The 104,249-nt window shown below is 70.7% G+C and carries 91 protein-coding genes, 1 tRNA gene, 3 pseudogenes and 1 riboswitch; of the genes and pseudogenes, 50 read left to right on the forward strand and 45 right to left on the reverse strand.

From position 1 onward, the window contains the following. The first annotated feature begins 238 nt into the window (after positions 1–238). A complete protein-coding gene (locus ACFVTC_RS22450) occupies positions 239–472 on the forward strand; it encodes a hypothetical protein (RefSeq protein ID WP_390129633.1) in 234 nt (77 codons plus the stop codon). Between the two features lie 132 nt (positions 473–604). Here ACFVTC_RS22450 and ACFVTC_RS22455 read toward each other — a convergent pair whose 3' ends face one another. Further along, positions 605–2,653 (reverse strand): PA14 domain-containing protein, encoded by a 2,049-nt coding sequence (locus tag ACFVTC_RS22455; RefSeq protein ID WP_390129634.1) that lies wholly within the window; start codon positions 2,651–2,653, stop codon positions 605–607. Positions 2,654–3,371: 718 nt separating this feature from the next. On the opposite strand from ACFVTC_RS22455, the gene ACFVTC_RS22460 reads away from it, so the two are divergent. The 4 genes from ACFVTC_RS22460 (at position 3,372) to ACFVTC_RS22475 (ending at position 6,623) form a co-directional block, all read left to right on the forward strand. Next, positions 3,372–4,385 (forward strand): aldo/keto reductase, encoded by a 1,014-nt coding sequence (locus tag ACFVTC_RS22460; RefSeq protein ID WP_390129636.1) that lies wholly within the window; start codon positions 3,372–3,374, stop codon positions 4,383–4,385. 48 nt (positions 4,386–4,433) lie between these two features. Next, positions 4,434–4,853, forward strand: coding sequence for an SRPBCC family protein (locus ACFVTC_RS22465; protein WP_390129638.1), 420 nt, complete (start codon positions 4,434–4,436; stop codon positions 4,851–4,853). A gap of 496 nt (positions 4,854–5,349) precedes the next feature. Then, positions 5,350–5,760 (forward strand): DUF6924 domain-containing protein, encoded by a 411-nt coding sequence (locus ACFVTC_RS22470; protein ID WP_390129640.1) that lies wholly within the window; start codon positions 5,350–5,352, stop codon positions 5,758–5,760. 140 nt (positions 5,761–5,900) lie between these two features. After that, positions 5,901–6,623: a hypothetical protein gene (locus ACFVTC_RS22475; RefSeq protein ID WP_390129641.1), complete on the forward strand. Its 723-nt coding sequence runs from the start codon at positions 5,901–5,903 to the stop codon at positions 6,621–6,623. Positions 6,624–6,627: 4 nt separating this feature from the next. Here the strand turns inward: ACFVTC_RS22475 and ACFVTC_RS22480 are convergent, their stop codons facing one another. The 4 genes and pseudogenes from ACFVTC_RS22480 to ACFVTC_RS22495 form a co-directional block, all read right to left on the reverse strand. Beyond that, positions 6,628–7,848 (reverse strand): tyrosine-type recombinase/integrase, encoded by a 1,221-nt coding sequence (locus tag ACFVTC_RS22480; protein ID WP_390129644.1) that lies wholly within the window; start codon positions 7,846–7,848, stop codon positions 6,628–6,630. A gap of 73 nt (positions 7,849–7,921) precedes the next feature. Next, positions 7,922–8,164: a helix-turn-helix domain-containing protein gene (locus tag ACFVTC_RS22485; protein WP_390129646.1), complete on the reverse strand. Its 243-nt coding sequence runs from the start codon at positions 8,162–8,164 to the stop codon at positions 7,922–7,924. Between the two features lie 463 nt (positions 8,165–8,627). Beyond that, the gene (locus ACFVTC_RS22490) at positions 8,628–10,100 is read right to left on the reverse strand and encodes an ATP-binding protein (protein ID WP_390129648.1); all 1,473 of its coding nucleotides are present in this window, start codon (positions 10,098–10,100) and stop codon (positions 8,628–8,630) included. Between the two features lie 2 nt (positions 10,101–10,102). Beyond that, positions 10,103–10,987 (reverse strand): annotated as a pseudogene (locus ACFVTC_RS22495) (DNA primase). Between the two features lie 170 nt (positions 10,988–11,157). Between ACFVTC_RS22495 and ACFVTC_RS22500 the strand changes: the two are divergent. Further along, complete coding sequence (locus ACFVTC_RS22500) at positions 11,158–11,517, forward strand: hypothetical protein (protein WP_390129650.1); 360 nt, start codon at positions 11,158–11,160, stop codon at positions 11,515–11,517. Between the two features lie 31 nt (positions 11,518–11,548). Here ACFVTC_RS22500 and ACFVTC_RS22505 read toward each other — a convergent pair whose 3' ends face one another. The 10 genes from ACFVTC_RS22505 to ACFVTC_RS22550 all read right to left on the reverse strand — a co-directional run bounded on the left by ACFVTC_RS22505 (position 11,549) and on the right by ACFVTC_RS22550 (position 17,967). Continuing rightward, the gene (locus tag ACFVTC_RS22505; protein ID WP_390129652.1) at positions 11,549–12,022 is read right to left on the reverse strand and encodes a hypothetical protein; all 474 of its coding nucleotides are present in this window, start codon (positions 12,020–12,022) and stop codon (positions 11,549–11,551) included. Positions 12,023–12,034: 12 nt separating this feature from the next. Beyond that, complete coding sequence (locus tag ACFVTC_RS22510) at positions 12,035–12,229, reverse strand: hypothetical protein (RefSeq protein WP_329286695.1); 195 nt, start codon at positions 12,227–12,229, stop codon at positions 12,035–12,037. Positions 12,230–12,384: 155 nt separating this feature from the next. Continuing rightward, positions 12,385–12,636, reverse strand: a complete 252-nt coding sequence (locus ACFVTC_RS22515) for a hypothetical protein (RefSeq protein ID WP_390129654.1) — start codon at positions 12,634–12,636, stop codon at positions 12,385–12,387. 140 nt (positions 12,637–12,776) lie between these two features. Continuing rightward, entirely contained in the window at positions 12,777–14,948 is a 2,172-nt protein-coding gene (locus tag ACFVTC_RS22520; protein WP_390129657.1) for a cell division protein FtsK, read from the reverse strand. A gap of 75 nt (positions 14,949–15,023) precedes the next feature. After that, positions 15,024–15,362 (reverse strand): RRQRL motif-containing zinc-binding protein, encoded by a 339-nt coding sequence (locus ACFVTC_RS22525; protein WP_390129659.1) that lies wholly within the window; start codon positions 15,360–15,362, stop codon positions 15,024–15,026. Next, complete coding sequence (locus ACFVTC_RS22530) at positions 15,359–15,976, reverse strand: GGDEF domain-containing protein (protein WP_390129660.1); 618 nt, start codon at positions 15,974–15,976, stop codon at positions 15,359–15,361. The genes ACFVTC_RS22525 and ACFVTC_RS22530 overlap by 4 nt, the downstream gene beginning before the upstream one ends. After that, the gene (locus ACFVTC_RS22535; RefSeq protein WP_390129662.1) at positions 15,973–17,097 is read right to left on the reverse strand and encodes a conjugal transfer protein; all 1,125 of its coding nucleotides are present in this window, start codon (positions 17,095–17,097) and stop codon (positions 15,973–15,975) included. Before ACFVTC_RS22535 ends, ACFVTC_RS22530 begins: the two co-directional genes overlap by 4 nt. Further along, the gene (locus ACFVTC_RS22540) at positions 17,094–17,438 is read right to left on the reverse strand and encodes a hypothetical protein (protein WP_390129663.1); all 345 of its coding nucleotides are present in this window, start codon (positions 17,436–17,438) and stop codon (positions 17,094–17,096) included. Before ACFVTC_RS22540 ends, ACFVTC_RS22535 begins: the two co-directional genes overlap by 4 nt. Further along, the gene (locus tag ACFVTC_RS22545; RefSeq protein WP_390129665.1) at positions 17,435–17,698 is read right to left on the reverse strand and encodes a DUF6284 family protein; all 264 of its coding nucleotides are present in this window, start codon (positions 17,696–17,698) and stop codon (positions 17,435–17,437) included. The genes ACFVTC_RS22540 and ACFVTC_RS22545 overlap by 4 nt, the downstream gene beginning before the upstream one ends. A gap of 89 nt (positions 17,699–17,787) precedes the next feature. Then, positions 17,788–17,967 carry a hypothetical protein gene (locus ACFVTC_RS22550; RefSeq protein WP_390129668.1) on the reverse strand — a complete coding sequence of 60 codons (180 nt, stop codon included), beginning with the start codon at positions 17,965–17,967 and terminating at the stop codon, positions 17,788–17,790. 466 nt (positions 17,968–18,433) lie between these two features. Here ACFVTC_RS22550 and ACFVTC_RS22555 point away from each other — a divergent pair, with 466 nt between their 5' ends. Next, entirely contained in the window at positions 18,434–18,829 is a 396-nt protein-coding gene (locus ACFVTC_RS22555; RefSeq protein ID WP_390129670.1) for a GntR family transcriptional regulator, read from the forward strand. A 216-nt stretch (positions 18,830–19,045) separates the two neighbouring features. On the opposite strand, the gene ACFVTC_RS22560 is transcribed toward ACFVTC_RS22555, so the two are convergent. The 6 genes from ACFVTC_RS22560 to ACFVTC_RS22585 all read right to left on the reverse strand — a co-directional run bounded on the left by ACFVTC_RS22560 (position 19,046) and on the right by ACFVTC_RS22585 (position 25,128). Then, positions 19,046–19,624, reverse strand: coding sequence for a flavoprotein (locus tag ACFVTC_RS22560; protein ID WP_390129671.1), 579 nt, complete (start codon positions 19,622–19,624; stop codon positions 19,046–19,048). Then, entirely contained in the window at positions 19,606–20,841 is a 1,236-nt protein-coding gene (locus ACFVTC_RS22565; RefSeq protein ID WP_390129673.1) for a helix-turn-helix domain-containing protein, read from the reverse strand. The genes ACFVTC_RS22560 and ACFVTC_RS22565 overlap by 19 nt, the downstream gene beginning before the upstream one ends. 232 nt (positions 20,842–21,073) lie before the next feature. Then, the gene (locus tag ACFVTC_RS22570; RefSeq protein WP_390129802.1) at positions 21,074–21,130 is read right to left on the reverse strand and encodes a chaplin family protein; all 57 of its coding nucleotides are present in this window, start codon (positions 21,128–21,130) and stop codon (positions 21,074–21,076) included. Positions 21,131–21,146: 16 nt separating this feature from the next. Beyond that, complete coding sequence (locus ACFVTC_RS22575; protein ID WP_390129675.1) at positions 21,147–22,295, reverse strand: hypothetical protein; 1,149 nt, start codon at positions 22,293–22,295, stop codon at positions 21,147–21,149. Beyond that, positions 22,292–22,810, reverse strand: a complete 519-nt coding sequence (locus ACFVTC_RS22580) for a DUF4365 domain-containing protein (RefSeq protein WP_390129678.1) — start codon at positions 22,808–22,810, stop codon at positions 22,292–22,294. The genes ACFVTC_RS22575 and ACFVTC_RS22580 overlap by 4 nt, the downstream gene beginning before the upstream one ends. A 578-nt stretch (positions 22,811–23,388) precedes the next feature. Further along, the gene (locus ACFVTC_RS22585) at positions 23,389–25,128 is read right to left on the reverse strand and encodes a dolichyl-phosphate-mannose--protein mannosyltransferase (protein ID WP_390129679.1); all 1,740 of its coding nucleotides are present in this window, start codon (positions 25,126–25,128) and stop codon (positions 23,389–23,391) included. Positions 25,129–25,223: 95 nt separating this feature from the next. Here ACFVTC_RS22585 and rsmI point away from each other — a divergent pair, with 95 nt between their 5' ends. The 12 genes from rsmI (at position 25,224) to ACFVTC_RS22645 (ending at position 41,478) form a co-directional block, all read left to right on the forward strand. Next, on the forward strand, positions 25,224–26,081 hold the full coding sequence (gene rsmI / locus ACFVTC_RS22590; RefSeq protein WP_390129680.1) for a 16S rRNA (cytidine(1402)-2'-O)-methyltransferase: 858 nt from the start codon (positions 25,224–25,226) through the stop codon (positions 26,079–26,081). 231 nt (positions 26,082–26,312) lie between these two features. Then, the gene (locus tag ACFVTC_RS22595) at positions 26,313–26,786 is read left to right on the forward strand and encodes a hypothetical protein (protein WP_390129682.1); all 474 of its coding nucleotides are present in this window, start codon (positions 26,313–26,315) and stop codon (positions 26,784–26,786) included. 98 nt (positions 26,787–26,884) lie between these two features. Next, positions 26,885–27,757: a TatD family hydrolase gene (locus ACFVTC_RS22600; RefSeq protein WP_390129684.1), complete on the forward strand. Its 873-nt coding sequence runs from the start codon at positions 26,885–26,887 to the stop codon at positions 27,755–27,757. Between the two features lie 137 nt (positions 27,758–27,894). Next, positions 27,895–29,481: a ubiquitin-like domain-containing protein gene (locus tag ACFVTC_RS22605; RefSeq protein WP_390129687.1), complete on the forward strand. Its 1,587-nt coding sequence runs from the start codon at positions 27,895–27,897 to the stop codon at positions 29,479–29,481. Positions 29,482–29,865: 384 nt separating this feature from the next. After that, positions 29,866–30,765, forward strand: a complete 900-nt coding sequence (gene rsmA, locus ACFVTC_RS22610; protein WP_390129690.1) for a 16S rRNA (adenine(1518)-N(6)/adenine(1519)-N(6))-dimethyltransferase RsmA — start codon at positions 29,866–29,868, stop codon at positions 30,763–30,765. Continuing rightward, positions 30,762–31,661, forward strand: coding sequence for a 4-(cytidine 5'-diphospho)-2-C-methyl-D-erythritol kinase (locus tag ACFVTC_RS22615; RefSeq protein WP_390129693.1), 900 nt, complete (start codon positions 30,762–30,764; stop codon positions 31,659–31,661). The genes rsmA and ACFVTC_RS22615 overlap by 4 nt, the downstream gene beginning before the upstream one ends. Positions 31,662–31,847: 186 nt before the next feature. Next, entirely contained in the window at positions 31,848–33,230 is a 1,383-nt protein-coding gene (locus tag ACFVTC_RS22620; RefSeq protein ID WP_390129695.1) for an acyltransferase, read from the forward strand. An 80-nt stretch (positions 33,231–33,310) separates the two neighbouring features. After that, entirely contained in the window at positions 33,311–35,116 is a 1,806-nt protein-coding gene (locus ACFVTC_RS22625; RefSeq protein ID WP_390129698.1) for an ABC-F family ATP-binding cassette domain-containing protein, read from the forward strand. Positions 35,117–35,376: 260 nt separating this feature from the next. Continuing rightward, positions 35,377–37,239 carry a PQQ-binding-like beta-propeller repeat protein gene (locus ACFVTC_RS22630; protein ID WP_390129700.1) on the forward strand — a complete coding sequence of 621 codons (1,863 nt, stop codon included), beginning with the start codon at positions 35,377–35,379 and terminating at the stop codon, positions 37,237–37,239. A gap of 73 nt (positions 37,240–37,312) precedes the next feature. Further along, positions 37,313–39,112 (forward strand): PQQ-binding-like beta-propeller repeat protein, encoded by a 1,800-nt coding sequence (locus tag ACFVTC_RS22635; protein WP_390129703.1) that lies wholly within the window; start codon positions 37,313–37,315, stop codon positions 39,110–39,112. A gap of 224 nt (positions 39,113–39,336) precedes the next feature. Then, positions 39,337–40,011: a LuxR C-terminal-related transcriptional regulator gene (locus tag ACFVTC_RS22640; RefSeq protein WP_153290122.1), complete on the forward strand. Its 675-nt coding sequence runs from the start codon at positions 39,337–39,339 to the stop codon at positions 40,009–40,011. Between the two features lie 165 nt (positions 40,012–40,176). Beyond that, positions 40,177–41,478: a M48 family metallopeptidase gene (locus ACFVTC_RS22645; RefSeq protein WP_390129705.1), complete on the forward strand. Its 1,302-nt coding sequence runs from the start codon at positions 40,177–40,179 to the stop codon at positions 41,476–41,478. A gap of 56 nt (positions 41,479–41,534) precedes the next feature. Here the strand turns inward: ACFVTC_RS22645 and ACFVTC_RS22650 are convergent, their stop codons facing one another. Beyond that, a complete protein-coding gene (locus tag ACFVTC_RS22650) occupies positions 41,535–41,846 on the reverse strand; it encodes a hypothetical protein (RefSeq protein WP_390129707.1) in 312 nt (103 codons plus the stop codon). A 48-nt stretch (positions 41,847–41,894) separates the two neighbouring features. After that, entirely contained in the window at positions 41,895–43,634 is a 1,740-nt protein-coding gene (locus ACFVTC_RS22655) for a sodium:solute symporter family protein (protein ID WP_390129710.1), read from the reverse strand. Between the two features lie 161 nt (positions 43,635–43,795). On the opposite strand from ACFVTC_RS22655, the gene galT reads away from it, so the two are divergent. From galT to galK, 3 genes are read left to right on the forward strand one after another with little or no spacing between them, the layout of a single operon-like run. Continuing rightward, on the forward strand, positions 43,796–44,884 hold the full coding sequence (gene galT / locus ACFVTC_RS22660) for a galactose-1-phosphate uridylyltransferase (RefSeq protein ID WP_390129712.1): 1,089 nt from the start codon (positions 43,796–43,798) through the stop codon (positions 44,882–44,884). After that, a complete protein-coding gene (gene galE / locus ACFVTC_RS22665; protein WP_390129715.1) occupies positions 44,881–45,849 on the forward strand; it encodes a UDP-glucose 4-epimerase GalE in 969 nt (322 codons plus the stop codon). The genes galT and galE overlap by 4 nt, the downstream gene beginning before the upstream one ends. Continuing rightward, a complete protein-coding gene (gene galK, locus ACFVTC_RS22670) occupies positions 45,850–46,992 on the forward strand; it encodes a galactokinase (RefSeq protein ID WP_390129719.1) in 1,143 nt (380 codons plus the stop codon). 297 nt (positions 46,993–47,289) lie between these two features. Here galK and ACFVTC_RS22675 read toward each other — a convergent pair whose 3' ends face one another. Then, positions 47,290–47,733 (reverse strand): GNAT family N-acetyltransferase, encoded by a 444-nt coding sequence (locus ACFVTC_RS22675; RefSeq protein WP_390129722.1) that lies wholly within the window; start codon positions 47,731–47,733, stop codon positions 47,290–47,292. Between the two features lie 301 nt (positions 47,734–48,034). On the opposite strand from ACFVTC_RS22675, the gene ACFVTC_RS22680 reads away from it, so the two are divergent. Next, complete coding sequence (locus ACFVTC_RS22680) at positions 48,035–48,802, forward strand: LuxR C-terminal-related transcriptional regulator (RefSeq protein ID WP_390129724.1); 768 nt, start codon at positions 48,035–48,037, stop codon at positions 48,800–48,802. On the opposite strand, the gene ACFVTC_RS22685 is transcribed toward ACFVTC_RS22680, so the two are convergent. Beyond that, complete coding sequence (locus ACFVTC_RS22685; protein WP_153290130.1) at positions 48,761–49,258, reverse strand: MarR family winged helix-turn-helix transcriptional regulator; 498 nt, start codon at positions 49,256–49,258, stop codon at positions 48,761–48,763. The genes ACFVTC_RS22680 and ACFVTC_RS22685 overlap by 42 nt on opposite strands. A gap of 132 nt (positions 49,259–49,390) precedes the next feature. Here ACFVTC_RS22685 and ACFVTC_RS22690 point away from each other — a divergent pair, with 132 nt between their 5' ends. Next, positions 49,391–50,197: a trans-aconitate 2-methyltransferase gene (locus tag ACFVTC_RS22690; protein ID WP_390129727.1), complete on the forward strand. Its 807-nt coding sequence runs from the start codon at positions 49,391–49,393 to the stop codon at positions 50,195–50,197. A gap of 2 nt (positions 50,198–50,199) precedes the next feature. Then, the gene (locus ACFVTC_RS22695) at positions 50,200–50,607 is read left to right on the forward strand and encodes a VOC family protein (RefSeq protein WP_390129728.1); all 408 of its coding nucleotides are present in this window, start codon (positions 50,200–50,202) and stop codon (positions 50,605–50,607) included. A 36-nt stretch (positions 50,608–50,643) separates the two neighbouring features. Here the strand turns inward: ACFVTC_RS22695 and ACFVTC_RS22700 are convergent, their stop codons facing one another. Further along, complete coding sequence (locus ACFVTC_RS22700; protein ID WP_168528521.1) at positions 50,644–51,324, reverse strand: TetR/AcrR family transcriptional regulator; 681 nt, start codon at positions 51,322–51,324, stop codon at positions 50,644–50,646. Next, entirely contained in the window at positions 51,321–52,331 is a 1,011-nt protein-coding gene (locus ACFVTC_RS22705; protein ID WP_329288276.1) for a fatty acid desaturase, read from the reverse strand. Before ACFVTC_RS22705 ends, ACFVTC_RS22700 begins: the two co-directional genes overlap by 4 nt. A 340-nt stretch (positions 52,332–52,671) precedes the next feature. On the opposite strand from ACFVTC_RS22705, the gene ppc reads away from it, so the two are divergent. After that, positions 52,672–55,404, forward strand: a complete 2,733-nt coding sequence (gene ppc, locus ACFVTC_RS22710) for a phosphoenolpyruvate carboxylase (protein ID WP_390129730.1) — start codon at positions 52,672–52,674, stop codon at positions 55,402–55,404. Between the two features lie 52 nt (positions 55,405–55,456). Here ppc and ACFVTC_RS22715 read toward each other — a convergent pair whose 3' ends face one another. The 6 genes from ACFVTC_RS22715 to ACFVTC_RS22740 all read right to left on the reverse strand — a co-directional run bounded on the left by ACFVTC_RS22715 (position 55,457) and on the right by ACFVTC_RS22740 (position 60,292). After that, positions 55,457–55,951: a hypothetical protein gene (locus tag ACFVTC_RS22715; protein ID WP_390129733.1), complete on the reverse strand. Its 495-nt coding sequence runs from the start codon at positions 55,949–55,951 to the stop codon at positions 55,457–55,459. A 126-nt stretch (positions 55,952–56,077) separates the two neighbouring features. After that, positions 56,078–56,689 carry an aminoacyl-tRNA hydrolase gene (gene pth / locus ACFVTC_RS22720; protein ID WP_390129734.1) on the reverse strand — a complete coding sequence of 204 codons (612 nt, stop codon included), beginning with the start codon at positions 56,687–56,689 and terminating at the stop codon, positions 56,078–56,080. 88 nt (positions 56,690–56,777) lie between these two features. Then, on the reverse strand, positions 56,778–57,362 hold the full coding sequence (locus ACFVTC_RS22725) for a 50S ribosomal protein L25/general stress protein Ctc (protein ID WP_390129736.1): 585 nt from the start codon (positions 57,360–57,362) through the stop codon (positions 56,778–56,780). Between the two features lie 171 nt (positions 57,363–57,533). Further along, the gene (locus ACFVTC_RS22730; RefSeq protein WP_390129737.1) at positions 57,534–58,508 is read right to left on the reverse strand and encodes a ribose-phosphate diphosphokinase; all 975 of its coding nucleotides are present in this window, start codon (positions 58,506–58,508) and stop codon (positions 57,534–57,536) included. A 145-nt stretch (positions 58,509–58,653) separates the two neighbouring features. Then, on the reverse strand, positions 58,654–60,102 hold the full coding sequence (gene glmU / locus ACFVTC_RS22735) for a bifunctional UDP-N-acetylglucosamine diphosphorylase/glucosamine-1-phosphate N-acetyltransferase GlmU (protein WP_390129739.1): 1,449 nt from the start codon (positions 60,100–60,102) through the stop codon (positions 58,654–58,656). 115 nt (positions 60,103–60,217) lie between these two features. Further along, a tRNA-Gln gene (locus ACFVTC_RS22740) sits at positions 60,218–60,292 on the reverse strand. A gap of 241 nt (positions 60,293–60,533) precedes the next feature. On the opposite strand from ACFVTC_RS22740, the gene ACFVTC_RS22745 reads away from it, so the two are divergent. Beyond that, entirely contained in the window at positions 60,534–61,844 is a 1,311-nt protein-coding gene (locus tag ACFVTC_RS22745) for a sensor histidine kinase (RefSeq protein WP_390129741.1), read from the forward strand. A 213-nt stretch (positions 61,845–62,057) separates the two neighbouring features. On the opposite strand, the gene ACFVTC_RS22750 is transcribed toward ACFVTC_RS22745, so the two are convergent. Next, positions 62,058–62,552 (reverse strand): SUKH-3 domain-containing protein, encoded by a 495-nt coding sequence (locus ACFVTC_RS22750; RefSeq protein ID WP_390129742.1) that lies wholly within the window; start codon positions 62,550–62,552, stop codon positions 62,058–62,060. 146 nt (positions 62,553–62,698) lie between these two features. After that, complete coding sequence (locus ACFVTC_RS22755) at positions 62,699–63,205, reverse strand: YwqJ-related putative deaminase (protein WP_390129745.1); 507 nt, start codon at positions 63,203–63,205, stop codon at positions 62,699–62,701. Between the two features lie 228 nt (positions 63,206–63,433). Here ACFVTC_RS22755 and ACFVTC_RS22760 point away from each other — a divergent pair, with 228 nt between their 5' ends. The 3 genes from ACFVTC_RS22760 (at position 63,434) to ACFVTC_RS22770 (ending at position 68,436) form a co-directional block, all read left to right on the forward strand. Further along, on the forward strand, positions 63,434–64,429 hold the full coding sequence (locus ACFVTC_RS22760; protein ID WP_390129746.1) for an SMI1/KNR4 family protein: 996 nt from the start codon (positions 63,434–63,436) through the stop codon (positions 64,427–64,429). Positions 64,430–64,436: 7 nt separating this feature from the next. After that, complete coding sequence (locus ACFVTC_RS22765) at positions 64,437–67,334, forward strand: SUKH-4 family immunity protein (RefSeq protein WP_390129747.1); 2,898 nt, start codon at positions 64,437–64,439, stop codon at positions 67,332–67,334. A gap of 214 nt (positions 67,335–67,548) precedes the next feature. Further along, a complete protein-coding gene (locus ACFVTC_RS22770) occupies positions 67,549–68,436 on the forward strand; it encodes a cellulose-binding protein (RefSeq protein WP_390129749.1) in 888 nt (295 codons plus the stop codon). Positions 68,437–68,523: 87 nt separating this feature from the next. Here the strand turns inward: ACFVTC_RS22770 and ACFVTC_RS22775 are convergent, their stop codons facing one another. The 3 genes from ACFVTC_RS22775 to ACFVTC_RS22785 all read right to left on the reverse strand — a co-directional run bounded on the left by ACFVTC_RS22775 (position 68,524) and on the right by ACFVTC_RS22785 (position 72,591). Then, the gene (locus tag ACFVTC_RS22775; RefSeq protein WP_390129803.1) at positions 68,524–70,152 is read right to left on the reverse strand and encodes a cation acetate symporter; all 1,629 of its coding nucleotides are present in this window, start codon (positions 70,150–70,152) and stop codon (positions 68,524–68,526) included. Between the two features lie 50 nt (positions 70,153–70,202). Further along, complete coding sequence (locus tag ACFVTC_RS22780; RefSeq protein WP_390129751.1) at positions 70,203–70,760, reverse strand: DUF485 domain-containing protein; 558 nt, start codon at positions 70,758–70,760, stop codon at positions 70,203–70,205. 298 nt (positions 70,761–71,058) lie between these two features. Continuing rightward, a complete protein-coding gene (locus ACFVTC_RS22785) occupies positions 71,059–72,591 on the reverse strand; it encodes an MFS transporter (protein WP_390129753.1) in 1,533 nt (510 codons plus the stop codon). Positions 72,592–73,019: 428 nt separating this feature from the next. Between ACFVTC_RS22785 and ACFVTC_RS22790 the strand changes: the two genes are divergently transcribed. From ACFVTC_RS22790 to mfd, 3 genes are all read left to right on the forward strand, one after another. After that, positions 73,020–73,808, forward strand: a complete 789-nt coding sequence (locus tag ACFVTC_RS22790) for an ABC transporter ATP-binding protein (protein WP_168528507.1) — start codon at positions 73,020–73,022, stop codon at positions 73,806–73,808. Continuing rightward, positions 73,805–76,387 (forward strand): ABC transporter permease, encoded by a 2,583-nt coding sequence (locus tag ACFVTC_RS22795; protein ID WP_390129755.1) that lies wholly within the window; start codon positions 73,805–73,807, stop codon positions 76,385–76,387. Before ACFVTC_RS22790 ends, ACFVTC_RS22795 begins: the two co-directional genes overlap by 4 nt. Positions 76,388–76,609: 222 nt before the next feature. Next, entirely contained in the window at positions 76,610–80,161 is a 3,552-nt protein-coding gene (mfd, locus tag ACFVTC_RS22800; protein ID WP_390129757.1) for a transcription-repair coupling factor, read from the forward strand. Between the two features lie 87 nt (positions 80,162–80,248). Here the strand turns inward: mfd and ACFVTC_RS22805 are convergent. Next, positions 80,249–80,765: pseudogene (locus ACFVTC_RS22805) on the reverse strand (TetR/AcrR family transcriptional regulator). Between ACFVTC_RS22805 and ACFVTC_RS22810 the strand changes: the two are divergent. Next, positions 80,764–80,937: pseudogene (locus ACFVTC_RS22810) on the forward strand (hypothetical protein); the annotation flags it as partial. The pseudogenes ACFVTC_RS22805 and ACFVTC_RS22810 sit on opposite strands and share 2 nt — an antisense overlap. A 152-nt stretch (positions 80,938–81,089) precedes the next feature. Here ACFVTC_RS22810 and ACFVTC_RS22815 read toward each other — a convergent pair. Then, the gene (locus ACFVTC_RS22815; protein WP_390129760.1) at positions 81,090–81,287 is read right to left on the reverse strand and encodes an antitoxin; all 198 of its coding nucleotides are present in this window, start codon (positions 81,285–81,287) and stop codon (positions 81,090–81,092) included. A gap of 293 nt (positions 81,288–81,580) precedes the next feature. Here ACFVTC_RS22815 and ACFVTC_RS22820 point away from each other — a divergent pair, with 293 nt between their 5' ends. Then, positions 81,581–82,363 carry an HNH endonuclease family protein gene (locus tag ACFVTC_RS22820; RefSeq protein WP_390129805.1) on the forward strand — a complete coding sequence of 261 codons (783 nt, stop codon included), beginning with the start codon at positions 81,581–81,583 and terminating at the stop codon, positions 82,361–82,363. 161 nt (positions 82,364–82,524) lie between these two features. Here ACFVTC_RS22820 and ACFVTC_RS22825 read toward each other — a convergent pair whose 3' ends face one another. Then, complete coding sequence (locus ACFVTC_RS22825; protein ID WP_390129761.1) at positions 82,525–82,968, reverse strand: hypothetical protein; 444 nt, start codon at positions 82,966–82,968, stop codon at positions 82,525–82,527. A gap of 359 nt (positions 82,969–83,327) precedes the next feature. Here ACFVTC_RS22825 and ACFVTC_RS22830 point away from each other — a divergent pair, with 359 nt between their 5' ends. Both ACFVTC_RS22830 and ACFVTC_RS22835 read left to right on the forward strand, forming a co-directional pair. Continuing rightward, positions 83,328–84,281 carry a hypothetical protein gene (locus tag ACFVTC_RS22830; RefSeq protein ID WP_390129763.1) on the forward strand — a complete coding sequence of 318 codons (954 nt, stop codon included), beginning with the start codon at positions 83,328–83,330 and terminating at the stop codon, positions 84,279–84,281. A 4-nt stretch (positions 84,282–84,285) separates the two neighbouring features. Further along, positions 84,286–85,989, forward strand: a complete 1,704-nt coding sequence (locus ACFVTC_RS22835) for an insulinase family protein (RefSeq protein ID WP_390129765.1) — start codon at positions 84,286–84,288, stop codon at positions 85,987–85,989. Between the two features lie 83 nt (positions 85,990–86,072). On the opposite strand, the gene ACFVTC_RS22840 is transcribed toward ACFVTC_RS22835, so the two are convergent. Continuing rightward, complete coding sequence (locus ACFVTC_RS22840) at positions 86,073–86,519, reverse strand: hypothetical protein (RefSeq protein ID WP_390129806.1); 447 nt, start codon at positions 86,517–86,519, stop codon at positions 86,073–86,075. An 83-nt stretch (positions 86,520–86,602) separates the two neighbouring features. Next, positions 86,603–87,325 carry a hypothetical protein gene (locus ACFVTC_RS22845; protein ID WP_390129767.1) on the reverse strand — a complete coding sequence of 241 codons (723 nt, stop codon included), beginning with the start codon at positions 87,323–87,325 and terminating at the stop codon, positions 86,603–86,605. 407 nt (positions 87,326–87,732) lie between these two features. On the opposite strand from ACFVTC_RS22845, the gene ACFVTC_RS22850 reads away from it, so the two are divergent. Beyond that, a complete protein-coding gene (locus ACFVTC_RS22850; protein ID WP_390129768.1) occupies positions 87,733–88,560 on the forward strand; it encodes a glycoside hydrolase domain-containing protein in 828 nt (275 codons plus the stop codon). Here the strand turns inward: ACFVTC_RS22850 and ACFVTC_RS22855 are convergent. Continuing rightward, complete coding sequence (locus tag ACFVTC_RS22855; protein ID WP_390129770.1) at positions 88,550–88,789, reverse strand: hypothetical protein; 240 nt, start codon at positions 88,787–88,789, stop codon at positions 88,550–88,552. The genes ACFVTC_RS22850 and ACFVTC_RS22855 overlap by 11 nt on opposite strands. 187 nt (positions 88,790–88,976) lie before the next feature. Between ACFVTC_RS22855 and ACFVTC_RS22860 the strand changes: the two genes are divergently transcribed. From ACFVTC_RS22860 to ACFVTC_RS22870, 3 genes are all read left to right on the forward strand, one after another. Beyond that, on the forward strand, positions 88,977–89,615 hold the full coding sequence (locus tag ACFVTC_RS22860; protein ID WP_390129771.1) for a hypothetical protein: 639 nt from the start codon (positions 88,977–88,979) through the stop codon (positions 89,613–89,615). A 167-nt stretch (positions 89,616–89,782) separates the two neighbouring features. Next, entirely contained in the window at positions 89,783–90,442 is a 660-nt protein-coding gene (locus ACFVTC_RS22865) for a SurA N-terminal domain-containing protein (RefSeq protein WP_390129773.1), read from the forward strand. A 260-nt stretch (positions 90,443–90,702) separates the two neighbouring features. Next, positions 90,703–91,722 (forward strand): nucleoside triphosphate pyrophosphohydrolase, encoded by a 1,020-nt coding sequence (locus ACFVTC_RS22870; RefSeq protein ID WP_390129775.1) that lies wholly within the window; start codon positions 90,703–90,705, stop codon positions 91,720–91,722. 26 nt (positions 91,723–91,748) lie between these two features. Here ACFVTC_RS22870 and ACFVTC_RS22875 read toward each other — a convergent pair whose 3' ends face one another. Further along, positions 91,749–92,960 (reverse strand): globin domain-containing protein, encoded by a 1,212-nt coding sequence (locus tag ACFVTC_RS22875; protein WP_390129778.1) that lies wholly within the window; start codon positions 92,958–92,960, stop codon positions 91,749–91,751. A 156-nt stretch (positions 92,961–93,116) separates the two neighbouring features. Here ACFVTC_RS22875 and ACFVTC_RS22880 point away from each other — a divergent pair, with 156 nt between their 5' ends. The 9 genes from ACFVTC_RS22880 (at position 93,117) to ACFVTC_RS22920 (ending at position 104,157) form a co-directional block, all read left to right on the forward strand. Continuing rightward, positions 93,117–94,391: a cytochrome P450 gene (locus ACFVTC_RS22880; protein WP_390129780.1), complete on the forward strand. Its 1,275-nt coding sequence runs from the start codon at positions 93,117–93,119 to the stop codon at positions 94,389–94,391. A gap of 227 nt (positions 94,392–94,618) precedes the next feature. Continuing rightward, a complete protein-coding gene (locus tag ACFVTC_RS22885; protein ID WP_390129782.1) occupies positions 94,619–95,614 on the forward strand; it encodes a transglycosylase family protein in 996 nt (331 codons plus the stop codon). A 183-nt stretch (positions 95,615–95,797) separates the two neighbouring features. Then, positions 95,798–95,961, forward strand: a riboswitch (cyclic di-AMP (ydaO/yuaA leader). Positions 95,962–95,965: 4 nt separating this feature from the next. After that, a complete protein-coding gene (locus ACFVTC_RS22890; RefSeq protein WP_390129783.1) occupies positions 95,966–96,658 on the forward strand; it encodes a transglycosylase family protein in 693 nt (230 codons plus the stop codon). 299 nt (positions 96,659–96,957) lie between these two features. Then, positions 96,958–98,244: a phosphopyruvate hydratase gene (gene eno / locus ACFVTC_RS22895; RefSeq protein ID WP_390129786.1), complete on the forward strand. Its 1,287-nt coding sequence runs from the start codon at positions 96,958–96,960 to the stop codon at positions 98,242–98,244. A 100-nt stretch (positions 98,245–98,344) separates the two neighbouring features. Then, positions 98,345–98,821, forward strand: a complete 477-nt coding sequence (locus tag ACFVTC_RS22900) for a septum formation initiator family protein (RefSeq protein WP_390129788.1) — start codon at positions 98,345–98,347, stop codon at positions 98,819–98,821. A gap of 47 nt (positions 98,822–98,868) precedes the next feature. Further along, positions 98,869–99,411 (forward strand): DUF501 domain-containing protein, encoded by a 543-nt coding sequence (locus ACFVTC_RS22905; protein WP_390129809.1) that lies wholly within the window; start codon positions 98,869–98,871, stop codon positions 99,409–99,411. Positions 99,412–99,704: 293 nt separating this feature from the next. Beyond that, entirely contained in the window at positions 99,705–100,646 is a 942-nt protein-coding gene (locus tag ACFVTC_RS22910) for an exopolyphosphatase (protein WP_390129790.1), read from the forward strand. Between the two features lie 450 nt (positions 100,647–101,096). Then, entirely contained in the window at positions 101,097–102,494 is a 1,398-nt protein-coding gene (locus ACFVTC_RS22915; RefSeq protein WP_390129792.1) for an NAD(P)/FAD-dependent oxidoreductase, read from the forward strand. A gap of 361 nt (positions 102,495–102,855) precedes the next feature. Next, on the forward strand, positions 102,856–104,157 hold the full coding sequence (locus tag ACFVTC_RS22920) for a class I SAM-dependent methyltransferase (protein WP_390129793.1): 1,302 nt from the start codon (positions 102,856–102,858) through the stop codon (positions 104,155–104,157). The last annotated feature ends 92 nt before the right edge of the window (positions 104,158–104,249 follow it).

Below are 104,249 nucleotides of genomic sequence, written 5' to 3' on the forward strand. Positions count from 1 at the left end.
CCCGGGCCACTTCCCCCAGACCGGACCCGGGCCGCCCCAGGCCGCTTCCCGGGCCGCTTCCCAGGCCGTGCGAACGGTCCAGGTATACGATCGAAGGTGCGCGGCGAGTGGGGCGAGAGCCCGTGCGGCGTCCTCCCGAAGGGCTGCGCGTCCGGGGAGTGGTGAGCCGCCGCCCCTGACGCGAACCCGGGCGTCCGCCGGTCCCCGGCCCCGCCGAGGCGCCGTGCCGGGAGTAGTGATGACCAGTCCACACCAGATCGATCCGCGCGCCCTCAGCGACCCGCGCAACGTCTATCCGACCGACGAACAGTTCTACGCGCACGGCCGGCCGGCCGACCCCCTGCTGGCGGAGGACCGCCCGCGCGGCGGCAGCCCCGCGGCACCGCTGCACCACCGGGGGACGTGGGCGACCGTCGCGCTCGTCGCCGGCATCATCCTGTTGATCCTCGTCGGGATCGCCCTGTTCCCGTGACACCGCGGACGCACGGCGGCCTACCGAGGGCGAGATGAGGAGGGCGCGGCCGCGTGCCGCGCCCCCTCGCCACGTCCGCGCAGCCGGCGTCGCGGCGCCGGCTGCACGTTTCCAGCCACCTCCGTGCCAGGGCTAGACGCGGTTCTGGAAGACGCAGCTCCACGCGTGCGTGCCCACGACACCGCCGTCCGCGCGCACCGCCTCCAGCGTGTAGAAGTGCGTGGTCCCCCGCGCGGCCGTGGTGTCCGTGTAGGCGCGGGTCTCCGCCGGCAGCAGTCCGGCGTGCAGCGGCTCGTACGCCCGCGTGGCCGCGTTCCACCGGCTGACCCGGTAGCCCGCGACGGTGTCGCACTCAGCCGCCTTGTCGCACCGCCAGTTGATGGACGGCCCGGCCACGTCGGGTCCGCCCATGATGGTGTCGTGGCCGATGCTGCCGAGGTTCCAGTCCCGGGTGACCGTCACGGACGGCCGGAGGTCCAGCTCGGTGGCCTCGACGACCGTGATCCTCGGGTCGCTCGAAGGCAGGGCGTTGTCCCAGCGGTCCATGGCGACCACCGCGTACACGTACGTCTCGCCGTCCGGCAGGTCGCCGCAGAGGACCGCGAGCGGGTCGCTCGTGCCCTCCGTGCAGGAGGCGGAGCCGAGCCACTTGACCGTGCCGTCGGCCTGCCGGACGCCGGTCCGGGCCACATAGCGTTCGACGTCGTCCTCGGGTGAGGCCGCCCAGCTCACCAGCACGCCGTCGGCGCGCGGGGTGGCCTTCACGCCGGTGACCGGGCCGGGCGCGACGTGGTCGCCGGTGCGGACGACGAGCGGGGCGGACAGCGCCGACTCGTTTCCGGCCGGGTCCACCGCCGCGACCGCGTACGACACATAGGTGCCCGAGGGCATGTCCAGGTCGTGGCAGGTACCGCCGGTGCTGGTCTCGTCGCTCCCCCCGGCGCAGGTCACGCGGGTGAGCGCGGCCGGGTCGAGGGTCTTGCCGGGCGAGCGGTAGACGCGGTAGCTCCCGCCGTTGTCGAAGTCCTCGTAGAAGCCGTCGGGCTGCTTCCAGTTCACGTCGGTGTAGCCGGCGCGGACGACGGAGCCGAGGGAGGTCGGGGACTTCGTCCGGTCGACGCCGTCGCCGGTGACGGCGGCGTACGCCGACGGGTTGCCGAGCGCGTCGAGGGCGCGGACCCGGTAGTACCGGGCGGTGTTCACCGGTGCGTCGGTGCGGTACGACGTCGTGGTCGTCGTGCCCAGCAGCTCGAACGGGCCGGCGGCCGCGGAGGCGGCGTACACCTCGTACCTCGCGGCGTCGGCGCCCGCCCGCCAGGACAGGGTGGCCCACCACGCGTCGCCGGCGACCGTGAGACCGGTCGGTGCCGCCGGACCGGTGCGGTCCACGGTCGCAGCGGTGGCGTCGAGGCTGCCGGTGGACTCGCGGCCCGCCTTGTCGACGGCGCGGACCTCGTACAGGAAGGTCTGGCCCGTGGCGGGCGTCGCGTCCACGAAGGACGGGGAGGTGAGCAGCGCTGAGCCGCCGGCCCTCGCCCACTGGGTGGTGCTCAGCCGGCGGTACACGCGGTAGCCGGCGAGGTCCATCTCCTTGTTCGCGGTCCAGCGCAGGGTGGTCTTCGCGGTGTCCCGGTTGTACGTGGCGGTGAGCCCGGTCGGGGCGAGCGGCTTGACGGCGTCGACGGCGGCCTCGGTGCGCGGCGCGTACGTGAACCCGGCGTAGGCGAATCCGGTCCAGGCGACGTAGTCCACGCGGATCGTGTGCTTGCCGGCCGGGACGGTCAGGTCGACGGTCTTGCGGGCGGTGGTGGAGACGTTCTTCCACAGGTCGATCTTCCGCACGCCGTCGACGTAGACGCGCATGCCGTCCTGCGTGGCGGCAGAGAGCCGGAAGGGCCCGCCGGAGCCGAAGTCCCGGGTGAGGGACCAGCGGACGGAGAAGTTGTCCTTGGGCAGTGTGACGCCGGTCGGGTCGCCGTACCCGTAGTTCTCGCCGATGGCGGAGTCGCAGGCGGTCAGCTTCGGCGTGCCGCTGAAGGTGGAGTTGCCGTAGTAGTGCGCCGTCCAGACGGGAGAGGCGCAGGTCACGGCCGCGGAGGCCGGCGTGGCGGTGATCAGGCCACCGGTGACGGCGAGGGCGGCCGTCGCGGTCAACGAGGTCAACCGGGTACGAGTTGTCACAGAGAGTGGGACGCCTTCCGGACCAAGGAGAAACCTGTGAAAAAAGATGACGCCTGTGTGACCCATGAGGCGGGGTCAGGGTTGTCCCGCCCCCGCACCTTTTTCCGGACGTGCCGCGCGGTGCCCCGGGCCCCGGTCGTACCGGTGGACGTCAGCGGTAAGGGCGCGTCGGATTGCCGCGCCCTGTCACTACGCCTGCGCGGCCCGACCGGTGTTCGGCCACATCCGTGACCGGACATGCCTCAGACCTCAGTTGCCGCGACGCATCCCTCAAGATGCACTTCCAGCGAATCCGTGCCTAGGCTGGCAGGAGGCATGCGGGGGCCTCTGACCAGGTGCGATGCCACGGATCGTGGTGTTCGCCGATGCGCGGAGAGACTCTCTTCCCGAGGAGGATTCTCGGGAAGGTGCGGGTGGCGGCGTCATCGTCGCGTCGTCCGGTGAGCCTCCACGACCGGCCTCGGCCAAAGGCGAGCGATCAGTACTGCCGCCCCAGCCCTCTGCGGATCCCAGTCGTCGGCAGGAGTGTGCCCCGACTGCCCCGACACGTGTTCCGGACCGGAGGGCGGCGGGCTCCAGGTTCCTCGCTCCCCCCGCTTTGAGGCGCCCGGGGTGCGGCGCGGCGCTGGGCCATGGACGGCATGGACGGCATGGACGGCATGGACGGCATGGACGGTACGGACGGCACGGACGGCGGTTCGTTCAGGAAGGACATGTTGTGAAACTCGATCAGATTCTCCCGGCGCACATAGGGTTCGGTAGCGCACCGCTCGGAAACATGTTCCGCTCGGTTCCCGAGGAAGAGGCCGCGGCCACTGTCGACGCCGCATGGGAACAGGGCACGCGCTACTTCGACACCGCGCCCTTCTACGGCTCAGGGCTGGCGGAGATCCGTCTCGGGAACGCGCTCTCCGGCCGTCCGCGCGACGAATACGTCCTCAGCACCAAGGTCGGCCGGGTCATCCTGGACGAGGAGGAGGACCCGGCCGCACGTGATCTCGGCGAGAAGGGCAACCTCTTCGCTCATGGTCGCCCGAACAAGATGGTTCACGTGTGGACGGCCGACGCGACGAAGCGTTCCATAGAGGACAGCTTGAAGCGCCTGCAGACCGACCGCCTGGACATTGTGTGGGTGCACGACATCGCCCAGGACTTCCACGGCGACATATGGCTGGAGAAATTCGAGGAGGCCCGCACGGGGGCGTTCCGTGTGCTCACCGAGTTGCGGGACCAGGGTGTCATCAAGGCTTGGGGACTCGGCGTCAACCGCACCGAACCCATCGAAATCACGCTCGCGCTGGACGAGCCGCAGCCGGACGGGTTCCTGCTGGCCGGCCGGTATTCCCTGCTGGACCACGCGCACGCACTGCAACGGCTGCTGCCCATGGCGGAGGAACAGGGCGTCGGCATGGTCGTGGGAGGGCCCTACAGCTCCGGCATCCTCGCCGGCGGCACCCACTTCGAGTACGTCGCCGCTCCGCCCGAGATCGTGGCGAAGGTCGAGCGGTTGAAGGAACTCACCGACAGCCACGGCGTGAGCATCAAGGCCGCCGCCCTCCACTTCTCGCTCGCGCACCCCGTCGCCGAGGCGGTGATCCCGGGCGCGACCCAGCCCGCCCACACCATCGAGGACCATGCCGCGTTCAACGAGAAGGTGCCGGCCGGATTCTGGGCCGATCTGCGCGACTCCGGCCTGGTCAGCCCCCTGGCGCCGCTGCCGGACGGGGCATGAGCCCGGTCGCCCGTCTGCAGGCGTCCAACGAGTTCTTGGAGGAGCGACATGGCGTCCACATCGGTGAGCCGGGTCGTCCCGGCCTCTCCCGCACGCGTGTGGGAAGTCATCGGCGGGTTCGGATCACTGCCCGACTGGCTGCCGTACATCCCCGAAAGCACCTTCACGGAGGGCGGTCGCGTACGGCACCTAAAGAATCCCGACGGGGAAGTCATCGTGGAGCGGCTGATGTCGTTCGACGAGGAACAGCGGTACTACAGCTACCACATCCTGCAGGCGCCCTTCCCGGTCGTCGACTACCTGTCGACCCTGCGCGTCCACGAGATCAGCGACGACGAGAACGCCGCCGAGGTCCAGTGGTCCGGCCGCTTCGTCCCGGTGAGGGCCACGGATGAGGAAGTGGTCGACCTCTTCACCGGCATCTACCGCGACGGCCTGGACGCCTTGACCAAGACGCTCGGCGGCTGAGGGCTGTCCCGACCACTCTGCGGGGCGTGCTTTCGTGCCGCCCCGCCCGCCCCGTCCGCCCCGTCCGCCCCGCACGCCGCCAGGCGGCTTCGGTTCCGGGCGCCGGTCCGAAGACGACGTCCTCGCCAGTGCCACGCCGTCCGGGGGCGGCCGACGACAACCGTCAGCGGACGTCAACGACCAAGGGGGCGCGGCGGATTGCCGCGCCCCCCTCGCTACGTCTGTGCAGCTAGACCCACGTATCCAGCCACATCCGCGACCGCCACTGCTCTATCGGGATCGACGTGCCCGTGTACAGCGGCCAGAAGTAGATGAAGTCCCTGTATGGCGGACGGCGCGGCACCTGACCAGGCACTTCATGGGGGACGGGCGCACCAGTCAGCGCTCTGGGCCGTGTGTGGGCCGTGACAGCAGGTGGGGCGTGAGAGCGGACCACGGTTTCACGCCCTAGTGCTGTGACCGGATTGGTTCACCGGGTTAGCAGTAATGTCCGCGCATGAATCAGCTCCCCTGCACTTTGGAAGCCCTCGTTGTGCGCACCGACTTCTCGGCAGACGGTGCGTGGGACGCTCTGCGGGCGTCGCTCTTCTCGCCCAGCAAGGACGGTTTCTTGGCCAACGTCGCAGTCGTGGATGACCGGAGGCACGAGGGCTTGACATCCGACCAGGCCCTCGACTTGATCCCCGCGGAGTACCAGCATCCGCTTCTTGTTCTAGCGGACTCTGTAACCCTCGCCTCGACTGAACGGCCGCTCCTCGTGCTGGACCTGCAGGGTGAGCGTGGACGTGGTGTCCGCGTTGTGGCAGCCCAGCTGTGGAGCATTGAGAACAACCTCTCGGGAGCGAACATGGACTTCGAGGAGTTCGCCGGCGCCGTCGACGAGGACGGCGTCTTCCGAGGCTTCTGAGCCTCTTTGCCAACTCATGATCACCTCCACCGTCGGGCCGGACTAGGCTCCGACAGCGCTCTGTGGGTGGGGGGCGCGGCCGCACTGTGCTGAGGGGCGAAGTGAGACGAAGACGGGCTGTGGCAGGGGTATGGGCGGCTATGGCGATGCTGCTGCTCGTCGGGTGTCGTCCAGCGAAGGGCGCAACGGAGGACCGCGGCGCGGCTGCCGAGGATGGACTGACGTTCACGTATCACCGGCACTCCGGCGACGGCATGATCGATCAGACCCTCAGCATCCGCAACGCCTACATGTCCTCGGTCTCTCCTGTATTGGCGTTCACCGCGCTTGACCGGCACCGTCACCCGCTTCCAGGGGTACGGGTCCGAACCGTCTTCGGCAGTGACAGCGGCCGGTTGGAAGTTCCTTATGGGGTGGGTTACGACATCCTGCGCTTCTCCGGGTCTGGCGAGCACCAGGTCTTCGACGTTCGCGTCTCCGTTACTCGGGTGACCACCGCCAAGACCCAGGCCGACACTCTGCCCCCGAGTGCCGAGACGCTGGACGCGGCTGGGCGGGTTGTCAGCAAATTCTCGCGCTTCGCCGCCGTCCGCGTGACAAACCCTGAAGAATTCGCTGTTTCGGCGCGTATCGCCTACCTCGTTTACGACCAGCCGGCCGAGGGGGAGACGCAGCAAGCGGTCTTCGTGATCCCCATTGGAACGCTGGTCCGGATCCCTGCTCGCAGCATGGCGATCGTCGAGGTGACCGGCGACGCTGCCCGCGCCGTAGCCAAGTACTCCGGCGGCCCGGCGGTGAGCGTCAAGGCGTACAACTCCGAAGCGGTAGATGCGCCGGCGGGACCAGTCCCACCGGCGCTTTAGTCGGCTACCGGTACAGCCCATCTATCGCTTTCCGGGTGCGTCCTTCACTGCTCGGCATGAGATGCGTGTAGGTCCGGAGCGTGAACCCCGGATCGCTGTGGCCGAGGTACTGGCTTAGGGCCCGGATGTTCTCGCCGGCATCCAGCAGTACGGACGCGTAGAAGTGTCTGAGCGCGTGCATGCCGTCCTCAGGGGCCGACGCGTACCGCTCGCCTGCCTTCCGTGCCGGGATGATTCCTGCGGCGGCCAGAGCGGCCTTCCAGTGGTGGTCATTGAAGTTGCTCACGCGGACGTGGTTGCCTTCGACACCACTGAACAGCAGTTGTTTCGTCACGAGCGGGCCGTCCGGCGTACGCCAGGGGAGCGTCACATCGACCGGAGGGAACTCCTTGGCGTGGTCCCGGAGGGCGGCGCCCACGGCCTTGGGGAGCGGCACGTCACGCACCTTGCCCCCCTTCGGGAGCGCGAACACGTACTTGCCGCGGATGCGCTTGAGCTGGTGACCTACGGCCAGCCAACCGCCCTCGTAGTCGAGTTCGTCCTCCGACAGGCCGAAGATCTCTCCTTGCCTCAACCCGCACCCCGCTCCGGTGTCGACGGTGGCCCGGAAGCGCGGTTCGAGGGCGGCCCGCACGCCGAACGTCTGCGCTGCTGTCCACGGAATGACGCGCGGCTTGCCTGGCTTCGGAAGCTGCACCGTCCGGGCACGGCATGGGTTCTTGCTCAGGAGCCCGTCGTCGACCGCCGCGCTTAGCGCTGCCGAGACGGTGCCGACGATGATGCGGCGGTGGGATTCCGCCGGCACGGTGGCTTCCAGGGCAGCGATCCAGTCTCGGATGTGCTCGGGCTTGAATGACCCGAGCGGGCGAGTCCCGATGTGCGGATACGCGTGCAGGCGGAGTCGGCGCTCCGCTGCCTCCCGACTGTTGATCTCACCCGTGTGCGTCTTCACCCATCGCTCCGCGTACTGCCGGAAGGTGGTCCGTGCGGTCCGCGGGTCGACGTACTGGCCACGCGACATGTCAGCCTCGATGTGCGTGAGCCATTTCTCAGCGAGCCGCTTTTCCCTGTCTCGGAAAGACTTGCTCTTCTCGGTGCCGTCAGGGCCGACGTACCGGGCGCGGTACCGCAGGCCGGTGCCGTAGCGGTCGGATTTGACCTTGACGGTTTTGCCAGCGGGCGTGGTTTCGGTCTTGAACCAGCGGTCTTGAATGTGGCCTGCCATGCGGCGGCGTTCCCTTCTGGGCAAGGAGAAGGGAGGGCCACGGTGTGGCCCTCCCTGGTGAAGCGGTGTGACGTCAGGCGGCGGCCTGGTCGGAGTTCTTGCGTTGGGCGACGTAGGCGCGGACGTCGGTGGGGTCGTAGCGGAGGTGCTTGCCGATGCGGAAGCCGGGAGGACCGGTGCGCTTCTTGCGCCACTGGTAGACCGTCTCTTTCGGGACCTCGAACATCTCGGCGATGTCGTCGGGGGTGAGGTACCGGTCGGGCAGGCCGCTGCGGAGGATGCTTCGGGGGTCGGGTTGAGCGGAACGTCGGCTCATATGGGGCCTCGGCGTCGGGTTGGGTCGGGCTCGGAGGGTTCTCGCGGTGCGTGTGTGTCCGAGGTGCGGATTTCTGCGTCACCTGCGACACCTGCGTCATCTAGGTGCTCTGACCTGCGGTTTTTTGGTGACGCAGCGCGGCGGGGGTGCGTCATGGGTGACGCAGGCTGTCCGTCATGGGTGACGCAGGTGACGCGGGGTGACGCAGACTTTGCCGCTCTGCGTCACCGCTGTCTGCGCAGGTCAGGTGCCGTTTTCCGACCGTTGGTGACGCAGGTGACGCAGCGCTTCCTACTTAGGAAAAAGAGAGGGCGTGTCTGTGGTGGTGTGGTGCGGCTCAGAACGTGAAGAAGGAGCCCTTCGCGGCGCGACCCGTGCAGGGCGGCGCTGCCGCCGAACAGCAAGAGGAGCACGCCCTCGTGCCTGGTGCTCCTCTTGCTGTTGTGGTCCGCACGCGGTGCGGTCAGAACGCCTGTTGCTCGTGCGAGGGCAGACCCGGCGCGCGGGTCATCTCGATGTAGCGGCCCCCATTGGTGCGGCCCGACTCGATGACGACGCCCCGGGCGGCGAGAGTGGGTTGGAGGCGCTTGAGGCGGTCGGAGAGGACTTTGCCGGTGGTCGGCCACCCCTTGGGCAGGGGGCGGAAGTCCTCGCCCGCGTAGAGGCGGCTGAGGCAGTGCAGCCATTCCGTGGACGTCATCCGCTGCTCTGCGCCCGGCTCCATGGTGCCGGCGTGCCTGAGAGCGGTCTGTGCGAGGAGATCTCCCTCGATCACGTCGTCGTTCAGGTCGTCCAGGCTCGCGCGGTAGGCGGTGAGCGCCCCGAGCCCGGTCGCTGCATCGAGCTGTGCGCACAGGTGCCCGAAATCTGCCATCCGTAGATCGGTGGGCGTCTCCGCCTTCACTGCGCGGACCTTGACCGTCAGGTCCAGCAGGGAGCCGAGAATGACGGGCAGGACTTCCGCGTACTCCGTCCACAGTTCGGCTTCGGTGCGCCGGACGCGGGGCCGCTCCAACCGCAGGGGCAGGAGCCGTTCGGCGAGGTCGGCCCGGAGGACTCCCACATCGATCCCGGTCAGGAGCAGGGGCCGGCGGTAGCCGAGACGGAACACGTCTCCATCGGTGAACAGCGCGCGCTTGACGTTCTCGGCTCCGGTGACGACGCAGCACATCGCGTCGGACAGGTCCGGGGTCATGTGGGAGAGGTTGTCCAGCGCGGTGACCCAGCCGGCCGCGACCGCGGTGATCAGGTTCTCTTCATCTTTCGGGGCCCGGCGCAGGTCACCGCTCATGCCCTCGATGATCCGCACCAACATGCGCCCACCCGTGGACTTGCCCGCGCCCTGCGGTCCGGTGAGGAACGGCGCGGGCACGGGAACGGACGGCCCGAGACAGCCGATCAGCCACGCGATAGCCAGGCATTCGGTTTCCGCGGTGGCGAAGTTGCACAGCCGCATCAGCAGGTCGATGCCCTTGCCGTCGGTGTCCTTGACGGGGAGGGGAAGTTCCCCCGTGAGCTGGGTGCGGCGCCAGCACACTTCCCGGGGGTCGGGAACGGTGATCTCCCACCCGGTGGGGTGGATGCGGACGGACTGGCCGTCATCGCGGCCCAAGTCGAGCCACGTCGCCCCGTCGAATCCCGGGGCCACGCGGATGTGGACGGGCTGCACGTCCTCGAACAGCGCCAATGCCTCGATCAAGTCCAACGCCTCCTTGAGCGCGGTCCCGTTGAACACACCGCGCCCGTCCCTGAACAGCCCGACCATGAGTTCCTGACGGTGGCTCCCGGTCGTGCCCTGCGAGCGGATCGGACGGGCCACAGGGTGCCCGTTCTTCTGCGCGTACACGGTTCCATCCGCGGTGCGGAAGTACCGGAAGTGGCTCTGCGCGTAGTCCGTAATGACCTCGCGGGCAGGGTTCTTTTCGTCCTCAGCCATGGTCACAGTCCCAACGCGGTCAGGGCGTTGGTCCACGCGTCCGTGCAGTGCCGCGGTGACTCCCCCTTGGCCTGCGCCGCCGTGAACAGCCGCGCGGCATGAGCGTCGGTGAGGCAGCCGCACCGGCCGTGCGTGGACAGCACGGCGAGGAACGTCCGGTAGACGGTGGCGTGCACCGCACTGCGCGCGGCGGTGATGCGCTGCTCCGCCATGGCGACACCGCGTTCGAGATAAGTGGGCGTGCGGTGCGGGCACGCGTCCCGTTGGCCACTCAGGGGCACTGAGAGCGTCTGTGGCGCCCTGTGAGCCGTCGGCGGTTCCTTTACTGCCAACGCGCGCACAACGTCCGTGAGAGCGACCGTGGCGTTCGCACCCGGTCCGAGCCAACGGGCTTACGCCATAAGGGACTTGATGTCGATGCCGGGGCGTACGGCGTTGGCGGACTGCATGGTGCCGCGGTAGATCCAGTGCTCGCCCCGGGTCGTGGCCACGGTCCGGGTAGCGGGCAGGTTCTCGCGGGCCCACGCGATGGCGGCGACGTCGTCCAGGTCGACCACGGTCACCCCGGCGCCGCCGGGGTGGTAGGCGACTGCCGCCGCGTGCTGCCATACCGGCGCCCACGCGGGGGAGTTGAGGACCTGAGGGTCAGTGGTGGCCGCGGCCCACCCGTGGCACGGCCGCGGGCAGGCGCACGATCCGGGAGTCTTCATGTTCGGCCGGCCGCTGCACGCGTTCTTGGTGCAGGCGGGGCAGTTCCCGAACGGCAGCTTCCCGGCTCGTAACGGCAGCGTGGGCACGCCCTGCGCGGCGAGGCTGAGAGCGGTGCGCAGGTGCTCGGTCATGCTGCCGCCTACGGGCAGGCGCGGGATGACGGTGGGTTGCGTCATGCTGAATGTCTCCAGTTCCTTGGTGAGGTGCTGGCGAGCAAGGGCGGCCCCGGTTCTTGGCGGAATGGGGGGCCGCCCTTGGCGTAGCTGCGCCATATGTGGACGCGTGGTGTGGGGGGTGTCATGATCACGCGGGCGTCTGACCTGCATTGGCACTCGGAGGGGGAAACATGTCCATCTACCTCGGGGCGTTTTTTGCCTTGGGCGCGTTGGTGGTCGCTGTCGGCGGTATCGCCGCGATCACTTATGGCTGGGTACTCCCCAGCATCCGGGCGAAGGTGGTGCGTCCTCGCCTCTACGGCTTGGGGGTGCTGGTCCTCGCCCTCGGCTTGTTCTTGATGGGGGCCGCCGTGGTGGCGTCCACCGACGTGGTCGAGTCGGCGGTAAGAACGGTTGCCGTCGGACTCGTGCTTGTCAGTTCCAAGGTGACCCGGACGAGCGGACGCCCTACGGGTGTCGATCAGCAGATCCCGGACAAGACCTTGCCGGGGTCAGCCGTTGGACCGGATGGTCCGGGTGATCGGCAGTGACCCAGCGCTCCTCTCGATCACCTCTTGCTGGCTAGCTGTAGAACCGATTCCTCTTGATCACAGCCTTGCGGATGTTGACCGTGCTGCCCTTGCCGCCGTTGATGTCGCGGGTCGGGGCGCGCAGGGCGAGGACGATGACAGCCACCCAGACGAGCGCCCCGCCGCTGATTCCGGCGGCGGCACTGACGACCTCGCCCACGCCGTAGCCGACGCCGGCGGCGAGGGCGCCGCCCCCGAATCCGGCACCGACGAAGCGCTGAGCGATCGGGTCGAGCAGGGACAGCGGGGTCAGGTCACGCGGCTCCGGAACGACCATGGGCGGCGGGGCGAGGTGCTTGGGCATGGGGACCATGCGCCCGTAGGCGTCGGGCACCCAGACCACCGGGCCGCGTTCGGCGGCCAGTTCGACGGCCGCGGGTGTGGGGGCGTACAAGGCCAGTGATGTCGGGTCGTACGCCGCGGTAGTCGTGAGGTTCGGTCGGAGGGCGGGGGCGTGCTCGGTCATGGCGGGGTCTCCTCAGTTGCCGAGGGCGGTCAGGGCGTCGGCGGATGCCTGCACGAGGTTGTGGATGGGTCCGTAGGCGCCGGTGCCGGCGACGAAGAACCCGAAGAGGAACAGGACCAGGGCGGAGCCGCCGCCGGCGGATCGGGTCTTGACGGCGAGGGCGGACGCGGCGCCGAACAGCAGCACGGCGGAGATGTTGAGGATCACGGCGAACAGCTCGCTTCCGGGCGGGGTGGAGGGATGGATACGCTCTGCGGGCCCCGGGTGTTGGCACGTTCGGGGCGACTGACCGGCGACCGTGCCCGCCTGGCTCCAGCTAGGAGCGGGGTCCGTCTGATGACGGGCGGTCGCCGGTCGCGTGCTCAGCCGGTGCCGGCGCGGTAGATGCGGGCCCAGCGGTTGTAGAGCCAGCGGCCGGTGCGGATGCGCTTGCCGGTGGCGTGGCAGCGGCGGCAGTCCTTGCCGCGCTTCACGCGGCCCTTGCGGTCGGTCTTGAGGGCGTGGCCCATGCCGCGGCAGCGGCGGCAGTCGCCGAACGGCGAGGCAGCACACAGTCCGATGTAACCAAGCGTGACGGCTATGAGGCAGACGATAGCGAGGAGGATGGGGGTCATCGGGGGCCCTCCCGGGCGGTTTCCAGGGTTTCCGCAGGTGGGGTGCTATCCGCTAGATCACAGGTAGGGCAGTGTTTGGACTGCTAGCGGGGGTGCTACCGGTAGCAGGTGTGGGTGCTACCGGTAGCACCGGCTCGGGCCTATGCGGCGCCCGGCTTCTCGTTACGTTCCGTCATCGTTTTGAGGATGTCGGCGCGGACGATGCCGCGGCGGGTGGTGCGGGTGCCGTCGTCGGTGGTGCCGGCGACGTCGCGGGTGCGGATGCTGTGCGGCTTGAGTGCGGAGGTGACGTTCTCGCCCTTCCAGCCGCCGTAGACGTCGGGGCGCAGTTCGGCGAGGCGGGCGGCGATCCGCTCGTTCCACACCCGCTCCTCCGCCTCCGGGACGACCGCGGCGACGTCGGCGAGCAGGTCGTAGGACGGGCCGGCGGTGTCCTCGGGTGCTTCCCCGAGGGCGTAGCCGGAGAGCGTGCCGGCGAGTTCGCGGGCTTTGCGGGCGCGGGCGCCGATGGCTTCGGCGGCCGGAGCGTCCACGTACACGGAGCCGACGATGCGGGCGTCTGCGCCCTCGCCGATGAAGTAGTGGATGCCCTTGTCGGCCCAGCTGAACATGGTGGCGCGCACCCCCCGCTTGTAGGCGGACGTACCGAGGACCATGTCGTTCTCCAACTGGCCCATGACCTTGAGGCAGAACCGGGCGGAGGCGTTCGCGCTGATGCCCGTGGGCAGCGCCTTCGCGTCCGGCCGCTGCGTGGCCAGCAGGAGCACGATCCCGGTGGCGGGGCCGCGTTTGACCAGGTCGGTGCAGATCTCTTCGAGTTCCTTGCCGTACTTGTCGTGCTCGAACCAGACCTGGCACTCATCCGCCCCGATCACGATCGGGTGCAGTCCCAGCGACGTCATGTCCGCCAGTGCCGACGTCACCTTGGACTCGGGGCAGATGTCCCGGGGCAGGGAGCGGATCATCTTCGCGCGGCGGCGCAGTTCCTCGCGCAGCGCGCGCAGGTTGCGCACCGCGTACTCGATGTCTTCCTCTTCGTCGCCGGCGCGGTGGCGGTGGCTGACGGCGTTGCCGACCGGGTCGAGGTCTCCGGTGCCCTTGAGGTCGTAGGTGTGCAGCTCCGCCCGCGGGTCGAGGGCGGCGATGAGCAGGAGCAGGCGCAGGAGGAATGTCTTGCCCATGCGGGGGATCGCGCCGATGACGGCCGCGATGTACATGAGCGTGATCTCGACCCAGCGTCCGCGCTGGTCTGTGCCGAACGCGACCGGCTTGAACAGGTCGACCGTGCCGGACTTGAGCAGCGGCCATGTGGGCTTCTTCGCCTTGGACATGTCCTGGTCGCCGACCCACAGCACCAGGTGCCCGGTGTGCTCGTCGGAGACAGCCTCCGGCCACACACACCCGAGCGGGCGGCGCAGACCGGACGCGAGACGTTCCCGCCGCTCGATCACGTCGGTGACGGTGACGCCGTAGGGGAGGTTGCCCTCCGCCCGCCAGCCGGGCCCGTCGCGGGTGATGGGAGCGGTGAACTCGAACCCGTCCCGACCCTTGCCCTGCGCTTGATTGATCGCCGGGATGCCCAGCGCACCCAGCGCCCGCAGCACAATGTCCGACGTGAGCTTGGACGCCTTCGGGACTTCCACCGCGCGGTGGATGACCGGAGCGTCCGCCTTGCGGCCGTGGGCACCCAGCACGAGGACCAGCGCACCGACCGAGACGGCCTGCAGCCAGTCCGGGGCGAGGACGTAGAGGGCGATCGCGAGTCCGAGCCCGGTGAACATCGCCAGCACGGCGACCAGGGTGCGGAGCCGTACGCGGCCGTCGCGCTGCCGGGAGAGCTTGAGGTATTCCGCGGCATCCTCGCGGCGTACGGCGGCGAGGCGGACGGGTTCGCCCTCGCGGTCGGCCACCCACCGCATGCTGCCCCCAACGAACCGGGCCAGTCCGGCCGGCGCTTGCATGCTCAAGCGGGCGGCATAGACCGGGGTGCGGAGGGCGTGATACCCGGCGACGTGCGCGTAGTGGCGGGCCACCCACCCGGTGGCGGTCTTGAGTTCGGCCAGCGACCGCAGCCACAGCGGGACCACGTCCCGGCGCTTGGCGGTAGCCAGCCGGCCGAGGTAGCCGGGGCCCGCCGCGGCCGGGGTCGTGCGGTCGACCATGACGGCCGCGGTCGGGTCCGACTCAGGCTCGGTCGGGGTCGACTCGCGGGCGGCGCGGGCCTTGTCGAGGTCGACCACGTTGGCGTCCGGGTCGGCCATCTCGGCTTCCAGCCGGTTGAAGAGTTCGTTGTCGTCATCGGAGTGCTTCACTGAAGGTCCTTCCGAACGGGAGGGGATGGATGGGCCCGGCCGACGCTGTGAGAGGTGAGCGGCCGGGCCCGCCGCTCAAGCGGCGACGTTCTCGGGATAGGCGCAGGTCACGCACGCTCCGAGCGAGGCGGGGATGACGTATCCGGCGTCCCTGCCGCACTCGGGGCAGGTGCGGCGGGTGCGCATCATCGCGGCATGGGCCCGCCACCGGCCCGCGGTCATCGGGCGGACCGGTTTGGCGAGGTCGATGCAGTACAGGTAGGCGACCAGCGGCGGCTGGCCCCGCCTCCGGGGGCGTTCGAGCTGAGCGGCGATGTCCTGCCCGCCGGGGCGCAGTCCGCGGGCCCGGAGTTGGCGACGGGTGGCCAGTCCGTCCGGGGCGAGGTGCCACCGGAAGACGGGCAGCGTGCTCACGCCGCCCCGCGCCGACCGGGCCGGCGACCGGCAACCGACCCGAGCAACCGCCCGAGCCGCGCCGCCCGGAGCGGCCCTGAGCGCCCCGACCGTTTCGCCGCGTACATGGCCTCATCGGCGCGGCGCAGCAGCGTGGACAGGTCCTCGCCCGGGTGGTCGGCGGCCCGCACCCACCCGAGCGAGACGGTGGTGTGCACGTCGGGGGTGGTGTCGACGGGGCGGGCGAGGACGCGGGCGAGGGTGTGGAGCCGGTCGGCGGCGGTGCCGTCGCGGTCGAGCAGGACCGCGGCGAATTCGTCGCCCCCGAGCCGGCCGACGACCCCGCCGGGGCCGGTGCCGTGGGCGAGGCGGGCGGCGACCGTCGCGAGCAGCACGTCACCGGCGGCATGGCCGTGGGTGTCGTTGATCTGCTTGAAGTGGTCGACGTCCGCCAGCACAACCACCGCGCGCGGGTCGCGCAGCAGGCGGCGGGCCCGGCGAGTGAACGCATCCCGTGTCCACAGCCCGGTCAGGGGGTCGTGTCGGGCGGTGGTCAGCCGGCGGTGCAGCCACCGGGCGTGCACCGCCCACCCGAGAACGGGCACGGCCAGTAAGAGCGCGGCGAGAGTGCTCACGGCGCCACCGCCCCGGCGGCGCGTTCGGCGAGCAGGGCGTCCCGCAGCTTGCGTGCGTTCGCCGGCGAGGTGCGCAGCGTCCGGCGGATGCCCTCTCCGGTCACCTCCTGATCGGGCAGACCAGCGGTCGCCTTGCGCGCTTCGGTCATCAGTTGCTCGAAGGTGCGGCGGGTGCGGGGCGTCTTCGCGGCGTCCGGTACCCGACCGGTCGCCCGGGGCTTCCGGGTCGATTCCGCCGGGACCGGTCGGGCGGCGGCCGGCTCGATCGGGAGAGGCTTGACGGTCGAGGCAACGGCGGGCATCGGCTTCGCCGCGGTGCCTGTCTTGCCCAGGTCGACCGGGGCCGGATCGGGCACGTTCAGCCGTGTCAGGACGATCGTGGGCTCGGTCGATACAGGCAGGTCAGGGGTAGACCGTTCCCGACTGATTTCCGACGGTTTATCAGCATTTTCGATCGGAGTGGGATCGAGTGCGGCGGGGGTGAACATCGCCGCCAACGCGGCATCCGCGCCGGTCGTAACCCGCTGGCGCTGTACGTCCAGCAGCCTCGATCCGAGCGCTGCATCGCCGGTCCCGACCTGTCGGGCGAGTCGCCATGACGTGCGGTCCGACCGCTTGCGGGCGCCCTTGCTGGGGTGGTTGGCGGCGCGGGCCCGGTGGTAGGCGAGGGACCGCACGACGGCGGCCGATCGGCGTTCGGCTTCCGCGTCGTGTCCGCTGGTGTGGACGACGATCCGGCGGGCCAGGAACGCGGCGCCCTCGGCAGATACGCACATGCCCATGGGGGTCACGGCGTAGATGACGGTGTGACCGGCGTCGCTGCCTGCGGTCGCGGCCATCACCGATGCGGCGGCCGGCAGGGCCCACAGTCCGAGGCGGATCGTGTGGGGCGAGGACTGTCCCAGCATGGTAAGTCCGAGCAGGACCAGGGCGAGTACGGCGGTGGCGCCTTCACCGGCGGCGACCGCACCGAGCGCGGTCCCCTGTCCGTAGGCGGCGCTGATGTTGCTGAACGTCCCCGCGCCACCGGCAACGCCGGTGGCGACCATGGGAATGAACGCGGCCGTCAGTACGACCTTCTGTGCCCGGCTCAACGGCCGGCGGGAGGCAACGGCGCTCATGCCGCACCTGCCTCGTACGACCGCGTACCGGCGGGAACCTCCGTGTAGCCGGTCAGCTCGATGTCCGCGCCGCTGTACTTGGTCTGTGCGGTCATGACGCCGGTGCGGTGGTCGCACTGCACGTGGAAGTCGACCGCGTCCGGGGCGATACCGAGCGCCGCTCGCCACGCCTCGAACCCGGCGAATCCGCCCTGCGACACGTGGAACGACAAGGCCAGTCGGTCCGGGTAGATCGAGGAAACGTCGATCACCGGGGCCGGCAGGTCCGGGAAGTTGAGCGCCAGCAGTCGCAGCGCCCGCAACGGCGCCGACAGGCCTTCCAGGGTGAGAACGTCGCTCATGCCGCACCGCCCATCGTGTCGGTGGTGCGGTTGGCGAGGACGCGGTACTCGGTCAGGACCTTGGCGAGGGCGCGGCGGACGCGGCGGGTGTCGACGTCGTTCGGGGTGTGGTCCATGGCGATGATCTGTGCGTCGATCAGGTCGACGTCCGCCCGGATCAGCGGCATCTCAACCTCGATCGCGTCCAGCTCCGCATCCGTGGGTTCGTTCCAGTCGGCGAACGCGGTAACGGCTTCCTGAACAGTGACGATGGTGTTCATTGGGTCGTGTTCTCCCTAGACGGTGGTACGGCCCGAAGTGGCCCCGGTGTTCGCGCACCGGGGCCGCGCCGTTGTGGGGTGAGGTCAGGTCAGTCGGTGAGGGTGATTCCGGTGGCCGGCCGCTCCTGGCGGGCCAGCTCGTCGCGGATCGCGGTCACCGCGTCCGCCTTACTCACCGGGTGGTCGAAACGCGCGGTGTCACTGACCTGCTCCCGGTTGCCGGTGCTCAGGTCGGTGACGGTCTCGGTGAAGGCGTGGTCCCTCTTCATGTGCTGTCTCCCGTCCGTGCCGGGACCGTTCCGGCTCCCTGCCACCCCGCCCGTACACACTCTGTGGAAGAAGGGTTGGACGGGCGGGGGAGGCAACCGGCCGCAGCCCTTGAGCTGCGGAAAGGCTGGGTGCGCTGTACCGCGCACCGGGACAGAACCGGTACGCGCCCGCCCTCTTGTGCGAGGTGGGACGGGCTTACCTGTCGACCCATCGACCGCCCGTGTGCAGGCGGCTGGATCGGCACACTGTTGAGTTCTCAACCAACCGGCACTCCCTTCGTACTCGCCCTCTCGGACTTTCCTCCGGCGCGCTATACGTGCAGGTCAAGCGCTTACGAATGCAGCCGAGAAGCCATTTCAAACCTCGCGTTCCGGCGCATCCCCAGATTGACCCATGTCAATCCGGGTGTCAAGCAGATGCAGGGATGGATCAGAGATTGACCTAGGTCCGGTTACTCTCGTAGCTATGGACCAGAGCCCCGAAGCGCCCAAGCAGACGCCCACGGCCAAGGAGATTGCGGCGGAGTTCCGCGCGAAGATCACGGGACCCGGCCGTGAGTACGAGCCCGGTGGCCGGCTTCCAGCCGCTCGCAAGCTCGCCAAGGAACTTGGTGTGCAGCTCATGACCGTTCAGAGCGCGTACGGTCAACTCCGTGACGAAGGGCTGGTTCTCACTCAGCAGGGACGCGGAACGTTCGTCCGCGATCCTTCTGTGCCTCTCGGCACCGAGCCGGGTAGCAGCCCGGCTTTCACTGCCTTGGCAACAGAGCTCAGCACGATTCACGACGCCCTCCACCTGCTCGGCGAACGTCTAGATCGGCTTGAGCGGCTCGTGGGCAGCGAGACTCCACCGTCTCCGTGAGTTCGTCCGCGCGCCTCAGTAGTCGTTCGACCTTGACCCGCGCCTTGCTCAAACTCGCTTTGATCAAAGCGAGTTCAGCAGGAGTCATGCCTTCCAGCTCGTCGCTTCGCCCATTGATCCCTGACATGCCAATGAGCATGTGGCCGGGAACGGCAGAGGACCCGGACAGTCTGTCCGGGTCCTCTTTCCTTGCTGGTCAGGGCAGTTGACGACTCGTCATCGAGCAACTTTGTTCACTGCGTCAAGTACTGCCGTCCAAGGGAGTTCGCGTCCTGCCGGCGCTTCCCGCGGCTCGTACAGCGGCCAGACGTCCGGTCCGTAGACGACGTGGACCCCTCCCGCCCTGAGGGTGTCGATATGGCGCTGCCACGCCGGGTGGCGAGCATGGGCCGCATTCACCCGAGGGAAGACGACGACGGGCAACCCGAGGGTGCCAATAGCCTCGCCCACCTGCGTCAGTGCCTGGTTGTCCATCAGCCCCGTCGCGAGCTTGGCGACCATGTTGGCCGACGCGGGAGCAACCACGTAGCAGTCAACCGGCGGGTGCGGTCTGGCCTCGCCCGGCATGCGCGGCTCATCGCGTACAGGAAGGCCGGTTAGCTTCTCCAGCCGTTCGATCTCGCCGCTCATTCGTAGCCACTGACCTGCGGTGGGCGTCAGTGTGACGGCCACCTGCCATCCGTGCTCCATTGCGGGCTCGACCAGGCCGGTACGCAGGGCTTCTACGCCTCCAGCAGCCGACCCGACGACCCCGAGCACCCCGCGCTTGCCTGACCTCACTGCACCGCCCTGCATCGTTGCGCCATCACGAACACCTCAGACGAACGCGAGCCGCCGGTGACCGGTGACCGTTTGATGAGGTCCCGCAGTGTCTCGCGCACCCTGGGATTGTTCCGTACGAGCTGCGGTGACGTGCGTTCAGCCGTTCGCAGTTCGGTGAATGCCTCATCTCCTTGTCCAGCGAGCGACAGAGCGCGCGCGAAGTCGATTCGGTGCGACACGCTGCGTTCCTGCGGCATGTGGTCGACGTTGATCCGCCCGCGCTCCACGACGTATGACACGTTGTCGAGGTCTAGCTCAACCGACAGGCGGTGCAGCAGGACGTTCGTGGGCCCAAATCCGGTCTGCCAGTAGTTCTCATCTGACCCGAGGTCATCCGCGAGTTCCTCGGCGCGGTCCAACAATCCTGTTGCGGTGGGTCGGTCCTGGTGGCGTGCCGCTGCCACAGCGGCTCGCAGGTGAATCATTCCCAGCAGGCTCAGCGCTGCCGGGTCGTTCTCAGTGACCCGCGACGACAGCCACGCAGCGGCCGTATTGCCCAGCTCCAACGCGTCGTCATACCGGCCGTTGGCCAACAGGGCGTGTGTGCCGGAACGAGCGGCTGATGCCAGCACGAGGGGATCATCCGACTCGTCGGCGGCCCGCATCGCACGCTCCGCGGCGAGCCATGAGATATCTGACTCACCAATCTTGGCGAGCGTGGTTGCCGCAAGGTGATGCGTCCGAGCCGAAACCGCCCAGCAGTCGCTCCGGTCCTCGCCGCGGCGTGCCGCTCGTTCCTCCAGCTCCTGCGCTGTCTGGAGAAGCGCAGGAAGGACGGCGATGACGCTGCCGAGTCGGCCGCCCTGGTAGTCGTTCCAAGCGTGCTCCACGCGCACGGCTACAGGGGCGGGCGTAGGGAGCTGCACCTCGGCTTCAGGGCCGAAGAGCAAACGAGACAGGCGGCGCGGGCTCATGAGCGCGTCCCGCACAGCGGGGACGTCGTCCTGCTGCCTCTCGTCCTCCATGAGCGTGGTCTGACCGAGCAAGTCACCCAGAGGTACGCGCAAGATGCGCGACAACTCCGTGAGCATGTCGATACGGGGCGGCTTCCGGCGACCCGTTTCGATCTTAGCCAACCAGTCGGTGCTTCGGCCGACCAGTCCAGCCAGAACCTCTTGCGTGTAGCCGCGACGCTTGCGGTAGAACGCGATCCGCTCGCCGATGCTGAGGTGATCTCCGAGACCACGCATTGCGTGCCGCCTCCTGCTGGTTGTGGGGGCCGGTTTCACGGTACAGAGCCAGCGATGCGGCGGGTAGTTGGCCTCGCTCACCACTGGAACCAGTACGAGCATGAGTGACCCAAAGCAAAGAGACCCGGACAATGTGTCCGGGTCCCTCATCGGGTGACGAGCAACGATGGCCGCGATGGGGGAGCAGAGCCACGGCGACGATGTGGTGTGCCTTACACGTTGGTACTGGTGCCTAAAACGCAGGGCTCAGCAGCGGAATGACGTTCACCGTGTTGCCGCAGATGTTCACCCGACTTCTTGTGTGATCACTCGGCTTGGTCGAAGGTCAGAACAGATCGATCAGGCCCAAATGTCCGCACTTTCATGCTGGCGGGTCGCCCTGGGGTCGCGTCCAAGATTCCTGTCACCACGACGCGCCTGCGCTCCCCGTGGTATTTAGCGGCCTGCCGGTAAGTGTTCAGGTCCAGATCAAAGGAGACCGAACGTCGACGACCGTCAATTAGCGTTTCCAGTGAAACCCTGCCACTCTCTTCATGCGCTTTTAGTGACATCCTGCGGATAACGCCGTAGAGAACCGTATCTGATGGCTCTTCCGACTCTTTGAGCTCCTTGCGAATATCGGTAACTAGCCCCGCATGTTCGCTGGAGAAAACTACCCGATTGCTGAGATCTAGGGGGACTGGTGAGGCTGGAGCCCAGTTGAAGGAAACGTCGAAGAGATTGACCTTCCCTTTCTCGATAACCTCTAGAACTGCGGAGCAGAGTTCACTAGAAACACCCTCGCCGACAGAGTCTCGCACCTCGTCGCGAGATGGGGTGCGATCTCGATTCATGGTCATCTCGGCCAGCGTTTCAAGGGACCGAGAGAGGGTGGCAAGCACGCGTCTATCGAAGAACGTGTCCTCGGACTCAACTTCCAGCCGGGGGACTCCGTCGCCATAGCGTGGGGTGGAGCCGAAACGCGCATTGCTAATGATGGGAACCACGTACGATCCTGGCCGAGTTTGCCCCAGCCTCAGTCGGCGGGCGTGAGCGTGTGCGGCTTTAGGGATTGATGTTCCGTAGTACCCCTGCCGATGGATTGTTGCGGCGGCGGCTGAAATCATCAAATGATTAGCCGCGTTAAATAGCCCCAATCCCGCTTGCAGTGAAATCGTGCCTTCGTCGATGTCATCGTCTTCGGCGCGTAGATCTGTGACGTCCAAGAACTGGCGAGCGATGTCGCGTCGGACGTCATCGGCGGATCTGCGTTCGAGGCGCGCAACTTCTTCAGTGAGGATGGTTACCGTGCGCTGAAAATCAGTGGCATCGACAACTCTAGGAACCAATACCGATGAACTCATATCTTCGGTCGGTTGCCAAAGCTCCGCAATAGAACCAGCGCGCGTCCGGGTCCAGCCTGAGCGGCTAAGGTAGCTAATCAGTTCCTCAGGTCCAACGTCGGAGGTAATCATGCGATAGCCTCCCCCAGTACATCATCCGATCCGAAAAGTCTATGGTGGGCGAAATCGAACATCACGTCGAGGCCGGCGGAGTCCAGTCTCTGCGTATTTGGCAGGTGGAGCGTTTTCGTGCTATTGCCCTGTGCCGCGGGCTTATCCTGGATCTGCGCGTAGAACCCAGCGCATTGCATCAGGACCGACTCGGGGTGATGTGATAGCCATTCGGCTACGTCTCGGGGAACCACGACCAATCCGAGGTACCCAGGCGCTGTGCGGTACTGGCCCCGCAGTTTGTCGTAGGTCGCTACGTCGAGGTCGAATGTGTGTGTTGTGTTGTCGGCCAGGAGGTGCGGATCGAATGTGCACTTCATCTGCAACTCGACGAGTCGATGATCACGCTTGAGGGTGACGTCGACCCCGTCCTTGTCGACGTTCCATGAGGCGACAGTCGCATTTGCGTGCGTGGCCACGGCGAGAACGTAGGCAAGGCTGATCTGCTCCTGTTGCCAGGTTGCAGGGTCCCCCACGCGGCCTCCTTGACGCCAACCCACCACAACATAGGGCAGCGTAGCGTCATTGGGTACCGCGTCGGCAGTCGATCTTGCCCTTGCCGAGGCAAGCTGCGACGTCGGGACGGCGACCACGGCTTGGACCCCCCTCCCTTCACTCAACTGGCCTCAGCTTCGCACGCACGTACGACATTGCGACGTCGATGGAATATCGAAGTGGTACCGCCCTGTCGTGCCTCCGATGGGGGAGCTGCCGGCACTGCCGAGACCCTTGGCGGTTACGTATACATGTCTCAAATGCCTCACTTGGTGACATGTAAGATATTACGTCTGGTCTGATGCTGAGCTTCTCTGACACCGACGGGTGTCGCGTTGGCGATCGGCATGCGGCTGGACGAGACGGAGCGAACCGGTGAGCGAGGTGCACACCCCGTTCCCCAGGTCAGATGGCGGCGAAACGGCAGGCAGTGAAAACTCCCGGATCTTGAGCTGGGCCGTCCTCGGGCCGTGCGAGGGTGGCCAATGGCAACCGGCAACGGCCGACAACGACCAAAGGGCGCGGCGAATTGCCGCGCCCTTTCGATACGTCCGCCCAGCTAGACCCAGGTGTCCAGCCACATCCGTGACCGCCACTGCTCTATCGGGATCGACGTGCCCGTGTACAGCGGCCAGAAGTAGATGAAGTTCCAGGCGATCAGCAGGACCAGGACGCCCGCGCTCGTGGCGCCGATGACGCGGCGGCGTTCCGAGGAGCCCGGGGGGCCGAGGATCGCGCCGATCATCATGGCGAGGGCCAGGCAAAGGAACGGGAGGAAGATCACCGCGTAGAAGAAGAAGATCGTGCGCTCCTGGTACTGGAACCAGGGCAGATAGCCGGCCGCGATGCCGCAGGCGATGGCGCCCGCGCGCCAGTCGCGGCGGAACGCCCAGCGCCACAGCAGGTACACGACCGCGAAGCAGGCGGCCCACCACAGGATCGGGGTGCCCAGCGCCAGCAACTCGCGCGCGCACTTGTCGCCCGCGTCGGACGGGCAGCCGTCCTTGCCGGGCAGCGGGGACTCGTAGAAGAACGAGACCGGCCGGCCCAGGACGAGCCAGCTCCACGGGTTCGACTGGTAGGTGTGCGGTGTCGAGAGGTGGACGTGGAAGTTGTACACCTCGTGCTCGTAGTGCCACATGCTGCGCAGCCAGTCGGGCAGGAAGGTCCAGTTGCCCCCCTTGCCGGCGGTTACGGCCCAGTCGCGGAAGTAGCCGCCCCTGCCGTTGTCCGGCGAGAGGATCCAGCCGGTCCAGGAGACGAGGTACGTACCGATCGCCACCACGACCGTGGACAGGAACGCGAGGCCCGTGTCGTGCTTCAGGGTGGCGGCGTACGGGTGCTGGGCACCGGCGACGCGGCGTGAGCCGACGTCCCACAGGACGGACATGAGGCAGAACGCGGCGAGGACGTAGAGACCGCTCCACTTGGTGCCGAGCGCGAGTCCCAGCATCAGGCCCGCCGTCCAGCGCCAGGGCCGCCAGCCGAGGCGGGTCGTCTCCGCGGTGTGCACGTCCGGGCGCACGACGCCGTCCGCGTCGGCCGGCAGTGCGGCCGCCAACCGGGCCCTCGCCCGGTCCCGGTCCACGACCAGACAGCCGAAGGCCGCCAGTACGAAGAACATCAGCACACCGTCGAGGAGCGAGGTGCGGCTCATCACGAAGTGCAGCCCGTCCACCGCCATCAGCGTGCCCGCGAGGCAGCCCAGGAAGGTCGAGCGGAACATCCGGCGCCCGATCCGGCACAGCAGCAGCACCGACAGCGTGCCCAGCACCGCCGTCATGAAGCGCCAGCCGAACGGGTTGAACCCGAACATCCATTCGCCGATCCCGATGACGTACTTGCCGACCGGGGGATGGACGACGTACGCGGCGTCGGCCGGGACCGAGACATGCCCGTTGTGCTGGAGGATCAGGCCGTTGGCGTTCTTGTCCCAGTTGACCTCGTAGCCGCGGTGGATCAGCGCCCACGCGTCCTTGGCGTAGTACGTCTCGTCGAATATCACCGCCTTCGGGCTGCCCAGATGCCAGAACCGCATCAGCCCGGCGAGCAGCGTCACCAGGAGCGGCCCTCCCCAGCCCGACCAGCGCGTGAGGCGCTCGGCGACCTCGTGGCGCAGGCCGAACACGGCCCAGATCCGGGGGCTCGGTTCGGCGTACGGCGGCACGAGCCGGTCACGCACATCGGTTCTCGGCGGCGCCGTGTATCCGAAGCGGCGCAGCCGCTGCTGCCACGACGGCTGCTGCGCTTCGGCGGCCTGGCCCTGCCGGGTGTCCGTGGAGGACGCGGTACTGGTCACCGCGCCATCGTAGGGAACAGGTCTGTGCGAGTCCCGTGCACGGGCCTTAATGGGTGGATGAGGCTGCCGCGGATCGCCCCTGCGAGGATGGATCCGTGACAGGAACCCTTGTTTTGGCAGGCACCCCGATCGGTGACACGGCCGACGCCCCGCCCCGGCTCGCCCAGGAGCTGGAGAGCGCGGACGTCGTCGCCGCGGAGGACACCCGCAGGCTGCGCCGGCTCACCCAGGCGCTCGGGGTGCAGACCACCGGGCGGGTCGTGTCGTACTTCGAGGGCAACGAGGCGGCCCGGACCCCGGAACTCGTCGAGGCGCTGGCGGGCGGCGCGCGGGTGCTGCTGGTGACCGACGCGGGCATGCCGTCGGTCTCCGACCCCGGCTACCGGCTGGTCGCGGCGGCCGTCGAGAAGGACATCAAGGTCACGGCCGTACCCGGCCCGTCCGCCGTGCTCACCGCGCTCGCGCTGTCCGGGCTGCCCGTCGACCGCTTCTGCTTCGAGGGGTTCCTGCCGCGCAAGGCGGGGGAGCGGCTGTCGCGGCTGCGGGAGGTCGCCGACGAGCGCCGGACGATGGTCTATTTCGAGGCTCCGCACCGGCTCGACGACACCCTCGCCGCGATGGCCGAGATCTTCGGGGACACCCGGCGGGCCGCCGTCTGCCGCGAGCTGACCAAGACGTACGAGGAGATCAAGCGCGGGCCGCTGGGCGAGCTGGCCGCCTGGGCCGCCGAGGGCGTGCGCGGGGAGATCACCGTCGTCGTCGAGGGCGCGCCCGCCAAGGGTGCGGAGGAGCTGGACGCCGGAGAGCTGGTGCGCCGAGTGCGGGTGCGCGAGGAGGCGGGCGAGCGCCGCAAGGAGGCCATCGCGGCGGTCGCGGCGGAGGCCGGAATTCCCAAGCGCGATGTCTTCGATGCGGTCGTGGCGGCAAAGAACGCGGCACACACCGCCCCATAGAAGGGCAAAGGGCGGTCACCAAAAGCAAAGCTCAGACCGTGTTCCGAGACCCTTCCGACAAGGAAAGGCCAAGACGGCTCCAACACTCGACAGGCCGGATGCGTTCGCGCCCGGAGAAGCGTCCACTGGTCGAAGGGACGCACCGGTCCCCAGCCTTCGGAAGGCCGGAGGGATTCAGGGGGAATCCTCCTCGGCGAAGGCGCTTGTCCAGCGGACAAGAGGAGCACTGGCATGAGTGAGATCGCAGGACGGACCGGCCGTGTCGACGGCCCGGTCACCAGGCAGCAGACGGGCCATCGCAGCGCGGCGACCGCCGTCGTCAACGAGTCGTATTCCTTCGCCTGCATGCGCTGCGGGCACGGCTGGGAGCAGTCGTACGAGATAGAGCACCACCACGACGCCGAGGGCGGCGAGTTCGTGATGTACGTGGCGGACGGCCGTGTCGTGCCGTCGCCGCTGAGCCGCCCCTCCTGCCAGAACTGCGACGGCCACGTGGTGCGCATCATGCGCGCCGGCCAGGTGTCCTCCGTCCAGAACTCCATGCACCGGCCGCACCACCCGGAGCGCCCGCTGCCCCGGCATCCCGCGACGGCGCGCGGCGAGGGTCCGGACGAGGATCTCGACCGGTCGGTGACGCCCAAGGAGCCGCACCACTGGCACCTCTCCGACCTGCTGCACCCCTTCCACCACCGCCGTGCGGGCTGACGCCCACCGCCGTGCGGGCTGACGCCCACCACAGCGCGGGGTGGCCCTCGGAACCTGCTCGGGTGAGACCGGGCATGCCCCTTTCGTAGGATCGGGGCATGCCCTCCGACAAGACCGAAGCACCCCCGCTCCCCGAGCCGCTGCGGGTGCCCGTCGCCGACTCGCACACCCACCTCGACATGCAGTCCGGCACGGTGGAGGAAGGCCTCGCCAAGGCCGCGTCGGTCGGTGTGACCACGGTCGTCCAGGTCGGCTGCGACCTGAACGGCTCGCGCTGGGCGGCCGAGACCGCCGCCGCGTACGAGGCCGTCCACGCGACCGTCGCGCTGCACCCCAACGAAGCGCCCCGTATCGTGCACGGCGACCCCGACGGCTGGTCCCGCCAGGGCGCGCGGCGGCCCGGCGGTGAGGACGCCCTCGACGAGGCCCTCGCCGAGATCGACCGCCTCGCCGCGCTCGCGCAGGTCAAGGGCGTCGGCGAGACCGGACTCGACTACTTCCGCACGGGTCCCGAGGGCGAAGCCGCCCAGGAACGGTCCTTCCGCGCCCACATAGAGATCGCCAAGCGGCACGGAAAGGCGCTGGTCATCCACGACCGCGACGCCCACGCCGACGTGTTGCGCATCCTCAAGGAGGAGGGCGCTCCCGAGCGGACCGTCTTCCACTGCTACTCCGGCGACGCGGACATGGCCCGGATCTGCGCCCGCGCGGGCTACTTCATGTCCTTCGCCGGCAACATGACCTTCAAGAACGCCCAGCCGCTGCGCGACGCGATCGCCGTGGCGCCCCTGGAGCTGCTCCTCGTCGAGACCGACGCGCCCTTCCTGACACCCGTGCCGTACCGCGGACGGCCCAACGCGCCGTATCTCATTCCGGTCACGGTCCGCGCCATGGCGGCTGTACGCGGCATCGGGGAGGACGTGCTGGCGACGGCGCTCTCGGCGAACACTGCACGCGCTTTCGATTACTGAGCGATAACGCCCGCAGGCGTTTTCCGGGGGCGCGGCCGGGGACAGTGTCGCGACACAGCGTGGCCGCGTTGCTTGGGAGAGTGACGACCGCTCCGCTAGGTTCTGGTCGCCCGATCCGGACCCTGGAGCGTGTCGTCGTGAGCAATTCGCAGTACGAGACGTTTGGCCTGACCGCAACGCCGTACGCGCCGTACCCACCGTACGAGCCGCCCTACGGCCCCTACGAGTCGTACGAGAACCCCGAGCCGTACGCCGACGGGAGCCCGGGGAGCCCTCCGGCCGGTCCCGTCGGGCCGCCGGGCGGCTCGGGTGACACGTACCGGCCCGCGTACGAGGAGGCATGGGCCGACCGGACGACCCAGGTGTCCCGGGCCACCCTGCTCTCCCAGGCCCCCACGGAGCCCCAGCTGCCCCGCCAGGAGTACCCGCAGGGGCCGATGGTGGCCCCTGCGGACCCGGGGGACCCGGGGGACCCGGCGGCCACGGCGGACCCGGTGGACGTGGTGGACGTGGTGGACGTGGTGGAGCCGCTGGGCGCCGAGGCGGCGACGGCGGAACTCCGGACCGGTGGGCGGGCGCAGGCGCGCCGGGCCGCCCGGCGTGCGCCCCGGCGCCGAGGGGTCAGCGAACGCACCGATCCGCTGCGCAGACTGCTCCCGCAGGCGCTGGTCGTCGCCTTCCTGGCCGGCGGCACCTCCGCGTTCGTCGCCAGTGACAAGGCCGTCGAGCTGACCGTCGACGGGAAGCCGCGCACACTGCACACCTTCGCGGACGACGTGAGCGAACTGCTCCGGGGCGAGGGCGTGCGGGTCGGTCCCCACGACGTGGTCGCCCCCGCCCCCGGCACCCCGTTGACCAGCGGAGACGAGGTCGCGGTCCACTACGGGCGGCCCGTGCACCTCACGCTCGACGGGCAACCTCGCAGGGTGTGGACGACGGCGGCCACCGTGGACGGGGCGCTGGAACAACTCGGGGTGCGGGCCGAGGGGGCGTACCTGTCGGCCTCGCGCTCCCGGCCCATCGGCCGCGAGGGCCTCGCGCTCGACGTCCGTACCGAACGCACGGTGACGATCATGGCCGACGGTCGGGCGCGGACGATCCGGACGAACGCGGCGACCGTGGCGGAGGCGGTCGAGGAGGCCGGGATCACGCTGCGCAACCAGGACACGACGTCCGTGCCGTCGGGGAGCTTCCCGCGGGACGGACAGACGGTCAGCGTGATGCGGATCACCGGGTCCAGGGAGATCCGCGAGGAGGCGATCCCCTTCGAGGTGACGCGGACGAACGATCCCTCGCTCTTCCGCGGCACGGAGGTCGTCGACCGGGCCGGCGAGCCGGGGACCCGGCGGGTCCTGTACCTGCTGCGGACCGTGAACGGGGTCAAGGAGCGGCCCCGGCGGATGGGAGCCGAGGTGGTGCGGGAACCGCGGGCGCAGGTGGTGCGGGTCGGTACCAAGCCGCGGCCGGACTCCGTGAAGGGGGCCGACCATCTGAACTGGTCCGGCCTCGCTGCGTGCGAGTCCGGGGGACGGCCGGCCGCCGTGGACGCCTCCGGGAACTACGGGGGCCTCTACCAGTTCGACACGCACACCTGGCGCAGCCTCGGCGGGTCGGGGCGGCCGCAGGACGCGCCCGCCACCGAGCAGACCATGCGGGCGAAGAAGCTGTACGTGCGGCGGGGTGCGGCCCCGTGGCCCCACTGCGGCGCCCGCCTCCACGGCTGACCTCCGGTGTTCCCTGGTCCCGGGGTTGCGCCCTGGCCCCTGGTCGGCCTGGTCGGCCTTGTCTTCGATCGCCGGGTGGGCTGTAGGGGTGCGTGCCTGTGTCCCTTCAGGGGCGCGGGGATCTGCGCGGCCGGCCCGCGCTCGCCCGCGCCCGGGGCAGTGTGCGCAGCCCCTGGTCGCGCACCCGTCCGGGCGGCTCCGCCTCGGGCCCCCGGTTCGCCGGCGGGGCCGTGAGGGTGCCGGGCGGTGCCCGTGCCCCGAGGGGTGCGGGGAACCGCGCGGCCGGCCCCCATCCACCCGCACCCGCACCCGAAGCCGCCCCCAAGGCCCCGTCCCGGAGGGCGGTGGAGTCGGCCGGGGTCGTCGCCCCCGTACCCTGGCTGCGTGAACAGCCCCACCCCCGACGCCCTCCTGGGCCCCGCCGAGGTCCGCGAACTCGCGGGCGCGCTCGGCGTGCGGCCCACCAAGCAGCGCGGCCAGAACTTTGTGATCGACGCCAACACCGTGCGCCGTATCGTGCGTACCGCCGGCGTCCGGGAGGACGACGTGGTCGTCGAGGTGGGCCCCGGCCTCGGCTCGCTGACCCTCGCGCTGCTGGAGGCGGCCGACCGGGTGGTCGCCGTCGAGATCGACGACGTCCTCGCGGGCGCGCTCCCCGCGACCGTCACGGCCCGCATGCCGGCCCGCGCCGACCGGTTCGCGCTCGTGCACTCCGACGCCATGCAGGTGACCGAACTCCCGGGCCCCGCGCCCACCGCGCTCGTCGCCAACCTCCCCTACAACGTCGCCGTACCCGTGCTGCTGCACATGCTCGACACCTTCCCCACCATCGAGCGCACGCTCGTCATGGTGCAGGCGGAGGTCGCCGACCGGCTCGCCGCCGCCCCCGGCTCGAAGGTGTACGGCGTACCGAGCGTCAAGGCCAACTGGTACGCCGACGTGAAGCGGGCCGGCTCGATCGGCCGCACCGTCTTCTGGCCCGCCCCGAACGTCGACAGCGGCCTCGTGTCCCTCACCCGGCGCGCCGAACCCGTCGAGACCACCGCCTCCAAGCGCGAGGTCTTCGCCGTCGTCGACGCCGCCTTCGCGCAGCGCCGCAAGACACTGCGCGCCGCCCTGGCGGGCTGGGCGGGATCCCCCGTCGCGGCCGAGGCCGCACTCGTCGCCGCCGGGGTCTCCCCGCAGGCCCGCGGCGAGTCCCTCACCGTCGAGGAGTTCGCCCGCATCGCGGAGAACCGTGTCGCCGGGAACACCGTCGAGAACAAGGAGCCGGTCCAGCCGTGACGCAGACGGTGACGGTACGCGTCCCTGCCAAGGTCAACGTGCAGCTCGCCGTCGGCGGCGCCCGCCCCGACGGCTTCCACGACCTGGCCAACGTGTTTCTCGCGGTCGGCCTGTACGACGAGGTCACGGTGACACCGGCGGACGAGCTGCGCGTCACCTGCTCGGGCCCCGACGCCGACCAGGTCCCCCTCGACCGTACGAACCTCGCGGCCCGCGCCGCCCTCGAACTCGGCCGTCGCCACGGCATCGAACCCGCCGTCCACCTCCACATCGCCAAGGACATCCCCGTCGCTGGCGGCATGGCGGGCGGCAGCGCCGACGGCGCCGGCGCGCTGCTCGCCTGCGACGCCCTGTGGGGAACGGGCACCTCGCGCCGCGAACTCCTCGACATCTGCGCCGAGTTGGGCAGCGATGTGCCGTTCAGCCTGGTCGGCGGGGCGGCGCTGGGCATCGGACGCGGCGAACGGCTGCGAACGCTGGAGGTCGGCGGGACCTTCCACTGGGTCTTCGCGATCGCCGAGCGCGGGCTGTCCACCCCGGCGGTCTTCCGGGAGTTCGACCGGCTGAACGAAGGGGCGCGGATCCCCGAACCGGTCGCCTCGCAGGAGCTGTTCGACGCTCTGGCCAAGGGCGACGCCGCCGCCCTCGCGGCCACGGTCGCCAACGACCTCCAGCCCGCGGCCCTCTCCCTCTTCCCGGCCCTCGCCGACACCCTCGCCGCGGGCCATGCCGCCGGCGCCCTCGCCGCGCTCGTCTCCGGCTCGGGGCCGACCACCGCCTTCCTCGCGGCCGACGCCGAGTCCGCGCGGACGGTGGCCGGGGCGCTGCGCGCTTCCGGGACCTGCCGGACGGTGAGGATCACCGACGGGCCCGCCCCGGGCGCCACCGTCGTGTGATCCTTCCGGCCTTCCGGCCTTCCGGCCTTCCGGCCTTCCGGCCTTCCGGCCTTCCGGCCTTCCGGCCTTCCGGCCTTCCGGCCTTCCGGCCTTCCGGCCTTCGCGCACGGCCGGCGCCCGTACTCAGAAGTGAGTTGAGTACGGGCGCGCTGACACCGGACGGTCCCGCGGCGCGACCGTACCGGTATGGGATCAAGCGTTCGTGACCTCGCCGCGGCCACCCCCGCCACGCGCGACAAGTACATCGACCTCCTACGGGTGGCCTCGCTCGGCACGGTGGTGCTGGGGCACTGGCTGATGGCCGCCGTCTCCGTGGGCGACGACGGGCGAGCCGAGGTCGGGAACCTGCTCGCCGTGCAGCCCCGGCTGCAACTGCTCACCTGGGTCCTCCAGGTCATGCCCGTGTTCTTCTTCGTCGGCGGGTTCTCGCACGCCCTGTCGTACCGCTCGCTGCGGCGCGCGGCGGAGCGGGAGGGCACGGAGGGGGCGCTCTACGCCGTCTTCCTGCGGGCACGGCTCCAGCGGCTGCTGCGGCCGACCATGGTGTTCATCGGGGTGTGGGGCCTGGCGGCTCTCCTGTTCCAGCTCGCCGGTGCGCGAGGCGGCCTCCTGGACGTGTCCCTGCGTCTGGTCGCCCAGCCGCTGTGGTTCATAGGGATCTATCTGGCGATGGTGGCCTTCACGCCGCCCCTGCTCCGGCTCCACGAGCGACGGGGGTGGGGCGCGTTCGGCGGGCTCGTCGCCGCGGCCGGCTGCGTGGACGTCCTCCGGTTCGGCTTCGGTGTCCCGTACGTGGGGTTCCTCAACTTCGCCTTCGTCTGGCTCGCGGTCCATCAGCTCGGCTTCCTGCGCGCGGACGGGAGACTGCGGCGGCCGTACCTCCTCGCGGGCGCCGGGCTCGCCGGGGCGGTGCTCCTGGTCGCCTGCGGGCCGTATCCGCTCTCCATGGTCGGCATGCCCGGCGAGAGGATCTCGAACATGGCACCGCCGACCTTCGCGCTGCTGTGCCACGGGCTGTGGCTGGTCGGCGGGGTGGAACTGCTGCGCGGCGCCGCGGGGCGGTGGCTGCGCAGGCCGCGGGTGTGGCGGGTGGTCGTCGCGGCCAACGGAGTCTCCATGACCGCCTTCCTGTGGCATCTCACCGCGATGCTCGGGGTGTACGGGGTGCTGCTGGGGCTGGGGGTACGGCTGCCGGAGCCGGCCACAGGGGAATGGTGGGCGCAGGTGCCGGTGCGGGGGGTGGCCGCCGGGGTGGTGACCGCGGGGCTCGTCGCGGTGTTCCGGGGGTTCGAGCGGGGCACTGCCGTGCGGGGAGTACGGGGGGCGTCCGGTGGAGTGCGGGGCACCGCCGTGCGGGGAGTACGGCGGGCGTCCGGTGGAGTGCGGGGGGCTGCCGCCGTGGGGGTGGCTCTGTGTCTGTTCGGTGTTCTCGGGTTGTCACTGGTCGGGTTCGGGGGGCTGCTGGAGGGGCGTACGGCGGTGTTGGTGGCGGTGCGGGTGTCCGCGCCGGTCGCCGTCGCGATGACGGCGGTGGGGTGGCTGCTGGTGGAACGCACGGGTCGCGCCTGACCGGGGGAAAGGTGGTGGATCGGGGCTGAGGCCGGTCGGACTACTCTTGAGGGTCGATCGTCCCCCTTGTCAGGAGAGAAATGGCCGTCAACCTGGTCAATGTCGAGTCCGTCAGCAAGGTGTACGGCACCCGTGCCCTGCTCGACGGAGTCTCCCTCGGCGTCAGCGAGGGCGACCGCATCGGTGTGGTCGGGCGGAACGGCGACGGCAAGACCACCCTCATCCGCATGCTCGCCAAGCTGGAGGAGGCCGACACCGGACGCGTCACGCACTCCGGCGGCCTGCACCTGGGGGTGCTGACGCAGCACGACTCGCTCGACCCCACGGCCACCGTCCGCCACGAGGTCATCCGTGACCTGGCCGACCACGAGTGGGCGGGGAACTCCAAGATCCGGGACGTGCTGACCGGACTCTTCGGCGGACTGGACCTGCCCGGATTCCCGCAGGGACTGGACACCGTCATCGGCCCCCTCTCCGGAGGCGAGCGCCGCCGTATCGCCCTCGCAAAGCTGCTCATCGAGGAGCAGGACCTGATCATCCTCGACGAGCCCACCAACCACCTGGACGTCGAGGGCATCGCCTGGCTCGCCCAGCACCTGCGGGAGCGACGTTCCGCGCTGGTGTGCGTCACCCACGACCGGTGGTTCCTCGACCAGGTCTGCACCCGCATGTGGGACGTGCAGAAAGGCTCGGTCTACGAGTACGAGGGCGGCTACTCCGACTACGTGTTCGCGAGGGCCGAGCGTGAGCGCATCGCCGCGACCGAGGAGGTCAAGCGGCAGAACCTGGTCCGCAAGGAGCTCGCCTGGCTGCGGCGCGGCGCCCCCGCCCGTACCTCCAAGCCCCGCTTCCGCGTCGAGGCCGCCAACGAACTGATCGCGGACGTGCCCCCGCCCCGCGACAAGAGCGAGCTGAGGAAGTTCGCCAGCTCCCGGCTCGGCAGGACCGTCTTCGACCTGGAGGACGTGACCGTACAGGCCGGACCCAAGGTGCTGCTCAAGCACCTGACCTGGCACCTCGGCCCCGGCGACCGGGTCGGACTGGTGGGTGTGAACGGCGCCGGCAAGACCTCGCTGCTGCGCGCCATGGCCGAGGCCGCCCGCAGCGAGGGCGAGCGGCAGCCCGCCGCCGGCCGGGTCATCACCGGCAAGACCGTCAAGCTCGCCTACCTCTCCCAGGAGGTCGCCGAGCTCGACCCGACCTGGCGGGTACTGCAGGCCGTCCAGGCCGTGCGTGACCGTGTCGACCTCGGCACGGGCCGCGAGCTGACCGCCGGGCAGCTGTGCGAGACGTTCGGTTTCAACAAGGAGAAGCAGTGGACTCCCGTCGGCGACCTGAGCGGTGGTGAGCGGCGGCGGCTCCAGCTGCTGCGGCTGCTCATGGACGAGCCCAACGTGCTCTTCCTCGACGAGCCGACCAACGACCTCGACATCGAGACGCTGACCCAGCTGGAGGACCTGCTCGACGGCTGGCCCGGCTCGATGGTCGTGATCTCCCACGACCGGTTCTTCATCGAGCGGACCACGGACAACGTGTTCGCCCTGCTCGGCGACGCCACGCTGCGCATGCTGCCGCGCGGGATCGACGAGTACCTGGAGCGGCGCAAGCGGATCGAGGAGGTCGCGGCGGCCGCCGTGCTCGCCGCCGCCCCCGCGCCCGCCAAGGCCGCCTCGGCCGCCGACGCGCGCGCCGCCAAGAAGGAACTGCAGAAGATCGAGCGGCAGCTCGACAGGATCTCCGAGAAGGAGACCAGGCTGCACGCCCAGATCGCCGACAACGCGACGGACTTCGCGAAGGTCGCCGGACTCGACGCCGAACTGCGTGAGTTGACCGGCGAGCGCGAGGAACTGGAGCTGCGCTGGCTGGAGCTCGCGGAAGACGCGTAAGCCTCGGTCGGGCGGCGCGCACGTCCCGTGAAGGGGGCGTGAAGGCGCGTAACGAGGGCATCACGGGCCGGTCCTCCCTTGGGAACAGGGGAGCGACCGGCCCCTCGTACGAGGGGCGCGGAGTGATAGAAAGGGCCGTCTGAGAACAGTCTGAGAACCACCGGCGTGGCGCGGGACGGAGGCGCGGTGGGGGCCCGTGCGGGGCCGGCCGCCGATGCCGCCGGTGGGGCGCCGCATCAGTGAACGAGGGGGACGCGCTGATGAGTCAGCCGCCGAGTGAACCGCCGCAGGGCGGCTTCGGAGCACCACAGGACCAGCCACCGGCGCAGGGCGGCTTCGGCCCGCCCCAGGATCCCCGGCAGGCACCGCCGCCCGCGCAGCCGCCCCAGGCGCCCCCGCCCCCGCAGACCCCGCCGACCGGAGCGCCGCAGCCCGGCTACGGCCACCCGCAGCAGCCCGGCCCGTACGCGCAGCCGGGCCCCTACGCCCAACCCGGCCCGTACGCCCAGCAGTCGGGCCCCTACGGTCAGCCCGATCCGTACGGCCGGCAGCCGGGGTACGGGCAGGTACCCGGACAGGGGCAGGGATACGGGCCCGGGTACGGCTATCCCGGGCAGGTGCCGTATCCGGGCGCGCCCGGCACTCCGCCGCCCGGCACACCCGGCGGTTCCAGGAACCCCTTCAAGGGGCGGCCCGCCGTCATCGTCGGGGCGGCCGTGGCCGCGCTGCTCGTCGTCGGCGGGACGGTGTGGGCCGTCAGCGGTGGCGGCGGCGGAGACGACGGGAAGAAGCCGGTCGCCGAGGACAGCAAGGACAGCAAGGACAGCAAGGGCGGCAAGGACACCGCGTCCCAGCCCTCGGCCAATCCGGGTGACGGCAGCGGTGACGGTGGCGAGAACCCGGAGAACCTCAACGACGGCCGTAAGGCCGGTGAGGCGAAGGTGCTCTGGTACAAGCAGGCGCCGGACGCGCCCGGTTCGGGCGCCGACGCCCCCGGCCTGTGGATCACCGGCAAGGCCGCGGTGAAGGCCGCGTACAAGCAGGTGTTCGCGTACAACGTCGACGACGGCAAGCCCACTTGGGCCCCGATCACGTTTCCGCAGAAGATCTGCGCGGTCACTCCGCAGAAGACGTCCGACGACAAGGTCGTCGTGGCGTACATGAGCGGCGCGGGCGACAGGGCCAAGTGCAACCAGCTCCAGCAGATCGATCTCGCCACCGGAGCGAAGGGCTGGAGCGGGAAGGTCGCCGACGGGGCGCTCTTCGACAGCACGCTCACCGTCGAACTGTCCGTCGCCGGGAAGACGTTGATGGTCGGCCGTTCGCAGTCCGGTACGGCGTACGACGTCACCAGCGGCAAGAAGCTCTGGGACAAGAAGAACTACGGCCCGGCCTGCTATCCGGCCGCGTTCGCGGGCGGCGCCAAGCTGCTGTCCGTCGCGTCCTGCGGGGCCGGCAGCACCACCCAGCACGACGAGGTGCAGGAACTGGACCCGGCCACCGGCAAGGCCAGGTGGACCACGAAGATCCCCAAGGGCTGGCGGGTCGTGCGCGCCTACTCCGTCGACCCCGTCGTCCTCTACATGACCAATGACGACAAGAAGACGGTCAACGTCACGACCTTGAAGGACAACGGAGGCGTCCGCTCGCAGCTGTCGAGCAAGGACTCCTTCGCGCCCGAGTGCGGGTTCGCCATCATCGACCGGGATCTGCCGGGCTGTTTCGGCGCCGTCGCCGACGCGAACACCCTCTACCTGCCGACCGAGGCGAAGACCGGCGCCAACGAGGTCGTCGCCTTCGACCTGGCCACCGGCAAGGAGAGGTGGCGCGTCAAGTCCCCGACGGACAAGTCGATGATGCCGCTGAAGATGGACGGCACCCGGCTGATCGCGTACGTCGAGCCGTCGTACGACGCCGGTGGGCAGGTGGTGTCGATACCGACCACGGGCAGCGGCCACACACCGGCGAAGCTGCTGCAGAACCCGCAGGGCACGGCGTCGATCGAGAACGGGTTCTTCTCGAAGGCGGTCGACTACGTGGACGGACGCTTCTACATCTCCACCACCCGGCTGACGGGCAATGACCAGTCGAGGGAGAAGCTGATGCTGGCCTTCGGCAAGTGAGGCGCGCTCACGCCCCTTTCGGCACCCGCTTCGTCCACGTCCCCAACGCATCCGTATCCGAGGTACACACGCCATGAGCCAGCCGCCGCCCCCGCCGCCGCCCAACGAGCCCCCGAAGGACGGGTTCGGTGCGCCCCAGGACCCGCCGCCGGGCGGGTTCGGCGCGCCCCAGGACCCGCCCCCGGGCGGGTTCGGCGCTCCACAGGCACCGCCGCCGGGCGGCTTCGGCGCCCCACAGCCTCCGCAGGGCCCGGGTTACGGATACCCGCAGACGCCCCCGCCGCAGTCCCCGCCGGGCTACGGCTATCCGGGTCAGCAGCCCGCGCAGCCGCCGTACGGCTACGGCTATCCGCAGCAGCCGCCGACCTACCCCATGCAGCCGCAGGTTCCCCAGGGCGGCGGCGGGCGGAAGATGAGCGGTCAGGCGGTCATCATCGTGGCGGCCGTCGTGGCCGTCGCGCTGATCATCGGCGGCGGTGTGCTGTACGCGACCTCTTCCGGCAAGGACGACAACAGCAAGAACAACTCCTCCGGTACGGGCGGTGGCACCGGCGGCAAGAAGGACAACGGCGGTACGGGCGGCGGCGGGACCACCGGTTCGAACGGTGAGGAGAAGGTGCCGGCCGACACCAGCTCCAAGGTCCTCTTCCAGGTCCCCGCGCCGTCCGTGGCCGCGGGGAACAGCGCGACCACCGTCGGCTCCTGGCTCACCGACAAGGTGTACGCCAAGAGCGGCAACGCCGAGGTCGACGGCTACGACCCCGACTCCGGCGCCAAACTCTGGACGATCAAGCTCCCCGGCCCGGTGTGCTCGGCCAGCCGGCACACCACCGACTCCGACCGGACCGCGATCGTCTACGAGCCCGCCATGCCGACCAAGGCCCAGCCCTCGCACGGCTGCAGCGAGGTCGCCGCGCTCGACCTCGCCGCCGGCAAGGAGCTGTGGGCCAAGTCCGTCAAGTCCGGTGACCAGAAGATCAGCCTGGACAACGTCACCGTCAGCGGCGACACGGTCGCCACGGGCAGCACCAGCGGCGGCGCCGCGTTCGACATCTCCACCGGCAAGGCGCTCTGGTCGCCGAAGCCCACGGACAGCTGCTACGACGCCGGGTACGCCGGCGGCGCCAAGCTGGTCGCGGTCCGCAAGTGCGGGGCGTACGGCAGCACGAGGCAGCTGCACATCCAGACCATCGACCCGAAGTCCGGGAAGGTGATCTCCGAGTACAAGATGTCGCCCGGCATCGAGTACGCGAGTGTCGTGTCGACCGACCCCCTCGTGGTCGCGGCCGACGTCGGCGACACCGCCGGGGACGGCAGCGGCATCTCCGACTTCTTCTCGATCGACAACAGGACCGGCCAACTGCGCACCAGGTTCTCGGCGCCCGGCAAGACGTACGCCGCCAAGTGCGACGGCATCAGCAAGACCGAGGCCTGCATGATGCTGGCGGTCGGCAACGACAAGCTCTACATCCCGACCGAGGAACACGACGGCACCGGCCAGTACAGCAGGACCAACGAGATCGTCGCCTTCGACCTCGGCACCGGGAAGTTGACCGGCCAGCGCGCCAACGCGGGCGACGGCTACACGATCTCCCCGCTGCGCATGGACGGCGCCCGCATCCTGGCGTACAAGCGGCCGCCGTACGACAAGGGCGGTCAGATCGTCAGCATCGACGGCACCACCTTCAAGGAGACCAAGCTCCTGGAGAACCCGGCGACCCGGTCGGTCCGCGACGCGGAGACGAGCATGCTCCCGGAGTACGCGGAGATCCTCTACGGCGGCGGTCGTCTCTACATGTCCGCGGTCTACGCCCACAAGCCGACCGGCACGGACGAGAAGGAGTATCTGGCGATCGCGTTCGGCGCGCGCTGACCCGCACCACGTGATCACGGCCCCGTCCCTGCTCAGGGGCGGGGCCGTGCGCTTACCCCCCGGCATTCCCGAATGCGAGGAATTTCGGTGTTCCGGGGCGGTTCTCTCCGGTAGGGGAAGCGCAACGTCGAACAAGCGTGTAGCTTCCGGGGGATGGAGAGCCGGGGGGCTCCGAATCCACGGGGAACCAGTGGGGATGCTTGGGGGGACTGGGGGGTTGCTCGATGGGAGTGCGGCTCATGGTGGTCGACGACCACCGACTGCTCGCCGAGGCGCTGGCCTCGGCGTTGAAGCTGCGCGGGCACCGGGTGCTCGCCGCGGCGGCGCCCGCCGCGGGAGCGGCGGAGCTGGTGATCACGAGGGCACCGGAGGTGTGCCTGATCGGTACGGCGACACCCGCCGAGCCGGGGATGTTCGACCCGGTGGTCAAGATCAAGCGAGAGCGTCCGCAGGTGGCGGTCCTGGTGCTGGGCCCGGTGCCGAACCCGCGGGGCATCGCCGCCGCGTTCGCCGCGGGCGCGTCGGGATACGTACGCCATGACGAGCGCATAGAGGGCGTCGAACGGGCGATCATGAAGGCGAGGGCGGGCGAGGCGGCGGTGGCCCCCGGCCTGCTCCAGGGTGCCTTCAGCGAACTGCTCAACCCCGCCGCCCAGCCGGACGACGAGGGCCAGCGCCTGCTCCAGATGTTGACGCCCCGGGAGGTCGAGGTGCTGGTCCGGGTCGCCGACGGCGAGGACACCCGGCTGATCGCGGCGGGCATGGGCATCGCGCCCTCCACGGCCCGGACCCATGTCCAGCGGGTGCTGATGAAGCTGGGCGTGGGGTCGAGACTGGAGGCGGCGGCACTGGCGGCACGAACGGGACTGCTGGACCGGGCGGGGCCGGTGGCGACGTAGGGCGTGTGGCGGAAGTCCCGCCTGCCTCGCGACGCCGGCACGCCCTGGGGCGTTCGTTTGGATCACAGACGGTTCACAGCGGGAGGAGAGGACTTTACGCGCACGCGGCCCCATGATCACCTCGGATCGGCGTAGCCGTACGGCCTCGGGAGAGGGGCCGCGAGGATGGGGGAGGGCGTCATCGTGCGCACCGTCGAGGAGAAGTCCCAGTCGTGCCCGGAGTGCGGAGCCGCGATCAGCGCGGACAGCAGGTTCGTCGTCTGGTGCGGGGCCTGCGACTGGAACGTCGATCCGCAGGAGCCACAGCGGGACGGGGATCGGCTGGACCGGGCACGGCGTGCGCTGGCCCGAAGACACGGCGAGCGACTGCTGGCCGAGTTCACGGCCGGCGGGAGACCGCGCGCCCGGCGCGACGCCGCCTCGCTGCTCGCCTTCGCGATCGGCCTCGCCGTGCACGGCGTCACCCTGGCCCTGGCCTTCGGCGGCCTCTGGTGGCTGGTGCGCGGATGGGGCGGGGTGGGCATGCTGCCGGGGCTGCTCCTCCTCGTGGCCGCGTGGTCCCTCAGACCGCGTGCGGAGCGGCTGCCCGGGGCGGTCCCGGTGCTGCTCCGTGAAGACGCGCCCGAGTTCTACGCGCTGGTCGACGAGATCGCCGGGGTGGTGGGCACCCGCGGGATCGACCGGGTGGTGGTAGACGGGGGCGTCAACGCGAGTGTCGTGGCCCACGGTGTGCGAGGGCAGCGGCTGCTGGTGCTGGGTCTGCCACTGTGGGAGGTTCTCACGCCGCAGCAGCGGATCGCGCTGCTGGGCCACGAACTCGCCCACTACAGCAACGGCGACACCCGTCACGGCCTGGTCGTGTCGACGGCGTACCGCTCCCTGACCACCTGGCACTACTACTTCGTTCCGATCGAGGACCCGTCCGTGGTCGAGATGGTCGTCAACCTCTTCTACGCGGTGCCGCGCCTGCTTCTCCAGGGCGTGCTGACGCTGCTCGACCACCTGACGCTGCGGGCCGCCCAGCGAGCCGAATACCTGGCCGACCGCGAGGCCGCCCGCGCCGCTTCCACGGAGGCGGCCGTGGGCCTGATGGACCGCCTCCTGGTGGCGGGGTCCGTCGAGGTCGTCCTCCGTCGTGAGGCCAACCGCGCCGCCCTCACCGGACCACGCGGTGCCCGCACGGCCGAGGCCGGGAGCGACGAGATCTGGGAGCGGCTCGGCACGCACATGGCGTCGATCCCCGAGAACGAGTACGAGCGGCAGCGGCGGGTCGGCGCCCGGCGCGGACACAGCGTCGACTCGACCCACCCGCCGACCCACCTCAGACGTACGTCTCTGCTCGCCGGTCCGTCGCTGCCGGCCGCCGTGGTGACGAACGAGGACCGGGAACGACGGATCGCCGCCGAACTCGCGGGCGCACGTGCCACGGTGGGCAGCGGCATCGTCCGCGACGGCTTCGGCGACTGAGGCCGTGCGGCCACCCGGAACCCGGTGAGGTCCGGCCCCGCGGGTGGCCGCCCCGGCTACTCGGCCGGCTTCTCCTCGCCGGAGGCCGGTGCCGGTGGTGTCAGTGGGCGCAGCCACAGCCAGGCCAGGAAGAAGAGGCCCAGGGCCAGCATGCCCAGGCCGGTCCAGAGGTTGATGTTGATGCCCTGGGTCTTGGTGCGGTCGGCGTCGGAGGCGGTCAGGCCCGCGACCGTGACGATGACGCCGTAGACGACGAACAGGCCGCCGATGATGCGGCGGATGTCGAAGAGACGGGCCGCGGTCGCGGAGTTCTTCTCCAGCTCCGTGACCTCGCGCTGGAGGTCGCGGTCCGAGTAGTGGTCGGACATGGCTTTCTGGGCCTTTCTCTTCGGGGTGGGTGCGGCGCGGGAGCGGGATCAGAACGAGAACGGGATGTAGCAGGCCGCCGCCAGGATCAGCGCGCCCCAGCCCAGCAGGGCGGGCTTGCGGTACCAGGCGTCGTCGCCGGTGGCGGCCGGCTCGGCCGCGCCCGGTGAGCGGGTGCCGTAGACCAGGCCCTGGAGATCCTCCGCCGACTTGGGCGAGGTGAAGAGGGAGACCGCGACCATCACCACCGCACCGGCCACGAAGCCCGCGATCGCCGACACGAAGTTCGCGCCCTGGTCGGAGGGGATGCCGATGATGCCCTGCTTGTAGATGACGAAGTAGTTGACCATCGCGGCGGTGGTGCCCGCCAGCAGGCCCCAGAAGCCCGACTTCACGGACGCCCGCTTCCAGAACATGCCGACGATGAAGACCACGAACATCGGCACGTTGAAGAAGGAGAAGAGCGTCTGCAGGTAGCTCATGATGTTGGAGAAGGACGAGGCCAGGAAGGCCGTGCCGATCGACGCGAGGACGCCGATCACCGTGATCAGGCGGCCGAAGCGGATGTAGTAGGCGTCCTCCCGGTCCTTGACCACGTACTTCGCCCAGATGTCGGTGGTGAACACGGTGTTGAAGGACGACACGTTGGCCGCCATGCCCGCCATGAAGGCCGCGAGGAGGCCGGTCACCGCGATGCCGAGCACGCCGTTGGGCAGCAGTTCCTGCATCAGGTACGGGATAGCGTCGTTGTACTGGAGGTCCGAGCCGCTCGTGCCGATCTTCGGGACCAGGACGGCCGCCACCAGGCCCGGGATCATCACCAGGAAGACGATGAAGATCTTCGGGTACGCGGCGATGAGCGGGGTGCGCCGGGCGGCGCTCAGGTTCTTGGCCGACAGCGCGCGCTGCACCTCCGCGAAGTTCGTCGTCCAGTAGCCGAAGGAGAGCACGAAGCCGAGGCCGAGCACGATGGTCAGCCAGTTGGCGCCGAGCGGGTTGTCGCTGCCGATGCCGGTGCCGCCCCACGCCGTGGTGAAGTGGGTGCCGTGGGACTTGTCGAGCGAGTCCGTCAGACCGTCCCAGCCGCCGACCCGGTGCAGACCCAGCACCGCGATCGGGATCAGCGCGGCCAGGATGACGAAGAACTGCAGTACCTCGTTGTAGATCGCGGACGACAGACCGCCGAGGGTGATGTAGGCGAGGACGAAGAAGCCGGCGACCACGATCGCCACCCACTGCGGCCAGCCGAGCAGTGCCTCGACGACGATCGCGAGTGAGTAGAGGTTGACGCCCGCGATCAGGATCGCGGCGAAGGCGAACAGGATCGAACTCAGCAGGTGTGCCCATTTGTCGAAACGCAGCAGAAGGAACTCGGGAACCGAGCGGACCTTCGAGCCGTAGTAGAACGGCATCATCACCAGGCCGAGGAAGACCATGGCGGGGATCGCGCCGATCCAGTACCAGTGCACGGTGTAGACGCCGTACTGCGCGCTGTTCGCGGCCATGCCCAGGATCTCGGTGGCGCCCAGGTTGGCCGAGACGAACGCGAGTCCGGTGACCCAGGCGGGCAGCGAGCGCCCGGAGAGGAAGAAGTCGAGGCTCGTCCTGACCGAGCGTTTCGCGGCGAAGCCGATGCCGAGGACGACGACGAAGTAGATCCCGAGGATCGTGTAGTCGAGCCCGTTCGTGGGGAGCCGGAGGCCTTCGGCCAGATGGGCGGTGGGGCCGGAGGCCAGGGGTCCGGAAGCCAGGTGGACGGCCCCGTCGGCCAGGTAGGTGGGGGTAGGCATGCCGCTATCTATGCCCCGTGCGCCCCAGAGGCCGCTCTAGCTTCACAGAGACCCCCCAAACCCGCACAGGCATTGACGTTACTGTTGCTTTGTGATTTGTTGTGTTGGGTTCTGTTGGGTGGCTTTGCTGGTTCGAAGCGGTTCTGATGAGGAGTCCAGCGGTGAAGAAGACCTCGACCCGGCTTGCCGACGGTCGTGAGCTGATCTACTACGACTCACGCGACGACACGGTGCGCGACGCGGTGGACCGGCGTCCGCTGGAGCCGACCGTCACCAGCTCCCAGGTGCGCCGCGACCCGCTCCTCGGCGACGCGGTGGCGATCGCCTCGCACCGGCAGGGCCGCACCTACCACCCGCCGGCCGACGAATGCCCCCTGTGCCCCTCCCAGGGCGACCGGCTGAGCGAGATCCCCGACTCCTCGTACGACGTCGTGGTCTTCGAGAATCGTTTCCCCTCCCTGGCCGGCGACTCCGGCCGCTGCGAGGTCGTCTGCTTCACCTCCGACCACGACTCGTCCTTCGCCGACCTGACCGAGGAGCAGGCGGGGCTCGTCCTGGAGGCGTGGACGGACCGTACGGCGGAGCTGTCCCATCTCCCCTCCGTCGTACAGGTCTTCTGTTTCGAGAACCGCGGTGCCGAGATCGGCGTCACGCTCGGTCACCCGCACGGTCAGATCTACGCCTATCCGTTCACCACCCCGCGCACGGCGCTGATGCTGCGCTCCCTGGCCGCGCACAAGGAGGCGACCGATGGCGGGAACCTCTTCGACGAGGTCGTCGCGCGCGAGCTGGCCGAGGGCGAACGGATCGTCCTGGAGACCGAGCACTGGGTGGCCTTCGTGCCGTACGCGGCGCACTGGCCCTACGAGGTCCACCTCTACCCCAGGCGCAGGGTGCCCGACCTGCTCGGCCTCGGCGAGGACGCGCGCCAGGAGTTCCCTCAGGTCTATCTGGAACTCTTGAGGCGCTTCGACCGGATCTTCGACGGGCCGGGTGGAGAGAAGGACGGGGCGGGGGAGCCTCTGACGCCGTACATCGCCGCCTGGCACCAGGCGCCGTTCGGCGCGCTGGAGGAGTTCGACGGCGTCAACCGCGACGACTTCGCGCTCCACCTCGAGCTTTTCACCATTCGCCGCACTTCCGGCAAGCTGAAGTTCCTCGCGGGTTCCGAGTCCGGCATGAGTGTGTTCATCAACGACGTGCCGCCGGAGGCCGCGGCTCAGCGACTGCGAGAGGTAGCGAGTACATGAGTGGGAAGTACCTGGTCACCGGTGGCGCCGGATATGTCGGCGGTGTGGTCGCGCAGCACCTGATCGAAGCCGGCCACGAGGTCACCGTCCTCGACAACCTCTCGACCGGCTTCCGCGAGGGCGTCCCGGGCGGGGCCACCTTCATCGAGGGCGACATCCGCGACGCCGCCAAGTGGCTGGACGCGTCGTACGACGCCGTCCTGCACTTCGCCGCGTTCTCGCAGGTCGGCGAGTCCGTCGTGAAGCCCGAGAAGTACTGGGACAACAACGTCGGCGGCACGATGGCGCTGCTCGCGGCCATGCGCGAGGCGGGCGTGCGCAGGCTGGTCTTCTCGTCGACCGCCGCGACGTACGGCGAGCCGGAGACCACCCCCATCGTCGAGACCGCGCCGACCAGGCCCACCAACCCCTACGGCGCCTCCAAGCTCGCCGTCGACCACATGATCACCGGAGAGGCCGCGGCGCACGGGCTGGGCGCGGTGTCGCTGCGGTACTTCAACGTGGCGGGCGCCTACGGCGCGCAGGGCGAGCGGCACGACCCCGAGTCCCACCTGATCCCGCTGGTGCTCCAGGTCGCCCAGGGGCGCCGCGAGGCGATCTCCGTCTACGGCGACGACTACCCGACGCCGGACGGCACCTGCGTCCGCGACTACATCCACGTCGCGGATCTGGCCGACGCGCATCTGCTGGCGCTGAAGGCCGCCACCCCCGGTGAACACCTCATCTGCAACCTCGGCAACGGCAACGGGTTCTCGGTCCGCGAGGTCGTCGAGACCGTCCGCCGGGTGACCGGGCACCCGATCCCCGAGGTCATGGCGGAGCGCCGCGCCGGGGACCCGGCCGTACTGGTCGCCTCCGCGGCGACCGCGCGCGAGCGGCTCGGCTGGAACCCGTCCCGCGCGGACCTCGCCGGAATCGTCGCGGACGCGTGGGCGTTCGCGCAGAACAACGCAAGGGAGCAGTAGGTGGGGGTTCGCGAGGACTTCGAGGAACTGTACGGCGCCGCGCCCGAGGGCGTCTGGGCGGCGCCAGGCCGGGTCAACCTGATCGGCGAGTACACGGACTTCAACGAGGGGTTCGTGATGCCGCTCGCGCTGCCGCAGACGGCGGTCGCCGCGGTGTCGCGCCGCGCCGACGGGGTGCTGCGGCTGCACTCGGCCGACATCGAGGGACCGGTCGTCGAGCTGCGCGTCGACGAACTGACGCCGCTGACGAACACCAGCTGGGCCGCGTACCCGGCGGGTGTGGTGTGGGCGTTGCGCGAGGCCGGGCACGCGGTGACGGGTGCCGACGTCCATCTCGCCTCGACCGTGCCGACGGGGGCCGGGCTGTCCTCCTCGGCCGCCCTCGAGGTCGTGACGGCGCTGGCCCTCGACGAGCTGTACGGACTCGGGCTCACCCGGCCCGAACTGGCCCGCCTCGCGCAGCGCGCCGAGAACGACTTCGTCGGGGTGCCGTGCGGGATCATGGACCAGACGGCGTCGGCGTGCTGCACCGAGGGGCACGCGCTGCACCTGGACTGCCGGGACCTGTCGATCCGCCAGGTCCCCTTCGACCTCGCCTCCCAGGGCCTGGAACTGCTGGTCGTCGACACCCGGGTCAAGCACGCGCTGGGCGACGGGGCGTACGCCGAGCGGCGTGAAGGGTGCGAGGAGGGCGCGCGGCAGCTGGGGGTCTCCCATCTGCGGGACGTCGACCACGGGGAACTCGACGCGGCGCTCGCCCGGTTGTCCGACGAACGGGTGCGCCGGTACGTGCGCCATGTCGTCTCCGACGACCACCGGGTGGAGCGGGTCATCGCGCTGCTGGACGCCGGGGACGTCCGGGCCATCGGGCCGGTCCTCACGGACGGACACGCCTCGCTGCGGGACGATCTGCGGATCTCCTGCGAGGAGTTGGACCTGGTCGTCGCCACGGCGAACGCCGCGGGGGCGCTGGGGGCGCGGATGACGGGGGGCGGATTCGGGGGCTCGGCGATCGTGCTGGTCGAGTCGGCCGACGTGGACTCCGTCGGGAAGGCGGTGACGGAGGCGTTCGCGGCCGCCGGGTACACCGCGCCGCGGGTGTTCCCGGCGGTCCCTTCGGCGGGCGCACGACGGCTGCACTGACCCGCGGTTCTTCGCCCCCGCCGCCCCTGCCCGACCCGTCCTGTCCCTGGGGCTCCGCCCCGGACCCCGCCAGGGGCGCTGCGCCCCCTGGACGCCCGCCTCGCCCGAAGCTCGTCCTCGAACGCCGGACGGGCTGAAATGCCCGCCCTGGGCGTCAGCCCCTCAGGGCGGGCCCGCACCATCAGCCCGTCCGGCGTTCGAGGACGAGGCCGTTCAGGTCGAAGCGGGGGTCTGGGCGCGGCAGCCCCCAGGTACGGGACGGGTCGGGCGGGGGGCGGCGGCGGAAGACCTCCCGGGTCAGCCCAGGCGCTTGGTCAGCGTGTACTCCGTGGTCCCCGGCGGATAGTCCGGGACCACGCACACCACCTCGTAGCCCTGCTTCTTGTAGAACCCGGGCGCCTGGAAGTCCCACGTCTCCAGCCGGGCGGCGAGACAGCCGCGCTCCTCCCGCGCGAGACGCTCCCCCTCGGCGAGGAGACGGGAACCGAGACCGGAACCCCGGTGGACGCCGTCCACCCACAGGTATGTCACGTGCAGCCACGTCGTCCAGGTGTGCCCGACGAGCCCGCCCGCGAGCTCGCCGGCGGAGTCCATGGCCCAGACGTGGAGCGGAAGTTCCCGCTCGGCCGGGGTCCCGCGCAGTGCGCGCAGGACGGGAGACGCCGCCGTGTTGGTGTCGAGCAGCCGTTGGCGGAGCAGTTCACGTCGGTCTTTGTCGACTTCTGTCTCCATACGAAACATACGACTCACCCTAAACGCCCCGGCCAATCAGTTCTGCAAATTACCTTCCGCTCCCGGCCCCCGGCCGTACTCTGATGAACAGCACCGGTGGGGGCCGGTGCTGATCAGGGGGCGAGACAGTCGGGTACGACACCCGGAGTGGGGGTAGCACTTCCAGCACGGCGGCGGCCGTGCGGCTGCGGCGCCCCGTTCTCCGAGCCGGAGACCGGTTCGGGTTCTCTCCGGGTGTCGTACCTGCGCGGGTCGTCCCCCGACAATGGGGTATCCCCCGCTCCTCAGGAGCGTGGGGAAGGGGGTTTCTGTGGTTCGCATCCGAGTCCTGGTCGTCGACGACCACCGCATCTTCGCCGAGTCGCTCGCCGCGGCTCTGGCCGCCGAGCCCGATGTCGACGTGTCCGCAGCCGGCAGCGGTCCGGCCGCGTCGCGCTGTCTGGAACGGGCGGCGGCGGAGGGCCGCAGGTTCGACGTGCTGCTCGTGGACGCCGACCTCGGCGGAAACGTGCCGGGCGCCAGGCCCGCCGTCCCGGTGCAGGAGAGCAACGAGGACGGGCTGGTCGACGGCATCTCGCTGGTCGCGGGCGTCCGCGCGGGCCAGCCCGGCGTGCGCATCGTCGTACTCGCCGAGAAGGACGACCCGCGCCGGGCCGCGCTCGCCCTGCAGGCCGGTGCCTCGGGCTGGGTCGCCAAGGACTGCTCCCTGTCGCGCCTCCTCACCGTCATACGGGGTGTGCTGCGGGACGAGACGCATCTCCCGCCCGCCCTGCTCACGGGTGTGCTGCGGGAGTTGACGGCCGCGCGCAAGCACCGCACCGAGAGCGAGCGGCTGGTGGAGTCGCTGACGCCCCGGGAGCGGGAGGTGCTGCGGTGCATGGTCGCGGGACTCGGGCGAAAGGCCGTCGCGGAGCGGCTGTTCCTCTCGCCGCACACCGTCCGCACCCATATGCAGAACGTGCTCGGGAAGCTGGGCGTGCACTCGACGCTCGCCGCGGTCGCCCTCGCCCGGCGGGCCGGGGTCGGGCCTGTCGACCTAGCCGGGGATGTTGTCGAACGGGGCGGTCAACTGGCGTAGCAGCGAGGCGAGTTCGCCGCGCTGAGCCCTGCTGAGTTCCGCCAGGATCGCGCGCTCCTGGTCGAGGAGCCCGGCCAGTGCCTGGTCGGCGCGGTCGCGGCCCTCGTCGGTGAGGCGCACGAGGACACCGCGTCGGTCGCTCGGGTCCGGGAGGCGCTCCACCAGGCCCTTCTGCGTCAGCCGGTCGATGCGGTTGGTCATCGTGCCGGAGGTGACGAGGGTCTGTGTGAGCAGTTGGCCGGGGGAGAGCTGATACGGGGAGCCGGCGCGCCGCAGCGCGGTCAGGACGTCGAACTCCCAGGGCTCCAGGCTGTGCTCGGAGAACGCCAGCCGCCGGGCGCGGTCCAGATGCCGGGCCAGCCTGCTGACCCTGCTGAGTACCTCGAGCGGTTCCACGTCGAGGTCAGGGCGCTCGCGGCGCCACGCTCCGACCAGCCGATCGACCTCGTCCTCCATGACGATCAGTGTAGTGGTTGTGTCGACGTGAAGTCTCTTGATGTCGAGTCTCTTGACGTCGAGATACTTGGATGTGAGGGTGGAGCTCTGTCCGGACATGCTGTCCGTACGCGACTTCGAGGAGGCCCGCCCATGCCCGCCACCGCCCCCACCTGGGACCCGGGTCAGTACCTGCGTCACGCCGGCCACCGCGCACGACCCTTCGCCGACCTCCTGGCCCGGGTCCCGGAGCTGCCCCGTGCCCCGGCCCGCGTCGCCGACCTCGGCTGCGGCCCCGGGAACGTGACGGCGGTGCTGGCCGAACGCTGGCCCACCGCGCGGATCACCGGCCTGGACAGCTCCCCGGAGATGCTGGCGCGCGCCGAGGGGCTCGCGGGCCCCACCCCGGGCGGCGGCCGTCTCGACTTCGCCCTCGCGGACGCCAGGACCTGGACACCCGCGGAACCGTACGACCTGGTGATCAGCAACGCGACCCTGCAGTGGGTGCCCGGACACGTCACCCGCTTCCCCGACTGGGTGGCGGGCCTCGCCCCCGGCGGTACCTTCGCCTTCCAGGTCCCCGGCAACTTCGACGCCCCGAGCCACCGCCTGATGCGCGAACTCGCCCACTCCCCCCGCTGGAAGGACCGCCTGGCCGAGGCGCTGCGCCACGACGACGCCGTGCACACCCCGGCCGTCTACCTGGAGCAGCTCACCGCCCTCGGCTGTGCGGCCGACGTCTGGGAGACGACGTACCTGCACCTCCTCCAGGGCGAGGACCCGGTCCTCGACTGGGTGAAGGGAACCGGGCTGCGGCCGGTCCTCACCGAGCTGGGGGCGGACGCGGACGCCTTCGTCACCGAGTACCGGGACGCGCTGCGCGAGGCGTACCCGGCGACCCGGCACGGCACCGTCTTCCCCTTCCGCCGGATCTTCGCCGTCGCGCGGAAGGGGGCCTGAGGGTGCTCGCCGCCATCGACCACGTCCAGCTCGCCGCCCCGCCGGGGTCGGAGGACCTCCTGCGCCGCTACTACGTCGACGCCCTCGGGATGACCGAGATCCCCAAGCCGCCCGTCCTGGCCGCGCGCGGAGGCTGCTGGTTCCGGGCGGGGGCCGTACAACTGCACCTGGGGATCGAGGGCGCTTGTGGGGGCGGGGGGCCGGCGGGGTTCCGGCCCGCGAAGAAGGCGCATCCCGGACTGCGGGTCACGGACATCGATGCCTACGCCGCCCGGCTGGAGTCCCACGGGGCCGGGGTCACCTGGGACGACGAGCTGCCCGGTCACCGCCGCTTCTACTCCGAGGACCCCGTCGGCAACCGGCTGGAATTCCTGGAGCCGGTGGTCAGGGCGTACGGCCCGGGTTCATGACGAGGATGCGGACGACCTCGAATCCCGACCTCGCACTCAGCTCTTGCGGTGCCCTATCAGGCGGGGCTTCGGCTCCAGGCCGTCCAGGCCGTGCCAGGCCAGGTTCACCAGATGCGCGGCGACCTCGGCCTTGCGGGGCTTGCGGACGTCCAGCCACCACTGGCCGGTCAGCGCGACCATGCCGACCAGCGCCTGCGCGTAGAGCGGCGCGAGCTTCGAGTCGAAACCGCGGTTCTTGAACTCGCGGCCCAGGATGTCCTCCACCTGGGTGGCGATGTCGGAGATGAGCGAGGCGAAGGAGCCCGTGGACTGGGGGATGGGGGAGTCGCGGACCAGGATGCGGAAGCCGTCCGTGTACTCCTCGATGTAGTCCAGGAGGGCGAAGGCGGCCTGCTCGCACAGTTCCCGCGGGTGGCCCGCCGTCAGGGAGCCGGTGACCATGTCCAGCAGCCTGCGCATCTCACGGTCCACCACCACCGCGTACAGGCCCTCCTTGCCGCCGAAGTGCTCGTAGACCACCGGCTTGGAGACGCCCGCCTTGGCCGCGATCTCCTCCACCGACGTGCCCTCGAAACCCTTCGCGGCGAACAGGGTGCGGCCGATCTCCAGCAGCTGCTGACGGCGCTCGGCACCGGTCATTCGGGTGCGACGCGCACGCCGCGGCTTTTCGTTGCTGCCTGGGGTGCTGCTGGAGTCGGTCGCCACGCCGTCAATCATGCCGGGTCGGGGGCTTCCGTCTCGCGCCGGGAGGCGGACCCGTCGGTGTCGCGCTTGGAATCGATACGCGAGCGTGACGGCCAGCGCACGTCGTACGCCCACCCCAGTTGCTCGCACCAGCGGATGATCCGGGCCGAGGAGTCCAGCTGGCCGCGTTCCACCCCGTGCCGGGCCGAAGTCGGGTCGGCGTGGTGCAGGTTGTGCCAGGACTCGCCGCAGGACAGCACGGCCAGCCACCACACATTGCCCGAGCGGTCACGCGACTTGAACGGGCGCTTGCCCACCGCGTGGCAGATCGAGTTGATCGACCAGGTCACGTGGTGCAGCAGGGCCACCCGGACGAGTGAGCCCCAGAAGAAGCCGGTGAACGCGCCCCACCAGGACATCGTCGCGAGACCGCCGATCAGGGGCGGCAGCGCGAGCGAGAGCAGGGTCCAGTAGATGAACTGGCGCGAGATCGCACGAATCGCCGGGTCCTTGATCAGGTCGGGAGCGTACTTCTCCTGCGAGGTCCGTTCCTCATCGAACATCCAGCCGATATGCGCCCACCACAGGCCCTTCATCAGCGCCGGAACCGTCTCGCCGTACCGCCACGGCGAATGGGGGTCACCCTCGGCGTCGGAGAACTTGTGGTGCTTGCGGTGGTCGGCGACCCAGCGGACCACCGGGCCCTCGACCGCCATCGACCCCGCGATCGCGACCGCGATCCGCAGCGGGCGTTTCGCCTTGAAGGACCCATGCGTGAAATAGCGGTGATAGCCGATCGTCACACCGTGACAGCCGAGGTAGTAGAAGAAGACCAGCAGGCCGAGATCCAGCCAGCTCACTCCCCAGCCCCAGACCAGCGGTACCGCCGCGAGCAGCGCGAGGAACGGGACGATGATGAAGAGGAGGAGCGTGAGCTGTTCGAGTGACCCCTTCTTCTCTCCGCCCAGCGTGGCAGGAGGGAGCGAGGGGTCGTCGTTCGCCCCCGGGGCATCGTCGATCACATCGGAGCTCGTGCTCATGGGCGTCCCCTGTGGGATTCGAGGGTGGGGAAGAAAGTGGCCGGGTACGGCTCCAAGGGTTCTCCCGTTGTCTGACGGGAATCCCTACGCGTCCGTAACCTACGGCATCGTAAGTATGGCAGCGCGCTGCCGGGCGGCAACAGCCCGAGACCCTGCGCGTCCACCTGGACACCTATCCTTGGAGTCGGTCGGACAGCGCGGTCCGTTCTGTTTATTCCCGGATGCCACGTCCCTAAGCGGCAGCCGCCGCGCGGTCGTCACCCGGGTTCCCTCCCAGACGAGCTTCAGACGAGCTTCCACACTCTTCAGCCGAGCTTCCACACTGCAAGGAGCCGCACCTGTGAGCAGTGCCGACGACCAGACCACGACGACCAGCAGCGAGCTGCGCGCCGACATCCGGCGCCTGGGCGACCTGCTGGGGGAGACCCTCGTCCGCCAGGAGGGCCCCGAGCTCCTGGAACTGGTCGAGAAGGTCCGCCGCCTGACCCGCGAGGACGGCGAGGCCGCCGCCGAGCTGCTGCGCGGCACCGAGCTGGAGACCGCGGCCAAGCTGGTCCGCGCGTTCTCGACCTACTTCCATCTGGCGAACGTCACCGAGCAGGTGCACCGCGGCCGCGAGCTGCGCGCCAAGCGCGCCGCCGAGGGCGGACTGCTCTCCCGGACCGCCGACCGGCTCAAGGACGCCGACCCGGAGCACCTGCGCCAGACGGTCAAGAACCTCAACGTCCGCCCCGTCTTCACCGCCCACCCGACGGAGGCGGCCCGGCGCTCGGTCCTCAACAAGCTGCGCCGTATCGCCGCCCTGCTCGAGACCCCCGTCATCGAGGCCGACCGCCGCCGCTACGACACCCGGCTGGCGGAGAACATCGACCTGGTGTGGCAGACCGACGAGCTGCGCGTGGTCCGCCCCGAGCCCGCCGACGAGGCCCGCAACGCCATCTACTACCTGGACGAGCTGCACGCCGGCGCCGTCGGCGACGTACTGGAGGACCTCACCGCCGAACTGGAGCGCGTCGGTGTGAAGGTGCCCGACGAGACCCGGCCGCTGACCTTCGGCACCTGGATCGGCGGCGACCGCGACGGCAACCCGAACGTCACCCCCGACGTCACCTGGGACGTCCTGATCCTCCAGCACGAGCACGGCATCAACGACGCGCTGGAGATGATCGACGAACTGCGCGGCTTCCTGTCGAACTCGATCCGGTACACCGGTGCCACCGAGGAACTGCTCGACTCCCTCCGGGCCGACCTGGAGCGACTGCCGGAGATCAGCCCGCGCTACAAGCGGCTGAACGCCGAGGAGCCCTACCGGCTCAAGGCCACCTGCATCCGCCAGAAGCTGGAGAACACCAAGCAGCGCCTCGCCCGGAGCATCCCGCACGAGGCCGGCCGCGACTACCTCGGCACCGCCGAGCTGCTGCGCGACCTCACCCTCATCCAGAGCTCGCTGCGCGAGCACCGGGGCGCGCTGTTCGCCGACGGCCGGATGAACCGCACCATCCGCACGCTGGCCGCCTTCGGCCTCCAGCTCGCCACCATGGACGTACGCGAACACGCGGACGCCCACCACCACGCCCTCGGCCAGCTCTTCGACCGGCTCGGCGAGGAGTCCTGGCGCTACGCCGACATGCCCCGCGAGTACCGCGCCAAGCTCCTCGCCAAGGAACTGCGCTCCCGGCGCCCGCTGGCCCCGACCCCGGCACCGGTCGACGCCGCCGGCGAGAAGACCATCGGCGTCTTCCAGACGGTGAAGCGGGCCCTGGAGGTCTTCGGACCCGAGGTCATCGAGTCGTACATCATCTCGATGTGCCAGGGCGCCGACGACGTGTTCGCCGCCGCCGTCCTCGCCCGCGAGGCGGGTCTGCTCGACCTGCACGGCGGCTGGGCGAAGATCGGCATCGTGCCGCTCCTGGAGACCACCGACGAGCTGCGCGCAGCCGACGTGATCCTGGACGACATGCTCGCCGACCCCTCCTACCGGCGCCTGGTGGCGCTGCGCGGAGACGTCCAGGAGGTCATGCTCGGATACTCCGACTCGTCGAAGTTCGGCGGTATCACGACCTCCCAGTGGGAGATCCACCGCGCCCAGCGGCGGCTGCGCGACGTCGCCCACCGGTACGGCGTGCGTCTGCGCCTCTTCCACGGCCGCGGCGGCACCGTCGGCCGCGGCGGCGGCCCCTCCCACGACGCGATCCTCGCGCAGCCCTGGGGCACCCTGGAGGGCGAGATCAAGGTGACCGAGCAGGGCGAGGTCATCTCCGACAAGTACCTCGTGCCCTCGCTGGCCCGGGAGAACCTGGAACTGACGGTCGCCGCCACCCTCCAGGCATCCGCCCTGCACACCGCCCCGCGCCAGTCCGACGAGGCACTGGCCCGCTGGGACGCGGCCATGGACGTCGTCTCCGAGGCCGCGCACTCCGCCTACCGGCGGCTCGTCGAGGACCCGGACCTGCCGACGTACTTCCTCGCTTCCACGCCGGTCGACCAGCTCGCCGACCTGCACCTGGGCTCGCGGCCCTCCCGCCGCCCCGGCTCGGGCGTCTCGCTCGACGGACTGCGCGCCATCCCGTGGGTCTTCGGGTGGACCCAGTCGCGGCAGATCGTGCCGGGCTGGTTCGGTGTCGGCTCGGGTCTGAAGGCCCTGCGCGAGGCCGGCCTCGACACCGTGCTCGACGAGATGCACGAGCAGTGGCACTTCTTCCGCAACTTCCTCTCCAACGTCGAGATGACGCTCGCGAAGACGGACCTGCGGATCGCCCGGCACTACGTCGACAGCCTCGTCCCCGACGAGCTGAAGCACGTGTTCTCCACCATCGAGGCCGAGCACCGGCTCACCGTCGTCGAAGTGCTGCGTGTGACCGGTGGCGAGAAGCTGCTGGACACCAACCCCGTGCTCCAGCAGACCTTCTCGATCCGCGACGCCTACCTGGACCCGATCTCCTACCTCCAGGTCGCCCTGCTCAAGCGCCAGCGCGACGAGGCCGCGGCGGGCGCGGAACCCGACCCGCTGCTGTCGCGGGCCCTGCTGCTGACCGTCAACGGCGTGGCGGCCGGTCTGCGCAACACCGGCTGATCCCCGGACGGCCGACGGCGGTACCCCCGGTCCGGGGGTACCGCCGTCGGCGTCACAGGGCGAGGAACGTGGCCGTCAGCAGTGCGAGCCCCGCGCCCGCCATCACCCAGGCCGCCCGGGGGAGCCGCAGACCGCCCGCGACCACCACCGAGGCCAGCAGCAGCGCGCCGCCGAACGGGACCCACGCGTAGAGCAGTCCGGCCGGGCCGCTGCGCACCACGTCGGCGCTGCCGGGCTTCACCGTGACCGCGTACGTGCGGCCCTTGCGCACCGCGGCCGACTCCTCGATCGTGACGCGGGCCCGCGACCGGGAACCCGCCGAAACCGGCCGGTAGGGACCGGTGCAGCGTTCCGCCGAGCAGGCCGTCACGGTCATCGTCCCCTGCTCCCGGCCCTTGCCCAGCATCACGTGCTGAGCCGTGCCCCAGGAGCCGCGGACACCCGCGATCAGGATCAGTGCGGTGACCGCCCCCATCGCCGCGAGGCGCCCGAACCGCAGCGCCGTGTGCGCGTTCTTGCGGGGGCGCTTGCGCGAGGCGGCGGACATGGCGGCGATCCTTGGCCATGGCCGTGCGTTCGGTCAACTCGGCCGGGGGACAAGTCCGCAGTTGTACGAGTACGTCGATCAACTCCGGCCGCCGAGCGGGGAGCCGGCCGCCCCCGGCACCGCCGCTCAGGAGTTGTACGTGCCCTGCGCCCGCTCCAGCCCGTCGATGACGAGGCACTCCACCGCGTCGGAGGCCCGGTCCACGAAGTAGCCCAGCTCCTTGCGCTCGGCCGACGCGAAGTCCTTGAGCACGAAGTCGGCGACCTGCATCCGGCCCGGGGGCCGGCCGATACCGAAGCGCACCCGGTGGTAGTCGGGCCCCATCGCCTTCGTCATGGACTTCAGCCCGTTGTGCCCGTTGTCGCCGCCGCCCAGCTTCAGCCGCAGCACGCCGTAGTCGATGTCCAGCTCGTCATGGACCGCGACGACGTGGGCGAGCGGCACCTTGTAGAAGTCGCGCAGCGCGTTGACGGGGCCGCCGGACAGGTTCATGTACGACATCGGCTTGGCCAGGATCACCCGGCGGTTCGCCGGACCGGGCGGGCCGATACGGCCCTCGATCACCTGCGCCTGGGCCTTCCCCGCGCGCTTGAAGCTGCCGCCGATCCGCTCCGCCAGCAGGTCGGCGACCATGAAGCCCACGTTGTGCCGGTTCATGGCGTACTCGGGGCCGGGATTGCCGAGGCCCACGATCAGCCAGGGGGCGTTGGGGTCCGTCGTCACGTCGGTGTCTCCCATGGGTCCTTGATGCGCCTGCGTCCTTGACAACGCACCGACCGCCGCCCCGGAAGGGAGCGGCGGCCGGCGAATGAGATTCCGGGGGGAATCAGGCCTCGGTGGTCTCGGCCTCGGCGTCCGCCGGGGCCTCCTCCGCCTGGGCGGCGAGGACCTGGAGGACGACCGCGTCCTCGTCGATCGCCAGCGTGGTGCCCTTGGGGAGCGGGATGTCCTTGGCGAGGATGGAGGCGCCGGCCTCCAGGCCCTGGATGGAGACGGTGACCGACTCCGGGATGTGCGTGGCCTCGGCCTCGACGGTCAGCGTGCTGAGCACGTGCTCGAGCAGGTAGGCGCCCGGGGCCAGCTCGCCCTCGGTGTGGACGTAGACCTCGACGTTGACCTTCTCGCCGCGCTTCACGAGGAGCAGGTCGACGTGCTCGAGGTGGCCCTTGATGGCGTCACGCTGGACGGCCTTCGGGATCGCGAGCTCGGTCTTGCCCTCGATGTCCAGGGTGAGCAGGACGTTCGGGGTGCGCAGGGCGAGCTGCAGCTCGTGGCCCGGAAGCGCGATGTGGACGGGGTCGGTGCCGTGGCCGTAGACGACCGCGGGGACCTTGTTCTCGCGGCGGATGCGGCGGGCGGCGCCCTTGCCGAACTCGGTACGGGTGTCGGCGGCGAGCTTGACCTCGGACATGTTCACTCCTCGTAGTAAGGGACCCGAAGGGCCTGGGGATGAGTCACCCGGCCGAACATCGGCCTGCTACGAAGAGCGCGTCGATAACGGACCGCCACACAGAAGTGTGGCCTCCCTCGCCGAGCAACTTCGGCAGTCTACTCGGCGGGAAGGCCACACCCAAAAGGATCTCTACTGCTCCTCGAACAGACTCGTCACCGAGCCGTCCTCGAAGACCTCGCGCACCGCGTTGGCGATCGTCGGCGCGATGGAGAGCACCGTGATCTTGTCCAGTTCCAGTTCGCCCGGGGTCGGCAGGGTGTCCGTGAAGATGAACTCGCTCACCTTGGAGTTCTTCAGACGGTCGGCGGCCGGACCGGAGAGCACACCGTGCGTCGCCGTGACGATGACGTCCTCGGCGCCGTGCGCGAAGAGGGCGTCGGCGGCGGCGCAGATCGTGCCACCCGTGTCGATCATGTCGTCGACGAGGACGCAGACGCGGCCCTTCACGTCACCGACGACCTCGTGGACGGTGACCTGGTTGGCGACGTCCTTGTCGCGGCGCTTGTGCACGATCGCCAGCGGGGCGTCCAGGCGGTCGCACCAGCGGTCGGCGACGCGCACCCGGCCCGCGTCCGGGGAGACGACGGTCAGCTTCGCCCTGTCGACCTTGGCACCCACGTAGTCCGCCAGGATCGGCAGCGCGAAGAGGTGGTCGACCGGGCCGTCGAAGAAGCCCTGGATCTGGTCGGTGTGCAGGTCGACGGTGAGGATGCGGTCGGCGCCCGCCGTCTTCATCAGGTCCGCGATCAGACGTGCCGAGATCGGTTCACGTCCGCGGTGCTTCTTGTCCTGCCGGGCGTAACCGTAGAACGGCACGATGACCGTGATGCTCCGCGCGGACGCCCGCTTCAGGGCGTCGATCATGATCAGCTGCTCCATGATCCACTTGTTGATGGGAGCCGTGTGGCTCTGCATCAGGAAGCAGTCGGCGCCGCGGGCGGACTCCTGGTAGCGGATGTAGATCTCGCCGTTGGCGAAGTCGAAGGCCTTCGTCGGGACTACCCCGACACCCAGCTTGTGGGCGACCTCCTCAGCAAGCTCGGGGTGGGCGCGGCCGGAGAAGAACATCATCTTCTTCTTGCCGGTCGTCTTGATCCCGGTCACAGCACTGTCTCCTCAGAGGTGTCTCAGCTGGATGGTGAGAGGACATCTCCACTGGGCGCGGGAGTCCGTCTCAGCTGGGGGTGCGGGTGCACGGTGCGGGTGTGCACTTATCACGGTACGCCGTGTCAGACGCACCTGTTTCCGGTCAGGCTTCGCCTTCCGGCTCCCGGGAGGCCGCCTCGGCGGCCTTCGCGGCCGCGCTCCCGGGACGCTTGCGGGCCACCCAACCCTCGATATTCCGCTGCTGGCCACGGGCCACGGCGAGCGAACCGGGCGGTACGTCCTTGGTGATGACGGAGCCCGCCGCGGTGTACGCGCCGTCCCCCACCGTGACAGGAGCCACAAACATGTTGTCCGAACCGGTACGGCAGTGGGAGCCCACGGTGGTGTGGTGCTTGTCCTGCCCGTCGTAGTTCACGAAGACGCTGGCGGCACCGATGTTCGAGTGGTCGCCGATCGTCGCGTCGCCCACGTAGGAGAGGTGCGGGACCTTGGTGCCCTCGCCGATCGTGGCGTTCTTCGTCTCGACGTACGTGCCGACCTTGGCCTTGAGGCCGAGGCGGGTGCCGGGGCGCAGGTACGCGAACGGGCCGACGGTGGCCTCGGGGCCGACCTCGGCGCTGTCCGCGACCGTGGTGTCGACCCGTGCCCCCGCTCCCACGCCGGTGTCCTTCAGGCGGCAGTTGGGTCCGACCTCGGCGCCCTCGGCGAGGTGCGTGGTGCCCAGCAGCTGGGTGCCGGGGTGCACGATCGCGTCCTGCTCGAAGGTGACGGTGACGTCGACCCAGGTCGAGGCCGGGTCGATGACGGTGACGCCGGCGAGCATGGCCCGCTCCAGCAGCCGGTCGTTGAGGGTGCGGCGGGCCGCGGCCAGCTGGACGCGGTTGTTGATCCCGGCGATCTCCCGGTGGTCGGCGGCGACGCAGGCGCCGACCCGGTGCCCGGCCTCGCGCAGGATGCCCAGCACGTCGGTGAGGTACTCCTCGCCCTGGCTGTTGTCGGTCCGCACCTTGCCGAGCGCGTCCGCCAGCAGTTGCCCGTCGAAGGCGAACACCCCGGAGTTGATCTCCCGGATCGCCCGCTGCGACTCGGTGGCGTCCTTGTGCTCGACGATCGCGGTGACGGCGCCGCTGGCCCCGTCCCGGACGATACGGCCGTATCCGGTGGCGTCGGGGACCTCGGCGGTCAGCACGGTGACGGCGTTGCCGTCGGTGTCGTGGGCCGCGGCGAGCCGGCGCAGGGTCTCACCGCTGAGCAGCGGGGTGTCGCCGCAGACCACGACGACGGTTGCGTCGATGCCGCCGCCGAGCTCTTCGAGCGCCATGCGGACGGCGTGCCCGGTGCCGTTCTGCTCGGCCTGTACGGCGGTGCGGACCGCCGGGTCGGACGCGGCGAGGTGTGCGGTGACCTGCTCGCGGGCGTGGCCCACGACGACGACCAGGTTCTCCGGCTCCAACGCGCGGGCGGCCGCGAGGACATGGCCCACCAGGGAACGGCCGCACAGTTCGTGCAGGACCTTCGGTGTGGCCGACTTCATACGGGTGCCCTCACCCGCTGCGAGAACGACGACGGCTGCCGGGCGATTGGCGCTCACGGGAATGCCCTTCGGCTACGGATGACTGGGGGGTGGACAACCGCAGGATACCGGGGCGTATCAGGAGTGACATGAGAGCGGGCCCCGACGGAACTGTCAGGGCCCGAATCGGTCATGGCTCCCCCGCCAGGACTCGAACCCGGACAGATGGCACCAAAAGCCACAGTGCTGCCAATTACACCACGGGGGATCAAACTCGACTGAACCGGACATTTGGTCAGGCCGCCGAGTGGGCACCCAACACTATGCCGTACCGGGCGCCTTCGACGCGACGGTACTGATGCGCGCGGGCTTCCGGGGTCGAACAGTGAGCGATTCCGCAGTTCGAGGGATACCCACAGGTTTCGCGTCCGATCGACGGCGGGTCCCGGTGCCGGAGAGGAGGCGAAACTCACCGGAAAAGGGGCGGGGAGCAAACGTAGGCTGGAGGCATGACCACGACGGGGGAAGAGCACACCGAGGCCGGGACAGGGCCGTGGTGGTGGGTCAGGTGGCGCGGCGCCGCGCTCGACGCGGGCCTCGCGGCGATGTCGGCGGCCGAGTGCGCGACAGAGGGAATTCCGTTCGCACACGACGCGGGCCTGCCGGCGGCGGTGGGCGCGGTGTTCGGTCTGCTCGCCGGGTCCGTGCTGCTGCTGCGGCGGAAGTGGCCGATCGCCGTCGTGCTGGTGTCGATCGCGATCACGCCCGCGCAGATGGGCTTCGCGATGGGACTCGTCGGGCTGTACACGCTCGCCGCGTCCGAGCTGCCGCGCCGGATCATCGCGGCGCTCGCCGGAATGTCCTTCGCCGGCATGCTGATCGTCACGTTCGTCCGGGCCCATCAGGGCATGGTGCGCGGGGACGTGACCATGGGGGACTGGTTCGTCCCCTTCGTCTCCATCACGACAGCCATCGGCATGACCGCCCCGCCCGTCCTGCTCGGCCTGTACGTGGGGGCGCGGCGCCGGCTGATGGAGAGCCTGCGGGAGCGGGCCGACTCGCTGGAGCGGGAGTTGCAGCTGCTGGCCGAGCGGGCCGAGGAGCGGGCGGAGTGGGCGCGCAACGAGGAGCGGACGCGGATCGCGCGGGAGATGCACGACGTGGTCGCGCACCGGGTGTCCTTGATGGTGGTGCACGCGGCGGCCCTGCAGGCCGTGGCCCGCAAGGACCCCGAGAAGGCCGTGCGCAACGCGGCGCTGGTCGGCGACATGGGACGGCAGGCGCTGACCGAGCTGCGCGAGATGCTGGGCGTGCTGCGCACGGGGGACGGGCTGGCCTCTCGGCCCCAGCCGGTGCCGCTGGCCGCGGTGGGCATGGCGGCGGCCGCGGCGGCGTCGCGCGCGGCCGACGATCCGGGTGACGGTCCCAGCCTCGCGGAACTCGACGAGCTGGTCGGGCAGTCGGCGGCGGCCGGGATGGTGGTCGCCCTGTCGGTGGAGGGCGATACACGGCCGTACGCGCCGGAGATCGAACAGACCGCCTACCGGGTCGTCCAGGAGGCGCTGACCAACGTCCACAAGCACGCGGCCGGTGCGAAGACGTATGTGCGGCTCGCCCATCGGGTGTCCGAGATCGCCATGCAGGTCGAGAACGAGTGCCCGCCCGAGCCGGGGGCGGAGTCCGCGGTGCGGCTTCCCAGCGGGGGCAACGGGTTGCTCGGGATGAAGGAACGTGTTGCCGCTCTCGGGGGTGTGTTCGTCTCCGGGCCCACGGACGCGGGTGGCTTCCGGGTGTCGGCGGTACTCCCGGCCAAGGCCTGAACGCTTCCGCTGTCACCCCGGGTCCGCTCGGCCTGAAGGGCCTCGTCCTCGAACGCCGGACGGGGCACGCATGTCAGCCCGTCCGGCGTTCGAGGACGAGCCCTTCGGGCGAGCGGGGGTTTCCAGGGGGCGCGGCCCCTGGGGGGGGCCGGGGGCAAAGCCCCCAGGCGGAGGATGGGTCGGGTAGGGGGCGGCGGGGGCGAGGAAACCCCGTCAGCCGGCGGTCAGCCGGGCCGGCTCGATGCCGGAGACGAGGGTCGTCAGGGCCGCGTCGATGTCCGGCCCGAGATACCAGTCCCCGGTGTGATCGAGCGCGTAGACCCGCCCCTCGCTGTCGATGGCGAGCAGCGCCCGCGAGTCGGGCTCCTCGCCCAGCGGACACACCTCGGCATCCAGCGCCCGCCCGAGGTCAGCAAGGGTGCGGGCCATGTGCAGCCCGTGCAACGGGTCGAAGTGGAGCGCGGTCGGAGCGAGCTGACGACCGGGCCCGGACGGTACGACGCGCAGACCGCCGAACTCCGCCCACGCCTCCACCGCGGCCGGGAACACGGCGTGCCGGTGCCCGGCGGGCGACTCGTGCTCGCGCAGCGCGTCGGCCCAGTACTCGGCCTGCTTTATGTCCCAGCGTCCGGGCTGCCACCCCGCGGAGCGGAGCGCGGCGTCCACGGGGACGGAGAAGCGTGTGGTGGAGGTGCGGTCGGCGTGCATCTGCCCTTCGTTCGTCGAGCGACATGGGATCGGGGGACAAGAGAGTCGGGGGACGGGGGATCGGCGGCGCGGCGAGGCGGGAGGACAGGGGAAGAGGGGCGCCGTCCTGTGTACGGATACGGGTACGGGTGCGGGTGCGGATGGGTTCAGGCGTCGGCGGACGCCGTCGGATCGACGACGCGGACACCGAAGTGCTCGCTGAGCGCCGTACAGGCACGACAGGGCGCCGCGAAACTCCCGTGCAGCGGGTCGCCGTCCTCGCGGATGCGACGCGCGGTGAGCTTGGCCTGCTTGAGGGCCCTGCGCGCCTCGCCGTTGGTCATCGGCTTGCGCGCGGCCCGCTTGCTGCGTGCGGCGTCCAGGCCGGCGATGTGCCGGGAGATCAGGATCGCCTCGGCGCAGCGGCCGGTGAAGCGGTCGCGCTGCGCGCTGGTGAGGGTGTCGAGGAAGTCCTGGACCAACGGGTGCAGGGCGGGCGGCTGGTCGCCGCGGGCCGCGGTGCCGGTGAGGGTCGCGCCGCGCACCGAGAGGGCGGCGGCGACGGTCGGAAGTATGCCGTCCCGGCGGTGCAGGAGGGTGGGGGTGTGCGGTGCCTCGGAGCTGCTCCAGCCGACGCGCGGGTCCCCGGACGTGCCTGTGTGCGTCGCGTTCATGATCGCTCTTCCCTCCCGTGCATCCCCCGATGCGGCTACAGACTGCCAAACGGGCTGGCGGGTGGGGAAGCTGGGGCGCGCGACACGCCCGGTCTTCGCCGCACCGTCACGGCGAGGTGACGGCAGGTCACGGAACCAGAGGCCCGGTGACCGGTGTCCTCCAACCGCATAGGCTGTCGACATCCGCGATCCATACAGCTATTGAGAACGCCGCAGGGGGCAACAGCCATGACGACAGGTCGGCTCGGGCAGCAAGCCGCGCCGCCGAACGCGGCCTACGCCGGGCAGGTCGTGCACTTCCCGGATCCGGTCCGGGCCGCTCGCCACACCGGAGGTGTACGGGTCGACGCGCACGGCTATCCCGACTTCTCGGCGTACGCGCGTGCCGCCGCGGAGATCGCCGAACCCCCGGAGGGTTTCGGCGTCGACGAACTGCGGCTGACGGACTACGTGTCCGCGAACGCGGCGCTCGCCGCGACCGGACACGAACTGTGGGACACGATCCCGCCCGTGGCCACGCCGCACGGCTGGACGTGGCATCACGTGGCCGGTACCCGGCGACTGGAGCTCGTCCCCGTCGAGGTGAAGGCGCTGCTGCGGCACCACGGTGGCATCGCGACCACGACCGTCGACCACACCAAGCGCGGGACGCGGCCGTTGCAGGAGACGCGGCCCGCGCACTTCGGACTGCCGAAGTCCTCGGTCGCGGTGACGGAGCAGCAGGTGCTGGCGGTCGAGGAGGACCTCGGGTACCGGCTGCCGGGCGCCTACCGTTCCTTCCTGAAGGCGGCGGGCGGCTGCGCGCCGATGGGCGCCGTGCTCGACGCGGAACTCGGACTCCTGCTCGACCAGCCCTTCTTCACGGTGCGCGAAGAGGCCGCGGTAAACGACCTCGTCTACATCAACAAGTGCCTGCGCGATCATCTGACCAAGGACTACCTGTGCGTCGGGTTCGTGCAGGGCGGCCTGCTCGCCGTCAAGGTGAAGGGCGACGCGGTCGGCTCGGTCTGGTTCTGCGCCTACGACGACGCCCGCGACCAGGACGCGTGGCCGCCGCCCGAGCGGGTGCAGCGGCTGCTGCTGTCCTGCGGCGCCGACTTCGACCAGTTCCTGTCCCGGCTCGCGGGCAATCCGCCGGAGCTGGAGACGGTGGCGAACCTGATGGTGGACGGCGGCTTCGCGCACGCCGTTCCCGTCTCTTCCGTGTCTTCGGTGGGGGAGTGAACGTCCGATGGTGACCTTCGCGCAGGCGCAGGAGCGCGCGGAAGAGTGGATCAACGGCGATGTGCCCGGCTACCAGCACCGTGAGGTGCGGGTGCGGGAGTTCGAACTCGGCTTCGTCGTCTGGGCGGAGGACCGGGCCGACGGTCCGCGCTCGGACGGCGGCGCGCAGCGGCTCGTCATCGCGCGGGACAGCGGCGAGGCGACACTGTGGCCCGGACTCCCGGTCGGCGAGGTGATCCGCCGCTACGAGGAGGAGTACGGGGCACCGGACGGGACCCCGGAACCGGCGCCGGCGCCTTCGGCCCGTGTCGACCTCAACCAGACGTCGTTCCTGCTGAGTCCCCCGGAGTGGCTGCAGGAGGCCGCGGACAAGCTGGGGATCCCGGACCGGCGTCCGGGGGCGTCCGGAGGTTCCGGCTCCGACGGGGCGGGATCACGTCCGGCTGCCGCCGCCGCGGCATCGGGCCCGGGGCAGGGCCCGGCTTCCACGGGCGGTGGTCCGGCCGCTCCGACGCCGGGTGAGCCGCAGGACGCGGTGCCGCACGGAGGGCCCTTCGGAGCCGGACCGCGCACCGCACCCGGTCTTCCCGGTGTCTCTGGTGTCTCTGGTGTCTCCGGCGGAGCCACGCCGTGGCCCGCCGCCGCGGGTGACGAGCCCGACGCGGGTCCGCGGGACGCCGGGGGACCGCCGCGGGTGCCCGCGTCGGCGACACCGTGGGCGGGGACGGACACCAACGCCGACGCGGGCGAGGACCGTTCCGTACCGCTGCCGGCGACGGTGTTCGCACCGCCGCTGACCGATGTCGACGACACCGGCACGCCGCCGCCCGGGGCGATCGCGGACGCCAAGACGGCCCTGATCTCCGGCGGCAGCCAGCTTCCGCGCACGGCGGTCGCCCCCGCGCTCGACGACCCCGCGCCGGCCCCGCCGCCGTACGGCTACCCGCAGGGTCCGCCGGTGCCCGGCACACCCCCTCCGGGTGCGCCGGCCGCCTACGGGTTCCCGCAGGGGCCCGGTGGTGCCCCGCACACCCCGCCGCCTCCGCCGCCCGGCGCCTCCGCTCCCGGCGGTCCGCAGGGCGCGCCTCCCGCGGGCGCGCCCGGGTACGGCTACCCGCAGGGGCCCGGCGGCGCGCCGAACTCCCCGCAGCCGCCCGCCGGTCCGGGTGCTCCGGCGGCGCCTCCCCGGCCGCTGCCTCCGAACGCCGGTGACATCGCCGACGCCGCGACCAGCAAGGCACAGCCGCCGCGGGGCGCGCGGGGCGGTGGCCCGACCGCGCCGCCTCCGCCGAGCGCCCCGGGCGCGCCGGGCGCACGGCCGGGCAGCGCGCCCGCGCCGTCCGGACCCGGCGCCCCGGGCACCCCGGCGGGCGGGTACGTGCCCACCCAACTCGTCTCCCAGCTGGGTCCGGGCGGTCCCGGGGGCCCGGCGGCACCGGGAGTCCCCGGCCCGCCCGGAGCGCCTGCCGCGCCCGGCACTCCCGGTGCGCCCCGGTCGTCGGGTGCGCCCGGCGGTCCGCAGTCTCCGGGCGGTACCCCTCCGGGTGAGGTCCCGCATGTCGCGACGATGCTGGCGGGTCCGCCCGTCGGTGTCCCCGGCGCGCCCCAGCCCCCTGGTGCCCCCGGTGCTCCCGCGGCCCCGGGCGGTCAGCCCCCCGGCGTCCACCACGCCGCGACGATGCTGGCGGGCCCGCAGTCCGGCGGCCCCGGCGCACCGCCGCCCCCGCAGGCGCCCGGCGTGCCGCAGGGCGCACCGCAGCCGATGCCTGGTCAGCCGATGCCCGGTCAGCCGATGCCGGGTCAGCCCATGCCTGGTCAGCCCATGCCGGGTCAGCCGATGGGCGGCCCGGTCCCGGGTCAGCCGATGCCTCCCGGCCAACCCATGCCTCCCGGTCAGCAGCCGCCGGCGTACGGGTACCCGCCGACCGCTCAGCCGACCGTCGGCCCCGGTTACCAGGCCGTGCTGCGCTACCGCGCGCAGGACGGCTCGGAGCAGCAGCTGATCCGGCGTTCGGCTCCGGGCACCCCGCACCCGGAGTGGCAGATGCTGCACGAACTGCGGGCGATGAACGTGCCGCCGCAGCAAGTGCTGGAGCTGCACACCGAGTTGGAGTCCTGTGAGCTGCCGGGCGCGTACTGCGCGCGGATGATCCGGGAGACCTGGCCGCAGGCACGGATCACGAGCATCGCCCCGTACGGTACGGACCACGCGAGCCGTCAGCAGGGCATGCGCGAACTGCTCGCGCATCAGGGTGAGTTGCATCAGGTGGCGGACGGCCCGGCGCGACCGGCGCCGGTGCGGGCGCCGATCCCGCCGGTGCAGCCCGCGGCGCCGGTTCCGCCGGAGGCGATCGGGCACGAGCTGGCGGCGGCGTTCGGACCGGGCGTGTTCCGGTTCGACCAGGTCGCGGTCTCCCGTCAGGGCGTGCCGAACGTCGTGGCGCACACCCTGGTGGTGGCCGGACTCCCGGTCGACATGGGCCCGTTCTTCTGGGCGCAGGCGCAGCCGGGCCGTCCGGTGCCGACGCTCGCCGAGCTGGCACAGGAACGGGGGGTGCATCCGGCGCCGGACGCGGGTTCGTACCTGGTCATGGGCAGCGACTTCGGCAAGGCGATCTGTGTCCAGTACGGCACGGCGAACATCGTGGCCGTGCCGGTGGAGGCGGGTCCGGGCGGTGCCCCGGTGCCGCCGCAGTTCGTGAACACGGGTCTGCCCGAGTTCGCGCGCTGCCTGGCGCTGCTCGGCCGGATGTGGCGGCTGCGGTTCGGGCTCAACCAGGAGCAGGCCGGCCGCTGGACCGTCGACTTCCAGGCCCAGCTGGCCTCTCTCGATCCGGCGGCGCTCGGCTCGCCGGAGAGCTGGTGGTCGGTCCTGCTGGAACAGATGTGGGACGGCCTGCTGTGACCTCCCGCTGAGCGTCGCGGCCTCCGCGCGGAACACCACTCATGGGTTGGACCCGGTTCACATGACCGGGTCCAGCCCATTTTTTACTTCCCTCGACCGGAACGGGTGGGCGGAGTGTCGCGTTATGAACACTTACGCCTCATCCATCAGGATATGCGCCACATGATGTCGACGAATCATGTCGCAGGGCGCACATTCGGAGAGGGGTTCAGGGATGAGCAGCGCATCGGTGTCGCCGCACGGCTTCCCGGCTGTACGGGGGCGCGGTTACCGTCCCGAGCAGGTCGACACGTACGCCACCGCCCTCTCGCGGGACCGCGACGCCGCCTGGGAGCGGGCCGCCCGGCTGACCGTCCTGGCCAAGGAGATGGACGGGGACGCGCGGCGGCTGCGCGAGGCCGTGACACGGCTCGCCCCGCAGACGTACGAGACGCTCGGCGAACGCGCCCGCCGGCTCTTCGAACTCGGCGAGGAGGAGGCCACGGCCGTGCGCGAGAGCGCGCGCGGCGATGCCCGGCACGCCGTCGACGAGGCCGAGGCGGCGGGGCGGCGGGTCCGCGACGCCGCCCAGGAGCACGCCGACGGGGTGCGCGCCGAGGCCGAGGAACACGTCCGGCAGCGGCTGCTCGCCGCCCGCGCCGAGGCCGACGACGCACGGATCTCCGCCCGCCGGGAGATCAAGGAGAGCCGCGGGGAGGCGCTGGCCGCGCTGCGCGAGGTGCGCCGGCGTACGGAGGCGCTCCTCGTCGAGCACGAGAAGGAGCACGCCGGGCGCCGGGAGGAGGCCGAGCGCGTGGCCGCCGAGCGGGTGGCCGCGTTCGAGGCGCACCACGAACGGCGGGTGGCCCGCGCCGAGGCCGCCCTCGCCGAGGCCCGGAGCGCCTACGCCCTTGCCGAGGAGACGGCGCGGCACGGACAGGAGGACGCGGCGGCGCGGGCCGCCGAACTGATCGCCGAGGCGCGGGTGCGGGAGGAACGGATCGTCCGGGAGACCGAGCGGGTGCTGCGCGAGCACGGCGAGCGGTGGGACGACGTACGGGCGCACATGGACCACGTACGGTCGAGCCTCATGACCCTGACGGGCCGGGCCCCGGTGGAGTGACCACAACGGCCCCCACCCGTCGCCCCACGGTCCGCCGGTGACCGACGGAACGGGGGGACCGGCGGGAGGACCGCTGCAGGCCCCGGCTCAGCGCGTGCCGCGGGAACCCGTACGGCCCGGTGACCGCACCGCTCCCGCCAGGATCCAGCCCTCCACCGCCTCGTACTGCCGGCGCTGCTCCTCCGACTTCCGGCGGCCCGAGACCACGGTCCCCAGCCAGCCGTACGCGAAGCCCAGGGGGATCGACACCAGCCCGGTCGTGGTGAACGGGAACCAGTTGAAGTCGGCCTCGGGGAACGCGGAGGTGGGCGAGCCGGAGACCAGGTTGGTGCCGGTCATCAGGACGAGGACCGTCAGCGAGCCCCCGATGAGGGTGCACAGCAGGCCCGTTCGGGTGTAGCGGCGCCAGAACAGCCCGTAGACCAGCGCGGGCGCCAGCGCCGAGGCACCCAGGCAGAACGAGAGCGTGATCAGCGGTTGCAGGCTGCGGTGCTGGACGAGGGTGGCCAGCAGGATCGCCGTCGCGCCGACCGCGAGGGCCGACAGCCGGGCGAGGAGCATCTCGCGGCGGGGGGACAGCTCGTCGTCGTGGCGCCGCCCCCGGAAGAGCCGGGCGTGCGCGAACACGTCGTGCGCCAGGGAGTTGGCGCAGGCCAGGATCATTCCGGCGACCGAGGCGAGCACGGTCAGGAAGATCGCCGTGGTGACGGTGGTGAACAGGAGCGTCTCGGACGTCGAGACGTCCGGCCCGAACGCGGCGCGCGAGCCCAGCAGATACGCCGTGTTGCCCTGCGGGTCGGCGCGCGCGATCACCCCGCGTCCGATCAGTGCCGTGGCCCCGAAGCCGACGACCGTGATGACCAGCACGAAGAGGGCCACGCACGGTACCGCCCAGGACAGCGAGCGGCGTACCTGACGGGCGCTGCCGGCGGTGTACATGCGCATGGTGACGTGCGGGAGGCAGGCGCCGCCCAGGACGACCGTCAGCTCCGAACTGATCATGTCGAGGCGGGGGCTGGGGCCGCCGGCGAACTGCAGGCCGGAGTGGAGGAACGCGGTGCCGACACCGCTGTGGTCGGCGGCCGCCCGGGAGAGCGCGCCCGGGTCCCAGTCGAAGCGGTTCAGGATGAGGAGGGCGACCACGGTGCCCGAGCCGAGCAGCATCACGATCTTCAGGATCTGGATGAGGGCCGTGCCCTTCATGCCCCCGATCGCCGCGTAGCCGATCATCAGCGTGCCGAGCCCGACGATGCAGCCGGTCTTCAGCGAATCGCCGGAGAATCCGAGGATGAACGCCAGCAGGTCGCCGGTGCCGGCCAGTTGGACCAGCATCAGCGGCAGCAGGGCGACGATGGTCGCGGCGCACGCGGTGATCCGTACGGCACGGCCGGGCATCCGCCGCGCGAGCGCGTCGCCCATGGTGAACCGGCCCGCGTTGCGCAGCGGTTCGGCCAGCAGGAACATCAGCAGCATCAGGGAGAGCGCCGTGCTCAGCGCGAGCACGACCCCGTCGTACCCGGCGAGCGCGATGACCCCGCCCGTGCCGAGCACGGTCGCCGCCGAGATGTAGTCCCCGGCGATGGCGAGGCCGTTGCGCATCGGCGACAGCGACCCGTACCCCGTGTAGAACTCGTCGAGGTCGTCACGGTCCGGCCCGGTCATCACGCACAGCAGCAACGTGACCGTGGTGACCGCGGTGAACGCCACCAGTGACATGGCCTGCGCGGAACTGCTGAACCCGATTCCGCCCCTCTCGATCGCCCCGGTCACCGAGCCGCCTCCCGCTTCGCGTCCAGCTCGCTCTGCTTGCGGATCCGGTCCGCCACCGGGTCGACACCCCGGCGTGCCGTGTACTCGTACACGCCGATCGCCAGGCAGGTCACGGGCACCTGCAGCAGCCCGAGCAGCAGCCCGGTCGGCAGTCCGCCGGACACCGTGCTCGTCATCAGGCCCGGCGCGAACGCCGACAGGAGGAGGAAGAGGGTGAAGTACCCGAGCGCCGTGAGCGTGGCCACCCGCCGCTGCCGGCGATAGGCGCCGCGCAGCAGCCGGATGTCGCTGTGCTGCCCCAGCGCGTGATGCCGCGGCCGCCGCCTTCTCGGGGGCTCGGGAGGCTGCGGCTGCCAGGGGTAGGTGGCGTACGCGGGGGAGTGCGGGACGGGTTCGTCCTGGAACTCCGGACCGCCCTGGAACTCCGGGTACGGAGACGGGGACTGCTGCGGATACGAAGGCGGATACGAAGGCGGATACGAGGGCGGATACGGGGGCTGTCGGTGTGGTCGGTGCGGCGTCTGGTGCTCGGGGGACGAGAACGCGTCTGGCATCCCGGTTCTCCTTGCGTGGCTCGGGCCCGGTGCGGACCGCAGGGAGCAGGGGGTGGGCGAGGCACGTTACTCGCAGGTAGCCCCCGTGGGCGCGGGTTTCGCCGAACTGATCGGTCGGTATGCGCTTACTTCGCTGACCTGGGGTGTTGTCCAGGTACACCCCTGTGGCGGAAGTGTGAAGAGGTAGGAGAGTGGTGTCTGAGGTGGGGGGTGTTCGCAACCGTGTGCCTCACCCGCGTACCCCGCCGGCAGACTCCCTTCCCACCGGAACCCGCACCCGGCGGGAGCGGCGACGTCCTCAGTCCGCGGGGTTGTCGAGGACCGGGAAGCGCCGCGGTGCCACGAACAGCAGCACCAGGAAGGCGAGCACGGCGGCGCACGCGGCGCCGAGGTACACGGCGTGGACCGCGTCGGCGACAGCGTGCCGCAACCGCTCGCCCGGCGCGCCCGAGGCCAGCGCCCGCGTCACCGCGTCCAGGTCCCCGGCCCCGCCGAGCCGCGCGGCCAGCACCCCGTTGGCGATCGCCCCGAACAGGGTCGCGCCGACGGTCTGGCCGGTCTGACGGCAGAAGAGGACGGACGCGGTGGTCGTGCCGCGTTCGGCCCAGCCGACGGTCGACTGGACCCCGATGATCAGGGGGAGCTGGAAGAGTCCCAGGGCGCCTCCCAGCAGCAGCATCAGCAGGGCCGGCTGCCAGGGCGCGCCCGGGTAGGGGAGGAACGGGAAGGCCAGCAGGAGCAGGGCCGCCGCGCCGATGCCGGTCATCGCGGTGTTGCGGAAACCGATCCGCCGGTACACGTGCTGGCTGAGCGCCGCGGACACCGGCCAGCTCAACGTCCATACGGACAGCACGAATCCGGCGGTGACCGGGGCCAGCCCGAGGACCGCCTGCGCGTACGTGGGCAGGAACACCGTGGGGGCGACCATGAGCAGCCCGAGCGCGCCCAGCGCCAGGTTCACCGCGGCGATCGTGCGGCGCCGCCACACCCAGCCGGGGATGATCGGCTCGGCCGCCCGGTGCTCGATCACCACGACCGCCCCGATCAGCGCGAGCCCCGTACCGAACAGGCAGAGCGAGGGGGCCGACAGCCAGTCCCAGGCCACCCCGCCCTGCACCAGCGCGGTCAGCAGGACACCGCCGCAGGCGAAGACTGCGAGCGCGCCCGCCCAGTCGATGCGCGCACGGCCCCCGGACTCCCGTACCGGCTCGTGCAGATGACGGACGATCAGCCACAGCGCGAGCGCGCCGATCGGCAGGTTGATGAGGAAGATCCAGCGCCAGTCCGCGTACGCGGCGAGCACGCCGCCGAGACCCGGGCCCGCGACCGCCGAGGTCGCCCACACCGTGGAAAGCCTGGCCTGGATCTTCGGGCGCTCCTTGAGCGGGTAGAGGTCGGCGGCGAGCGTCTGCACCGTGCCCTGGAGCGCGCCGCCGCCCAGGCCCTGGACGACGCGGAAGACGATGAGCGCGGCCATGTTCCAGGCGGTGGCGCAGAGCAGGGAGCCGAGGAGGAAGGCGACGGCGCCCGTGATCAGCACCGGCTTGCGGCCGAAGGTGTCCGACAGCTTGCCGTACACCGGCAGCGTGACCGTCACCGCGAGCAGATAGCCGGAGAACAGCCAGGAGAAGACCGAGAAGCCGCCGAGGTCCCCGACGATCTGCGGTACGGCGGTCGACACCATGGTGGAGTCCAGCGCGGCGAGCGCCATGGAGAGCATGAGCGCCGCGACGACCGCGCCCCTGCGGCCGGAGGGAGCCCCCGGACGTACGGCCCCCGCGGTGCGTGTCTCGGTGTCCCCCTGGTCCACGGGATTCCTTTCCCCCTGCATCCATCCGCCTCGGGCCACCCTCTCACTCGACCCTCACGTCGCGGCAGGGTGGAAGCTGACGGCGCCCGAGGGCGGAGCCGACCCCGAGAAGGACTCCACCGGAGCGTGGACAGCCCCTAGGGGTACCTCCGTACTACGGCTCGGGGAGGGTTCGTACCGCCGGAGGAGGAGACGAGGCGGTGCGCGTCCTTAACCTGGCTTTACGCCGCTGACGAGCGGCCGGGACGCGGTCGGGCCGTACGGAGGTCGTACGGACCGCACTCCCGGGGGTGGGGTTTTCCCCAGCAAAAGACTGCGCTGGGCACCAGCGCGCCGCAGCACCCCCCGCCGCCAGACTTACCGACGTAGCCAAGAGCACCGCATCCGCCCAGGAACACCGCATCCGCGGACCGACCGGCTCACCCGCCGACCGATATAGGAGACTTACCGTGACATCGGCTGTAACCATTCCCAGGCACGGGGGCACTGGAGGGCGTACGGCCGTTGCCGCGCGAGCGCGGCAGGTCGTGAAGGCGTACGGGTCCGGAGAGACCCGTGTCGTCGCCCTGGACCACATCGACGTGGACATAGCGCGGGGGCGCTTCACCGCGATCATGGGCCCCTCGGGGTCCGGCAAGTCCACGCTGATGCACTGCCTCGCCGGGCTCGACACCGTGACGAGCGGACAGATCCACCTCGACGAGACCGAGATCACCGGCCTCAAGGACAAGAAGCTCACGCAACTGCGCCGGGACCGGATCGGCTTCATCTTCCAGGCGTTCAACCTGCTGCCGACGCTGAACGCGCTGGAGAACATCACGCTCCCGATGGACATCGCGGGCCGCAAGCCGGACAAGGCATGGCTGAGCCAGGTCGTCGAGACCGTCGGGCTCTCCGACCGCCTCAAGCACCGGCCGACCCAGCTCTCCGGCGGCCAGCAGCAGCGCGTCGCGGTGGCGAGGGCGCTCGCCGCCCGGCCCGAGATCATCTTCGGCGACGAACCGACCGGGAACCTCGACTCCCGGGCCGGCGCCGAGGTACTGGGCTTCCTGCGCCGCTCCGTGGACTCGCTCGGCCAGACCATCGTGATGGTCACGCACGACCCGGTGGCCGCGTCGTACGCGGACCGCGTCCTGTACCTCGCGGACGGCAGGATCGTCGACGAGATGCACCAGCCGACGGCCGACCAGGTGCTCGACCGCATGAAGGACTTCGACGCCCGGGGGCGTACGTCATGACCGTCCTGAAGACCTCGATGCGCAACTTCTTCGCGCACAAGGGGCGGATGGCCCTCTCCGCCGTCGCGGTCCTGCTGTCCGTCGCCTTCGTCTGCGGCACGCTGGTGTTCACCGACACCATGAACACGACGTTCGACAAGCTGTTCGCCGCGACCTCGTCCGACGTGACGGTGTCGCCGAAGGCCGCCAAGAGCGACGGCACCCCGCAGAACGGCAGGCCGGAGTCGCTGCCCGCCTCCGTGCTGACCCGGACCGAGAAGGCCGACGGCGTCAAGTACGCCGAAGGCGCGGTCAGTTCGATGAACGTGACCGTCGTCGACAGCGCCAACAAGAACATGGGCTCCAGCAACGGCGCCCCGACCATCGCGGGCAACTGGACGCGCAACGACCTGCGTTCGATGGAGATCACCACCGGTCGCGCCCCGCGCGGGCCGACCGAGGCGATGGTCGACGCCGACACCGTCAAGAAGCACCACCTCAAGCTCGGCGACGAACTGCGCACCATCGCCGTCACCGGTGACTTCAAGGCCCGGATCGTCGGGATCGCCACCTTCAAGGTGACCAACCCCGGTGCCGCCATCGTGTACTTCGACACCGCCACCGCCCAGCGCGAACTGCTCGGTGCCACCGGCCGGTTCACCCAGATAAACGTCTCCGCCGCGAACGGCGTCACCGACGCGCAGCTCAAGCGGAACGTCACCGCCACGCTCGGCGCCGACACCACAGCGAAGACGTCCTACAAGGTGCAGACGCAGAAGGAGACCGCGGACGAGAACCGCTCCGGTGTCGGCTCCTTCATGAACGTCATCAAGTACGCCATGCTCGGCTTCGCCGGCATCGCCTTCCTGGTCGGCATCTTCCTGATCATCAACACCTTCTCGATGCTGGTCGCCCAGCGCACCCGCGAGATCGGCCTGATGCGGGCGATCGGCTCCTCCCGCAAGCAGGTCAACCGTTCCGTGCTCATCGAGGCGACCCTGCTCGGTGTGTTCGGCTCCGTCCTCGGCGTCGGCGCGGGCGTCGGCCTCGCGGTCGGCCTGATGAAGCTCATGTCGGCGGCGGGCATGGACCTGTCGACCCGTGATCTGACCGTGAAGGCGACCACACCGGCCATCGGACTCCTCCTCGGTGTCGTCGTCACCGTCCTCGCCGCCTACCTGCCCGCCCGCCGGGCCGGCAAGGTCTCCCCGATGGCCGCGCTCCGCGACGCCGGGACCCCCGCGGACGGCAGGGCCGGTCTCGTCCGCGGCATCATCGGCCTGGTCCTCACCGGCGCCGGAGCCTTCGCGCTCTACACGGCGGCCGGCGCGGACAAGGCGAGCGACGGTTCGCTGGTGCTGGGCGCCGGTGTCGTCCTGACCCTGATCGGGTTCGTCATCATCGGCCCGCTGCTCGCCGGCGGTGTGGTCCGGGTCATCAGCGCGGTGCTGCTGCGCTTCTTCGGCCCGGTCGGCCGGATGGCGGAGCGCAACGCCCTGCGCAACCCGCGCCGTACCGGCGCCACCGGCGCGGCCCTCATGATCGGCCTCGCGCTGGTCGCCTGCCTCTCCGTGGTCGGCTCCTCCATGGTGGCCTCCGCGACCGACGAACTCGACAGGACCGTCGGGACCGACTTCATCATCCAGGGCAACCAGCGGGTCGTCCCGCAGGCGGCCAAGGCCATCGAGTCCACGCCCGGTCTGTCGCACGTCACGCACTACCGGGACATCGAGGCCGAGCTCATCGCCCCCGACGGGTCCTCGGACAGCGACGGTGTCACCGCCGCCGACCCCACCTACGCGCAGGACCTGCACCGCAAGACGACGGCCGGTGAACTGACCGCCGCCTACGGCAAGGACTCCATGTCCGTCGGCTCCGACTTCGCCACCGGGCACCACGTCAAGGTCGGGGACACCCTGACCGTCGCCTTCAAGGGCGGCAGCACGGCGAAGCTCAAGGTCGCCGCGATCACCGACGACGACGTGGCCATCGACCAGGGCGCGCGCTACCTCAGCACCGAGACCATGCGGAAGTACCTCCCGGCCGACCGGATCCCGCCGGACCAGATCATGTTCGCCACCGCCAAGGACGGCCAGGAGAAGACCGCGTACGCGGCCCTCAAGAAGTCGCTGGCCGGCTACCCGCAGTACGAGGTCCGTGACCAGACCGACTACAAGCAGGAACTGAAGGACCAGATCGGTCAGCTCCTGAACATGGTCTACGGCCTGCTCGCCCTCGCGATCGTCGTGGCGGTCCTCGGAGTGGTCAACACGCTGGCCCTGTCGGTGGTGGAGCGGACGCGCGAGATCGGCCTGATGCGGGCCATCGGTCTCTCCCGCCGCCAGCTGCGCCGCATGATCCGCCTGGAGTCGGTCGTCATCGCCCTCTTCGGAGCCCTGCTGGGCCTCGGCCTGGGCATGGCCTGGGGAGCGACGGCCCAGAAGCTGCTGGCCCTGGAGGGCCTGAAGGTTCTGGAGATCCCCTGGGGCACCATCATCGCGGTCTTCATCGGCTCGGCGTTCGTGGGCCTGTTCGCCGCCCTGATCCCGGCGTTCCGGGCGGGTCGGATGAACGTACTGAACGCGATCGCGACCGACTGACGACCGACCTCATGGCCGCCGCGCACGGGGGTCGCGGGGGAAGGGGCCCGGCCGGGGAGGTGATCACCTCCCCGGCCGGGCCCGTCGCGCTGCCGGGTGCCCGGCGTGGGCGTTGTCCACAGGCCCGGCGTGAGGGGGCGCGCCGTCGTAGGCTGGAGATCCCCGGCCCGGAGCGACGTGTCGGGCGGTTCGCGTTGCCCACTCTCCGGATGGAAGCCCTTCATGAGCCTGCACGGTCTGCTCGACGCCGTCGTCAAGGACGCCGCTCTCGCGGAAGCGGTGAAGGCCGCGACCGGCGAGGTCCGGATGCATGTCGACCTGGTGGGCCCGCCCGCCGCCCGCCCCTTCGCGGTGGCCGCGCTCGCCCGCGAGGCAGGCCGCACCGTACTGGCGGTCACGGCCACGGGACGGGAGGCCGAGGACCTGGCCGCGGCGCTGAGGTCGCTGCTGCCCGCCGACACGGTCGCGGAGTACCCCTCGTGGGAGACGCTTCCCCACGAGCGGCTCTCCCCCCGCTCCGACACCGTCGGCCGCCGCCTCGCCGTCCTGCGGCGCCTCGCCCACCCGCGCCCCGACGACCCCGAGACCGGCCCGGTCTCCGTCGTCGTCGCCCCCATCCGCTCCGTGCTCCAACCGCAGGTGAAGGGCCTCGGCGACCTGGAGCCCGTGGCACTGCGCACCGGCCAGAGCGCCGACCTCGGCGGCATCGTCGAAGCGCTCGCGGCAGCCGCGTACGCCCGGGTGGAACTGGTCGAGAAGCGTGGCGAGTTCGCGGTCCGCGGCGGCATCCTCGACGTCTTCCCGCCCACTGAGGAACACCCGCTCCGGGTGGAGTTCTGGGGTGACGACGTCGAGGAGATCCGTTACTTCAAGGTCGCCGACCAGCGCTCCCTGGAGGTCGCCGAGCACGGACTGTGGGCACCGCCGTGCCGCGAGCTGCTGCTCACCGACGACGTACGGCAGCGGGCCGCCCGGCTCGCCGAGGACCACCCCGAGCTGGGGGAACTGCTCGGCAAGATCGCCGAGGGCATCGCCGTGGAGGGCATGGAGTCACTGGCTCCGGTCCTGGTCGACGACATGGAGCTGCTGCTCGACGTGCTGCCCAAGGGCTCCATGGCCGTCGTGTGCGACCCGGAGCGGGTACGGACCAGGGCCGCGGACCTGGTGGCGACCTCGCAGGAGTTCCTGCAGGCGTCCTGGGCGGCGACCGCCGGCGGCGGCGAGGCCCCCATCGACGTGGACGCGGCCTCCCTGTGGTCCATCGCGGACGTCCGGGACCGGGCGCGCGAGCTGGACATGATGTGGTGGTCGGTGTCGCCGTTCGCGGCCGACGAGTCGTTCACCGAGGGCACCGGCGCGGGCGCCGCGGACACCCTCAAACTCGGTATGCACGCCCCCGAGACCTACCGCGGCGACACCGCCCGCGCGCTCGCCGACACCAAGGGCTGGCTCGCCGAGGGCTGGCGCACGGTGTACGTCACCGAGGCGCACGGCCCCGCCGCCCGTACCGTCGAGGTGCTCGGCGGCGAGGGCATCGCGGCCCGCCTCGAAACCGACCTGGCGGGCATCGCGCCGTCCGTCGTGCACGTCTCCTGCGGCTCGATCGACTACGGCTTCGTGGACCCCACGCTCAAGCTCGCCGTCCTCACGGAGACCGATCTCTCCGGCCAGAAGGCGGCCGGCAAGGACGGCGCGCGCATGCCCGCCCGTCGCCGCAAGACCATCGACCCGCTGACCCTCGAAGCCGGCGACTACATCGTGCACGAGCAGCACGGTGTCGGCCGGTACATCGAGATGGTCCAGCGGACCGTGCAGGGCGCGACCCGCGAGTACCTGGTCGTGGAGTACGCGCCGGCCAAGCGAGGCCAGCCCGGCGACCGCCTCTACATCCCGACCGACCAGCTGGAGCAGATCACCAAGTACGTCGGCGGCGAGGCGCCGACCATGCACCGCCTCGGCGGCGCCGACTGGACGAAGACCAAGGCCCGCGCCAAGAAGGCGGTCAAGGAGATCGCCGCGGACCTGATCAAGCTGTACAGCGCGCGCATGGCGGCCCCGGGACACGCCTTCGGCGCCGACACGCCCTGGCAGCGCGAGCTGGAGGACGCCTTCCCGTACGCGGAGACCCCCGACCAGCTCACGACCATCGCCGAGGTCAAGGAGGACATGGAGAAGACGGTCCCGATGGACCGCCTGATCTGCGGCGACGTGGGATACGGCAAGACGGAGATCGCCGTCCGCGCGGCGTTCAAGGCGGTGCAGGACGGCAAACAGGTCGCCGTGCTCGTACCGACGACGCTTCTCGTGCAGCAGCACTTCGGCACCTTCGGCGAGCGCTACTCCCAGTTCCCCGTCAACGTCCGGGCACTGTCGCGCTTCCAGACGGACACGGAGGCGAAGGCGGTCCTGGAGGGTCTGCGCGAGGGCTCGGTGGACGTCGTCATCGGCACCCACCGCCTGTTCTCCGCGGAGACGAAGTTCAAGGACCTGGGCCTGGTCATCGTCGACGAGGAGCAGCGCTTCGGCGTCGAGCACAAGGAGCAGCTGAAGAAGCTGCGCGCCAACGTCGACGTTCTGACGATGTCCGCGACCCCGATCCCGCGCACCCTGGAGATGGCGGTCACGGGCATCCGCGAGATGTCCACGATCACCACCCCGCCGGAGGAGCGGCACCCGGTGCTGACCTTCGTCGGCCCCTACGAGGAGAAGCAGATCGGCGCCGCCATCCGGCGCGAACTGCTCCGCGAGGGCCAGGTCTTCTACATCCACAACCGCGTCGAGTCCATCGACCGCGCGGCCGCCCGGCTGCGGGAGATCGTCCCCGAGGCACGCATCGCGACGGCCCACGGCCAGATGTCGGAACAGTCCCTGGAACAGGTCGTCGTCGACTTCTGGGAGAAGAGGTTCGACGTGCTCGTCTCGACGACGATCGTCGAGTCCGGCATCGACATCTCCAACGCCAACACACTGATCGTGGAGCGCGGCGACAACTTCGGCCTCTCGCAGCTGCACCAGCTGCGCGGACGCGTCGGGCGAGGCCGGGAGCGCGGCTACGCGTACTTCCTCTACCCGCCGGAGAAGCCCCTCACCGAGACGGCGCACGAGCGGCTCGCGACCATCGCCCAGCACACCGAGATGGGCGCGGGCATGTACGTGGCGATGAAGGACCTGGAGATCCGCGGCGCCGGAAACCTGCTCGGCGGCGAGCAGTCCGGGCACATCGCGGGCGTCGGCTTCGACCTGTACGTACGCATGGTCGGCGAGGCGGTCGCCGACTACCGCGCACAGCTGGAGGGCGGTGTGGAGGAGGAGCCGCCGCTGGAGGTCAAGATCGAGCTGCCGGTCGACGCGCACGTCCCGCACGACTACGCGCCGGGCGAGCGGCTGCGCCTGCAGGCCTACCGCGCCATCGCCTCCGCCAACACGGAGGAGGACGTGAAGTCCGTGCGGGAGGAACTCGTCGACCGTTACGGCAAGTTGCCCGAACCGGTGGAGAACCTGCTGCTGGTCGCCGGGCTGCGGATGCTCGCGCGGGCGTGCGGGGTCGGCGAGGTCGTGCTCCAGGGCAACAACATCCGCTTCGCACCGGCGGAGTTGCGGGAGTCGCAGGAGCTGCGCCTGCAACGGCTGTACCCGGGCACGGTCATCAAGCCGGCCGCCCACCAGCTGCTGGTTCCCCGCCCGAAGACCGCGAAGGTGGGCGGGAAGCCGCTGGTCGGGCGGGAGTTGCTGGGGTGGACCGGGGAATTCCTGGCGACGATCCTGGGGTCGTAGAGGCGGGTTCCGGACGGGGCGGGTTGTCGGCGCCGCGTAGGGGACCGGTGGCGGCCGGCCCCTCGTGGTGGGGCCGGTGCCCCGGGCTCATGCCGGTGCTGGCGTGAACAGCGTTCCCGCCAGGGCGCGGAAGACCTCCTCGGGGTGCTGGCCGCGGACCGGGCCGTCGAGGTTGTGGCCGAGGAGCAGGGTCGCGAAGCCGTGGGCCAGGGACCGGGCGGCGACCTGGGCGAGGCCGGGGTCGGCGTCCGGTGCCGGGTGGCGACGGCCCGGCGCGGGCTGCCGGCCGTCAGGGCGCGGGCGGTGGTCAGCTCGACGTCGTTCGCCCGCAGCAGTTCCGGTGGAACATCACCTGGAAGGGCGCGGGGTGCTCGCGCGCGAACCTCACGTAGCGGACGCCCGCCTCCCGTAGGTCCGTGGCCTCGGCGAGCGAGGCGGCCGGAAGTCCGTGGCCCTCGGCGGCGATCGCCGTGAGCAGGCCCGTGCGGTCCTTGAAGTGGTGGGCCGGTGCCGCGTGCGAGACGCCCGCCCGGCGGGCCAGGTCGCGCAGGCCGAGCGCGGACGGGCCCTCGGCGGCGATGACGTCCAGGGCGGCGCTCAGGATGGCGCGCCGCAGATCGCCGTGGTGTACGGGCGGGGGCGAGGGAGCGGGGCATGGACCGTGCGTGCCGCGCGATATTCGGCGACCGGACGCACGCCCCGAACTCGCGGCGCCCGCAGCCCTGGTGCGCCGCGTCACCGAGGCCGCGAACACCGCGGGGTGTCCCCTGGCCGTCGCCAACGCGGAGCTGCCGTGGCCGAAGGCCCCGCACCTCCAGTTCCGGCACGCGGTGACGCGGGGCGAAGAAGAAGCCGTCCGCGGGAGTTTCCCGTCGCGGACGGCCTCGGTGTCACGGTCGGTCGATGGGGGCAACGGCCCAGCGAGGGGCTACCGCTGGTCGGGTCGGTCAGGACGACCGGGACGGTCACTCTCCAGACCCGTCGCGCCTTCGATCCGCTGCTGGGCGTCGTCGACCTGGCCGGTGTACTTGTTGCCGGTCTTCTCGTTGACGTCCCGTTCCGCGGTGTCGGACATGTCCTTGCCCTTGGACTTGGCGTGGTCCTTGAACCTGTCGAAGATGCCCATCCAGGAACTCCCTCCGGAGGTGGGTCACCTCCGACGATACGCCCGGCGTGCGCCTATTGCCCGTTGGAGGTCGGTATGGCCGTGGCATACCGGCCGCTACCGTGGGCAGCAGGGGAGATGCGCCCGCACGGGGCGGATCCGGGGAGGCAAGGGGAGGGGCGTCGTGGTGCGTCTGAGGGGTGGAGCGGCCATGGCCGCGCCCGCGGTGTTCACCGTGGGTGCCGAAAGCGGCGGCGGGGCGGAGTTCTCCAGGCTCATCCAGGGGGCGGTGCGTCATGCCCGCTGAGCGGCACATGAGGTACAGCGGCGGAGGACGGCGCGTCCTCCTGGCGTCCGCGGCGGTGGTGGCCGCCGGGATCGTGGTCGCCGGCTGCAAGGACATCGCTCCGCCCGCGGAAGGCGGACCCTCCGGCTCGGCCGTCCCGACCGCCGGCAACAGCCGGGCTGTGAACCCGCTGGACAATCCGGACGGCACGAAGCCGGGGATGGCGGTGATCGCTTCCACCGCGGACAGGGCGAAGGCGCGATCGCTGATCGGGAAAGTGGCGACGAAGGGGCGCGGGCCGAAGACGGGTTACAAGAGGGACGAGTTCGGCTACGCCTGGATGGACTCGGCTCCAGGCGGCATCCCCTTCGCCCACAACGGCTGCGACTCGCGGAACGATCTCCTGAAACGCGATGGTGAGAAGGCCCGCTTCCGGGCCGGCTCCGACTGCATCGTCACCTCCATGACGCTGCACGACCCGTACACCGGGAAGACGATCGAGTGGGCCAAGTCCCGCGCGACGACGGTCCAGATCGACCACGTCATGCCGTTGTCCTACGACTGGCAGATGGGTGCCTCGCACTGGACGAAGGGCAAGCGGGAGGACATCGCCAACGACCCGCTCAACCTGATCCCGGTGGACGGGCCGACCAACGGCGCGAAGAGCGACTCGGGGCCCGCGACCTGGCTGCCCCCGAACAAACAGATCCGCTGCTCCTACGTGGTGCGCTTCGCCCAGGTGTCACTGAAGTACGACCTTCCGGTGACGGCCGCGGACAAGCGGATGATGCTGCAGCAGTGCGGCGGCTGAGCAGGACGGAGGCGGCCGTCGGCCGCGTGGTCGGGTGCCTGGGCGGCTCCGTCCTCCTGACGGTGAACCCTGAATTCGAGGCGGGGGCCCCGGGCGAGGGAGGGGAGTTCGGCGCTCGATCGGTTCGACGGCCGCCCCTCGTCGGAACGGGGGCCCGGGTGTCAGCGTGTGACGGGGAGAAGTGACACGAACTGGTGTCCGTCCGCGCGGTGCTGGACGGGGAAGGTCACCTTGAGGTCCTGTTCCTGTTCCACGACGGACAGTCGGGTTATCAGGGTGAGGCCGAAGAGGCCCTTCTTCGTCGCGCCGACGGAGACATAGGGGCGGGGGAGGTTCATCAGGAGCTTGCCGGGCTTTCCGCCGTTGTTCCCGTCGAAGAACAACAGGCGCTGATCGGTCAGGGCGATGTACAGCGGGCGCGGTCTGACCGTGGCGATCACCGTTCCGGCGCTGAGCACTCCGACCACCGCCGCGGTGAGTGCCTGCCTGCGCACGGACACCGTGCCGACCGCCGCCAGCGTGGCGAGTTCGACCCGTTCCCCCTGGAGCAGCAAGGGGCCGGTGGCCTCCAGCAGTTGACGCCTGCGGCGCGAGTTGAGGGACACGGGGGCTCCTTGGTATTCGGAAGAGAAAGGGAAATGGAAAGGCTGCGCAAAGAGAGCGCAATGGAAGAGCAAAAGAACGCACGGCGATGCCGACGGGCGAGTGAGCGAGTGCGTGGGGGCGCGTTGTCGAACGGGGGATGCATTCGAGCGCGGCACGGCAGATTTGCCAGGCGGAGTATATAGCCGCCCGGGAACGTGCGCAGCCCTCGGATACCCCCTCGGATACGCCCGGAACCGGTGAGGCAAGGGCAGTCGCGCGTGGCGAACCGTCACCCGCCGAAGTCCCGTGAACGCAGCGGAATTACCACTCCGGGTATCCACTTGCCCTGTTGTCACAGGGCTCGCTTAAGATCCGCGCCATGTCACCCGATGCACCGCCCCTCCCACCCCCCGACTTCGAGCCGGCCTCGGCCTTTCCCGAGGCCGGCTGGCTGCGGCAGGCCGTCGTCGCGCGGGACTGGGCCGGGATCAGGCAGTACGTGGACGGGCTCCCGCGGGGAATCGACCGGTCCTTCCTCGTCGGTGTGGTCGCCGGCGTCCCCGGGGTGGAGCACCCGCTGCGCGACATGGTCGCCGCCGCCCCCGACGACGTACTGGCCCTGACGCTGCTCGGGACGCGTGAAGTGAGGCTGGGCTGGGAGGTCCGGACCAGCGCGCGTGCCGAGGACGTCAGCCGCGAGCAGTTCGCGGGGCTCCACGCGCACCTGCGGCAGGCCGAGCAGCTGCTCATCCGGGCCACCGCCCTCGACCCGGCCGACGACGCGGCCTGGACCTCGCGGCTGACCACCGCCAGGGGGCTCCAGCTCGGGCAGAACGAGGCGCGGCGCCGCTACGACCGGCTGGCCGCCCACCATCCGCACCACCACGGCGGACAGACCGGGCTGCTCCAGCAGTTGTGCCCCAAGTGGAGCGGAAGCTGGGAGGCGGCGCACGGCTTCGCCCGCGAGTGCCTGCTGAACGCGCCCGAAGGGACGCTCAGCGGCGGTCTGGTGGCGGAGGTGCATCTGGAGCGCTGGCTCGACCTGCCCGCCGGGCAGGAGCGGACGGCGTATCTGCGCCAGGCCCACGTCCACTCCGAACTCGTGGAGGCCGCCGAACGGTCGGTGCTGCACCCGCACCACCGGCCGGTGTACGGCTGGGTCACCGTGCACGGCAACTTCGCGGCACTCTTCTCCCTGATCGGGGACTACGCCCGCGCCGCCGCGCACTTCCGCGCCTTGGGCAACCTGGCCTCCGAGTACCCCTGGAGCTACCTCGGCAAGCCCGCGGAAGCGTACGTCCGACACCGTTCCGCCGCGCTCGCGAAAGGCTGAGCAGATGAGCCAGGCCATCCATCCCACCGAGGTCGACGGCATACCGACCCTCTTCGCGTACGCCACCGGGCCGATGCGTGCCGGACTGGTCTTCCGGGTCGGTGTCGCCGACGAGACGCTCGCCCGGTCCGGTGTCACCCACCTCCTGGAGCACCTGGCCCTGCACCGCCAGGGACTGGCCGACTACCACTTCAACGGCGCGACCAAGGGCGCGTTCACCCACTTCCACGCGGAGGGCGCCGAGCACGAGATCGTCGCCTACCTGGAGGGTGTGTGCGCCTCCCTGACCGACCTGCCCATGGAGCGGCTGGAGACCGAGAAGGAGATCCTGCGCACCGAGGAGGCGCGCCGGGAGCCCGGTCAACTGCCGTTGTGGCGCTACGGAGCGCAGGGGTACGGGCTGCTCAGCTACCCGGAGTGGGGCGTACGGGATCTGCGGCCGGAAGACCTGCGGCACTGGGCGCAGACCTGGTTCACCCGGGACAACGCCGTGCTGTGGATCGCGGGGGAACGCCTGCCGGCCGGGCTCTCGCTCAAGCTGCCCGCCGGTCACCGCCGTCCGATGCCCGCCGTCACGTCGGCCCTGCCCACGGCACCCGCCTACTTCTCCGACGGCAAGGGCGGTGTCCTGCTGGACAGCGTGGTCGGCGACAGCACCGCCGCCCGGCTGTACGCGGGCGTACTGGAAAGGGAGTTGTCCCGGTCCCTGCGGCAGGAGGGCGGCTACTCCTACACGGCCGCCACCGACTACACGTCACGACGGGACGGCTTCGCGGTCGTCACCGCCTTCGCGGACGCGCTGCCCGCGAAGCAGGACGCGGTGCTCGGCGGCTTCGTGGACGTCCTCGCGGCACTCCAGGCGGGCCGGATCGCGCAGGGCGACCTGGACGCCGTACGGGCCCGCGCCGACGCGACGCTGACCGCGCACGACGCGGCGGTACGGCGGCTGCCCGGCGCGGCGGAGGACCTCCTCGCCCACCGGGCGCCGCGCGGGTTCGACGAACTGCGGTCCGAGCTGTGGGCGATCACCCCGCGGCACCTGTACGGAGTGGCGCTGGAGGCCGCCGGGACCGCCCTGTTGCAGGCGCCCGCGGGCCACAGCGCCGACTGGGCCGGGTACGCGCAGGCGCCGACCGGCTCGTCGTACGCCGTCACGGGGACCACGTTCGCCCCTCCGCGGAGAGGTGGTCCTTCGCTGATCGTCGGGAGCGAGGGCGTCAGCGTGACGGCGGGGGACCGGACGGCCACCGTGCTCTACCGCGCGTGCGCGGCGGTACTGAACTGGCCCGACGGCGGTCGCAGACTCATCGGCCACGACGGTCTGTCCGTGGACCTGGAGCCCGGCCTCAACGGCATCGACGCGCACACGATGGCGACCGTCGACGCCGCCGTTCACCCCAGCGCGGTGGTCCGGCTGCCGCCCCGGCAGCGGCAGGCACGACCGGATGCGGGCGGGGGCGAGGGGACCGGTTCACCGGCGAAGGCGGGGCCGGCCCGGCGTACCGGCGGCCAGACCGCGCTGCTCGTCGTCTTCGGTCTCCTCGCGGGACTGTGGTCCCTGCCGGCGCTCGCCTACACCGTCTTCGGCTTCTCGGACCCGGAGACCGGCATCGGTGAATGGGCGGTGATCGTCGTGTTCCTCTGGGGCGTCGGCGCACTGCTGGCCTGGCCCGCCGTACGGGTCCTGCGGGGCACCCGGCGCGGCTGAGGCGACGGGCCGACGGGCGGGCCCGACCGGCGGCCGGGCGACCGGCGCCGCTCGACCGCCGCCGCCCGCCCCGTGCCGGTCGTCTAGCGCAGGTACGGGTTGCCCTGCACCGGGCCGCCCTGCCCGTGGGCCTGCCCCTGCGCCGGGCCCTGTACGGGTCCTTGCGTCCGGCCAGGCACCGGACCCGGCATCTGGCCCGGCACCGGACCCCGGCCGACCGCGCCGTACTTCGGCTGCCGTTTGTCGAACACCGCGAACATCAGCATGCCCACCGCCATGCCGATGCTGACCAGTGCGACCACGCCGAGGATGGGATCACCCGAGTCGCTCTGGTCGGTGATCGCCCACGGCAGCGTCACCAGTTCGTACAGCAGGAACGAGGCGAAGGCACCCCAGTCCGAGCCCCGGCCGCGGCGGATCGCCACGTACAGGAACGGCACCCAGATCAGCAGACCCAGCGACCCCACGGCCAGCACCGACCACGCGATCCGCTGGATCCAGCCGGCCTCCAGGCGTTTGTCCAAGCTCACCGTCAAGCCCCCCGAGACTCCCCGGAGCCGCCCCAAGACACTCCGGGGACACCCTCCGAGCCGTCATGCTCCCATTCAGGGGGTCATGCGCGCTGGTGTTCGGCCCGCAGAGACGTCACGATCCGCGCGGCGAGCTTCCCGGCCGTGGCCGCCCCGTTGTCGTGCCCGTCGGTGGACAGGACGCTGACGACGTCGGTTCCGGAGCGCACGGCGAGCAGGGTCGTGCCGTTCTGCCAGGCGCTGTCGGTCAGGGTGAGGGTGTACGCGGTGTCGCCCAGGCCGGGGGTGGCCGCACCGGTGACCTTCACCTGGCTGTGGGTCTGCGTGTCGGTGAAGGTCGTGCAGGCGGTGGCGGTCTTCTCCAGGCCCTTCAGCACCTCGGCCGCGGTCGCGCCGCGGAAGGTGTCGATCTCCTGGGCGATGTCCTCGGACGTCGCCTTGCTGACGTAGTCGTTCTGCGCGAAGGACACCCCGGAGACGCCGGTGACGGCTATCCAGCTGGTGCCGCCGAGCAGGGAGCAGTCCGGCTTCGCCGCGGCGGACGCGGACGGCGCGGTGTACGTCGCCCCGGAGTCCCGTACGCCGTCGGGGTCGACCGCGAAACCGGAGGCGAAGAAGGACGCGGGCGCCAGCGCCTTCTTGAGCCGGGCCCCCGTCAGCAGACCGGCGTCGGGGTCCTTGGCCGCCTTCGTCGGGGCGGCGGAGGGGTGGTCGGAGGTTCCGGAGGAACAGGCGGCCAGGGCCAGCGGGAGCACCGCGACGGCGAGCAGCGTTCTGGCGGGACGGTACGGGGACGGTTGACGCATGGGGATCTCTGAATCCTCTGTGAAGTGGGGCGATGTGGCCGAGCGGACTGTAGGGGCGGGCGGGCCATGCACAAGTCATGGACAGGTCAGGTGCAGGTCATGCGCGGGTATGCATGTGCCCAAGATCCGCGGTGGGAGGGGGTGGTGGGCCCGGAGCGTCGTCCGCTCGGTGCTCTTTGCTGTGACTTGAGGGAATCTTGTGGTGATCGAGATCAGGGGTTTCCCAGTTGAAGGGGTGGCGTCGGTTAGGGTGCGATCCGCCCCGCGCGCCGGGGGCCGGACACCGTTCGCCGGTGTACCGGGGGATGGGCGCCGTCTCAGCGGCTTTCTTCGCTGTTCTCAACTGTTCGCAGATCGTGCGCGTTCACGCGTGGCGCGATCCGCGCGTGTCACGAATTGGGGTGGGGATGTCCAGCCATCGGATGTCCAAGAAGGGCCGTTACATCGCCTGGGCGACGGCGGGTGCCGCCGTGGTCGCGGGAGCCGGGATCGCGGCGCAGACGTCGATGGCGGCGACCACCTGGCCCGCCCAGAAGACCTTCACCGGCCGCGCGTTCGACACCTGCGCCGCGCCCTCCCTGACCGCGATGAAGGCATGGCACACCGGCTTCTACGGAGCGGCCGCCGTGTACATCGGCGGCAAGAACCGCGGCTGCAGCCAGCCCAACCTCACCGCGTCCTGGGTGAAGTCGGTCAGCACGCTGGGCTGGAAGCTCATCCCGCTGTACGTGGGCGCGCAGCCCTCCTGCCAGACGGGCTCCAACCCGGAGAAGCTCACCACCACCAACGCCGCCTCGCTCGGCGCCACCGACGGCGCGGACGCGGTGGCCAAGGCGTCCGCGCTGGGGATGAAGGCGGGCAGCCCGATCTACCTGGACATGGAGTCGTACGACATCACGAACAAGTCGTGCAACACCGCGACGCTGACGTACATACGGGCCTTCGACAAGACGCTCAACGCCAAGACGTACCGCGCGGGCTTCTACGGCTTCCGCAGCTCCAGCGCGAAGGCCATCGCCGACGCCACCGACCGTACGAACCTGCCCGGCAACCTCTGGTACGCCCTGTGGGACAAGCAGAACACCACGACGGCCGACTGGCCGTTCGCCGCCGACCGGTGGACCAACCACAGCCGCGCCCACCAGTACATGGTCAACAGCAAGGAAACGATCGGCGGTTACACCATCACGGTGGACCGGGACGCGTGGGACGCGCCGGTGGCCATCACCGGCTGAGCCCGCCGATGAGGACGAAGGAGTGGGGCATGAGGATCGCGCCGGTACGGGTACCGCGGCCGATTACCGTGCGGGCCGGGGCCGCGGCGGTTCCCGTCGTCAGTCCGGGACCGCCCTGCCCCGTTCCCTCCCTCGTGATCGCGCCACGCCGGGGCAGCCGCGCGGACCGGGGCGTCTCGCGGCTGCTGAACCGGCTGACCCCGCTGAGTTCGCTGACCTTGCTGTCCATGGGCGCCGCCTCGATACATGCCTGGAAGGTCCGGCCGCGTCGGCCGGCCCGTCCGTAGACACGCCATGACAGGCGGCGGACAGCGGCAGGCAGCGGCAGCGGGCACGACGCAGCGGCAGCAGGCACGACAGAGAGCACGAGACAACCAGTGGTCAAGCGGGGCAGGCGGGTACCGCAGGCGCGGCGCGTGAAGGCGGTGCGCGGCGCGACACCCTGGTCATGGCTCACCAGGGCCGCCCGGTCCGCGCGGCTGTGGCTGCAGGAGCTGGGCGGGCGCACCATCGCCCTGCTCGCGGGCGCCGTGGTCGTGGTGGCCGCCGTCGCCGTCACCGGGTACTTCCTCTCCCGTACCGAGACCACGCGGCGGCTCCCCGACACCACGGCCCGGTCCTACAAGGAAGTCGACGCCTGTCTGCTCACCGGCAAGGACGGGATCACGGACGGGACCGCGGCGGCCCAGGTCTGGGAGGGCATGAGGGACGCGTCCCTCGGAACCCAGGTGCGCGTCAGCCACGTACCGGTGACCGGAGAGCAGCCCGCGGCCGACACGCGGTCCTACCTCAGCGGCCTGCTCCAGCGCTCCTGCGACCTGGTGCTCGCGGCCGGCGGCCCCCAGATCGAGGCCGCCGAGCAGGCCGCACCCCTGCACCGCACGGTGGACTTCGTCCTCGTCGGCGACAGCGGCGGCGGCTCGGAGGACACCGGGAGTGCCCGGAACGCCGACAGCGGCGAGGACTCCGGCAACATCACCTTCGTGCGCCCCGGCGACGGACTGCGCGCCGAGGTCGCGGACGCGGTCGAGCGACAGGTCGCCGCGCGCGGTTGACGGCGTGGCGGGCCCGGGACGGGTGGCAGGTACCGCACGCGTGCGCGGTGGTACCCGAACTCTCCGCGAATCGTTGGTCGAATGGCTGGCCGAGAGCCGGGCCACTGCCTAACATCGATCATCGCAAGACTTTGTGCACCGTCGCACAATCTCCTCGGGAGGTTTCCTTGCACCGCCGCCGTCGCACCGCGTTCGTCCTCTCCGCAGCGATCGTCGCCGCGGCCCCCCTGCTCACCGCGTGCGGCAGCGAGGCGCATCCAGGCGCCGCGGCCGTCGTCGGCGGCCAGCGGATCACCGTCGCCCAACTGGAGGGCCGGGTGAACGAGGTGCGGTCGGCCCAGCGGGCCGTCACCAAGGACGAGGCCCAGTACGAGCAGGCCATCGCCAAGAGTGGCAGCCTCACCCGCGACACCCTGCACAGCATGGTCCTCGACCACGTCCTCGACCGGGCGGCGAAGGACGCGCACGTCAGCGTCACCCGCAAGGACGTCCAGCGGCTGCGGGGGTCCCTGGAACAGCAGGCGGGAGGCGCGCACGGACTGGAGACGGTCTGGCTGCAGCAGTACGGCGTGGCGCCCGCGCGCCTCGACGAGAACCTCCGTACGGAGATCGAGGCCCAGAAGGTCGCGTCCTCGCTCGGCGCCGACATGAACACCGCCGAGGGCAAGGCCACGTTCTGGAAGGCCATGTCCCAGGCGTCCAAGGAACTGCGCATCGACCTGAACCCGCGCTACGGAGCCTGGGACGTCGAGAAGAGCGGCCGCGTCGACGCGAAGACGCCGTGGCTGCGCGAGGTCACGCAGGCGGGAACCCCGCAGTCGGCGTAAGGACGGGGAACCCAGCGGCAAGGGCGGGACCGGGCAGTAGGGGGTCGGGCCCGACGGCAGGGGCGCAAACCCGGCCGGAAGGGCGGGACCCGGCAGTCGGCGCAAGAGGGCCGGGAACGGCCGTCGGCGGCACCGGGGTCACGACGCGCGAGGGGCGGGCGCGGAGCGACAAGCGGCTCGGAGAGGACGGTCCGGCACCCGGTCCCGTAGATCCTGTGGACAACTCCGGGGGTGTCGGCGGCGTGGGTTACGTTCGAGGGGTGAACGCAACCAGCTCCGACGCAGCCGCCCAGGCCGGCCCCGCCGCCCCCGGCCGTATCGTCCTGCTCACCACCAGCCACCGCGTCGCACCCGGACTGCTGTCCTGGCCCGCCTGGCAGGCGCTGCGCGGCGCCGACCAGGTGCTGTGCGCGGACGGCGCGCATCCGCAGCTGCCCTATCTGCGGGAGGCCGGCGTCGCCGTGGACGAGACCTCGCCCGCCGCGCAGGAGCTGGTGGACGCCTGTGCCGGCGGCCGCACGGTGGTGGTCGTGGCCACCGGCGAGGGCGAGCCGCGCCTCACCGACGGACTGGCCCGGCTGGCCGGCTCCGGCCGCGTCCACATGCCGGAGCTGGAGCTGCTCCCCGCCTCGTACGACCTGCCGGGCGCCCGTCTCCTCGACCTCGTCCAGGTCATGGACCGCATCCGCGTCGAGTGCCCCTGGTCGTCCCGCCAGACCCACGAGGGCCTGGCGAAGTACGGGATCGAGGAGGCGTACGAACTGGTCGAGGCGATCGAGGAGGGGGACCGGGACGAGCTCAGGGAGGAGCTCGGCGACGTCCTGCTCCAGGTGGTCTTCCACTCCAGGATCGCGGAGGAGGGCCGCCCGGAGGACGGTGCCGAGCCCTTCTCGATCGACGACGTGGCGGCCGGCATCGTCACCAAGCTGATCCACCGCCACCCGCACGTCTTCGGCGACGAGACGGCCACGACCCCCGAGGAGGTCAAGGAGCACTGGCTGCGCACGAAGGCCGAGGAGAAGCGCCGGACATCCGTCACGGAGGGAATACCGCTCGGCCAGCCCGGCCTGGCACTCGCGGCCAAGCTGGCCTCACGGGCCCGCACGGCGGGACTCGAGGTGGAACTGCCGCGCGGCGAGGGCGTCGGGTACGAACTGCTGGCCGTGGCCGCGCGGGCCGAGGCCGAGGGCGTGGACCCGGAGGCGGCGCTGCGCGCGGCGGCGCGGGCGTACCGGGACGCGATCCGCGCGCGGGAGGGTTCACCGGCGCTCGGCGGCTGAGGCCGGGGCGGCGCGCGGCCCCGGGTTCACGCGTCCGGTGCGCGAGCCGACGGACTGTGCCAGTTCGGCCGGGGCCGGTCGAGCAGCCACTCCGCCGCGCCCAGCGGCCGGCCGCGCGCCTCCGCGGTGGGCGGCAGGAGGTCGCGGAAGAGCCGGTCGGGCGGAGTGCCGAGCGTCGGAAGGGCCTCGCCGACCTCCTCGACGAGCTGGGGCGGACCGGTCAGATAGACGTCGTGGCGGGCCCAGCCGGCCCGGTTGCCCAGCGCGGTCAGCAGCCGCTCGGTCGCCTGGGTCCTGGGGCGGCCGGGCGCCGGGGTGATGAAGGTGACGCCCAGCCGGGGCAGCCGGGCCCGCAGATGTTCCACGGCCGACCGGTCGTAGAGGTACGAGGTGTCACGGGCGACGACGAACAGCCGGGCCTCGTGCGTGGCGTCGAGCTGCTGCAGCAGTGCCTTGACCGGCGCCCACCCGGTGCCGGCCGCGATGAAGGTCAGCGGCCGCTCCACCGGAGTCCGCAGGACCAGCCCGCCGCCGGGCGAGCCGAGCCGCAGGACGTCGCCCTCCCGGGTCCGCCGCACGAGGGCGGTGGAGAGCACTCCGTTCTCCACTCGGCTGACGTGCAGATCGAGGGTGAGATCGGCCCGGGGCGCGTTGCCGATGGAGTACGGCCGCCAGATGCCCGGCAGATGCGGGACGTTGACACTGACGTACTGGCCGGGAAGGTACCGCAGCCGCCGGTGCGGCCGCAGGGTCAGGACGACGAGGTCGTCGCCGTGTCGCGCCCGGGACACCACCTCGGCGTCCCACCAGGGCGGTTCGTCCGCGTGCTGCGCCTCCCAGGCGCCCTGCAGCATGACGTTCGTGATCGCCCCGTAGGCCTCGCCCCAGGCCTTCTCCGTCTCCGCGTTCCACACCGACCCCGCGACGACGGCGAACGCCGCGACGAGACTCGCCCCCACGGCCGCGTAGTGCTCCGGCTCGGCCAGGTACTTCCGGTGATCACGGCCCAGTTCCCGTAAGTACCCGGGCAGCGCCGGGTCCTCCAGCCGTTCCAGTACATACGTGAGCGCCGCGAACAACCGGTCCCGCTGCCTCTCCATGTCCTCCGGGTGGTCCAGCGGGAAGAGCCCGCGCAGGTCCGGGTTGTGCCGGAAGAGATGCGAGTAGAAGTACTTGACCGCGAACTCGGCCCGTCTCTCGACGACCGCGAAGCTGGATCTGAGTATTTCGGGGTCCACGGCGCGAATGTAGAGAGTCGTCGAGCCGCGGAGTCAAACGGCAGGTGATTTACGGACAGTCCGGGGTGAAGTCCGCGCGGCGGCCGCGCCGGGGCGGAGTCCGGGCCGGCGCGCCCTGCGGACGCCGGTGGTCCGGCCGCCGGATACCGTCGGGGAGTGACCGACCAGCCCCCGCCGCCCAGCCCCGCCCCCGAACTCTTCACCTGGGAGTTCGCCACCGATCCCTACCCGGCGTACGCCTGGCTGCGGGAGCACGCGCCCGTGCACCGGACGAAGCTGCCCAGCGGGGTGGATGCCTGGCTGGTCACCCGGTACGCGGACGCGAAGCAGGCGCTCGCGGACGGACGGCTCAGCAAGAACCCGGCCCACCACGACGAACCCGCGCACGCGAAGGGCAAGACGGGCATCCCGGGCGAACGCAAGGCCGAGCTGATGACCCATCTGCTCAACATCGACCCGCCGGACCACACCCGGCTGCGACGGCTCGTCAGCAAGGCGTTCACCCCGCGGCGCGTCGCCGAGTTCGCGCCGCGTGTGCGGGAGCTCACCGACCACCTCATCGACCAGTTCCAGGAGAGGGGCTCCGCCGACCTGATCCACGAGTTCGCGTTCCCGCTCCCCATCTACGCCATCTGCGACCTGCTGGGCGTGCCCCGCGAGGACCAGGACGACTTCCGGGACTGGGCGGGGATGATGATCCGGCACGGCGGCGGCCCGAGGGGCGGGGTCGGACGGTCCGTCAAGAAGATGCGCGGGTACCTGGGCGAGCTCATCCACAAGAAGCGTGAGGCCCTTCCCGACGTGGCCGCGCCCGGCGAGGACCTCATCTCGGGTCTCATCCGCGCCTCCGACCACGGCGAGCACCTGACCGAGAACGAGGCCGCCGCCATGGCCTTCATCCTGCTCTTCGCCGGGTTCGAGACGACGGTGAACCTGATCGGCAACGGCATGTACGCGCTCCTCACGCATCCCGGGCAGCGGGAGCGGCTGCAGACCTCCCTCGCCGCCGGGGAGAGGGCCCTGCTGGAGACGGGCGTCGAGGAACTCCTGCGCTACGACGGCCCGGTGGAACTGGCCACGTGGCGGTTCGCGACCGAGGCGGTCCACATCGGCGGACAGGACATCACGCCCGGCGACCCCGTGCTCGTCGTCCTCGCGGCCGCGGACCGTGACCCCGCCCGGTTCACACAGCCCGACACGCTCGATCTCTCCCGCCGTGACAACCAGCACCTCGGCTACGGCCACGGCATCCACTACTGCCTCGGCGCGCCACTCGCCCGGCTGGAGGGACAGACCGCGCTGGCCACCCTCCTCACCCGGCTGCCGGACCTCCGACTAGCGGGCGATCCGGCTGATTTGCGATGGCGCGGCGGACTCATCATGCGCGGATTGCGGACGCTCCCGGTGGAGTTCACCGCCGGTCGGCAGTGATGCGGCAGTCGTACGGTGTCGGCGGGGCGGCCGTCGCGGGGGTGCCGGAGCGGTGGCCGCGAAGTATGAAGGTCCGGCCGTGAAAAGGTGATGGTCTCTCAACTCTGTGATCTTCACGTGATCTGCGCTGCATCTGCTTGTGACAAGTGATCGGGTGCGGCTACGTTCACCCATCAACGCGGCTCATCAGCCGCGCAGTCACCCGCTGTCACGTGAAAGGCTCTCGCATGCTCTCCGGGAACGGCCGCCATCGTCGCCCCCGTCAGGTTCCGGCCCTCATCGTCGCGGCAGGGGTGACCGGATCGGCGATCGCCATCCCGCTGCTCGGTGCCGCAAGCGCGAACGCGGCCGACGGCACCACGTGGGACCGGGTCGCCGAATGCGAGAGCGGCGGCCAGTGGAGCGCCGACGACGGCAACGGGTACTACGGCGGACTGCAGTTGACCCAGGAGAACTGGCAGCGGTACGGCGGCCGCAGGTACGCGCCGAGCGCCGACGAGGCCAGCCGGTCGCAGCAGATGGCCGTCGCCGAGAAGGTCCTGGCCGACCAGGGGCTCGCCGCCTGGCCGACCTGCGGGCCGCTCTCCGGGCTCAGTGCGAACTCGGGCGAGGTCTCGGTCGACACGGGCGTGGCAGGGGATTCGTCCAGTTCATCTGGTTCATCCGATTCATCCACTTCGTCCGATGGGTCCTCCCTGTCGGACTCGCTGGGGATCGGTGTCTCCCCGTCCGGCTCCTCCCGGTCCGACTCGTCCTCGGACGGGACCGGGAACAGGGCGAAGTCGGACACCTCCTCGGACGAGGAGTCCGGCAGCGCCCGGGAGACGGACAGTGAGGGCACGCGGACGGCGAAGGGTGGCGAATCGGGCAACTCGGGCCAGGGTGGCGACGCTTCGGCGGCACCCGAGGGCGCGACCGCCGGCGCCGGACGTCACCGCGGCGGCACCGTCGCCGAGAACTCCACCGACGGCGCCGTGGACGGCCGTGGTGACGACTCCTCCGGCCGGCACGCCTCGCGCGACTCCGGCGCCTCCCGCGACGTCGTCGACGGCTCGTACGTCGTCCGCACCGGGGACAGCCTCTCGGCGATCGCCGACGCCCTTGGCCTCGAAGGCGGATGGGCCGGGCTCTACGCCGAGAACGAGAAGACGGTCGGTGTCGACCCGGACCTCATCCTCCCCGGTCAGAGCCTTGCAGTTGATGCCGAATCGGGCGAAAAGTAGCGGGAGTTCACGTCATGGTTCGCCGTGTAATGTCCGGTTTGGCGCAAGTGAGAGATGGATCTCAAAGGCCCTGATCGTCTTTGAAATTCGGTCGATCGGCTGCTTACGGTCATCACCGCTCGCCACAGCGGGCCCCGACGGTCGCAACGCCGAATCCTGCCAGCGGCCGTACGGGAACAGTCGACGCGTCAAGCGCCGTAGGCAGGAGCGGGGGACCCAAGGTAAGCGCCGCGCCCGGTAGTTGACCGGGAGCGGCTTGGGGTGAAGACGTGCGCTGACGGCGCACGGCCGGGCACTCACCCGCCCGAACCCGACAGCTCACCTCGCAGGCGTCGGTGAGGGGATCACTCGATGCTGTTTTCCAGCAAGGGCAAGCACCGCCGTCCGTCCAAGGCCACCCGTGTCGCCACGCTCGCCGGTGTCACCGGCGTCGCCATCGCCGCTCCGCTGATGGCGACCGGCAGCGCCTCCGCCGCCACCGCCTCCGAGTGGGACTCGGTCGCCCAGTGCGAGTCCGGTGGCAACTGGGCGATCAACACCGGCAACGGCTACTACGGCGGCCTCCAGTTCTCGGCCTCCACCTGGGCCGCGTACGGCGGCACCGCCTACGCCTCCACCGCCGACAAGGCCTCCAAGTCCCAGCAGATCACCATCGGCGAGAAGGTCCTCGCCGCGCAGGGCAAGGGTGCCTGGCCCACCTGCGGCACGGGCCTGTCCGGCGCCGCCTACACCGGTGGTGCGGCCGCCCCGGCCAAGCCTGCCGCCCCGGCCAAGCCGTCCACCTCCACCGACACCCACTCGTCGGACACCGCCGCCTCCCGTTCCTCCGAGCGTCCGGCGGCGAAGAAGACCGTCTCCACCCCGACCGGCAAGAAGGTCAAGAAGGGTGACGGCGAGTACAAGGTCGTCAAGGGCGACACCCTCAGCTCGATCGCCGAGAAGAAGAAGGTCAAGGGCGGCTGGCAGCACCTGTTCAAGCTGAACAAGGACATCGTCGACGACGCGGACTTCATCTACCCGGGTCAGCAGCTCCACCTCGGCTGAGGCGAACCGTCCTCCCGGACGACGGGCCGTTCGTAGGACGGGTCTCCACACGGAGACCCGAAGAGGGTCCACCCCCGTCCCCACGGGCTCCCCGCTCCGGTGCGTCTTCCCCCGTACGCACCGGAGCGGGGCTTTTTGTTTCAGAGGGGAACAATATGTACCCTCAGTTCTGCTCAAGGGGTGGTCGAGCGGCTGGCCGATCGCCCCGGGCCGGTTAGGCTCATCCCGCGGAGCCGAACGCGGCACCGTGCAGTGCGGGCCCCGCGGGCCCGCGTACCCGCGTCACATCCCAGAAGGAGATGCTCGTGCCGTCCATCGACGTCGTCGTAGCCCGGGAAATCCTGGACTCCCGAGGCAACCCCACGGTCGAGGTCGAGGTCGGCCTCGACGACGGCAGCACGGGTCGTGCCGCCGTCCCGTCCGGCGCCTCCACGGGCGCCTTCGAGGCCATCGAGCTCCGTGACGGTGACCCCAACCGTTACCAGGGCAAGGGTGTCGAGAAGGCCGTCCTCGCCGTCATCGAGCAGATCGGCCCGGAGCTCGTCGGCTACGACGCCACCGAGCAGCGCCTGATCGACCAGGCCATGTTCGACCTGGACGCCACCGACAACAAGGGTTCGCTGGGCGCCAACGCCATCCTCGGCGTCTCGCTGGCCGTCGCGCACGCCGCCTCCGAGGCGTCCGACCTCCCGCTCTTCCGCTACCTGGGCGGCCCGAACGCGCACCTGCTGCCCGTTCCGATGATGAACATCCTGAACGGCGGCTCGCACGCCGACTCGAACGTGGACATCCAGGAGTTCATGATCGCCCCCATCGGCGCGGAGTCCTTCTCCGAGGCGCTGCGCTGGGGCGCCGAGGTCTACCACACCCTCAAGTCCGTCCTGAAGTCCAAGGGCCTGTCCACCGGCCTCGGTGACGAGGGCGGCTTCGCCCCGAACCTGGAGTCGAACCGCGCCGCGCTCGACCTCATCCTCGAGGCCATCAAGCAGGCCGGTTACGTCCCCGGTGAGCAGATCGCGCTCGCCCTCGACGTCGCCGCGTCCGAGTTCTACAAGGACGGCAAGTACGAGTTCGAGGGCAAGTCCCGCTCGGCCGCCGAGATGACCGAGTACTACGAGGAGCTCGTCTCCGCGTACCCGCTGGTCTCCATCGAGGACCCGCTGTACGAGGACGACTGGGCCGGCTGGAAGGTCATCACCGACAAGCTGGGCGACAAGGTCCAGATCGTCGGCGACGACCTCTTCGTCACCAACCCCGAGCGCCTCGCCCGTGGCATCGAGGAGGGCTCCGCGAACGCCCTGCTCGTCAAGGTGAACCAGATCGGCTCGCTGACCGAGACGCTGGACGCCGTCGAGATGGCCCAGCGCAACGGCTTCAAGTGCATGATGTCCCACCGCTCCGGTGAGACCGAGGACGTCACCATCGCCGACCTGGCCGTCGCGGTGAACTGCGGTCAGATCAAGACCGGCGCCCCGGCCCGCTCGGACCGTGTCGCCAAGTACAACCAGCTGCTGCGCATCGAGGAGATCCTCGACGACGCCGCGGTGTACGCGGGCCGCTCGGCCTTCCCGCGCTTCAAGGGCTGACCCCGGCAGGGTTAAGGCTTAGCCAGTCGCACGTACGTCCCCGTACCCGGTCCCGTACCGTGTGCGGGGACGTCCGCACGTGTGAAGGGGAGGCGGGGACATGGCCGTGAAGGACCGGGACCGGTTCTCCACCGCGACCCGGCTGCGGCTGCTCGGCGAGCAGACGGCGGCCCGGGTCTACCGCTCCCAGACCAAGCGTCAGGCCCGGCGCTCGCGGTTGACGGGCCGGGCCGCGCTGCTGGCGCTCGTCGTCTGCTCCCTGATCGTGGCCCTCGCCTACCCCATAAGGCAGTACGTGTCCCAGCGCGCTGAGATCGCCGATCTGCAGCGGCAGCAGGAGCGGGCCCGCGCCCGGGTCGAGCAGCTCCGCGACCTGAAGGCGCGCTGGCAGGACGACGCGTACGCGGAGCAGCGGATCCGGGAACGGCTGCACTATGTGATGCCGGGTGAGACCGGGTACGTCGTGATCGACCCGGACGCGGTGAAGCAGTCGCGGACGGACCGGGGGGCGGACGCCCGCCCCTGGTACGCCAACGTCTGGGACGGCGTCGACAAGTCCGACCGCTCCGACCGGTGAGCGACACGGACCGGTGAAACGACAGAGAAAGTGACTTGAGCACAGGCATGGAAACGCCCCCGCCGCCCACCCCGCGGACCGAGCCGACCGACGCGGACGTCGCGGCCTTCAAGCAGCAGCTCGGCCGTCCGCCGCGCGGGCTGCGCGCGATCGCGCACCGCTGCCCCTGCGGCGAGCCGGACGTGGTGGAGACGGCGCCCCGGCTTCCCGACGGGACGCCGTTCCCGACGACGTACTACCTGACGTGTCCGCGCGCGGCCTCCGCGATCGGCACGCTGGAGGCCAACGGCGTCATGAAGGAGATGACGGACCGTCTGGCCACCGACCCCGAGCTGGCCGCCGCGTACCGGGCCGCCCACGAGGACTACATCGCGCGCCGCGACGCCATCGAGGTGCTCGCCGGGTTCCCGAGCGCGGGGGGCATGCCGGACCGGGTGAAGTGCCTGCACGTCCTGGTGGCGCACTCCCTGGCGGCGGGCCCCGGGGTGAACCCGCTGGGGGACGAGGCGATCGCGATGCTGCCCGAGTGGTGGCGCAAGGGGCCGTGTGTGGACCTTTCCGTGGCCGAGGGCACCTCCACGGAGGGATGAGGTCCGATCGGCCTCGAGGGCCTTGTCCTCGAGGCCGGACGGGCTGCCGGTGCGGTCCTGGGCTGCGGATTCTCAGCCCGTGCGGCGATCGAGGACGAGCCCTTCGGACGAAGCGGGGGTCCAGGGGGCGGCAGCCTCTTGACCGGGTCCGGGGCGGAGCCCCAGGGACAGGACCGGGGGTCCCCCTGCTCGAGCGAAGCCGAGAGCCCGGGGGAGGGTAGGGGCGGCGGGGGCGAAATAGGCTGGGGCGGCTGCACGCCGGAATCGGAAACCACCACAGGAGACCACAGCTCATGACCAGGGTCGCCGCCATCGACTGCGGTACGAACTCCATCCGTCTCCTCGTCGCCGACGCGAACCCGGCGACAGGCGAACTCGTCGACCTGGACCGGCGTATGACGATCGTCCGGCTCGGCCAGGGAGTCGACCGCACCGGCCGCCTCGCCCCCGAAGCCCTGGACCGGACCTTCGCGGCCTGCCGCGAGTACGCGGCGGTCGTCAAGGAGCACGGCGCGGAGCGCCTCCGCTTCGTCGCGACCTCCGCCTCCCGCGACGCCGAGAACAGGGACGAGTTCGTACGCGGTGTCCTCGACATCCTGGGCGTCGAGCCCGAGGTGATCACCGGCGACCAGGAGGCCGAGTTCTCCTTCACGGGAGCGACCAGGGAACTCGCGGGCCGGGACGACCTCGCCAAGCCGTACCTGGTCGTGGACATCGGCGGCGGTTCCACCGAGTTCGTCGTCGGCGACGACCACGTACAGGCCGCCCGATCCGTGGACATCGGCTGTGTGCGGATGACGGAGCGCCATCTGGTGCACGCCGGAGTGGTGAGCGACCCCCCGGAGCCCGCGCAGACCGACGCGATCCGCGCCGACATCGAAGCCGCGCTGGACCTGGCGGCCCGGACGGTCCCGCTGGGCGAGGCCCGCACCCTGGTCGGCCTCGCCGGTTCGGTCACCACGGTCGCGGCCATCGCGCTGGACCTCCCCGCGTACGACTCGGCCGCCATCCACCACTCCCGCATCCCGCGGGAGAAGGTCCGCGAGATCACCGAGCGGCTCCTGCGCTCCACCCACGCCGAACGGGCCGCGATCCCCTCCATGCACCCCGGGCGTGTCGACGTCATCGCCGCCGGCGCCCTCGTCCTGCTGGCGGTCATGGAGCGGATCGGCGCGGAGGAGGTCGTCGTCAGCGAGCACGACATCCTCGACGGCATCGCGTGGTCCGTCGCCTGAGCCCCGGCCAGGGCCCCCGGAGCGCTTGCTACCCGCCGGTAGCCTCCACTGAGCAGGTCGGATAACGTATGAGCGCGGACAGGGGGCCATCCGGGCCCTCTCTGCGACACGCCGCCGGAAAACTTCGTGAAGTTCTTCACAAGGAATTCGGCCCTGATGGGCGACGACTGGGCCACTCGGGTGCCGCGGGGGTGCTCGCCGGTCTCGGGGCGATGCTCACCGGAGCATTCCGGGAGTGTTTCCGGCGGGTGAAGTCGAAGGGTGGTTCGGTGCACTCGAACGCCCGGAGTGGCAGCTCACGGGCTCTTGACAACGGTCCGGCCCGAACACTGGTTCCCTCGCGCCGACATGACCTGGGTCACGTGAGCCGCGCAGTGTAGCAGAGGGGGCACCCAAGCTTGTGAAGGGGCGCACGAGCGACCCCCAAGGGGCGGGTGGATACTCGATGGCATGAGCACCACGGAGCGTCCCAGGATCCTCGTAGTAGGCGGTGGGTACGTAGGCCTGTACGCAGCTCGGCGCATTCTCAAGAAGATGCGCTACGGAGAGGCGACCGTCACGGTCGTCGACCCCCGGTCGTACATGACCTACCAGCCCTTCCTCCCCGAAGCCGCCGCCGGCAGCATCTCGCCGCGGCATGTCGTCGTCCCACTGCGACGCGTGCTGCCCAAGGCGGAGGTTCTGACCGGTCGGGTCACCACCATCGACCAGGACCGCAAGGTGGCCACGATCGCCCCCCTCGTGGGTGAGGCGTACGAGCTGCCTTTCGACTACCTCGTCATCGCGATGGGCGCGGTCTCCCGCACCTTCCCGATTCCCGGCCTTGCCGAACAGGGCATCGGCATGAAGGGCATCGAGGAGGCCATCGGCCTGCGCAACCACGTTCTCGAGCAGTTGGACAAGGCCGACTCGACCACGGACGAGGACGTCCGCCGCAAGGCGCTGACCTTCGTCTTCGTCGGCGGTGGCTTCGCGGGTGCGGAGACCATCGGCGAGGTCGAGGACATGGCCCGCGACGCGTCGAAGTACTACGGCAACGTGTCCCGTGAGGACATGCGCTTCGTCCTCGTCGACGCCGCGGACAAGATCCTTCCCGAGGTCGGCCCCAAGCTCGGCCAGTACGGCAAGGAGCACCTGGAGTCGCGCGGGGTCGAGATCTACCTCTCCACCTCCATGGACTCCTGCGTCGACGGTCACGTCGTGCTGAAGAACGGCCTCGAGGTCGACTCCGACACGATCGTGTGGACGGCGGGCGTCAAGCCCAACCCGGTCCTCTCCCGCTTCGGTCTGCCGCTCGGCCCGCGTGGCCACGTGGACACCCGGACCACGCTGCAGGTGCAGGGCACGGACTACATCTGGGCCGCGGGCGACAACGCCCAGGTGCCGGACCTCGCCGCCCGCAAGGCCGGCGTGGAGAACGCCTGGTGCCCGCCGAACGCGCAGCACGCGCTTCGTCAGGCCAAGCTGCTCGGCGACAACGTGATCTCCGGTATGCGGGGCTTCCCGCAGAAGGACTACAGCCACTCCAACAAGGGTGCTGTCGCGGGTCTCGGCCTGCACAAGGGCGTCGCGATGATCGTCATGGGCAAGACGAAGATCAAGCTCAAGGGCCGCCTGGCGTGGTACATGCACCGTGGCTACCACGGTCTCGCCATGCCGACGTGGAACCGGAAGATCCGTGTCTTCGCGGACTGGACGCTCGCGATGTTCCTGAAGCGTGAGGTCGTCTCGCTCGGGGCCATGGAGACTCCGCGTGAGGAGTTCTACGAGGCGGCGAAGCCGGCGCCGGCCGCTGCCGCGGCGGCTCCTGCGGCCGCCAAGACCGAGGAGCGGGCCAAGGCCTCCTGACCCTCCGTCGGTCACTGTCTCAGACTGTTCAGCCCGAAGGGGCCTTCCGCCATCCGTGGTGCGGGAGGCCCCTTCGGCGTGCGCCGCAGGGGCCGGGGGCTGGAGGTGCGGGCCCGCGTCTTCAGCCCGTCCCGCGTTCGAGGACGAGCCCTTCGGGTGATGCGGGGGTCCAGGGGGCGCGGCCTCCCTGGCGGGGTAGGGGGCGGAGCCCCGGGTACGGGACGGTACGGGCAGGGGCGGAAAGCGTGGCGGCTACAGCTATTTTGCTCAGCTGTAACGCGGAAGGGGGACTGCGCAGGAGGCCGGTTGGTGTTTACGTGGTGTTGGAGCGTTCGGGAGTGTCGTCTCGGAGGTGTACGCCATGCAGGACGCCGCGCCGCGGCTGAAGAGCCTTGTCGAGCAGTTGCTGGGGTCCCCGTTGCCGGTGCGTATTCGCGCCTGGGACGGTTCGGAGGCGGGCCCGCCCGACGCCCCCGCTCTCGTGGTGCGCAACCGGCGCGCCCTGCGCCGGCTGCTGTGGAAACCCGGCGAGGTCGGGCTCGCCCGCGCCTGGGTCTCCGGCGACCTCGGCGTGGAGGGCGACCTCTACACCGCCCTGGACCGGGTGTCGGGGCTGATCTGGGACCGGGGCGAGGACGCACGGAGCCTCGCGGAGTCCCTGCGCGACCCCGAGGTCCGCGCCGCCGTGCGGGGACTGGTGCGGATGGCCGGGTCCCCGCTGCCGCCCGCCCCGCCCCGCGAGGAGGTGCGCAGACGCCGTCACCTGCACACCAAACGCAGCGACCGGCGCGCGATCAGCCACCACTACGACGTGGGGAACGACTTCTACGAGATCGTCCTCGGCCCCTCCATGGTCTACTCGTGCGCCTACTGGGAGGACGGCGGCACCCTGGAGGGCGCGCAGCGCGACAAACTCGAACTCATCGCGCGCAAGCTCGCCCTGAGGCCGGGGCAGCGGCTCCTCGACGTCGGCTGCGGCTGGGGCTCGATGGCCATTCACGCCGCCCGCGAGCACGGCGCGCGTGTCGTCGGTGTGACGCTCTCGCAGGAGCAGGCCGCGTACGCCCGTAAGCGGGTCGCGGACGAGGGTCTGACCGACCGGGTGGAGATCCGGGTCCAGGACTACCGGGACGTCGCCGACGGACCGTACGACGCGATCTCCTCCATCGGTATGGCCGAACACGTGGGCGCCGAGCGTTACTTGGAGTACGCGGAGGTGCTGTACCGGCTCCTCGCGCCGGGCGGGCGGCTGCTCAACCACCAGATCGGGCGGCGGCCGCAGCGCGACGAATCGACGTACTCGGTCGACGAGTTCATCGACGCGTACGTCTTCCCGGACGGCGAACTGGCCCCGGTGGGCACGACCGTGACGCAGCTGGAGCGGGCCGGTTTCGAGGTCCGTGACGTCGAGTCGATCCGCGAGCACTACGCCCTCACGCTGCGCCACTGGGTCGCCAACCTGGAGGCGCAGTGGCCCCGGGCGGTGCAGCTCACCAGCCCCGGCCGGGCCCGTGTCTGGCGTCTCTACATGGCGGCCTCCGCGCTCGCCTTCGAGCGCAACCGCATCGGCGTCAACCAGGTGCTGGCGGTCAGGACACCGGAGCCCTCCGGTGCTTCCGGGCTGCCGCTGCGGGCGAGAACCTGGCACCCCGTCGTCCCGTAGGCCCGCGGCCGGTCCCCGGGCCGGTCCCTGGGCACTGGCGGCGGTACGCGGAAGGGCCCCGTTCCTGCTCGGAACGGGGCCCTTCCGCGTAC

It is taken from the genome of Streptomyces sp. NPDC057950, from assembly GCF_042887295.1.
GTDB lineage: Bacteria > Actinomycetota > Actinomycetes > Streptomycetales > Streptomycetaceae > Streptomyces > Streptomyces kaempferi.

Bases quoted from the DNA above. Each gene is read 5' to 3' on its own strand.
- ACFVTC_RS22450 (WP_390129633.1), top strand. From the start codon at position 239: ATGACCAGTCCACACCAGATCGATCCGCGCGCCCTCAGCGACCCGCGC.
- ACFVTC_RS22465 (WP_390129638.1), top strand. From the start codon at position 4,434: ATGGCGTCCACATCGGTGAGCCGGGTCGTCCCGGCCTCTCCCGCACGC.
- ACFVTC_RS22470 (WP_390129640.1), top strand. From the start codon at position 5,350: ATGAATCAGCTCCCCTGCACTTTGGAAGCCCTCGTTGTGCGCACCGAC.
- ACFVTC_RS22475 (WP_390129641.1), top strand. From the start codon at position 5,901: ATGGCGATGCTGCTGCTCGTCGGGTGTCGTCCAGCGAAGGGCGCAACG.
- ACFVTC_RS22480 (WP_390129644.1), bottom strand. From the start codon at position 7,848: ATGGCAGGCCACATTCAAGACCGCTGGTTCAAGACCGAAACCACGCCC.
- ACFVTC_RS22485 (WP_390129646.1), bottom strand. From the start codon at position 8,164: ATGAGCCGACGTTCCGCTCAACCCGACCCCCGAAGCATCCTCCGCAGC.
- ACFVTC_RS22490 (WP_390129648.1), bottom strand. From the start codon at position 10,100: ATGGCTGAGGACGAAAAGAACCCTGCCCGCGAGGTCATTACGGACTAC.
- ACFVTC_RS22500 (WP_390129650.1), top strand. From the start codon at position 11,158: ATGTCCATCTACCTCGGGGCGTTTTTTGCCTTGGGCGCGTTGGTGGTC.
- ACFVTC_RS22505 (WP_390129652.1), bottom strand. From the start codon at position 12,022: ATGACCGAGCACGCCCCCGCCCTCCGACCGAACCTCACGACTACCGCG.
- ACFVTC_RS22515 (WP_390129654.1), bottom strand. From the start codon at position 12,636: ATGACCCCCATCCTCCTCGCTATCGTCTGCCTCATAGCCGTCACGCTT.
- ACFVTC_RS22535 (WP_390129662.1), bottom strand. From the start codon at position 17,097: ATGAGCGCCGTTGCCTCCCGCCGGCCGTTGAGCCGGGCACAGAAGGTC.
- ACFVTC_RS22540 (WP_390129663.1), bottom strand. From the start codon at position 17,438: ATGAGCGACGTTCTCACCCTGGAAGGCCTGTCGGCGCCGTTGCGGGCG.
- ACFVTC_RS22545 (WP_390129665.1), bottom strand. From the start codon at position 17,698: ATGAACACCATCGTCACTGTTCAGGAAGCCGTTACCGCGTTCGCCGAC.
- ACFVTC_RS22550 (WP_390129668.1), bottom strand. From the start codon at position 17,967: ATGAAGAGGGACCACGCCTTCACCGAGACCGTCACCGACCTGAGCACC.
- ACFVTC_RS22555 (WP_390129670.1), top strand. From the start codon at position 18,434: ATGGACCAGAGCCCCGAAGCGCCCAAGCAGACGCCCACGGCCAAGGAG.
- ACFVTC_RS22560 (WP_390129671.1), bottom strand. From the start codon at position 19,624: ATGCAGGGCGGTGCAGTGAGGTCAGGCAAGCGCGGGGTGCTCGGGGTC.
- ACFVTC_RS22565 (WP_390129673.1), bottom strand. From the start codon at position 20,841: ATGCGTGGTCTCGGAGATCACCTCAGCATCGGCGAGCGGATCGCGTTC.
- ACFVTC_RS22575 (WP_390129675.1), bottom strand. From the start codon at position 22,295: ATGATTACCTCCGACGTTGGACCTGAGGAACTGATTAGCTACCTTAGC.
- ACFVTC_RS22595 (WP_390129682.1), top strand. From the start codon at position 26,313: ATGAGTGAGATCGCAGGACGGACCGGCCGTGTCGACGGCCCGGTCACC.
- ACFVTC_RS22600 (WP_390129684.1), top strand. From the start codon at position 26,885: ATGCCCTCCGACAAGACCGAAGCACCCCCGCTCCCCGAGCCGCTGCGG.
- ACFVTC_RS22620 (WP_390129695.1), top strand. From the start codon at position 31,848: ATGGGATCAAGCGTTCGTGACCTCGCCGCGGCCACCCCCGCCACGCGC.
- ACFVTC_RS22625 (WP_390129698.1), top strand. From the start codon at position 33,311: ATGGCCGTCAACCTGGTCAATGTCGAGTCCGTCAGCAAGGTGTACGGC.
- ACFVTC_RS22630 (WP_390129700.1), top strand. From the start codon at position 35,377: ATGAGTCAGCCGCCGAGTGAACCGCCGCAGGGCGGCTTCGGAGCACCA.
- ACFVTC_RS22635 (WP_390129703.1), top strand. From the start codon at position 37,313: ATGAGCCAGCCGCCGCCCCCGCCGCCGCCCAACGAGCCCCCGAAGGAC.
- ACFVTC_RS22640 (WP_153290122.1), top strand. From the start codon at position 39,337: ATGGGAGTGCGGCTCATGGTGGTCGACGACCACCGACTGCTCGCCGAG.
- ACFVTC_RS22645 (WP_390129705.1), top strand. From the start codon at position 40,177: ATGGGGGAGGGCGTCATCGTGCGCACCGTCGAGGAGAAGTCCCAGTCG.
- ACFVTC_RS22650 (WP_390129707.1), bottom strand. From the start codon at position 41,846: ATGTCCGACCACTACTCGGACCGCGACCTCCAGCGCGAGGTCACGGAG.
- ACFVTC_RS22655 (WP_390129710.1), bottom strand. From the start codon at position 43,634: ATGCCTACCCCCACCTACCTGGCCGACGGGGCCGTCCACCTGGCTTCC.
- galE (WP_390129715.1), top strand. From the start codon at position 44,881: ATGAGTGGGAAGTACCTGGTCACCGGTGGCGCCGGATATGTCGGCGGT.
- ACFVTC_RS22675 (WP_390129722.1), bottom strand. From the start codon at position 47,733: ATGTTTCGTATGGAGACAGAAGTCGACAAAGACCGACGTGAACTGCTC.
- ACFVTC_RS22685 (WP_153290130.1), bottom strand. From the start codon at position 49,258: ATGGAGGACGAGGTCGATCGGCTGGTCGGAGCGTGGCGCCGCGAGCGC.
- ACFVTC_RS22690 (WP_390129727.1), top strand. From the start codon at position 49,391: ATGCCCGCCACCGCCCCCACCTGGGACCCGGGTCAGTACCTGCGTCAC.
- ACFVTC_RS22700 (WP_168528521.1), bottom strand. From the start codon at position 51,324: ATGATTGACGGCGTGGCGACCGACTCCAGCAGCACCCCAGGCAGCAAC.
- ACFVTC_RS22705 (WP_329288276.1), bottom strand. From the start codon at position 52,331: ATGAGCACGAGCTCCGATGTGATCGACGATGCCCCGGGGGCGAACGAC.
- ACFVTC_RS22715 (WP_390129733.1), bottom strand. From the start codon at position 55,951: ATGTCCGCCGCCTCGCGCAAGCGCCCCCGCAAGAACGCGCACACGGCG.
- pth (WP_390129734.1), bottom strand. From the start codon at position 56,689: ATGGGAGACACCGACGTGACGACGGACCCCAACGCCCCCTGGCTGATC.
- ACFVTC_RS22725 (WP_390129736.1), bottom strand. From the start codon at position 57,362: ATGTCCGAGGTCAAGCTCGCCGCCGACACCCGTACCGAGTTCGGCAAG.
- ACFVTC_RS22745 (WP_390129741.1), top strand. From the start codon at position 60,534: ATGACCACGACGGGGGAAGAGCACACCGAGGCCGGGACAGGGCCGTGG.
- ACFVTC_RS22750 (WP_390129742.1), bottom strand. From the start codon at position 62,552: ATGCACGCCGACCGCACCTCCACCACACGCTTCTCCGTCCCCGTGGAC.
- ACFVTC_RS22755 (WP_390129745.1), bottom strand. From the start codon at position 63,205: ATGAACGCGACGCACACAGGCACGTCCGGGGACCCGCGCGTCGGCTGG.
- ACFVTC_RS22760 (WP_390129746.1), top strand. From the start codon at position 63,434: ATGACGACAGGTCGGCTCGGGCAGCAAGCCGCGCCGCCGAACGCGGCC.
- ACFVTC_RS22765 (WP_390129747.1), top strand. From the start codon at position 64,437: ATGGTGACCTTCGCGCAGGCGCAGGAGCGCGCGGAAGAGTGGATCAAC.
- ACFVTC_RS22770 (WP_390129749.1), top strand. From the start codon at position 67,549: ATGAGCAGCGCATCGGTGTCGCCGCACGGCTTCCCGGCTGTACGGGGG.
- ACFVTC_RS22775 (WP_390129803.1), bottom strand. From the start codon at position 70,152: ATGTCACTGGTGGCGTTCACCGCGGTCACCACGGTCACGTTGCTGCTG.
- ACFVTC_RS22780 (WP_390129751.1), bottom strand. From the start codon at position 70,760: ATGCCAGACGCGTTCTCGTCCCCCGAGCACCAGACGCCGCACCGACCA.
- ACFVTC_RS22785 (WP_390129753.1), bottom strand. From the start codon at position 72,591: ATGCAGGGGGAAAGGAATCCCGTGGACCAGGGGGACACCGAGACACGC.
- ACFVTC_RS22795 (WP_390129755.1), top strand. From the start codon at position 73,805: ATGACCGTCCTGAAGACCTCGATGCGCAACTTCTTCGCGCACAAGGGG.
- mfd (WP_390129757.1), top strand. From the start codon at position 76,610: ATGAGCCTGCACGGTCTGCTCGACGCCGTCGTCAAGGACGCCGCTCTC.
- ACFVTC_RS22815 (WP_390129760.1), bottom strand. From the start codon at position 81,287: ATGGGCATCTTCGACAGGTTCAAGGACCACGCCAAGTCCAAGGGCAAG.
- ACFVTC_RS22820 (WP_390129805.1), top strand. From the start codon at position 81,581: ATGAGGTACAGCGGCGGAGGACGGCGCGTCCTCCTGGCGTCCGCGGCG.
- ACFVTC_RS22830 (WP_390129763.1), top strand. From the start codon at position 83,328: ATGTCACCCGATGCACCGCCCCTCCCACCCCCCGACTTCGAGCCGGCC.
- ACFVTC_RS22835 (WP_390129765.1), top strand. From the start codon at position 84,286: ATGAGCCAGGCCATCCATCCCACCGAGGTCGACGGCATACCGACCCTC.
- ACFVTC_RS22845 (WP_390129767.1), bottom strand. From the start codon at position 87,325: ATGCGTCAACCGTCCCCGTACCGTCCCGCCAGAACGCTGCTCGCCGTC.
- ACFVTC_RS22850 (WP_390129768.1), top strand. From the start codon at position 87,733: ATGTCCAGCCATCGGATGTCCAAGAAGGGCCGTTACATCGCCTGGGCG.
- ACFVTC_RS22855 (WP_390129770.1), bottom strand. From the start codon at position 88,789: ATGGACAGCAAGGTCAGCGAACTCAGCGGGGTCAGCCGGTTCAGCAGC.
- ACFVTC_RS22885 (WP_390129782.1), top strand. From the start codon at position 94,619: ATGCTCTCCGGGAACGGCCGCCATCGTCGCCCCCGTCAGGTTCCGGCC.
- ACFVTC_RS22890 (WP_390129783.1), top strand. From the start codon at position 95,966: ATGCTGTTTTCCAGCAAGGGCAAGCACCGCCGTCCGTCCAAGGCCACC.
- eno (WP_390129786.1), top strand. From the start codon at position 96,958: ATGCTCGTGCCGTCCATCGACGTCGTCGTAGCCCGGGAAATCCTGGAC.
- ACFVTC_RS22900 (WP_390129788.1), top strand. From the start codon at position 98,345: ATGGCCGTGAAGGACCGGGACCGGTTCTCCACCGCGACCCGGCTGCGG.
- ACFVTC_RS22905 (WP_390129809.1), top strand. From the start codon at position 98,869: ATGGAAACGCCCCCGCCGCCCACCCCGCGGACCGAGCCGACCGACGCG.
- ACFVTC_RS22910 (WP_390129790.1), top strand. From the start codon at position 99,705: ATGACCAGGGTCGCCGCCATCGACTGCGGTACGAACTCCATCCGTCTC.
- ACFVTC_RS22915 (WP_390129792.1), top strand. From the start codon at position 101,097: ATGAGCACCACGGAGCGTCCCAGGATCCTCGTAGTAGGCGGTGGGTAC.
- ACFVTC_RS22920 (WP_390129793.1), top strand. From the start codon at position 102,856: ATGCAGGACGCCGCGCCGCGGCTGAAGAGCCTTGTCGAGCAGTTGCTG.